We start from the raw sequence: 110,505 nt of genomic DNA, 5'->3' as shown, positions 1-110,505 counted from the left end.
CGAACACCGTGCGCAGCGCCGTACGGAAGCGCACCCGGGAGGTCAGTCCCAGGGCCAGCAGGAAGGCCAGGATGTTCACCACGACGACCGTCACGAGCGAGAAGGCAAGCGTGAACCCGTAGGCGCCGAGGACTCCTTCATCGCGGAAGACCGCGATGAAGTTCCGGACGCCGATGAAGTCGAAGTCGCCGAAGCCGACGGAGTTGGTGAAGCTGTAGATGAACCCCACCACGGCGGGCAGCGTGACGGCGAGCGTGAAGATCGCCAGCGAGGGGAAGAGGAAGAAGTAGTAGAGCGGGTCCACCCGGCCCTTGCGCGCAGTCCCTGGTCCGGGCGCTGCCGGGGCCTTCACCGCCGCTCCGGGGGAAGTCTTGGTCATGGATGACATGGAGGGGTCCTCGTTTCGTGCATCGGGTCGAAAAGGATGGTCATGCCCGGAAGGCCAGGCGCGCCCAGTCGGCGTCCATCCGGCGCAGCGTGGCTTCGGGGTCGGCGCCACCGAGAATCGACTGGATGTAGTTGGCGGCGGGGATCGTGTTCGGGATGAACTGTGAGGCGCCCATGTAGAAGCGGCCCTCGTCGTAGTACTTCTGCATTTCGACGATCCGGGGGTCCGTGACCGGCGGCGCGTCCTTGACGGTGCCGAACCCCAGGAACTTGGCGTTGTAGGGGTTTTGGACCTCCGGCTTGAGCAGGTATTGGAGGAAGGCGCGCGCCCCCTGCTGCCCGTTCGAGACCTCGGGAACCCAGAGCGACAGGTCGATGTTGACGCGGACCTTGAGGTCGGCGGGGTTGCCGGTCATTGGCAGCGGGAAGGTGCCGAGCTCCACGCCGGTGCCGGCCTTTTCGATTTCGCCGAAAGCCCAGGGCCCCTGGAAGTACATGGCGGCCTGTCCCTGCGCCATGGCAGTGTTGCCGTCCCCGTAGCCGCGGCTGGAGGCATCAGGGTTGACGTACTTGGTCAGCTGGACCATGCGCCGTACCGGTTCCAGCATGGTCCTCTGGAACGAGACCTCGGAATCGGGGCCAACCTTTTCGCCGGTTTCGTGCATGCTCCTGTAGAAGGCGCGCACGTCAACCATGCCGCCCACCGTGTAGTCGAACAGGCCCTGGGCGACTGTCCAGGGCTCGCGGAACGTGCCGTAGATCGGCGTAACGCCCGCTGCCTTGAGCACTTCGCAGACATCGATGAATTCGTCCCAGGTTGTCGGGACGGCCAGGCCGTGGGCCTCGAAGATGCGGCGGTTGTAGATGACCGACGCCGCCATGACGGAGTAGGGGATAACGCTCGTGCGGCCGGCGTAGGTGGGGTACCAGTTGGTGAGGTCGAGGACGTCGCCCCGGATGGACGCGGCTTCGGGCAGGTCGGACAGGTCCGAGAGGGCGCCGCGCTCCATGAAACGGGCCATCTCAAGGTTGTAGTTAAGGCAGCCCAGATCCGGCGGGCTGCTGCGGACGAAGCTGGCGGAGAGATTGGTTGCCATGTCGTGCAGGACGCGGAACTGGTCCTGCGAGCCCGTGAACTTCGCCGCCAGGTCGCGGAAGTAGGGGACCGCCTCCGGTTTCGACTGGTGGAACGTGATGGTCGGCCTGCCTCCCGCAGGGGCGCATCCCGCCAGTCCGAAAGCGGCGAGGGCACCCCCCGCTGCGGTGAGGAAGGTTCGGCGGGAGACTCGCGTCCCTGCGGGCGTCAAAGGTGGCAACATCGGCTCCTAAGGGCTTTCGGAGAGAATTTATTTGGATCTTATATTTAGGTCCCATACGAGGATGGGGGACGCAGGGGCTATCGTCAAGGGGTGGACGGAACTACGGCGAGCTCGACCCAACTGTTACGCCAGATCAACTCGGAGGCGCTGCTGCGCTTCGCCCTCCAGGAGCAGGTTTTTACGGCCGGGGAGGCCATGGAGGCGACCGGGCTGACACGCGCCACGGTGCTCGGCGTCTGCGACGGCCTGGTTGGTGGGGGCTGGCTTGAGGAAGTGAGCGACGGCGGTGACGCCGGCCGTGCGCCCAAGGGCCGGCCGGCACGCCGCTACCAGCTGCGGGAAGCTGCAGGTGTGGTGGTGGGGCTGGATGCCGGTGAAACCCACCTGACGGCCATCGTGGCGGACCTGCGCGGCCGTGAGCTGGGGAAGCGGCGGCGCAGCATCGACTCGCACGCGCTGGGACGGGCCGGCCGGGTGTCGGCCGCCCGGAACCTGATCGGCAAGGCGCTGGAAGACGCGGGATGCGGCGAGGACGACGTCCTGTTGACCGTGATCGGTGTTCCGGCGCCGGTGGATGCGGACGGCGGGTCTCCGGCCGGAGGGGAATTCTGGCAATTGATGAACTCCGGGTTCGCGCCGGATCTCCAGGGGGCGGTCGTCGTCGACAACGACGCCAATCTCGCGGCGATGGCCGAACAGGCGCAGCAGCCCTCGGCCAATGTTGCCACGCTGCTCTCGGGGGAGCGGTTCGGCGCCGGCCTGATCGTTGACGGGCGCCTGCTGCGCGGCGGCAGGGGCGGCGCCGGTGAAATGCGGTTCCTGGACATCCTTGCCGGCGACACGCTTGAATCCGACGAGGGCATCTCGGACGGATTCGGGGCGCTTGCGCGGAAGTGGGCGCGCAGGCGCGTCCATTCCTACGAGGGAACCACGTCGCTGCGGGGCATCCCCGGGGATGACATCAATGCGGAGGATGTGTTCGAGGCTGCCCGCGGGGGTGACCCGCTGGCGCAGGACATCATCGCAGGCCTGGGAGTGCGGCTGGCGCGGATCGCGGTGGTGCTCTCCAGCCTGCTCGACATTGAGCGGGTTGTCATCGCCGGCGGGATCGCAAGTGCGATAGAGCCGGTCCTGGAGCATGCGCGCAGCTTGCTGCCCAGGGACTCCGGGTTGCCACTGCCGTCCCTCGTCGCCAGCGCCCTCGGCGCAGAGGCCGTGGTCCGCGGCGCTGTGGAGTCCGCGCTGGTGCGGATCAGGCGCGAGCCCATGGCGTTTCTCCCCCGGACGGCCCGCTCCTGACCGCGGACGCGGGGCAAGCCCCGGCGCGGAAGCCTACAGAACGCTGCGGATGGCCTGCTCGAAGCTGCTGACGTGCTCCAGGGCGAGCCTGCCCGCCCGCTCGGAGTCGCCGTCGGCCACGGCCTCCAGCAGCTCAACGTGCTCGGAGATGTGCTCCGCCACTGAGGGCACCTTCTCCAGGACCATGCACCAGATGCGGGTGGCAAGGTTGTCGTAGCGGATCAGGACGTCCTCGAGATGGGCATTTGCCGCAGCCCGGTAGATCAGCCGGTGTACGTTGATGTCGTAGCGCATCAGGTCATAGGGGTCGTTGCCCGGATCCATCGCGGCAATCGCCTTCGCTGTTTCCCGAATCTCGGCACGCAGTGCCGGTGTTGCCAGCTTGGCGGCGCGCCGGGCGGCGAGCGGTTCCAGGGATTCGCGCAGTTCGGACACATCCGCGAGTTCGGTGATGTCAACGATCGTGGCGAACGTCCCGCGGCGTGGATAGGACACCACGAGGTGGTCGCTTTCCAGGCGCTTCAGCGCTTCGCGGACGGGCGTGCGGCCGATGCCGAGCTCGGCGGCGAGCTTGCCGTCGTTGATCGCCTCGCCCGGCCGGATATCGAGCATGATGAGGCGGTCGCGAAGGTGCCGGTAGGCCTGTTCGGAGAGCGAAAGGTCCCCGTCCCCGGCGAGGTGGTTCTCCAGTGTGACGCTCATTTCGAGGGCTCCCAAGGTAGCTATTGACTGCGAAGTGATCTGCAACATACTATTACGTCAGTTCTAATATATCAGTTACAGGTCAGTTATAGATCAGTAACTGCCAAGGCTCAGAAGGAGAACAATGCAGGACGTACTGAACGCCTCGCTCGCCACGGTGGACGCCGATGTCGCCGCCGCCGTCGCGCAGGAGCTGCACCGCCAGCAGTCCACGCTGGAAATGATCGCCTCCGAGAACTTCGCGCCGTCCGCCGTGATGGAGGCGCAGGGCTCGGTGCTGACCAACAAGTACGCCGAGGGCTACCCGGGCAAGCGCTACTACGGCGGCTGCGAGCACGTGGACGTCATCGAACAGCTCGCCATCGACCGCGTGAAGGCCCTCTTCGGTGCCGAATTCGCCAACGTCCAGCCGCACTCCGGCGCCCAGGCCAACGCCGCCGCCATGTTCGCCCTGCTGAACCCCGGCGACACCATCCTCGGCCTGTCCCTGGCCCACGGCGGCCACCTCACCCACGGCATGAAGATCAACTTCTCCGGCAAGCTCTACAACGTGGTCCCGTACCACGTCCGCGAAGAGGACCTCCGCATCGACATGGCCGAGGTCGAAGCGCTGGCCCTGGAACACAAGCCCAAGCTGATCGTCGCCGGCTGGTCCGCCTACTCCCGCCAGCTGGACTTCGCCGAGTTCCGCCGCATCGCCGACCTCGTGGGCGCCTACCTGATGGTGGACATGGCACACTTCGCCGGCCTCGTGGCCGCAGGCCTGCACCCGAACCCCGTCCCCTACGCCGACGTGGTCACCACCACCACCCACAAAACCCTCGGCGGCCCCCGCGGCGGTGTCATCCTGGCCAAGGAGGAGTACGCCAAGAAGATCAACAGCGCCGTGTTCCCCGGCCAGCAGGGCGGACCGCTGGAGCACGTGGTCGCCGCCAAGGCCGTGGCCTTCAAGCTGGCCGCAGCCCCCGAATTCAAGGAACGCCAGGAACGCGTCCTGCAGGGCGCCCAGCTGCTGGCCGAACGCCTCCTCCAGGACGACGTCCAGGCCGCCGGCATCTCCGTCGTCAACGGCGGAACCGACGTCCACCTGGTCCTGGTCGACCTGCGCAACTCCGAGCTCGATGGCCAGCAGGGCGAGGACGCCCTCCACCAGATCGGCATCACGGTCAACCGCAACGCCGTCCCGTTCGACCCCCGCCCGCCGATGGTCTCCTCCGGCCTGCGGATCGGCACCCCCGCCCTGGCCGCCCGCGGCTTCGGCGCCGCCGAATTCACCGAGGTCGCCGACATCATTGCCACGGCGCTGATCGCCGCGGCTTCCACCGGCACCCTGCCCGGGGACACCGCCGTCGAACTCCGTGGACGCGTCACCGCCCTGGCGGAGAAGTTCCCCCTCTACCCGCACCTCACCGCCGACGCCGGCCTGGCCGACGCTGAGGCAGAACTGATTGGAGCAGCCCAGTGAGCGCAGATCTCCTCCCTGAGCACCCGGCTTTCCTCTGGCGCAACCCGGAGCCCAAGTCCTCCTACGACGCCGTCATCGTCGGCGGCGGCGGGCACGGCCTGGCCACCGCGTACTTCCTGGCCAAGAACCATGGCATGACCAACATCGCCGTCCTGGAAAAGGGCTGGCTGGCCGGCGGCAACATGGCCCGCAACACCACCATCATCCGCTCCAACTACCTCTGGGACGAGAGCGCGGCCATCTACGAGCACGCCCTCAAGCTCTGGGAGATCCTGCCCGAGGAACTCGAATACGACTTCCTCTTCAGCCAGCGCGGCGTGATGAACCTGGCCCACACCCTCGGCGACGTGCGTGAAAGCATCCGCCGCGTGGGCGCCAACAAGCTCAACGGCGTGGACGCAGAGTGGCTGGACCCGCAGCAGGTCAAGGAACTCTGCCCCATCCTGAACATCCGCGACGACATCCGCTACCCCGTCATGGGCGCCACCTACCAGCCCCGCGCCGGCATCGCCAAGCACGACCACGTCGCGTGGGCCTTCGCCCGCAAGTGCGACGAAATGGGCGTGGACATCATCCAGAACTGCGAAGTGACCGGCTTCCTCAAGGACGGCGACCGCGTGGTGGGCGTCAAGACCAACCGCGGCACCATCCACACGGAAAAGGTGGGCCTGTGCGCCGCCGGCCACAGCTCGGTCCTGGCTGAGATGGCAGGCTTCCAGCTGCCCATCCAGTCCCACCCGCTGCAGGCGCTGGTGTCCGAACTGCACGAGCCGGTCCACCCCACGGTGGTTATGTCCAACCACGTCCACGTCTACGTCTCGCAGGCGCACAAGGGCGAACTGGTCATGGGCGCCGGCGTCGACTCCTACAACGGCTACGGCCAGCGCGGTTCCTTCCACGTGATCGAGCAGCAGATGGCGGCCGCCGTCGAGCTCTTCCCCATCTTCGCCAGGGCCCACGTGCTCCGGACCTGGGGCGGCATCGTGGACACCACCATGGACGCCTCCCCGATCGTGGGTGTCACCCCCGTGGAGAACATGTTCGTGAACTGCGGCTGGGGTACCGGCGGGTTCAAGGGCACGCCCGCCGCCGGCATGACCTTCGCGCACACCATCGCCACCGGCGCCCCGCACAAGCTGAACGAGCCGTTCTCACTGGAACGCTTCGAAACCGGCGCCCTCATCGACGAACACGGCGCCGCCGCCGTCGCCCACTAGCCGCCGCCACCAGAAAAGGACTAACGCACATGCTGCTGATCCCATGCCCCAACTGCGGCCCGCGGGACGAAACCGAATTCCACTACGGGGGACAGGCCCACGTGCCCTACCCGGTGAACCCCAGCGAGCTGACCGACACCGAGTGGTCCCGCTACCTCTTCTACCGTGAGAACCCCAAAGGCATCTTCGCCGAGCGGTGGGTGCACAGCACCGGCTGCCGCCAGTGGTTCAACATGCTCCGCGACACCGTCAGCTACGACATCAAGGCCATCTACCCGATGGGGGCGAAGCGGCCGGACCTGGCCGGAGCCCCGGCAGCCGAATCCGGCACCGCCAGCCTTGCCGCCGACAGCACCACCACCGGGACCGCCGCGCCCGATATCTCAGGCACCAGCATTTCCCCCGCCTCTGCCCCGGAAGGAGCCACCAAGTGACCTCCCAGAACGCCCGCCTGGCCACCGGCGGCCGCATCGACCGCACCATCTCCTGGCGCTTCACCGTGGACGGCGAGGAATTCACCGGCCACCCCGGCGACACCCTGGCCTCGGCTCTGCTGGCCAACGGCCGCATCGCCGCCGGCAACTCGCTCTATGAGGACCGCGCCCGTGGCATCATGTCCGCCGGCGTCGAGGAAGCCAACGCCCTGGTCCGCGTGGAAGCCCGCTTCCCCGGCCACGTCGCCGAATCCATGCTCCCGTCCACCACCGTTTCCCTCGTAGATGGCCTGAAAGCCACCCAGCTCAACGGCCTGGGCAAGCTGGACCCCGCCGACGACCGCGCCGAATACGACAAGAAGTACGTCCACACCGACGTCCTGGTGATCGGCGGCGGCCCCGCCGGCCTCGCCGCGGCCCGGGAAGCCGTCCGCAGCGGCGCCCGCGTCATGCTCCTGGACGACCAGCCCGAACTCGGCGGCTCCCTGCTCTCCGGTTCCACGGACGGTGCACTGGCCGAGACCATTGAAGGCAAGCCGGCCCTCGAGTGGGTTGCCGACGTCGAAGCTGAACTGGTTTCCGGCGCCGAATCCACGGTCCTGAACCGCACCACCGCTTTCGGTGCCTACGACGCCAACTACGTCATCGCCGTCCAGAACCGCACCGACCACCTCAGCAGCCCCGCAGCCCCCGGCGTGTCCCGCCAGCGGATTTGGCACATCCGTGCCAGCCAGGTTGTCCTCGCTCCGGGCGCCCACGAGCGTCCCCTCGTGTTCGAGAACAACGACCGCCCCGGCATCATGCTGGCCTCGGCCGTCCGCACCTACCTGAACCGGTACGCGGTGGCCGCCGGCAAGCGCGTGGTCATCAGCACCACCAACGACAGCGCCTACGCCGTCGCCGCCGACCTCGCCGCCGCCGGCGTCAAGGTCGCAGCCGTGGTGGACGCCCGGCCCAAGCTCACCGCGGTGGCAACCGCCGCCGTCGAATCCGGGATCCGGGTGCTGATCGGCAGCGCGGTGGCCAACACCTCGGCTGACTCCGCGGGCCGGCTGGACGGCGTCACCGTCCGCAGCATCAACGACGACGGCGAACTCACCTCCGGCGTCGAGCAGATCGCCGCCGACCTGCTGGCAGTCTCCGGCGGCTGGAGCCCGCTGGTCCACCTGCACTCCCAGCGGCAGGGCAAGCTGCGCTGGGACGAGGAGCTGGCCGCGTTCGTGCCCAGCACCGAGGTACCCAACCAGCAGACCATTGGCTCCGGCCGCGGCTCGTTCGCCACCGAAGACTGCGTCGCCGAGGGCATCTCGGCCGGCGCACGGGCGGCCATCGGCGCCGGGTTCACCTCCGCCGTCGAGCCTTCCGTCCTGGCTGAGCCGAAGGCCTCCGCCCCCACCCGCCAGCTATGGCTGGTACCGGGCGAGAACGGCACCCCTGACGACTGGCACCACCACTTCGTCGACTTCCAGCGCGACCAGTCCGTGGCTGACGTCCTCCGTTCCACCGGGGCCGGCATGCGCTCGGTGGAGCACGTCAAGCGGTACACCTCGATCAGCACCGCCAACGACCAGGGCAAGACGTCCGGCGTCAACGCCATCGGCGTCATCGCCGCGGCGCTGCGCACGGCCGGCGAGGCTTCCCGCGGCATCGGCGACATCGGCACCACCACCTACCGCGCACCGTTCACCCCGGTCGCCTTCGCGGCACTGGCCGGACGCCAGCGCGGCGAACTGTTCGATCCCGCCCGCGTCACGTCGATCCACCCCTGGCACGTGGCCAAGGGCGCACTGTTCGAGGACGTCGGACAGTGGAAGCGGCCCTGGTACTACCCGCAGGACGGGGAGGACATGGACGCCGCCGTGCTGCGCGAATGCGCCGCCGTCCGCGACTCCGTGGGCTTCATGGACGCCACCACGCTGGGCAAGATCGAAATCCGCGGCAAGGACGCGGGGGAGTTCCTGAACCGCGTCTACACCAACGCGTTCAAGAAGCTCGCACCCGGCTCGGCACGCTACGGCGTCATGTGCACCCCGGACGGCATGATCTTCGACGACGGCGTGACCCTGCGCCTCGACGAGGAGACCTACTTCATGACCACCACCACCGGCGGCGCCGCCAAGGTGCTGGACTGGCTGGAGGAATGGCTGCAGACCGAATGGCCGGAGCTGGACGTCAAGTGCACCTCGGTCACCGAGCAGTGGAGCACCATTGCGGTCGTCGGGCCCAAGTCCCGTGAAGTCATCGCCAAGGTGGCGCCGGAACTGGCTGCCAACGGCGGCCTGGACGCCGAAGCCTTCCCGTTCATGACCTTCCGAGAGACCAGCCTCGCCTCCGGCGTTCGGGCCCGGATCTGCCGGATCTCGTTCTCCGGTGAGCTGGCCTACGAAATCAACGTGCCGGCCTGGTACGGACTGAACACCTGGGAAGCAGTCGCTGCTGCGGGTGCCGAGTTCAACATCACCCCGTACGGCACCGAAACCATGCACGTGCTCCGCGCCGAGAAGGGCTACCCGATCGTCGGGCAGGACACCGACGGCACGGTCACCCCGCAGGACGCCGGCATGGAGTGGATCGTCTCCAAGGCCAAGGACTTCATCGGCAAGCGCTCCTACACCCGGGTTGACGCCCAGCGCGAGGACCGCAAGCACCTGGTCAGCGTCCTCCCCGTGGACGGCTCGCTCCGGCTGCCCGAAGGCACCCAGCTCGTGGAAAAGGGCCGCTCCACCAACCCCGCCTACGGCCCTGTGCCGATGGAAGGGTTCGTCACCTCCAGCTACCACAGTGCAGCGCTGGGCAGGTCGTTCGGCCTGGCCCTGATCAAGAACGGACGCAACCGCATCGGCGAAACGCTGGTGGCGGCCGCCGGCGACCAGCTGGTGGACGTGGTTGTTGCAGAAACAGTGCTTTTTGACCCCGAAGGGACCCGTAAAGATGGCTGAAACAGCAGCATCCCCGACCTCCGCCAAGACTTCTGCGGAGAAGAACCTCGCAGCCCGCGTCAGCCCCGCCAGGCAGCTGGCGGAGGCGTTCGCGGCAGGCTCCCTGGCCGGCACCGTTGAGCTCTCCGAACTGCCCTTCCTGACCATGGTGGGCCTCCGTGCCAACTCAGGCTCGGATGCGGCAACCCGGCTGGCCGCTGTCACCGGCGGCCTCCCGGCCGGATCCGGCGCAGTGGCCGGCAACGGCGACGTGTCCGTCCTGTGGCTGGGCCCCTCCGAGTTCCTGGTGGTGGCACCCACCGAGGCACACGAGTCCCTGGGCGGCGACCTGATCCCCGCCCTCCGGGAAGCCCTCGGCGGCGACGCGGGCCAGGTGGTGGACCTCTCCGCCAACCGCACCACGTTCGAACTCAACGGTCCGCGGGCCCGGGCCGTCCTGGAAAAGGGCTGCTCGCTGGACCTGCACCCCCGGGTGTTCAAGGCCGGCACCGCGTTCTCCACGGAAATCGCGAACATCCCGGCCGTCCTGTGGAAGACCGGCGAAGAGTCGTTCCGGATCTTCCCGCGCGCATCCTTCGCCGAGTTCCTGGGCCGGTGGCTGCTGGACGCCATGCGGGAGTACGCCTCGCCTGAGGTTCCCTGATGGCGCTCAGCGTCCTGGATCTGTTCTCTGTTGGCATCGGGCCCTCGTCGTCACACACGGTGGGCCCGATGCGGGCGGCCAAGCTCTTCGCCGACGGGCTCAAGGGCGACGGGCAACTGGCGTCCACCGTGCGCGTCCAGTCGGAACTCTTCGGTTCCCTGGGCGCCACGGGGCGTGGCCACGGCTCCGACAAGGCAGTGGTCCTGGGGCTGCAGGGCCTGGAGCCGGAAACGGTTAACACGTTCACGGCCGACGACCAGGTGGCAGCGGCCGCCCTGAACGCCGAACTGCAGATCGCGGGCACGCACCGGGTGGACTTCAACTGGGAAGAGGACGTGGTGCTCCACCGCCGCAAGTCCCTTCCCGCGCACCCCAACGGCATGACGTTCCGGGCCTTCGACCACAACGGGGCCGTCCTGAGCGAGCGGAGCTTCTACTCGATCGGCGGCGGCTTCGTGGTGGACGGCGACGCCCAGGGGGCGGACAAGGTGGTGGCTGACGATACCGTGCTGCCGTACCCGTTCTCCACGGCTGATGAGCTGCTGCAGATCTGCAGCCGTGAAGGCATGTCCATCTCCGACGTCATGCTGGCCAACGAGCTGACCTGGCACAGCGAAGCCGAACTTCGGGAAAAGCTGCTGGGGCTGTGGGCCGTGATGAAGGAGTGCGTGCAGAACGGCTGCAACGCCGAGGGCATCCTGCCCGGCGGCCTTAAGGTGGCCCGCCGGGCGCCGGCGCTGTTCAAGACCCTCTCCAAGGACTCCGCCAGCACCGACGCGCTGCACGCCATGGAATGGGTGAACCTCTTCGCTCTTGCGGTGAATGAGGAGAACGCAGCCGGCGGCCGCATCGTTACCGCCCCCACCAACGGGGCTGCCGGGATCGTGCCTGCGGTCCTGCACTATTACATGAAGTTTGTTCCGGGGGCCGACGACGACGGCGTGGTCCGCTTCCTGCTGGCGGCGGCCGCCGTCGGAATCCTGTTCAAGACGAACGCCTCCATCTCCGGCGCCGAAGTGGGCTGCCAGGGCGAGGTGGGCTCCGCCTGCTCAATGGCTGCGGCCGGGCTCTGCGAAGTGCTCGGCGGAACGCCGGCACAGGTGGAGAACGCCGCCGAGGTGGGGATCGAGCACAACCTCGGCCTGACCTGCGATCCCGTGGGCGGGCTGGTGCAGATCCCCTGCATCGAGCGGAACGCGATCGCCAGCGTCAAGGCGATCAACGCGGCCCGGCTGGCCCTGCACGGGGACGGCAGCCACAAGGTCTCGCTGGACAAGGCGATCAAGACCATGCGCGACACCGGTGCCGACATGAAGACCAAGTACAAGGAAACCTCCCGAGGAGGCCTCGCCGTGAATGTGATCGAGTGCTGAGCCATGACTGTTACTGAAACCCATCTGCCCGCCCCGAAGGCGCCCGCCACCGTGGAGCACGTCCTGACCCTGGACTGCCCGGAGGGCCCCGGCATCGTCCACGCCGTCTCCGGCTTCCTGCTGGAGCACGGCTGCGACATCATCGACAACAAGCAGTTCGGTGAGCGCACCGAGGGCCACTTCTTCATGCGGGTGCACTTCGTCTCCGAGGGGGACGAGTCCACCCTGCAGGTCCTGCGGGAATCCTTCGCCCCCGTGGCCGACAAGTTCGGCATGCGGTGGCAGCTGGAGCGCCAGGGGTCCAAGCGCCGGGTGCTGATCATGGTCTCCAAGTTCGGGCACTGCCTCAACGACCTGCTCTTCCGGGCGCGGATCGGGGAGCTGCCGGTGGACGTCGTGGCCGTGGTATCCAACCACACCGACCACCAGGCGCTGGTGGAGTGGCACGGCATCCCGTTCCACCACATCCCCCTCACGGCGGACACCAAGCCCCAGGCGGAGGCGCGGCTGATGGAGCTCGTGGACGGCCTGGACGTGGAACTGGTGGTGCTGGCCCGCTACATGCAGGTGCTCAGCGACGACCTGACGCGTCAGCTGGACGGCCGCGCCATCAACATCCACCACTCGTTCCTGCCCAGCTTCAAGGGCGCCAAGCCGTACCACCAGGCGTATGCCCGGGGCGTGAAGACCGTGGGTGCCACGGCGCACTACGTCAACGCGGAGCTGGACGAGGGGCCCATCATCTCCCAGCAGGTGGTGGACGTTGACCACACGTACGGTCCCGAGGACCTGGTGGCCGCCGGCCGCGACACGGAGTGCAAGGCCCTCTCCAACGCCGTGAAGTGGCATTGCGAAGGCCGGGTCATCCTGCAGGGCAACCGCACTGTGGTGCTCCGGTAACTGCCGTGTCGCTGCGCAAATACCGTGACTGGAACCGGCTGGTCGGCATCCCCGTGGAGGTCCGGCAGTACGGCCGGACCATCCGCACCGGCCTGGTGGACGACGTCATGCCGGATTCCTCCATGCTGTGGCTGATGGCCGACTCGTCCCATGGCCGGACTCTTTACAACGCCCACGAGGACTTTGAGGTCTGGATCGAACTGGAGCTGCTCGAAGCGCACCACCTCCTGCAGGTGGCTGCGCCCGTCAGCGTGTAATCCTGGACTGCCCAGAGCGCGGCTGGCTGCCCCACAAGGGCCGCCGGCCGCGCTCTTGCATGTGCCGTCAGCCGTACCGGATGGCGGGCGGCGCTGGGTTTCCCCACCTTTGAGCAAGGACGACGGCGTGTCCCGGCCACACGCCGTCGTCCGGCGGGCAGTCCAGGCCAAACCTGGGGAGATTCAGCAGAAAAAAGAGCGTGCCGCCCGGGGACTTCCGGTCCCGGGCAGCACGCCCCCGGCGGGTTTGCCCGCCAGGGCTTGAAGGTGCGCATCGTCGAAGCCCGGGACCGCATCGGCGGACGGACCTGTCTGGACCACCGGCTGGGCCGCGATCTGGAGATCGGCGGAACGTGGGTCCACTGGACCCAGCCTTACGTCTGGGCGGAGCTGAAGCGGTACGGTATCGGCACGGTCCCCAGCCCGGAGCCGCAGCGCGCGTTCTGGTGGGCCGACGGCGGCCGCCGGGAAGGTGCCCCGGAAGCCCTGCTGGCGCTCATCGGCGAATACAACGGGGCATTCGTCAAGGAGGCCCGCACCTTCTTCCCCGAGCCGTTCAGACCCTTCAACGGGGATGCGTTCAGGGAAATCGACCACATTTCAGTGCAGGACCGGATCCGGGAGCAGTTCGCGCCGGGCCCGGCCCGGGACATCCTTGAATCCTTTTGGGCCCTCAACTCAACGGACCGTTGGACGATGCTGCGCTGACCCAGGCCCTCCGCTGGGTGGCGCTGACAAATGGCGACTGGGCCGTCGACTTCGGCTTTGCCGTGGCGGGAATAACGGACGACGGCGGTGCCGTGACGGTCCGCAGCGCGGACGGCCGCGCCCTGCGCGCAAGGGCCGCCATCGTCACCGTTCCGCTCCATGCCATGGCACCCATCGACTTCGAGCCGCCGCTGGAGGCGGCGAAGGCAGAAGGGGCGGCGCTGGGGCAGGCGGACTGGCCGTTGAACTTCTTCCAGGCTGAATACACGCTCGACGGCGACACGATCGTCGTGGGATTTGGCCCTGACGCGTCGACGATCGACGCATCGGATGCAGCGGCAGTGCAGGCGCAGCTGGCCCGGCTGGTACCCGGCGTCGAGGTCCTGGACGTGGCCACCCATGATTGGGTGGCGGACCCGCTGGCGGGGGAGACCTGGCCCATGCACCGCACCGGGTTCCTCAGCAGGCACCTCGCGGCGATGCAGTCCGCCCACGGCAATGTGTTCTTTGCCGGCTCGGACACCGCAAACGGCTGGGGCGGCTTCATCGACGGCGCCATCGAAAGCGGCATGGAAGCGGCCCTGGACGCCGCAGCACTTCTCGCCGGCCGCCGCAACGCACTGCGCTGACAATCAACAACTGGTCGCTGGCGGACAAGGCGCATCCCCCGCCCGCTGACAAGCTGGATTCCACAGCAATTTTCCCAAGCTCATGACCGTTAAGAAGGATCAAATGAGTATTTCGAATTCCGAGCCCCGGACCATTGACGCTCCGGCCAAGGCGCATTCAACCGCCCTGCGCGCCGGCAGCGTCGGCGTGCTGGGCATCCTCTTCTTCGTCCTGTCGGCCCAGGCGCCCCTGACAGGCATCGTCGGCGCCTCACCGCTCGCCGCAGCGCTCGGCAACGGCGCCGGCGCGCCCGGCGCCTATCTGATCGTGGGCATCGTGATCGTCATCTTCGCGGTGGGCTTCGTGGCCATGAGCCGCAAAATCCAGGCCAACGGCGCGTTCTACGCCTACGTCACCGCGGCGTTCGGCAGGAAGACCGGTGCGGGGGCCGCGTGGCTGGCGCTGCTGGCCTACAACACGGTGCAGGCCGCCATGTACGGGCTCTATGGCGCAGCCTTTTCCGGGTTGCTGGCCTCGATCGGCGTCGAGGTGCCGTGGTGGCTGCTGGCCGTCGCCACCATGGCCGGCGTCCAGGTTCTCGGCTCGCTGAACATCGAACTCGGCGCCCGGGTCCTGGCCCTGCTGGTTGGGCTCGAAGTGGCCATCCTGCTGCTGTTCGGCTTCACCGTCCTGTTCAGCGGCGGCGGTCCCGAGGGCATCAGCGCAGCCGCATCCTTCTCGCCGGAGGCCATCGGCGCCGGGGCGCCCGGGGTTGCCATCATGTTTGCCGTGGCGTCCATGTTCGGGTTCGAGTCCACGGCCATCTATTCGGCCGAGGCTAAGGACCCCGAGCGGACGGTGGCCCGCGCAACGTATCTCTCGGTCGGCGTGATTTCCGTGTTCTTTGCCTTCATCTCCTGGATGCTGGTCAGCTACTACGGTCCGTCACAGGTGATGGACGCCGCCGGTGCGGCGCTTGAATCCGGCGACGCCACGTCCTTCGTGCTGGGGCCCCTGGTGGAACTGTTCGGCCCCTGGGCGGGCATCGTGGCCGGCATCCTGCTGGTCACCTCGCTGCTCGCCGGCATCATCGCCTTCCACAACGGCATCAACCGGTACCTGCACTCCCTGGCGCTGCGTGGTTCCCTGCCCGCCGTGCTGGCCCGGACCAACCGGCACCGCGCACCCGCGGTGGCCGCCTGGATCCAGTCGGCCACCGCCGTCGTGCTCGTGGTGCCCTTCGCCGTCCTTGCCCTCGATCCCGTGCTGACCCTCTTTTCCTGGTTCAGCGGGCTCGCTGTCGCCGCGCTGCTGGTGCTGTACATGCTGTGCTCGGTGGCCGTCGTCGGCTTCTTCCGCAGCGAACGCGCACAGCTGTGGCAGACGCGCCTTGCTCCCGCCCTTGCGACGGTACTGCTCGGCTGGGTCCTGTTCCTGGTGGTCAGCAACTTCACGGCCCTGATCGGCGGCAGCACGGAGACGGCCAGCGCCCTGTTGTCGGCCGTGCCCGTGGTCTTCCTGGCCGGGGTGCTGCTGGAGTGGACCGTCCAGCGCCGCCACGCCGCCCCCGTGGCCCACGCGCTTACTTAACCGGCAGGGGCTCTCCGGCACTGGCCCGGCGCGGAACACCAATTCCGCGCCGGGCCAGTGTGTGTGCGGCGAGGAACATACCGGCCAGCAGCGCCGCCGCCACCCCTGACGCCTCGAGCGTCCGAGGCCAGTTCCCGGTGAGTCCCAGGAAGGCGGGAATGGTGGCCGTGACCTGGCTGGCGAGGACGACCGCCCACCCCGTAAACGGGTCCAGGCGGTGCGCGCCAAGGGCCAAGGAGGCGAAGAGGAGCGCCCACAACACCGCCCAGCACACCCACAGCACGGCCAGCAGCGGATCACTGCCGGACCAGGCGCCAGCGAGCAGCAGCCCACACAGCGCCACCATTCCGCAGAACCAGCCCAGGCCCCGCGACCCCAGCTCCAGCAGGGCATCCAGCCCGGCGTACAGGTACGTCATCCCGAACAGGAACATGCCGGCGGCGGTGAGCAGCGTGCCTGCGGCGGTGCTGCCGGCGGAGAGATGGACGACGCCGAGCACCAGTTGGATGGCGCCGACCGCCATGCTGCACACGGCCGCGTCCCGGCGGGGCAGGTGCCCCAGGGTGGCGAGCCCGTTGACCAGCAGCGCAACACCGGAGAGCAAAAGGCAGATGTAGGGCATCAGGCTGTCCCCCCGTGCGGCGCGGCCGAGGCACGGGGCATAAGTCGAAACTTCTTTGTCACATGACGGAGGTTAGCGCCACCCGCGGCGGAGCGCCTATCGGCCCTTGGTTGTAATTGGTTGGGAGGGACTGCCCCGAACGGTGTACGGCTTCAGGCGCCGCGGCGCCACTCGCTCGGTGATACGCCGAAGGCATCCCGGAACGTGCGGCTGAAGTGTGCGGCGTCGAGGATTCCCCAGCGTGCTGCCACCGCGCCCACGGACTTTCCCGCATGCAGCGGATCCCGGAGTTCCCGGCGCGCCCCCTCCAGCCGCTGGGTCCGGATCCAGCTGGCCACCGTGGTCCCGGATTCGTGGAAGACGTTGTGCAGGTGCCGGGTGGAGATGAAGTGCGCCGCCGCGATGCTTGCCGGCGAGAGCAGGGGATCGGAGAGATTGGCCTCGATGTACTCACGGACCGACACGGCCAGCAATGCCTGCGGCTTCATCCGGTCCGGGGTGATGTCCATTTCCGCGTGGAGCATGGTGGACACCAGGTCCAGGGCGTTGGCTGCCAGCCGGGAACCGCTGGGGCCGTTGAGAACGTCCAGGTTCGCGGACAGCTGCCGGATGAACTGGCCGACAATCCCGCTCAGGCCCCCGGCAGCGGCCATCCGCACCGCCGCGAGCTGCCCCACATAGTCGGCGGGCAGGGACAGGGCCTCGCAGGGAAACATCAGCACCATGATGCGGGTGCTGTCTTCAAAAGCGAGGGTATAGGGCCGGCTGGTGTCGTAGATGGCGAGGTCGCCGGGCTGGAGTACTGCTTCGCGGTTGTCCTGGATGAGCAGCCCCGTCCCCTCGAGCTGCAGGTTCAGCTTGAAGTAGCGCTCGTGGGCCTGGGCGATGAGTGCCGGCGTGCGGTGGACTTCATGCGATGTGGCGGTAACTTCCACGATGGACATCCGGTCCAGCACCCGGGAGCGAATGCGGCCCTGGAAGCCGTCCACATCCGTTGTCCGGGCGGTGAGGGGCACGAACGATTCGGCCACCAGGTGCTTCCAGTGGTCAAAGGACGCAGCCACGCTGGTGGTGAGGTCCTGAGTGCTGTGCCGGGCCGCTGCCGTTGTTGCCATGGATGTTCCTCGCACTGGGTTGCCGCTTGCCGTTCCCCCAACTGTGTCGCATGACACAGCCCCTTCAGGCTAAAGCGGGGCAGCCTTATTTTCAACACTTGGCGAAAAAAGAATCCGCGGCTCTCAGGCGGGTCCAAGCTTGCCGTGCCATGCTCCGCCCATGGACTCCAGTGCGGCTTCCCGGACCAGCAGGCACGACTTCAACTCCCGCACGCACCGATCAAGCCTGAGGATGCTGGTGATGCTCGGCGCCGGCCTGCTTACCGCAGCGCTGGTGGGCATCGGCGGCAACTGGGCCTACGCCCCTGCCCTTGGCTGGGCGGCGGCCTCGGCCATCTACCTGGTGTGGGTCTGGAGCGTGATCGGCCGCCTTGATCCGGCGGCTACCGCTGCGCATGCGCGCCGGGAAGACCCCGGCCGCGTGTTCTCGGATGCCCTGGTCCTCACTGCCACGCTGGCCAGCTTCGCCGGGGTGGCGCTGATCCTCAACGACGCTTCCCGCGCCCAGGGGCCCGGCAAGGATGCCATTGTTGCGATGGCACTGGGCAGCATCGCCCTGTCCTGGTTCCTGGTCCAGACGCTTTTCACCCTGCGGTACGCCGCCATCTACTACCGCGACCGGACCGGCGTGGATTTCAACGAAGACACGCCGCCGCGCTACGCCGACTTTGCCTACCTGGCCTTCACGGTGGGCATGACGTTCCAGGTGTCGGATACCAGCCTCAATACCAGGGCGGTCCGCGGGACCGTCCTGCGGCAGGCGCTGCTGTCCTACCTCCTGGGAGCGATCGTCCTGGCCACTACCATCAACCTGGTCTCGGGGCTGATTCACTGACCGCCAGGACTATTCTGGGCCCATGGCGGAGATCAAAATGAACTGGCACCACCGGCACAAGGCCGGCCTGAGTGCCGGTGACAGGGCTGCTGACACGCTGCGCAACGGCATGGGCAGCTGGCCGTTCGTGGGAATTTTTGTGGGCTTCATGACGCTGTGGGCGGCGGTCAACTCCTTCGTCCTTGCAGCGGACGCGTGGGACCCCTACCCGTACATCCTGCTGAACCTCTTCCTGTCCATGCTGGCCGGCCTGCAGGGTGCCATCCTGCTCATCGCCGCCAAGCGCCAGGACGCCATCGCCTCGGCGATGGCACAGCATGACTACGAAACGGACGTGCGCGCCGCGGCGCATATCGAAATGCTGATGAACATCAACGCCGAACAGCTGCAGCTGCTGCAGGAGCTGCGGGCCATGGTGGACAGCCGCGGCCCGGAAGAAGCCGCCGGAAACCGGCCCTGAACACGCCGATGGGTGCAGCTCCGGCTGGAGCTGCACCCATCGGGAGCGGCCAATCAGTCGCGCTTGAACGCGTCCTTGACCTTTTCGCCGGCCTGCTTCAGGTCGGCTTTGGACTGGTCGGCCTGCCCTTCGGCCCGCAGGCTTTCATCGCCCGTAGCCTCGCCGGCAGCTTCCTTGCCCTTGCCGCCAAGCTTCTCGGCGGCGTTTTCGATCTTGTCATCCAAGCCCATGAGATGCTCCTTGCCTTCGTACCCGCTCCGGTGTCCCGAAGCCTGACCCGTCAATAGTAAGCATGCTTTCAGTTATTGCGTCCACTTCGGGCCGGAATTCCCGGCAAACTCGCAGGCTCGCCCGCGGGTGCGGTCAGCTGCGGAGCAGGGCGAGGTAGCCCTCAAGCTGTCCTGCGTGCCCGAAGTCGGTATCGCCGGGCGGCGCCAGGGCGGCCTCGATCTGGGCGCCCAGCAGCATGTTCAGCAGCTGGCCGGCCAGCAGGGAATCGTCGACGGCGGCGCGCACCTCGCCTGCCTCCCGCGCCTCTGCGAGGTGGCGGCGGATGGTGTGCAGCCACTCGTCCATTGACTGCCGGTGGATCTGCGCCTTTTGGGGATCGTTGACAGCTTTTTGCCAGAACGGGATGACGATCCGCGCCTCGTTGATGCGCTCCTCGTCCAGCGGAAGGACCTCGAGGCAGAAGGCGCGGAGGGCGTCCATTCCGGACTTCCCTGCGGCGACCTCTGCGATGCGCTGGTTGGTCCGGTTGAACACGTGGCCGAAGGCGAATTCGAGCAGTGTGTCCTTGGTGGGGAAATACGGCTTGAGCGCGCCGTTGGCGAAGCCGGCCTCCATGGCAATCTCGCGCATGGTGGCGCCTTCGAGGCCGTTCCTGGCGATGATCCGCCAGGTGGCGTCCACGAGCTCCAGGCGGCGCTCGTCATGGTCCACTATCTTCGGCACCGCAGCAACTCCCCGGAAATACTTTCGCCCAGACTCTTGTGAGCCATGTTACGGACGTTTATTCTCTACAACTATAGAAAATAAAACCAGTGGCCGGAAACGGCCCGGACAAAGGTTCTCCCATGACGCTTGCACCAACCGAAACCACCCGAGCCTTCCGCCTGGCGACTGCAGAGGAAATCCTGGACGTCCGCTCCATCCTGCAGTCGGAAGGCCATTTGGGCCCGCAGCAGCGGATCGCCTATCTTGGCCTGATGGACCCGGCCCGGGGCGCGGCTCCGGACGATGCGGACCGCCGCTTCCGGGTCTTCATCCACGACGTCTCCGGGGCTGCGCCGCGCGACGTCGTCGTCTCCGTGACGCACCGGTTGGTGCTGTCCGCCGTCGAACTCGACACCGCGGTGACCGGCGAACTCCCGGTCCTCGAGGAGGAGTTCGAGGTGGTGGAGTCGCTTCTTGCTACTGATGGCCGCTGGCTGGAGGCGCTCGCCGCCCGGGGCCTTGACGTGGAGAAAGTGCGCGTGGCGCCGCTGTCCGCCGGCGTCTTCGAGTACGCCGAGGAGAAGGGCCGCCGCATCCTGCGCGGTCTCGCCTTCGTCCAGGATTTCCCGGAGGACAGCGCCTGGGCGCACCCCGTGGACGGCCTGGTGGCCTACGTGGACGTGGTCAGCAAGGAAGTCACCCGGGTGATCGACCTCGGGGCCATGCCCATCCCCGCCGAGCACGGCAACTACACCGACCCCGAACTGACCGGCCCCATCCGCGAAACCCAGAAGCCCATCAGCATCACCCAGCCCGAAGGGCCCAGCTTCACCGTCACGGGCGGCAACCACGTGGAATGGGAAAAATGGAGCGTTGACGTCGGCTTCGATGTCCGCGAGGGCGTGGTCCTGCACAACCTGGCCTTCCACGACGGAGGCAGGCAGCGGCCCATCATCAACCGCGCCTCGATCGCCGAGATGGTGGTCCCGTACGGCGACCCCTCACCCGTCCGGTCCTGGCAGAACTACTTCGACACCGGCGAATACCTGGTGGGCCAGTACGCCAACTCGCTGGAACTGGGCTGCGACTGCCTGGGCGAGATCACCTACCTCAGCCCCGTCATCAGCGACGCGTTCGGCAACCCGCGGGAAATCCGGAACGGCATCTGCATGCACGAGGAGGACTGGAGCATCCTGTCCAAGCACTCCGACCTGTGGAGCGGCGTCACCTACACCCGCCGCAACCGCCGCCTGGTGATCTCCTTCTTCGCCACCATCGGCAACTACGACTACGGCTTCTACTGGTACCTCTACCTGGACGGCACCATCGAGTTCGAGGCCAAGGCCACCGGCATCGTCTTCACGTCCGCGTTCCCTGAAGGCGGCTCGGACAACATCTCCCAGCTCGCGCCGGGCCTGGGGGCACCCTTCCACCAGCACCTCTTCAGCGCCCGGCTGGACATGGCCGTGGACGGCTTCACCAACCGCGTGGAGGAGGAGGACGTGGTCCGCCAGCCCATGGGCCCGGGCAACGAGCGCGGCAACGCCTTCACCCGCAGGCGCACCCTCCTGGCCCGCGAATCCGAGGGCGTCCGGGAAGCAGACGCCCGGGCCGGCCGCACCTGGATCATCTCCAACCCCGAATCCCGCAACCGGCTGGGCGAACCGGTGGGATACAAGCTCCACTCGCACAACCAGCCCACGCTGATGGCGGACCCCGGCTCGTCGATCGCCAAGCGCGCGGCGTTCGCCACCAGGGACCTGTGGGTCACCCGCTACGCGGAGGAGGAACGCTACCCCACGGGGGACTTCGTCAACCAGCACGCCGGCGGCGCCGGCCTGCCCGCCTACGTGGCCCAGGACCGCGACATCGACGGCCAGGACATCGTCGTCTGGCACACCTTCGGGCTGACACACTTCCCGCGGGTGGAGGACTGGCCGATCATGCCCGTGGACACCGTGGGCTTCAAGCTCCGGCCTGAGGGTTTCTTCGACCGCAGCCCCGTCCTCGACGTCCCGGCCAACCCGAACCAGCAGGCCGCGACCTGCCACAGCGAAGGCGGCAGCGGTGGCTGCCACTAGCCTGGCCTCCGCAACGGCAGGAAGTACGACGGCGGCAGGACGGGCCCGCGCCAAAGGTCCCGTCCTGCACCGGCGGCTGGCCGCGGTAGTAACCGCGGCGTCCTGCGCGGCCCACCTGTGGCTCGCCGTGTCGGGGCAGCACGGCGTCTGGGTGAGCGCGCTGATGCTGGCCCTCGCCGCCGTGTGTATCCCGTGCACTGTCCACATCTGGCGGCAGGGCCGGCTGGGCGCGCTGCGCCAGGTCATTGTGGCCGCCATCGCCATGGCCGCCCTGCACGCTGCCCTGCTGCTCGGTGCGGGCGGCCTGCTTGGAGCGGGCGGTGCCGGGCACGCCCACGGCGGGGCGCCGGCGTCGTCCGCTGTTGCTCCCGGTGCGGCGCAGCTGCTGCTGGTCATCGCCGTGGAACTGGCGACGGCGCTGCTGGCCGCCACCCTGGTGGCCCGGCTGCGGCGGTCAGCTCGCGCGGTGGCCTGACTCAGCCGGCTGCTGCGCCAAGGGGCCGGGCCACGTGCAACCGTTCGTGGTCCAGGAGCCACTGGAGGGATTCGAAGATGGCCTGCTCGGGTTCGTACCGCGGCGCATAGCCAAGCACCGACGCGGCTTTGTCGATGCTGAAGCAGTGGCTGCGGTTGAGATGGCCCCAGCTCGACTCGGCGTACTCCCGTGAGGTGTTTTCACGGAACCGGTCCCAGTCGACAGTCTCCAGCACGGCTGCGTGCCCGAACCAGGCCGCGGCGATGTCGGCGTAGCCGCGGACGGTCAGCGCGGTGGGCGCGACGATGTTGAAGTCCTCGCCGGACGCCGCCTCCCGCCGGGCGATGGCCTGCTCGAAGGCGTGGGCAACGTCGTCGGCGTGCACGTGGTGCATCAGCTCCGCGCCGCTGCCCGGAACCCGCAGCGGCTGCCCGGACGAGAGCGCCTGCCAGACGGCAGGGTCAAGGTTTCCGAGCGGACCGATCGGGTGCCACCCCGGCCCCACGATGTGGCCGGGGTGCAGCGACGTGGTGGCCAGGCCGCCGCTGGCCGTCTCCTCCTGCAGCATTACGGCGATCCGGTGCTTCTGGATGCCGTACTCGCCAAACGGTTCCGCCGCCGAGTCCGAGCCTTCCCTGATGGGCAGCTTCAGGCTTTGCCCGTACCGCCAGATGGAGCCGCAGTGCAGCAGGTGCCCCACCTCGCCGCGCAGGCGGTGCACCAGGGCCGCTGCCGATTCGAGCGTGAAGCAGACCAGGTCCACCACCACGTCCGGTTTTAGTTTCGCCACCCGGTCCGCGAAGGTCCCGTCCCGGTCCTCCCGCACCCGGTCAGCGATGACCGGGTGCACCTGCTGCCACTCGGGCGCATCGGTGTAGGCCTTGCTGGTGCCGCGGCTGATGTTCGTGACGTCGTGGCCGGCACGGACCAACCGGGGGACCAGGAACGAACCGATGTGTCCGCTGCCGCCGATAACGGTGACTTTCATGTGGCTGGCTGGCTCCTTTGTCTCAGGCGGGCTTGGCGAACTCGGCCGCGCTCATCACTTCATAGCCGACGAACGTCTCATTGTTTTCCACCCATGCATCATGCCCGGCGGGGATGGCATAGGCGTCACCGGCACGGATGGTCATTTGGCTCCCGTCCTCCAGCTGCACGGTCAGGGTTCCGGCGGTGCAGAAGCCCAGGTGGTTGACCTGGCAGCTGTCCGTATGGACCACCGTCTTGACTGTTTCCGACCAGCGCCAGCCGGGCTCGAAGGTGAAGCGGCCCAGCGTGGTACCGCCCAGGGTGACGACGTCCACCTGCGTCATGGGCGGGCGGCGCTTTTCGTCGGGCTCGTTGAAGGACTTGGATTCGAGGTCCTTGACCGTTACAGCAGGCATTTCCGGCTCCTCAGGAGGGAGTAGTTATGAAATTCGTACCCAGGCCCGCTGAGCCGCCCCGGGAATGGCCCGGCAGGGCGGGATGTGCCCGTCCAGAACCTGCCGAACCTTGCGATGCAACGATCCCAATGTGCGCTTGCCCGCACCCGATGTCAATGACGCCCTTCCGCCTGGAACCATTCGCGCGCCGGGTTGGTCACGTCGGGGGCCGCGCGGTGCAGGCCGGGCTGCGCGGCCCACTTCACGCCGTTGGCCAGGACCCGCTGGACCTGCGGGTGGTGGTACACCGGGTACTCCTGGTCGCCCGGACTGAAATAGAAGATCCGGCCCTTCCCGCGCGTGAAGGTCACGCCGGACCGGAACACCTCGCCGCCGGCGAAGGAACTGATGAAGATCAGGTCGTCCGGGTCCGGGATGTCGAACAGCTCGCCGTACATCTCCTGCTCCGGGATGACGATGGGACTGTCCACGCCCTCGGCGATGGGGTGCGACGGCTTCACGGTCCACACCAGTTCGCGCTCGCCCTCGTTCCGCCAGGCCAGCGAGCAGCTGGTGCCCAGCAGTTTGGTAAAGATCTTCGCGAAGTGCCCCGAGTGGAGCACGATCAGCCCCATGCCGCCGAGCACGTGCCGGTGGACGCGTTCAACGACGGCATCGCCCACCTCGGCGTGCGCCATGTGGCCCCACCAGAGCAGGACGTCGGTGTCAGCGAGCACCTCCTCGGAAAGGCCGTGCTCTTCGTCCGTGGCGAGGACCGCCGTCGTGATGTCCGCGTCCGGGTAGTACTGACGGAGCCCGGCGGCGATGGCGCCGTGGATGCCGTCGGGGTAGATGTCGCCGATGTGGGCGGGCTCGTTGTTGGCCTCGTGGACGCCTTCGTTCCAGACCCGGATCTTCAGTGTGCCGTTCATTAGAGTCGAACCTCCCTCTGCTCCAGCGCCGACTGGTAGCACGCGTCGATGATCTGTGCCCGGTAAAGCGCCAGGGAGCCATCGTGCCTGGCCCATTCCTGCGCTCCGCCGCGCACCGCGGCAACGAAATCCTCCACCACCGCATCATGGGCGCGGCCGGGCAGCACGGTGGGCACGTAGTCGGCGGACTCGCCGTCCTTGTCGGTGAAGACCCGAAGCTGGCCCACCGGCGGGAACGGTGCGCCCTGCACCTTCATCTCCGCGCCGCCGTCGGTGCCGTACACCGTGAAGTCGAGCAGGTCGTCCGTTTCCCGGTACGTTGCCCAGGCCGCCTCGATGAGGAGCGTCCTGCCGCCTTCGAGCCGGAGGAACGCGGACGCGAAGTCCTCCACTTCGAAGGGGTGGCTGGTGGCCTGGGCGCTGTACCGGCTGCCGCCGCCCCTGCCCTGCGGGCCGAGCTCCGAGTGGGTGGCGGCCGAGACGGCCAGCACCTTCGGTTCGCCGAGCAGGTGCAGGGCATAGTCCAGCGCGTGGACGCCGATGTCGGCCAGCGGTCCGCCGCCGGCAAGCTCCGGGTTGGTGAACCAGCTGCCCAGGGTGGGGATGCCGGAGCGGCGGAGCCAGGATGCCTTGGCGTAGTAGGGCCGGCCCAGCCCGCCGTCGTCGATGACGTCCTTGAGGGCCTGGATGTCCCCGCGGCGGCGGTGGTTGAAGGCGACGTCAAGGACGCGGCCGGCCTTGCGGGCCGCGTCCACCATGGCCTGGCCTTCGACGGCGTTGCGCGCGATGGGCTTCTCGCTCAGTACGTGGATGCCCCGCTCCAGGGCTGCGATGGCAATGGGTGCGTGCAGGAAGGTGGGCACCGCCACGCTGATGGCGTCCAGGCCGCCGTGGTCCAGCATGTCCTGCCAGTCGGCGAAGGCGTTCGGAATGGAGTATTCGGCCTGCAGGGAATCACGGAGTTCCTGTTCCATCCCGGCCAGCGCGACGATGCGCACGCCGTCGAGGTCGTCGTAGGCCTTCAGGTGCTGCTGGCCGGCCCAGCCGATGCCGACGACGCCTACCCGAAGTTCCGGTGCTTCTCCTGGCGTGGGCGGCTGGTGGCCGGGGGACTGGTCGTGGTTCAAGGGGTGCTTCCTCTTCCGTGGCGAGGTCTGGGATGGCTTTGGAATCGATTCCAAAGAAGGTCGGGGTTGTTGTGTCCGCTGTCATGGAATCGATTCCAAAATCTTGTCAGGAGCCGCGCGGGGACGTCAACCCCCTGTCAGTTTTTTGTGGAGTCCCTGATCACGAGTTCGTGGGGGAGGAAGATCCGCCCGCGGCGGTGGGCCCCCGGCTCCGTCATCCGCGTGAGGAGCGCGTCGAACGCCACCCGGCCCATCTCGTAGGCGGGCTGCCGGATGGTGGTGAGCTCCGGGACGCACATTTCGGCCTGGACGGAGTCGTCGAACCCGGCCACGGCCAGGTCTCCGGGGACCCGCAGCCCGGCGTCGGTGATTTCCCGGACGCAGCCGGCCGCCACCGTATCGCTGCCGCAGAAGACGGCGTCGGGCAGGCGGTCCAGGGCCAGGAGATCCCTGGTGAGCCGCCGCCCGGCATGGAAGTCGAAGTCGCCATCCGCGAAGAGGGTCTTTTCGGCCGTGAGTCCTGCTTCGGCGAGGGCCTCGCGGAAACCCTGTTCGCGCAGCCGGCCGGATCGGGCCGCGCGGTTGCCGATCATCGCCAGTCTCCGGGCGCCGGTTTTGATGAGGTGCCGGGTGATCTCGTATGCGGCCTGCCGGTCATCAATCGAGACGCCGAAGGCGGCTTCGGAATCGACGATTTCGCACAGCTGCACCACGCTGAGCTGGGTGGCCAGCACCTCGACGTCGGCGTCATCCATGGCGGGCGAAAAGGTGATAAGCCCGTCCACCGAGCCGTTCCGCAGCATGTCGACGAGCTGCTGTTCCCGCTCCTGGCTCCCCGACGTGGGGGCGATAAGGCTGACATACCCGGCTGATGCCGCGGCGTCGCCAACCCCGCGGAAGGCCTCGCTGATGATGGGGGAATCGAGGTTCTTGGCGAGGGCCAGGATGCGCATGGTCCGGTCGCGGCGCAGGTCGCGGGCGGAGGCGAGTGGCCGGTAGTTGAGCTGGCGGATGGCCCCTGCCACCTTTTCCCTGCTCGAGGCGCTCACTGCCGGGCTTCCGTTCAGGACGCGGGACACTGTGCCCACGGACACGCCCGCCGTTTTGGCGACGTCCTGCACGGTGGCTCGAGCCATTCCACTTGTCCTTCCGCGGCCAAGGGCCGTAGCTGCCCAGCGCGGCGTGGCTGGATTTTTTCAGCTTAGCCGCCGGGGGCCGCCGTCGGGCCTTCCTTCGAAAGCGTGCCTGCCGTGACGCACTCCCGGTCCACCGCCGGCCGAAACACGCATTTAACGTTCCGGTCCGACGCGCGAAACGTCCGCTTGGCTAATCTGATGCAACAAGGTTTACTCTTAGCTAACACCAACCCGGACAGGACTGTTTCGATGACCAGTGTCGCAACCCCTGCTGTAACCCCCACGCCCGGTGTCCCGGGCAGTCTCGAGGCGCCCGCGCTGACCGAGGCGCCCACCATCTCCCTCGCCGACATCGCCCGCGCCCACGATGTCCGCTTCCTCCTCGCCACCTTCGTGGACATGACCGGCAAGCCCTGCGCCAAGCTCGTCCCGGTGGAGGCCGCCGACGAACTCGAAAAGGGCGCCATGGGCTTCGCCGGCTACGCGGCCGGCCTCATCGGCCAGAAGCCGCAGGACGCCGACCTCATCGCCGTTCCGGACCTCGCCTCCTTCACCCCGGTCCCTTTCATCAGGGAGGGCCTGGCGATCATCCACTGCGACCCGCACGTGGACGGCAAGCCCTGGCCCTACGCCCCGCGCATCATCCTGAAGAACGCCCTGGGCCGCCTCGCGGACAAGGGCATGCAGGCCAAGGTCGGCGCCGAGGTGGAGTACTTCCTGGTGAACAGGAACGACGACGGGACGCTGAGCACCGCGGACACGCGCGATGATTCGCCCCGGCCCTGCTACGACGCCCGCGGCGTGACCCGGATGTACGAGCACCTGACAGCGATCAGCGACGCCATGAATTCGCTGGGGTGGGGCAACTACGCCAACGACCACGAGGACGCCGCCGGCCAGTTCGAACAGAACTTCAACTACGCCGACGCCCTCACCACCGCCGACCGGGTGGTTTCCCTCCGGTACATCCTGAACATCCTCGCGGAGCAGCGCGGCATGACCGCCACGTTCATGCCCAAGCCGTTCACGGACCGCACCGGCACCGGGCTGCACTTCCACCTCTCGCTGTGGTCGGACGGGCAGGCGCTGTTCCCGGGCGGGGAGGAAAAGACGGACGACGGCGGCCACGGGCTGGGGCTCTCCGGCCTCGCCTATTCCTTCATTGGCGGAATCCTGGACCACGCCCCGGCGCTGCAGGCCTTCCTGGCCCCGACGGTCAACTCCTACAAGCGCACCGGCGCCACCACCAGCTCCTCCGGCGCCACCTGGTCGCCGCGGAAGGCCTCCTACGGCGGCAACGACCGCACCCACATGATCAGGGTGCCGGACAACAAGAGGATCGAACTGCGCTCCGGCGACGGTTCGGCCAACCCCTACCTCGCCATCGCCACGGCCATCGCCGCCGGGCTGGATGGCGTGGATAAGTCCATCGACCCGGGCACGCCGTCCGGACCGGGAGACTCCAGGCCGGACGCGCACTTCCTGCCCGCCACCCTGCTCCACGCCGTTGAGGCGCTCCGCCGAGACCCCGTGATCCTGGCCAGCCTCAGCGGCAGCAAAGAGATCGGCGCCTACTACGCCGACGCCAAGGAAGAGGAGTTCCTCAGCTGGCACAACCAGGTCAGCGACTGGGAAATCCGCACCTACCTCACCTCGATCTAATCCCTGCCACGTACTAAGAAAAGGACTCCCACCATGTGCGGAATCGCCGCGCTGCAGCTGCGCAATCCCTCGCTGCACCCCCGGATGGGCAGCCTGCTGTCCTCGATGCTTTGCCAGATCGTGGACCGCGGCCCCGACTCCGCCGGCCTGGCCGTCTACAACACCCCCGGCCTGGTCTCCCCGGGCACCTCCACCCTGAGCCTGCTCGGCAGGGACCAGGGAATGACGACGGCGGCACTCACCTCCGGTCTGCAGGCTTTGCTTCCAGCAGGTGTTGAAGCAGCCGTGCAGGTGGTGGGTGACACCACCCTGGTGGGCGCCGCCGTCGGGACCGACCTGCTGGCCAAAGCCGTCACCGAAACCCTGCCGGGCGCCACCATCATTGGCCGCGGCGAACACGTGGCCGTGATGAAGAGCGTGGGCCACCCCATGGCGATCGCCGCAGAACACGGTCTGGAGGCCATGGCCGGCAGCCAGGGCCTGTCCCACACCCGGATGGCCACCGAATCCGCGGTTACCGCGGGCGGCTCGCACCCGTTCTCCGTGGCCGACGACCTGTGCCTGGTGCACAACGGCTCCTTCTCCAACCATGCCACCGTCCGCCGGGACCTCAAACGCGAAGGCGTGGTGTTCGACTCCGAGAACGACACCGAGATCGGCGCCCGCTACGTCGCCTCCCGGCTCAAGCAGGGCGACACCCTCGAGGATGCCCTGGTGAACCTCGGCAAGGTCCTGGACGGCTTCTACACCCTGGTGGTCACCACCGCGGAGAGCATGGCCGTGGTCCGCGACCCCATCGCCTGCAAGCCCGCCATCATCGCCGAAACCGACGACTACGTGGCGATGGCCTCCGAATACCGCGCCCTGGCGGCCCTGCCTGGCATCGACAACGCCCGCATCTTTGAACCGGAACCCGGAAAGGTCTACACATGGTCACTCTGACAGCCCCCGAAACCCTGGAAACTGCAGCTACTGCTGAGGCACACGCCGTCGTCGACCTTTCCGACGCCCCGGTCCGCGGCCTCAACCAGGACCTGCACCACGCCGTCGACGGACAGTCCTGGACCGTCACCAACCCCGGCGGCAAGCACAGCCTCGCCGTGGGCATCAACGCCGACGTCACCGTCACCATCGATGGCCATGCCGGCTACTACGCCGCCGGGATGCACCAGAAGGGAACCGTGACCGTCAACGGCAATGCCGGCGTCGGACTGGCCGAGAACATCATGTCCGGCACCGTCCACGTGACCGGCGACGCCTCCCAGTCCGCGGCGGCCACCGGCCACGGCGGCCTGGTGGTCATCGACGGCAACGCCGGCGCCCGCTGCGGGATCTCCATGAAGGGCGTGGACATCGTGGTGGGCGGCAACATCGGCCATATGTCGGCGTTCATGGCGCAGGCAGGCCGGCTGGTGGTCTGCGGCGACGCCGGGGATGCGCTGGGCGACTCCATCTACGAGGCCCGGATCTACGTCAAGGGCACCGTTGCTTCCCTCGGTGCCGACTGCATCGAAAAGCCGCTGCGCGAGGAACACCTGGCCGAGCTCGCGGACCTGCTGGCCGCCGCGGGCCGCACCGACAACCCGGCCGACTTCAAGCGCTACGGCTCAGCCCGGAACCTGTACCACTTCCACGTCGACAACTCGACCGCCTACTAGGAGGCCCACAATGACTATCACCTCCGTTCCCGCACCCGCCCAGAACATCGCCGAGCTGGGCCTGCGCGAATCCGCCACCTTCGACCGCGCCACCATCGCCGACATCCAGCGCGCCGCCGCCACCGGCGTCTACGACATCCGCGGCTGGGGCGCCAAGCGCAAGGTCCCGCACTTCGACGACCTGCTCTTCCTCGGCGCCTCCATGTCCCGCTACCCGCTGGAGGGCTACCGCGAAAAGTGCGATACCGACGTCGTCCTCGGCGACCGGCATGCCTCCCGGCCGCTGCACCTGGCCACCCCGGTGACCATCGCCGGCATGAGCTTCGGCGCCCTGTCCGCCAACGCCAAGGAGGCGCTGGGCCGCGGCGCGTCCGAGGTGGGCACCTCCACCACCACGGGCGACGGCGGCATGACGCCTGAGGAGCGCGGCCAGTCCAAGCACCTGGTGTACCAGTACCTGCCGTCCCGCTATGGCATGAACCCGGACGACCTCCGCAAGGCCGACGCGATCGAGATTGTCCTGGGCCAGGGTGCCAAGCCCGGCGGCGGCGGCATGCTGCTGGGACAGAAGATTACCGAACGCGTGGCCGGGATGCGCACCCTCCCGGTGGGCATCGACCAGCGCTCGGCCAGCCGCCACCCGGACTGGACCGGCCCCGACGACCTGGAAATCAAGATCGGCGAACTCCGCGAAATCACCGACTGGAAGACCCCCATCTACGTCAAGATCGGTGCCTCCCGGCCGTACTACGACACCGCGCTCGCCGTAAAGTCCGGGGCCGACGTGGTGGTGCTGGACGGCATGCAGGGCGGCACGGCCGCAACCCAGCAGGTGTTCATCGAGAACGTCGGCATCCCCACCCTCGCCGCCATCCCGCAGGCAGTACAGGCGCTGCAGGAGCTCGGCATGCACCGGAAAGTCCAGCTGATCGTCTCCGGCGGCATCCGCACCGGCGCCGACGTCGCCAAGGCCATGGCCCTGGGCGCGGATGCCGTCGCAATTGGAACCGCCGCGCTGATTGCGCTGGGCGACAACGACCCCCGCTATTCGGCCGAGTACGCCGCCCTGGGCTCGGCCGCCGGGTTCTACGACGACTTCCAGGACGGCCGCGACCCTGCCGGCATCACCACCCAGGACCCGGAACTCTCGTCCCGGCTGGACCCGGTAGCCGCAGGAAAGCGGCTTGCCAACTACCTGCGCGTCCTCACCATGGAGGCCCAGACCATCGCCCGGGCCTGCGGAAAATCGCACCTGCACAACCTGGAGCCCGAGGACCTGGTGGCACTCACCATCGAGGCCTCCGCCATGGCCCGCGTGCCGCTGGCCGGGACCAGCTGGATCCCCGGCGTCCAGGGGAGCTTCTGATGTCTGGCCCATCTCTGAATGCGACCGACTATGTGGTGGTGGGTGCCGGACTGGCCGGCGCCGCCACCGCCTGGCAGCTCGCCGCCCGCGGCCACCAGGTCACCCTGCTCGAACGCGACGTCCCCGCCGCACACGACGGCAGCTCGCACGGCTCCGCCCGGATCTTCCGCTACGCCTATCCCGACCCCTTCTACACCCGGGCCGTGCTGGACTCGAAGGTCCTGTGGGACGGGCTGGCTGCCGACGCCGGTGCCGAACTCATCACGCCCTTCGGCGCGGTGGACTACGGCCCGAAGCGCCGCCCGGCCCTGCTGGCGGAGGTCCTGGCCGGCGCCGGGATCGAGCACGACCTGCTGTCCGCCGCCGAAGCCCGGTCCCGCTGGCCGCAGATCGCGTTCGACACCGAGGTCCTCTGGCACCCCGGCGCCGGCGTGATCGACGCCGAAACCTCCGTCAACGCGATGGTGGCGCTCGCGGTAAGGAACGGTGCGAAGGTCCTGGCCGGCTGGAACCTGGACCGGGTGGAACGGCTGGGAGGCGCCGGTTACCGGCTGCACTCCTCCACCGGGGAAACGCTCGACGCCGGCAACGTGGTCATCAGCGCCGGCGGCTGGCTGCCGCGGCTGCTGGAGTCCCTGCCGCTGCCGTCCGGGTTCCTCGCCGCGCTGCCGGAATTCACCGTCCGGCAGGAGCAGGCCTTCCACTTCCGGTACCGGGACGACTCCTCCGGCGGCGTGTGGCCCACCTTCATCCACAAGGCCGCTGACATCCAGGCCTACGGGCTGCCCGGCGGCCGCGATGCGGGCTTTGCCGGCCAGAAAGTGGCCGAATACAACGGTGGCCCACACATCCCGTCCGCCGCGGCCCAGTCCGGGGTGGTGGACCCTGCCAACCGCGCCCGGGTGGTGGGCTACGTCCGCCGCTACCTGCCCGGCCTGGACCCGGAACCCTACGCGGAAACCACCTGCCTGTTCACCAACACTCCCAACGAGGATTTCCTGATCGACCGGGCGGACAACCTCACCGTCGTCTCGCCCTGCTCGGGCCACGGGGCGAAGTTCGCGCCGCTGATCGGACAGTGGGCCGCCGACCTGGCCACCGGCACCGGGACAGTTCCGGAACGGTTCCGGAGCGCCACCTCACCAGCACCCACCACCTAGAACGGAATTCCCGTGAGCCTTCCCCAGACAGCACCCGCACCGGCGGCCCAGCCCGACGGAACTGCCGGCGCCGCCACCGTCGCCGGCCTCCTGAAGGAGATTGCCGGCGTCGGACGCGACCGGACCCGCGGCGGGTACTCCCGGCCCGTCTTCTCCACGGCCGAGACGGACCTGCGCGCCTGGTTCATCGACCAGGCAGGCCGCCGCGGACTCGACGTCCATACCGACCACAACGGCATCATCTGGGCCTGGTGGGACACCGGCTCGGGGGTGCGCAGCGACGCCGTGGCCACGGGAAGCCACCTCGATTCCGTCCCCGGCGGCGGCGGGTACGACGGCCCGCTGGGGGTCGCCTCGGCGCTGGTCGCCGTCGACATCCTCAAGGCGCGGAATTTCCGGCCGCGGCGCCCCCTCGCGCTGGCCGTCTTCCCCGAGGAGGAAGGCTCGCGGTTTGGCGTCGCCTGCCTCGGCTCGCGGCTCCTCACCGGGGAACTGGACCCCAACAAGGCCCGCAACCTCAAAGATCCCGACGGCAACACCTATGCTGACGTCGCCGCCGCGAACGGCCAGGACCCGCGGCTGATCGGCCCCGACTACAGGGCGCTGCAGCAGCTGGGGATGTTCGTTGAGCTGCACGTGGAACAGGGGAGGGGGCTGATCGACCTCCACCAGCCCGTGGCGATCGGCTCATCGATCCTGGGCCACGGCCGCTGGAAGCTGAGCATCTCGGGGGAGGGGAACCACGCCGGGACCACGCTCATGAAGGACCGAAAGGACCCCATGATCGCGGCGGCGAAGGTGATGGTGTCCATCCGTGACACGGCCCGCAAATACAAGGGTGCCCGCGCCACGGTGGGCCGGCTGCAACCCGTCCCCGGCGGCACCAACGTCATCGCGTCGCGTGTGGACCTGTGGATCGACGTCCGGCATCCGGAAGACCCGGTCACCGCCGCCCTGGTGGAGGCGATCGGGCTCAACGCCCAGGTCCTGGCAGCCGAGGAGGGCTGCACGGCGGCCCTGGGCACGGAATCGCTGAGCCCCACGGTGCATTTCGACGGCGGCCTGCGGGACCGGCTACGGGAGCTGCTGCCGGCCGCGCCCGTGCTGGACACCGGGGCCGGCCACGACGCCGGCGTGCTGGCCGCGCACCTGCCCACCGCCATGCTGTTCGTCAGGAACCCCACCGGCGTCTCGCACTCGCCGGACGAACTGGTGGAGGACACGGACGCCGAGGCCGGCGCACTCGCCCTGGCGGACTCCCTTGCCGGGCTGCTGGGCGAGGCACGCAGCATTGGCTAGCGCCGGCGTCGTGCGGGGGACCTCCCGCGGCCCGCCTATGATGGCAAGCATGACCGAACAGGCCGGGGACCGCGCAGGAGACCAGCACGCCGGCGCCCAGGCAGGGGAAGCCACCGGCCGGCTGGAGCAGGTCATCGCGGCGCAGGTGCGGCACTACCGCACCACGCAGGGTTTTTCCTCGGCCGAACTCGCGGCACGCACCGGCATTTCCAAGGCGATGATTTCGCGCGTCGAAACCGCCACCACCTCCTGTTCCCTGACCACCCTGCAGCGGCTCGCCGACGGCCTCAAGGTCCCCGTCACCGCGCTGTTCCGCGGCGCCGACACGGACCGCGACGCAACCTTCACCAAGAGCGGGCAGGGCAGCCTGACCGTCCGCAGCGGCACCCAGCACGGCCACGAATACCGGGTCCTGGGAACGCTGAAGGGCCGCACGGACGCGATCGAACCCACGCTCGTCACCCTCACCGACGCCTCGGACGTGTTTCCGCTGTTCCAGCACCCGGGGACGGAATTCATCTACATGCTTTCCGGCAGGATGGTGTACGGCCACGGCTCCTACGAGTACGCCATGGAAGCGGGCGATTCCCTGCTGCTGGACGGCGAAGGCCCGCACGGCCCGCTGGAGCTGCTGGACCTGCCCATCCAGTTCCTTGCCATTTCCGCGAAGTAACTGACTTTCCGGACCCCTGCCGGGTCCTGCTGGGTGTGGCGGGACGCCTGAAACTCGCGTGTGGATGACTGAAACCACCATTTAACACAGCCGAAACCCACCCAAAAATAGCCGCCATACAGTTGGAACCAGACGGCAACAGCCGCCCCTCCGCTGAACGTGGACTCTCCCTCCGCGTCCCTCCACGGAGCGGCTCTGACGGCAACTTACCGTTCTCTCTTCGCATCACGAAAGGGGTTTCCCATGGATTCGGGAAATGTCGCTTGGATTTTGGCCAGCTCGGCGCTGGTCTGCATGATGATCCCCGCCCTGGCCCTGTTTTACGGGGGCATGGTGGGGTCGCGCCGCATCTTGAACATGATGATGATGTGCTTCGGCGGCGCCAGCCTGGTGGCGGTGCTCTGGGCGCTGTTCGGCTACTCCATGGCCTTCGGCAACTCCGTTGGCGGACTGGGGCTCATCGGTGACATCACCGAGTTCCCGGGCATGGGACAGCTGCTGGCCGCGGACGAGGGGGCGTCCATCCCGGTCATCCTCTTTGCCGCGTTCCAGCTCTTCTTCGCCTGCGTCACCACGGCGCTGGTGGCCGGAGCCGCTGCCGGACGCATGAAGTTCGGGGCCTGGATGCTGTTCGCCGGCATCTGGGCCACCATTGTCTACTTCCCCATCGCGCACTGGGTGTTCGCCTTCGACTCGGCGGACGGCAGCTCGGTGGGCGGCTGGATCGCCAACGGCATCAAGGCCATCGACTTCGCCGGCGGCACCGCGGTGCACATGAACGCCGGCGCCGCCGCACTGGCCCTGGCGCTGGTCCTGGGCAAGAGCTCCGGCTGGCCCAAGATGGAGCACACCAAGCCGCACAGCCGGCCGCTGGTCCTGGTGGGCGCGGGCCTGCTGTGGGTGGGCTGGTTCGGCTTCAACGCCGGCTCCGCACTCTCCGCCGGCCAGTCGGCGTCGGTGGTCTTCCTGAACACCGCCGTGGCGGCTGCCGCCGGCCTGCTGGCCTGGGCCCTCGTGGAGCGGGTGCGCCACGGCGCAGCCACCAGCATGGGTGCGGCCTCCGGCCTGATCTCCGCCCTGGTTGCCATCACCCCCGCCTGCGGCGCGGTGAGCCCGCTCGGTGCGCTGGCGATCGGCGCCATCGCCGGTGCGGTCTGCTCCCTGGCCATCGAACTGAAGTTCCGGCTCGGCTTCGACGACTCGCTCGACGTCGTCGGTGTCCACCTGGTGGGCGGCATCCTCGGAACGCTGCTGATCGGCCTCTTCGCCACCGACGCCGCCCCCAACGCCGTCAGCGGCCTGTTCTACGGCGGCGGTTTCGAACTGCTGGGCGTGCAGTCCATCGCCACGGTCACCGTGCTGGTCTACTCCTTCGGCATCACCTGGATCCTGGCCAAGATCCTGGACAAGACCATCGGCCTGCGCATCAAGCCCGAAGACGAACTGCGCGGCATCGACCTCGCGGCGCACTCCGAACTGGCCTACCTCACGGACGAGGACCCGGTGGAACTGGGCTCCCCGCAGCGGGTCTAGCCCGGCCGGATCCAGTCCAAGCTGCCGGGCGCCCGCCTGCTGGGGGCGGCGCCCGGTTGCACGGCCCGCGGTGTTCGTACCGCTGGTCCCCAGCGCACGAGTCAGGGCCAAACCTTGGACCGGTGCCGGCAGCCGCGGCTTATAGTTCCAGGGTTTGGCCCTTCTGCGTGCCTAGGGTTCCGTGCAGACCAGTATTCCGTCCCGCACTTCGAGCACCGCGGCACGGACATGGCTGAGATGCGTGCGGTGGTCCGGAACCATCGTGCCGATGTCTTCCCCGTTCCAGTGCGGGTGGGTGAAGTAGACGATCAGCGCCTGCGGGCCGCCGTCGGGCGTGTTGGCACCACCAAGCGGCACCACGTCCGCGTGGCGTCCGACGACGGGCCGGCCTTCCACGGATTCCGGTGCCGTGAGGATCAGGCCGTCCCGGTGCTCCTGCCGGGCCCAGGAACCGGCGGCGTCGTCAGACCGGTAGACGGCCTGGCCGCGCCACTCGTCCACGATCATCCAGTAGCTTCCGCCCAGCCGGAAAACCTTGGGACCTTCGTGCGGGCGGCCCGGGATGGCCACTCCTTCCAGGACCCATGAGCGCGGGTCGTCCGGGGTGTCGCTGACCGCGCTGAACGTGTTCGAGCCCCGGGCCTCGTCCTTGTACCAGAGCCGGTAGCGGCCGTCCCCGCACCTGGCGACGGCGGCGTCGATCACCCTGGGGGAGTCCAGGTCGATGGGGCCGAGGTAGTCCCACTCCTCGAGGTCCCGGCTGGCGAACTGCACGATTTCGGCTTTCCCGGTCCAGTCCGTGCGCGGGCCGCCGAGCACCGAGAGGTACATGATCCACCGGTCCCCAATGCGGACGACGTCGGGCGCCCAGAGGGTTGCCGGCCGTTCCGTTCCGGGCGGGACGAGTCCGTCCACGGTGCCCTGGTAGCGCCAGGTGGCGCCGCCGTCGGACGATCTCGCGACGCCGATTCCGGTCCCGTGCACCCACTCGACGCCGGTGAGCCCCGGCTGCGTGGCACGGCGCTGGGTGTAGAACAGGACCCACTCGCCGTTCCGGTGGTCGGCGGCCAGGACCGGGTCGGTGGGTCCGTCCCAGACGGGGTCGCGGTAGGGGACTGTGAAGGCATCCGGGCGCAGGGGAAGCAGGGCTGGTGCTGCTGCGGCCGGGACTCCCATGGCACTTTGTGCGGCTGTTTGCTGCTGGGGCACATTTTCTCCAACGTTGTAAACTTGCGTTGGGTCCAGCATATGATGCGCGCGCTACTCCTTGAACAGCCCCGCCAGGTCCTCGGCCGTGATGGCGCCGCCGGCCAGGGCGTCGCCTTCCATCACGTCCGCGAACAGCTGGGACTTGCGGGTCTTCAGCGCCATGACCTTTTCCTCGATGGTGTCTTTCGCCACGAGCCGGTACACCATCACGTTCCGGGCCTGCCCGATCCGGTGCGTTCGGTCCACCGCCTGCGCCTCCGAGGCCGGGTTCCACCAGGGATCGAGCAGGAAGACGTAGTCGGCCTCGGTCAGGTTGAGCCCGAACCCGCCGGCCTTCAGCGAGATCAGGAAGACCGGCGCGGTGCCGTTCTTGAACTCGCTGACCACGTCGGCACGGTTGCGGGTCCCGCCGTCGAGGTAGCAGTACTCGATCTCCTCCTCGTCCAGCCGCTCCCGGACCTTGCCCAGGAACCCGGTGAACTGGCTGAAGATCAGTGCCCGGTGCCCCTCGGCCACCAGGTCCTCGAGCTGCTCGAACAGGACGTCCAGCTTGCTGGACCGCACGGCGGACAGCGCAGGGTCCACCAGCGAGACGTCCAGGCTGAGCTGCCGCAGGAGCGTCAGCGACTGGAAGATGGTGAACCTGTTCTTGTTCACGTCCTCGATCAGTCCCAGGATCTTCTGCCGCTCCCGCTGCAGATGCGTCTGGTAGACCTTCTGGTGCCGCGGGTTCAGGACCACCTCCAGGACCTGCTCCTGCTTGGGCGGCAGGTCCTTGATCACCTGGTCCTTGGTGCGGCGCATCATCAGCGGCCGGACCCGCCGGCGGAGCTTCTCCAGCTGCCCCTTGTCGCCGTTCTTCTCCACCGGCTTCTGGTAGTACTCCGCGAAGCGCTTGGGGCTGGAGAACAGGCCGGGCGCCACGATGGACGTCAGCGCCCAGAACTCCATGAGGTTGTTCTCCAGCGGCGTGCCCGTGATGGCCAGCTTGAAGGTGGCCGGCAGCTTCCGGGCGCACTGGTACGCCTTGGACTGGTGGTTCTTGACGAACTGCGCCTCGTCCAGCACCAGCCCGTTCCACGCACGCGAGGCGTAGGAGTCGTAGTCGATCCGGAACAGCGCATAGGAGGTGATGACGACGTCGGCCCCGCCAAGAGTCTCCGCCACGTCCTGGCCGCTCTTGGCAAAGGTCTCACCCACCGTCCGCACGGTCAGCCCGGGGGCGAAGCGCGCGGCTTCGGCGGCCCAGTTGCCCACCACGCTGGTGGGCGCCACCACCAGGAAGGGCGCGACGGCGGCAGGGCGGGTTTCCGGAGCCGCGGCACCCGGGGCGGCGGCTGCAGCCTCAACAGCCAGCTCCTTCGCCGCGCACATCAGCGCCAGCGCCTGGACGGTCTTGCCCAGGCCCATGTCGTCGGCGAGCACCCCGCCCAGCCCGTGCTTGTAGAGGAACGAGAGCCAGTTGAAGCCCTCCAGCTGGTACGGGCGCAGCTCGGCGTTCAGCGACGCGGGCAGCGGCAGCCCGTCGGTGCCGCCCTCCAGGAGCCCGCCCACCGCTGAGCGCCAGGCCGCGGCCTGCTGGTCCACGATGCCCAGCTGCGCCAGCTCGTCCCAGAGTCCGGCCTGGAAGCGGCTGATCTGCAGCGGCGCGTCCTTGTTGTCCTGCAGCGAGCGGGCTTCCTCAATGAGGGCCCGCAGCTGGTGCAGCTCCGGCAGGTCCAGCGAGAAGTAGGCGCCGCTGGGCAGCAGCATTTTGGTCTGGCCGGCGGCGAGGGCGGAGAACACCGCGGCGAAGGACACCGGCTGGCCCTCCAGCGAAATCTGGATGCCAAGGTCGAACCAGTCGCGCTGTTCGGTGGCCTTGGTGGAGATCGAGACGACCGGTGCCTCCTCGGCCTCCCGGTAGTCGGCGATCTCGCCCACCGTCTCCACCTCTACGTCCGGCGCCTCGCGCAGCCGCGGCAGCACCTCCTCGGTGAACGCCAGCGTGTCCAGGCCGGTGAGCTCGGCCGACGCCGCCAGCCGCGGAGTGCCCCAGCCGCCGGCAGCGGATTCGCCCAGGGCAGCCACCACGTCCCACGGCCGGCCGACGCCTTCCAGGATCCGCGACTCGGCGGCATCGTCCCGGTAGCCGGCGTCGCCCGGGTGCCGCCACAAAGGCTGCGCCGTGACCAGCTTGCCGGTCCTGTAATGCCACTCCCAGTGCAGCCGCACGCGGTGGTCCGCCCCGTAGTTGGCCAGCAGCGACAACGTGGGAACGGCGAGTTCGGGCAGCTCCACGGAGTTGTCCCGGGCGGCAACCCGGGCGGTCTGCTTGAGCTTGGGGTAGAAATTGGTGAGGAACCGGGTTTCGTCCTTGGCCGGGATGTGCAGGTGGCTTCCGGCCGTGACGAATGCCAGCAGCTCCTCGCTGAGGCCGTCCTCCAGCGGCGCGAGGGTGATGGTGCCGTCGGGATCCGGCACGCCGGGCAGTGAGGCGTCGCCGGTGGTGAAGAAGATGCCGTGCGCCGGGCGGCCGATCGTCCCCACGGACGCCGGATCAACCTCGTCCCCCTCGACGGTGATGGTCGGCGACAACTCCAGTCCGCCGTCGGACGTCCCGGCGGTGGCGGCGTCAGCGCCGGCGCCCGGCCCGGACGGTTCGGCCACGGGCGCCCCGTACCTGCTGAGGGAAAGGCCGACGGCGGCAGGGGCTTCGGCGATCCGGACCGGTTCGCTGCCGCGCGAGTGGACCAGGGCGAGCCCGATCTTCCTGGCCTCGGAGAGCAGGCTCCACAGGTTCTTCCCCGCATAACCGTTCAGGCCCAGCCACAGCCCGGCGGTGTTGTGCGCGCGGCTGGCCGAGCTGGAGTGGCCGGCCAGGAACTCCTGCAGCCATTCCACATGCGCCTGGTTGGATTCCCGCCGGAAATTCAGGTAGCTCAGCGTGTTCCAGGAAACGTCCCCGCGGATCCATTTGCCTTTGGCACCCATGGTGACGGGCCGGACTTTGAGCTGCCGGACACCGCGGACCGGATCCCGGCGGCCGGTGTACGAAAAGTGCGGCGGGGGTTCCTCGATCTCGAACTGCAGGGCCAGGGGAACGCCGCTGGCGGACGGGGCGGAGCCTGGCCGGGTGATCAGCGGGCTGAGGGCCTGTTCCCAGTCCGGCAGGGCAGCCGAAGGTGCCCGCGACACCTGGGTGGAGGCCGACGGAGCCAGCAGCTGGACGCGGATGGCCGGGTTGTCCTCCGCCGCGAAGAGCAGGGCGGCCACATGCTTGCAGTCCTTGCGGACGGGGCAGCTGCACACACCCACGGTGCAGCTCCAGCCACCGCCGCGGCGGACCAGTTTGGCGGTGGTGGAGTAGGGGACCTCAGCGCCTCCCCGGACCTTTCCCAGCATCAGCCCCGTGCCGGCGTCGAACGACATGCCCGAGACGCGGCTTGCCATGGCATACGCCAGCCCGGCCGCGAGGGAGCGGTCGTTGATGGCGGGTGTCTGTATTGCCAGGGCCGCACTTTCGTCCGGTTGGGATGGCATGAAGCGCTACTTTCAGCAGGCCGCGGCGGAGCCGGGTCCGGTGGGTGGTTATCTGATCCATCTTAGTTCGCCGGGCGGCACGCCCCGGCCGGGCGGTGCCCCGGGTGCCCGCACGTACCGAACCGACCCGGAAACTTCGCTTGACGTTCATGTCCTCCACAACAGTGGCGTGAACTGGCCGCCGTAGCGTGAAGGCGTCCGCAGCGCCACCAGCACCAGCAGTAAGGATTCCCATGATCACCAGCCAGCAGCCCGTCGTACTGACCAGCAGCAGCATCGAAGCAAGCGATGAGGAGGCGGTGGCGGCCAACGTCAGCGTGGTGGATGCCATGCACACGGCGTTCCTGAACACGGATGAAATGTCCCCCGTGGCCGTCCGCAGCTACTACGTGGATTTCTATCTCACCCAGGCGCTGGAAGGCGGCTTTGCCCAGTACGCCTTCATGGCCATCGACCGTGAAGAGACGGACACCTTCATCCGTGAGGGCATGGGCGGCATGGGCGCCACAGCCCATCTGGAACTGTTCAACCGGGCCGTGGAATCCTACGAGAGCCTCTCCGAAGAGGACGCCGAACAGTACCTGGACGGCCCCCTCGACGACGATGACGAGGTGCCCGCCGGCGTCAGGGCGATGGAAGAGCTCGACGGCGAGTTCGAAGAACTGCTCGAGCGGGAAAACATCACCGCCCTCAACGCGGCCTGGCTGCGCGGCCAGGCGGACCTGCTCGTCCTGGACGACGAAGAAGTAGGCGCCTACATCCAGCAGCTTGCCGCCCGCATCCCTGACCTGCCCGAGCGCCAGGCCAGGGCCGCCGCGGCTGCACTGGAAGACGCGCCGGACTTCGAGCTCATCATCCGCGAACTGTGCAGCATCGCCGGTTACGGGCTGACCCGGATCACCATGGGCGACCCGAACTACATGTACGACGGCGACAAGACCCTCGCCTGGCACTTCAGCACGGACCACGGCGACTTCCTCATGGTCGAGGACGGCGACGAGGCGTTCATGATCAACCCCGAAACGCAGGAGATCGTGGCCGCCGTGGAGTTCGAAGAGGCTGACGCGGACATGGTGGGCGCCTGAGGGTTCCTGCCCGCCAGGGCGCCGCGCGGTGGGCGTACCGCAGGGCCGGAAGCCGGCGGATGCAGAACAAAATTCCGGATTACCGTCACCTTCAGGCCCTTCGGAGCGATATAGCACGTGATGGGTCCGCCAGCCGGATCCAGTAAGACGTGTCGTCAAGGTTTGGAGAAGTTCATATGTCCGTGTTCACCGTTCTCGCCAGCAGCAAGGTAGCCGCCGGGGTCCTGGCAGCAGGAACCCTGGCCGTAGGAGGCACCGGTGCGGCCGCTGTTTCGGGCGTCCTTCCCACCGAAGCCCAGCAGACCGCGCACGAACTCTTCGGCGCCCCGGCCCCGAAGCCTGCTGCTGAGGCCACGGCCGACGCAACGGCAACGGCTACGGCCACCACCGCCGCCGAAGACGAAACCCAGGCCACGGCAGACGCCACCGAGGGCAAGGCCAGCGCCAGCGCTTCCGCCTCCGCCGGCGCCAACACGGCAGTGGACGCTGCCGGCCCCGCCGCCATCGGCCTCTGCACCGCCTACACCCACGGCGGCCTGGATGCCTCCTCCAAGGCGTTCTCCTCGCTGTCCGTCGCCGCCAAGGGCGACGCGAACATCGAAAGCTACTGCGCCGACGTCGTGGCCAAGGCCGACGCCGCAGCCAAGGCAAGCGCAGACGTGAAGGGCTCTGCCTCCGCAACGGTTGAGCGTCCCGAGGTTCCGGCTGTTCCGTCCGCACCCGCGGTCCCGGCTGTGCCGGCTGTCCCGGGTGTCGACGGCGAACCCGCCGTTCCCGCCGTGCCGGCCGTTCCGGCCGAGGGCAGCACCGTCCACGCTCCGTCGGTTTCTGTCCGCTAACACAGTTGGCTAGTCTGGACTGCGGCTGCAGCCGCAGTCCAGGCAGCCGGGCGGCAGCCCGGAAAGACCCGCAACGAGGCAGTCGGAAACCATGGGGGCTGGCAATCCGCGCCGGAGAACGGGAGTGGCTTGCGCCCTCTCCCGCAATGGAGGAGCCGCTGGTGCTGGACACTTTGGCCCAGGACGAGATTGACATATTCGACGACCCGGCCGGGATGGATCCGGCTGTGTTGTTCGACGCTGCCTATCGAACCTTCGCCGGCCCCGTCCACGGGTACCTCAAGGCGCGCGGGCTCGATGACCCCGAAGCCGTCACCCAGGACGTCTTCCTGGCCTTCTACCCGAAAATCGGCAGCCTCACCGGCGGGACGCAGGGCGCCAAATCCCTGATCTTCTCGATCGCCCACGCCCGCATGGTGGACCACTACCGCCGGCTGGAACGCCGGCCGCAGCTGACCCCGTACGACCCCCTGACGGACGCCCGGACCACGCCCTCGGCGGAGGACTACGCCGTCGAACTGACCAGCGGCGCGGCGGCCATGCTGGAAGGACTCAGCGAAGAACACCAGGAGGTCCTGGCCCTTCGCGTCGTGGCAGACCTGTCCATCGACCAAGTGGCCGCCATCATGGGCAAGAGCGCAGGAGCCATCAAGCAGCTCCAGCGCAGGGCCCTCCAAAATCTCAAGGCACAAACGCTCAAAAGAAACCAGGCGAACAATGAGTGACACCGCAGGCTCCCGCAACGACGGGTTCGTTGACCAGCTCCTGCTCGAGGCGGACCTGGACGACGACGGCCAGCTCCGTCCCGCCCTGCTCCAGCTGCGTGCGCTGGCAGCGGAGGCGCCCGCACCCTCTCCCGGCATCGCCGCCCTGATGGCGGGCAAAGGCACGGGACGGGGCGCCGCGCCGGCGACGACGCCGCTGACCGCCGTCGGGCTGCGGGCCGTGGAACCCGCCGCCGAACCCGCCGCGGAACGGGCCGCCGTCGAACCCGCGGGCTTCGAACCCGCCGGGATGCGCCATGCCCAACGCCCGGCAGACGAACTGGCGGCGCGCCGCAGGGCCAAGCGCCGCATCACCCTGACCACCCTGTCGGTGGCTGCCTCGCTCGCCGCCGGCGGGGCCGTCGCCGTCGCCTCCGACCAGGGCTTCCGGGACTCCGTCGCCCAGCTGAACCAGGCCGTGACCTCCTTCGTGACAGGTACGGCCCCAACTCCCGCCGGGAGCACCGGCGGCGAGGTGCCGGGGGTCCGTCCGGCTGCACCCGGCTCGGCGCCCACCAGCCCCGCCTCCGTCCCCACTGCCCCGGCGTCCGCCCCGGCACCTGCTGCCGGGTCGCCGTCGGCCACGCCGGAACTGCCCGCCGGCACCCCGGCGCACGGACAGTCAGACGGGAAGAACCCCGTCCAGCCCAGCACCCCTGCCTCCGTCTCGGAGGATGTCCGGAAGGGCCTGGACCAGGCCTCCCAGCTGCCTGTCCCCGCGCCCACGGGGATGCCGCTGCCGGGCAGGATCCCCGACGTTCCGCTGCGGTAGGGCAGGCGCCCGGCCCACCGGTCAGTAGGCCTGGCCGCCTGCCGGTTTGATCATGTCACCCGAGGGATTCGCCAGGTACCAGACGTTGTTCACGCCTTGGCCCAGGACGTCGCCCGCTTTGGTGTCCTTGGCGAAGTAGTACAGCGGCAGGCCGTTCAAGGTCACCTGCTTCTTGCCGTCAGGAGTCGTGATGGTGCCCAGGGTTCCGGTCACCCCGGATGCGCTGGGTGTGGCGGACGTTGTGGTCACGGGCGGCCACTGCGCCAGGCAGGCGCCCGTGCAGGCACTCGTTCCCGAGCCCTTCGTGTCCTTCGTGAAGAAATAGACGCTCATGCCCTTGGCATCCACCACAATGGTGCCCGCCGACGAGGACGCCGTCATGAGTTCCGCGGCCGTGCTGGCCTGCATGGATGCGGACCCCGCCGCAGAGGCGGTGCTGCTGGCAGTGCTGCCCGCCCCGGAACCCGTGGCCGGGGCGCTGGGGGTGGTTGTTCCGCTGTTGCTGCCGCAGCCGGCCAGGGCCGCCGCCAGGGCCAGGATGGCAAATCCCGCCCCGAAGGGTTTCTTCATGGTGTGCTCCTTGGCTAGAGCCCGGCGTCGGATCGCCGGACGCTAACCCCTATGACGCTGCGGGGTGAAGAATGGTTCAATGCGGGCCCGAGGCACGGAAACTGGCTCCCGTTGAACCATTTCCGGCTGCCTGGCGTCTACCAGCACGGGAAGGTTGTGGATGCGGGGCCGCCGGGGGTCCCCGCAATCCGGCGGGCAGCGACGGGAGGAACGGCATGCCGCTCGACGAGAACGTGGTGGAGGCGATCTACCGCGAACACGGCGAAGCCCTGCGCCGTTTTGTCCTCGGCGCCGTCCGCGACCCCCAGACAGCCGAGGATGTGGTGCAGGAAACCGTCCTCCGGGTGTGGCAGCATGCCCCGGACATCAACGGCAGCTTCCGCAGCTACCTGTACCGAACGGCCAGGAACATCATGATCGACAATTACCGGCGGAGCCGGCGCCGCCCGCACGAGGCCCTGGACGGTGGCCTCGCCGACCCCGCAGACGTCGTGGAGCGGGCAGACGAACTGCTCAACCGGGTCCTCATGGAGGAGGCCCTGCTGCGCTTGAGCAAGGAACACCGGGAAGTCCTGGTGGCCCTGCATTACCGGCGCTTCACCGTCAACGAGGCCGCGGTGCAGCTCAACATTCCCAGTGGAACGGTCAAGTCCCGCGCGTTCTACGCGCTGCGGGCGCTGCGCACCATCCTGGACGAGATGGGGGTGGACCGGTGACCACGGGCAGCCTGCACCACCTGATGGGCGCCTACCTGCTGGGCGGCCTGGACGCGGCGGACGCCGCGCTCTTCGAATCCCACCTGCAGGAGTGCGCCGCCTGCCGGAAGGAACTTGCGGTGCTGGAAAAAGTGCCGATGCTGCTGGATGCGCTGCCGGTGCCGGACGCCGTGGCCCTCACCGCCGCCGGCCCGGGCACCGCGGCCGCCCAGGCCAGCGTCCCCGGGCAGCTTTTCGACGAGCTGGCGCGCCGGCGCCGGAGCGTTCGACGGCGGTGGGCGGCGCTGGCGGGGGCCGTTGCGGCTGCGTGCCTGGCGGTGGGCCTGGCTGTGGGGCCGATGCTCGTCCGGCCGCCGCAGCCGGACGCCACCTATTCCGTGGCGTCCGGGGGCGGGCTGCAGTTCAACATCGACCTCGCCCGGAAGACCTGGGGGACTGAGCTGGCGGTCAGCGGGAGCAGCCTGCCATCGGAGGGCACGTTGTCCCTGTGGGTCCGGGACCGGGCCGGCGGCGAGGACCGCGCGTGCGCCTGGACGGCCACCCCCAGCGGAAAGGTCAAAGTCACCGGGGCAACACCCATCCAGCTGGGCAGCATCTCGAGCGTGGAGCTGCGGGACGGCACCCAGCGGGCGGTGGCGGTGATTACCGTTCCCTAGGCTTTGAGCGAGCGGAACTCCGCCAGCAGTTCCTCGTCCTCGCAGGCGCGCGCGAAGGCACCGATCCGCCGTTCGATCTCGTACCCCAGCAGCCGGGCGCCGATCCACTCCATCACCGGCCGGAGCAGGGCCGGCCGGCACGAGAAGGTGTACTTCCAGACGGCACGGGTGCCGCCGTCGTCGGCCGTGAAACGCCAGCCGCCGCCGAAGTTGGCGAAGAACCACGGCCCGGCCACCATCGTCATGCCCACGTTCCGCGGCGGGGCGTAGGAGACGTATTCGCTGACCATGACCAGGCCCAGCCGCGACCTGGTCCGGGTGCGGACGCCCTTGCCCGCGGCGCCGGCCCCGTCCAGGAAGCCTTGCGCGGAGATGAACGGGTCCCACTTCAGCCGGAACGCGCCCGTGGTCTGGGAGAGGGCGAAGGCAGTCTCCGGGTCGGTGTGGATGAAGCGCTCGGCACGTACCTGGGGCATGCTCCCACCCTAGCCACCCCGCCGCGGGTTTACGGGGCCATCCTGGTCATTTGCGCAACCTGCGTATTTGCGCGACCTGGTTATTTGGTCATCCTGGCCAGGCGGGCACGCATGATCATATACGCGCCATAGCAGACCAGGCCCGCACCCACCGCGGCCAGGAGGTACGGTCCCAGCGGCTGGTCCCGGAGCGCGCGGAGGCCGCCGTCCAGGCCGGTGGAATCCTCGGGATGCTCCTTGATGGTGGCGATGACGATGAGCAGGCCGGTCAGCAGCAGGACCATGCCCTTGGCCAGGTAGCCGGCCACCCCCAGGGACGTGACCGCGACCCGGGCCGGGCCGCGGGCCGGCATCCGCAGCTGCTTCTCAAAGGATTTGCGTGGCCCCCGCATACCGTAGGCGACGCCGGTGACGGCAACCGCCAGGCCGATCAGGACCAGCAATGCCACGCCTCCGGGCGCCTGCATCATGGCAACGGTGAAGTCACTGGTGGCCTTGCGGTTGTCCTCGCCGGTGCCTGTGCCGGTGGCGAAGTGGAGGACTGTCAGGGCCAACGCGGCGTACACGATGGCCTGCAGGCCCGCCTTGGCCTTGTTCTTGGCCTTCTTCTTCAGGGGCTGGTGGTTGAAGTCGAAGATGGCATCGCCGGCCTGCCAGAGCGAGAGGGCCGTGCAGGCGCCGAAGCTTCCCCACAGCAGGAACGGTCCCACCGGCATGGTGGCCAGCTCCGCCACGGCCCCGCTGAAGTCCGCCCTCCCGGTGCCTCCCATGGCGAGCCGGACGGCGATGGCGCCCACCAGCAGGTGCAGGATGCCGCTGACCGCAAAACCTGTCCGGGCCAGAACCTCGAGCGTGCGTGAGTTCGTGAGGTCCTCGGCCGTCTCCGCGACCTGCTTCAATTCTTTTTTGATCGTCGTTCCTTTTGGACATGCGCGGTGCTGCGCTGGGGTGCGTGCCCTCTTCCTATACAGGCAATCGTGCCACGGCGGCCCGCGCCCCGACAGTAGGACTGACCGGTGCCCGTCCACGGGCGATGGGGAGGGATCCCCATCGCCGGTGAACGGTGCCTGTGCAACCATAAGGACCAGCGATCCAAACGCACCGCACACTTCTCCGGGGGAAACCATGACTTTTTACGGCGCTGACACCAGCCAGTTGCGGGCACTGGCCAAGGCCGCCGACCAGGCGGCGTCCCTGCTGAGCAGCCGCGCCAGTTCATTGCAAAGCCAAATCCAGTCGGCGCCCTGGAAGGGACGCGACGGTGACCTCTTCCGCCAGGAGTGGAGCGGAAGCCACCGGCCCAGCCTGGACAAGGTGGTGGCCAGCCTGCGGCAGAACTCGAAAATCCTGCTCAAGCACGCCGACGAGCAGGAAAAAGCCTCCACCGCCGGGTCCGGCGGTTCCGGCACCAGCATCTGGGACCGGATCACCTCGCTGGCTTCCCAGGCCCGGGAATGGCTGAAGGAGAGGGCCGAAGCGGCGCAGGCCGCCGCCGAGCACCGGCAGGAACTGGAGGCCGGCCTCGACCGGATGCTGCATGCCAGCCCCGAGGAGCAGGCCAAATGGTGGGACAGCCTGTCCGCCGCGGACCGGAAGTACCTGATCGAGGGCGAGGGCAGCGACGGTCCCTTCGCCGAGGATCTCATGCGGATGGACGGCGGCATCCCCGCCGCCGCCCAGCAGCTGGCCAAGCAGCACCTGCAGGAGCTGGCCCGGGCTGACATCCCGGTCTACTCCGAGACCGGGAAGGCCTCCATCGAAGCCCGCGTCGCGTGGGTCCACGGCGGGGCCGAAGTGGGCACCGAAGTGGTGGAGAACGCAGACGGCTCGGCCACCATGAAGGTCTACGGAAACATGGGCCTGGGCGTCAATGACACCACCGGCACGGCAGGGGCCACCCTCACCGGGGAGGTCTCGCGCGAGTACACGTTCGCCAGCGTGGAGGAAGCCATGGCTGCCCGGGAGCAGATGTACCGGGACCTTCCGCCGGACAGCATCGGTGAGATCAAGGACGTGGCCGGCAACCCGCCGGGGTACATCCTGGACACCATCAATGACGCCGCGGACGACAACGGTTCCACCGGGCAGACGGACAAGGCCAAGGGCACGTTCTCGCTGGAAGCCTCCGGCGAGTCCGGGACGGCGTCCGGTTCTGCGAAGCTGGACCTGGCCTACGAACGGAACCTGACGGACGGCACCTCCACCGCCAGCGGCGAGGTCTCGGCCCAGGGCAAGCTCAACCTGGACGGCAGGGTCTTCGAAGCCTCCGGGAAGGGCGGGCTGCAGGTCAACCTGGACAAGGGCAACAACATCGACTCCGTCTCTGTGTCCATGGACGGGACCGTGGCGCAGGGTGCCAGCGCCGGCACGGACGCCAAGGCGGCCAAGTTCGAATCCACCGTCACGGCCGGCACCCAGGGCACGGTCAAGATCGACGTCGACTACTCACCGGAGAACCGCCCGGTCATCGACAGCTACCTGCGCAACGTGGCCCTGGGGAACGAAGCCGGCGCCGCCCGCGACGCGGCAAGGCTGTACGAGGCAGGATCCGCCACCGTCCAGGTCAACTCCGTGGTGACCGCCACCAACGAGGCCGGCTTTGACGTGAAGGTGGGCGAGGTGGAGGTCAAGACCGAAAACCAGTCCACCACCAACGTGTCCACGTACTATAAAGTCCCCAACGACACCAAGCTCGAGAGGCTCTGAACCATGTCAGTGCACATCGAATCCCCGCTGGGCTTCACCGCAGACTTCCCCGAGCACACCCAGGTCCTGGACGACTCCTCGGCCGGGCCCAACAGCGAGCAGTACGGACTCCTGGGCGGTGTCCTGGTCACCGTCATCAAGGACGACTCGTCGGTCCAGGATGCGCCGCAGGCCAACGGCTGGGCGCACCTGATGTCCGGCTTCTACCTGGAGGACCGGTCCGGCACCCTGCTGGCCGAAGGTGAACTGAACCTGCCCGGCAAGGCAGCGTACGCCGTCGTGGTGGGCTACGACGACGCCGGCGGGTCGGCAAAGGTGGCAGCGACGGTCGGCGTGTGGGAAAGCGGGCGGTTCATCGGCGTCGTGGTCATCTGGCCATACCTGGATGCCGGGGCGGAGCCGCGGCTGGACATGCTGAAGGGGATCGTGGGAGCCATCAGCGTCGGCTGAAACGGAACCCCGGCGCCCGCAACGGTGAAATGCAGCTACCGGCGGCGGTAGCAGAGGTCGAAGATCAGGCGCCCGGCCTCGTTGGCCTTGGCTTCGAAGCTGGTCCGGATCCTGCCCTCAAAGCGGGGAGCCCAGCCGCCGGTCTCGTCCACCCCTTCGTTGGGCCCGGTGTGTCCGGTGCTGACCGGTGCCCGGCCCTCACGCACGGGCGCGCCGCCCACCACGGATTCGACGCCGGACTGCCAGACCTGGGTCAGCGGGCTTTCCGGGCCGCGGCGCTCGCCGGTGTGCAGGTTCTCGAACGCCGTGGAGCCGGCCAGTACATCGCGGACGTGGATGGCGTAGTTGGACCAGTCGGTGGCGACCCTGAACAGACCGCCGGGCTTCAGCACCCGCGCGGCAAGGTCGACGAACTCCGGCTGGATGAGGCGGCGCTTGTGGTGCCGGGACTTGTGCCACGGGTCCGGGAAGAAGACCCACAGTTCGCTGACCGATCCCTCCGGGAGCATGGTGGCAAGAACCTCCGGGGCGTTGGCCTCCACCACCCGCACGTTGTCCAGGCCCCGGCTGTTGATCTTGATGATGGTGTTGGCCAGCCCCGGCGTGTACACCTCCACGGCAAGGAAATCGGTGCCCGGGTTCTGCTCTGCAGCGTGGCAGACAGCGTCGCCGAGGCCGGAACCGATTTCCACGATGAGCGGTGCCTCGCGGCCATACTCCGCTGCGGCGTCGAAGGTGTAGTCAGGGTGGACCGAGGTGTTCGCCACGTGGCGCGGAACGTTGACCGCCCAGCGCTCGGCGTGCTCGTCCCAGGCCGCCTGCCGGCGGCCCTGCAGGCGGGTGCCGCGGCGCACGAAGCTGACCGGCCTGCCGCCGTACGTGCCGAAGGAGGCCTGGGTTCCGGGCGTGATGGGCCTCGGGACATGCGGCTGCTGGGGGTTTTCAGGGGATTCGCTCATCCTTTCCAGAATAGCGCTGCGACGGCGGCGCAGGGGCAGGGCGGGTCCGCTTGCAGGCTGGCCGGCCCGCGGCGGCTTGGGGCGGGTTCGAGCCGGCAACCCGGTCAGAACAGTCCGGCGGCGTTGAGCGCCGGGCCCAGGGCCAGGGCAAAGATGAGGCCGCAGATGCACAAAGCGACTGCCGCCGAAGACCAGTTGCCCGTATTGCGCGGGGAGCGCTTCAGCGCCGGCAAAGCGAGCCGCAAGGCGAGCCCGGCAAACAGGAGGGGCAGGCTGAACAGCACCAGGGGCGGCACCCACGGCCAGGGGGAGTGCCCACTGTCCGAATAGGACAACAGCATGGCCACTGCGGCAAACGGCCCGGTGAGGAACATGCTCACCGGGGCAAGGATCGCCAGGACCAGGCTGGTGGCTCCCTTGTTGGCCGGCGTCCCCGGCTGCGCCTCCCCGCCTTGGGGGTCCGGTGGCAGGGTGGCTCCGGCCGGAGGCGCGCTGTCCAGCGCTGCGGGCTGTGGTTCCTGTGGTGGCGTCGTTTCCATGCTGCTCCCATCACTCTGTGCGGCCCTTCGGTAAGCCGTGCCGGTTACAACCTAGGGAGCCTGGAGCCGCATCAGAAGGTACCGGTCCCCGTATGTGGATAACTCCGGGGCGGGACCCGGGCTGCAAGAATGGGCGGATGACGGACGCAACGAATGCCGGGGCAAGGAAGCAACGGCGGGGGACTGTCGCCGAAGACGGCCAGGGCCCGCCCCGGACCGGCAGCAGCAGGGTGGATCTCAGCACCCTCGTGGACGCCGAGGTCGACGAGCTTCCGGCGCCTGGACCCACCCGCGTCGGCAGCAGGCGGGCGCTGGCCTACCTTGGCGCATGCCTGGTCCTGATCGGCCTGAACCTGCGCAGCGTCTTCTCCAGCTTCTCCGCCGTCCTGCCCGAGGTGACGTCCCAGGGGGCGCTGCCCGGCTGGTCCGTGGTGGTGCTGACGACCGTTCCGGTGACGCTGCTGGGCGTGTTCGCCCCGCTGGCTCCCGTCCTGGCCCGGCGGTTCGGGGCGGAGCGGGTACTGCTGGGTGCCATGGCCTTGCTGACCGCGGGGCTGCTGTTGCGGCCGCTGGATGCGGGCGCCCCTCCAGGCGGTGCCGGACACCTTCCCGCGCTGCTGGCCGGTACGGCGGCCTGCGGCGCTGCCATTGCCCTGTGCAACGTCCTCCTCCCCGGGCTGGTCAAGCGCGATTTCCCCCACCGCCTCGGCCTGATGGGCGGGCTCTACACCACCGCCATCTGCGCCTCCGCCGCGCTCGGCGCCGGCTTTACCTACCCCGTCTACACGGCAACGGGGGAGTGGACCGCGGCGCTGTGGGTCTGGGCGGTGCCTGCCGGCGTCGTGCTGTTGCTCTTCCTGCCTGTGGCCCTGCGGCAGGGAAGCATCCGGCACCAGCCGGTCAGGGACGGCGTGAACGTGTGGCGCTCACCGGTGGCCTGGCAGGTGACCGTCTTCATGGTGCTGCAGGCCATGATGTCCTTCAGCGGGTTCGCCTGGCTGGCGCCCATCCTGCGCGAACGCGGCGTGGACGGGGCGACGGCGGGACTCATCGTGGCAGTCTGCATCGTGCTGCAGATGCTGGGCTCGCTGTTCGCCCCGGCGCTGGCGGCAAAATCCCGGGACCAGCGCGCCATCAACACCGTGGTGGCGCTGATGACCGGCGGCGGTTTCGTGCTGTGCATCCTGGGCCCGCTCGACCTGGTGTGGGTCTGGGCCGGGCTGCTGGGGCTGGGCCAGGGGAGCCTCACGGCCGCTGCCCTGACCTTGATCATGCTCCGCACCCGCGACGGCCACACTGCCGCGCACCTGTCCGGCATGATGCAGGGCGTGGGCTACGGCGTCGGCTCCACGGGAACGCTGCTGGTGGGGCAACTGCACCAGGCCACCGGTTCCTTCGTCCCGGCCGGCATCCTGTTCACGGTGGTGGGGCTGCTGGCAGCCGTCTTCGGCTACCGTTCCGGCCGCGACCGGTACGTGGGCTAGGCGACGCGGTGCGGGACTCCACCCTTCCAGCCACCCAGCCCGCGGCCGGCATCTTCCGGCCGCCGTACCTCTGGGTGACCATCGGCACCTGCGCCCTGGTGTTCCTGGCTGCATTCGAGTCCCTGGCCGTCACCACCATCATGCCGCTGGTCAGCCGGGAGCTGGACGGCGGCAGCCTCTACGCGCTGGCCTTCGCAGGACCGCTGGCAACCGGCGTGATCGGCATGGTGGGAGCCGGCAACTGGTCCGACCGGCGTGGGCCGTCGATGCCGCTGTACGCCTCGGTGGGACTCTTCGCGCTGGGCCTGCTGATCGCCGGCACGTCCGTGAACATGCCCATGCTCGTCGCCGGCCGGCTGGTCCAGGGCCTCGGCGGCGGCGCCCTCACGGTGGCGCTGTATGTCCTGGTGGCACGCTTCTATCCCGGACCTCTGCATCCGAAGATCTTCGCCGCCTTCTCCGCCGCTTGGGTGGTTCCGTCGTTGGTGGGACCTTTCGCCGCCGGCCTGGTGGCCCAGGTCTTCAGTTGGCACTGGGTGTTCCTGGGTGTTGTGGGCCTGGTGGTTCCCGCGCTGGCGATGATCGTGCCGCTGCTGCGGGGCATGGAACGGGCCGCGGCGCCCACCGTGCCGTGGGCGCTGGACCGGCTCGGCTGGGCCGTGTTGGCTGCGCTCGCCGTCCTGGGGCTGAACCTTTCCGCCGAGGTGCGCATTCCGGATGTTCCGGCGGCCACGGCGGTCCTGGCGGCGGCCGCCGTCGTGCTGGCCCTGGTGGCGGTCCGTCCGCTGGTGCCCGGCGGCACCCTGCTGGCCCGGCGGGGCCTGCCCAGCGTGATCCTGGCCCGAGGGCTGGCATCGGCGTCCTTCTTCGGCGCGGAGGTCTACCTGCCCTACCTGCTGATCGACCAGTACGGGTTTCCGCCGGCGCTGGCCGGGCTGACCCTCACCTGCGGTGCGCTCGCCTGGGCCGGGGCCGCCGCGGTCCAGGGCAGGCTGGGCACCCGGCTGTCCCATGCATCGGCCGTCAGGACAGGATCGCTGATGGTCCTGTGCGCGGTGCTGCTGGCCCTGTCCACCACGGCGCTGCACTGGCCGGCCGCCGCCGCCATCGCCGGGTGGGCGCTCGCCGGCGGCGGGATGGGCCTGCTCTACCCCCGCCTGAGCGTGATGACACTGGCGCTCTCCACCAAGGAGGACGAGGGCTTCAACAGCTCCGCCATGTCCATCTCCGATTCACTGGGCGGGGCGCTGTCGCTGGCCACCACCGGCATCGTCTTCGCGGCATTTACGACGACGGTCCAGTCCTTCGCGGGCGTCTTCGCCCTGACGGCGGTGCTCGGCATTGCCGCGGCACTGGTGGCGCCGCGGGTCACCGCCGCTCAAGGCTAATTCAGCCGGGTGGCCCGGAGCACGACGTCGGCGATGGTGGCTGCCTCGCCCTCCGGCCCCGTCACGTGGCGTTCGCGGGTGGTGAGGACCTCCAGTTGCCACCCGGGCCCACCGAGCTCCAGCTCGCGGACCAAGTCGTCGCCGGTGTAGAACATGCCCTCGTGCGGGTGCCCGCCGCCCCACGGCGGCAGCCGGTCGGGATGATGGCCCACCACCAGCAGGGTGCCGCCCATCTTGACCGCTGCAGCGGCGGTCCGCAGCGGAATCCGCCAGTCAAGCTCCTGCGAGTGCAGGAACTGCGAGGTCACCAGGTCATAGGACCCCTCCGGGTGCCACTGCTCCAGATCGGCCTGCTGCCAGGTGATCCTGCTTCCGATGTTGTCCTCCGATGCCTGCACGCTCTCCCGCGCCAGCTCCGCCAGCTCATGGGAGCGGGCCCGCTCCAGCGCCACGGCGGAAACGTCGACGGCGGTCACCGTCCATCCCTGCTGCGCCAGCCAGATGGCGTCGGCACCTTCCCCGCAGCCAAGTTCCAGCGCTTTGCCCGGCCTCAGGCCGCCGGCTTCACGGACCAGCTGCGGGTTCGGCTTCCCGCTCCACAGCCGGGGCTTGGAGCGGTACCGCTCGTCCCAGGCTGAGGCGGCGCGGATGCTGCCGTCTCCTCCGCCGGGAAAGGGGCCGTCGTCGTGCGTGGGATGCTGGTGCGCCGCGTCTTCGCTCATGCCTCCAGCCTGCCCCGCGGCACTGCCGAAGGCAACGGTCCGCCGCCCCGGGACCGGACCGCCGCGCCGGGGATGGTAAACTGGTGGAACTTGATGTGCAGTGATGCCCTCGGATCCCTTCATTTGGGGGACGGGGCTTTTTTCATGTGAGAGGCACATCCTGCGTCGATGAACGCGTTCCATTTGGTCCCGGCCCCGTCCTGCAAGTGGCAGAAGGCTGGTTGACCACCTGACTTTTCTTCGGCGAATCCCCTGGGCCAACCGGCACCGGGGGCCGATATCCGCACGGATACCGCCAGAAAGACCTTTGAGTTAATGACTACTTTTGCTGCCCTCGGCACGCCCAAGGCCCTCGCCGAGACCCTCGCCGCGCAGGGAATCGAATCCCCGTTCCCCATCCAGGTGAAGACCCTCCCGGACACCCTGTCAGGCCGCGACGTCCTGGGCCGCGGCCGCACGGGCTCGGGCAAGACCATCGCCTTCTCCATCCCGCTGGTGGCCCGCCTTGCAGAACGCGAAGCGGCCTACTTCCGCAAGCCCGGCCGCCCCATGGGCCTGGTGCTGGCACCCACCCGTGAGCTGGCCACCCAGATCAACGCCACCATCGAGCCGCTGGCCAAGGCCGCCGGCCTGAACACCACCGTGATCTACGGCGGCATCTCCCAGGCCCGCCAGGAAAAGGCGCTGCGCGCCGGCGTCGACATCGTCATCGCCTGCCCCGGCCGCCTCGAGGACCTGATCCGCCAGCGCATCCTCACGCTCGAAGCCGTGGAGATCACCGTCCTGGACGAAGCCGACCACATGGCGGACCTGGGCTTCCTGCCCGTCGTGAAGAAACTCATGGACATGACCCCCAGCCAGGGCCAGCGCCTCCTCTTCTCCGCCACCCTGGACAACGGCGTGGACAAGATCGTCCAGCGCTACCTGTCCAACCCGCTGACCCACTCGGTTGACGACCCCCAGGCGGCGGTGACCACCATGGAACACCACGTGCTGGTAGTCAACGACCAGACCGTCAAGAAGCAGCTGATCGTGGAGCTCGCCTCCGGCGCCGGCCGCCGCGTCCTGTTCATGCGGACCAAGCACCACGCCCGCAAGCTGGCCAAGACCCTGACCGACGCCGGAATCCCCGCCGTCGACCTGCACGGCAACCTGTCGCAGAACGCCCGCGACCGCAACCTCGCGGAGTTCTCGAACGGTGACGTGCGCGTCCTGGTCGCCACCGACGTCGCCGCCCGCGGTGTGCACGTCGACGACGTCGAACTGGTCATCCACGTTGACCCGCCCACCGAGCACAAGGCGTACCTGCACCGTTCCGGCCGCACCGCCCGCGCCGGTTCCGACGGCACCGTGGTCACCCTGACGCTGCCCGAGCAGCAGACCGACGTGAAGAAGCTCATGAAAGCCGCCGGCGTGGACGTCAGCTTCGAGCGCGTCACGGCCAGCTCGCCCATCGTGGCCGAGCTGGTGGGCGACGTCGCCGAGAAGGTTGACCCGCGCACCCGCGCCGCGCTGCTGGCCGCCAAGGCCCCCAAGCAGGGCGGCGGCACGTCCACCGGCGCCAACGCCGAGCGCAAGCGGGCCCGCCGCCAGGCTTCCCCGACCGCCGGCGGCCGCGGTGGCCGTGGCGGACGCGGCAAGGTTGCAGCCGAGGCAGTCCGCACGGATGTTCCCCGCGCCGAGCGCCGCGCCGCTGCCTTCGAAGGCCGCACCGAGGCCCGCGCCGCGGTGGATGCCGTGCGCGAGCAGAACGAGGACCGCGCCGTGGCAGCGGCGGCCGCCCGCCGCAACGCCCGCGGCCGCGGTACGGCTGCCGGCACGCACCGCAACGACGTCCCCGCAGCAGGTGGCCGCCCATCGGCCGGCCGCGGATCGGACGGACGTGCAGCCGAGGGCCGGGGCGATTCCCGGATCACCCGCAGCGGCGCTCCCCGCGGAGGCACGGGCCGGCCCGCCTCAGGCGGACGTCCTGCCTCGGGCGGCCAGCGCAGCGGACGCCCGGCAACCGGGCAGCGCGCAGCAGCATCCGGCGGAAGCCAGGCCGTGTGGTCCTCGAACACCGGCGGTGTCTCCGGCGGCTCGTACGGCTCGGGCAATGGCGGTTCCGGCAACGGCTCCGGCCGTCCCAAGCGCAGCGGCCCGCGCCGCGCGTCAGCCCCCGCGTCGAACGAGCGCCGCGGCCGCTGATTCCCTCATCGACTGCTGCGTAGATGCCGTTTAGATCCGTCAAAACGGCGTCTACGCAGCAGCGGATTGGCATTACCAGCCGCGGGCGCGCCACTCCTCCAGGTGCGGGCGTTCCGCGCCGAGGGTGGTGGGCTTGCCGTGGCCGGGATGGACGACGGCGGTGTCCGGGTAAGTGCCGAACAGGCGCTCCGTGACGTCGGTTAGCAGCTGATTGAACCTTTCCGGGTCTTTCTGCGTGTTGCCGACGCCGCCCGGAAACAGCGAATCCCCGGAAAAGATGTGCGCCGGACCATCGGCGTCCTGCAGCACGAACGCGATGGATCCGGGCGTGTGGCCGCGCAGGTGGACGGCCGTGAGCCCGAAGCCGGCCACGGACAACGTCTCCCCGTGGCCCAGCCGCACGTCCACCGGAACGGGCAACGCGTCGGCGTCGTCCGCTCCCGCCGCCGTCCGCGCCCCGGTCTCCGCCACCAGCTCCTTCAGCGCCCGCACGTGGTCCCAGTGCTGGTGCGTGGTGGCCACCAGGGCCAGCCGAGGTTCTGTGCCGGTGTCGGCGGCGCCGTCGGCCAGCAGCTGCCGGATGGCGGGCAGGTCGTCGGCGGCGTCGATCAGCAGCTGCTCACCGCTGGCCTTGGCCGTCAGGAGGTACACGTTGTTGTCCATCGCGCTGACTGAGATGCTGCGGATGGTCAGGGCGGGCAGGTCGTAGAGAAGTGAGTCCATGGGCTTCAGTCTAGGGACGGGCTACAGGTCAAGCGGCAGGGTTTTGGAGTAGACCTGCTTGGTCGGCGGCCCGGCCAGTATCTCGTGCAGCCCGCTCCTGCCTTCCGGTGTGGTGCGCCATGCGGCGTAGTCGTCGTGGTCCTGCGTGGTGGCCCAGGTTTCCACCACCAGGATGTGGCAGGGGTCCGCGTCATCCACCAGGGCCTCGATGCCCTGGTTGCCGGGCCAGGCCCGGGTGGCGGCGAGGGTTTCGGACAGGTACTTGGCGGCGTCCTCCCGGCGGGCGGGGTCGATCCGGACTTCGAAGTGAACGATTGTTGGCATGGGCCCCATCCTATTCCCGGCCTTCGGACACCCAGGTGGGGTCGGCGGACCGGGAACCGACGACGACGTCCGAGGCTGCGGCGAGTGCGTCCAGCTGCGCCGGGGTCAGGTCCAGGGAAAGCGCGCCGAGGTTCTCGTCGATGCGCGCGGCCTTGCGCGTCCCGGGGATCGGGACGACAGGCAGTCCCAGCCGTTTGCCCTGGGCGAGCAGCCAGGCGAGGGCCACCTGCGCGGGCGTGGCGGCCAGTTCGCCCGCCACCGCTTGCACCGCGTCTACCACCGCCTGGTTGGCAGCGGCGGCGTCCGGGGCAAAGCGGGGGATGCGGCGCCGGAAGTCGTTGGCACCCAGGGCCGAGGTGTCCACCGTGCCGGTCAGGAAGCCGCGGCCCAGCGGGGAGTACGGGACAAAGCCGGTGCCCAGGCCGGCCGCCGCGGGAACAACGTTGCGTTCCACGTCCCGGCTCCAGATGGACCACTCGCTCTGGACAGCCGCGATCGGGTGCACGGCCGCGGCTTCCTGGAGCTCCTGCGCCGTCACCTCGGACAGGCCGAGGTGCCTGACCTTGCCCTGCTGCACCAGCTCCGCCATGGCCCCCACGGTTTCCACAATCGGAACGCGGAGGTCACGGCGGTGCATGTAGTACAGGTCGATCACGTCGGTGCCCAGCCGCTGCAGGCTCCGGTCCACCGCCTGCCGGACGTAGGCGGCGTCCCCCCGGATGTCCGTGTAGCCGTCGGCCGGGGTGCCGACCAGCGCGAACTTCGTGGCCAGCTGGACCTCGTCCCGGCGATCCTTCAGGAGCCGGCCGATGAGTTCCTCGTTGCTGCCCCCGCCATAGATGTCCGCGGTGTCGATGAAGCTGACACCGGCGTCGACGGCGTGGTGCAGCGTGCGGAGCGCGTCCGCCGGGTCCACCTCGCCGTAGACGGGGGTGAGGGCCATGCCGCCAAAGCCGAGGGGGCTGACGGTGAGCCCGTCGCCGAGCTCTACTGATGGGTTCATGCTGTGTCTCCTTGGTGGTTCCGGTCAGGTCCAGGGAATGATGCGGTCGGCTGCGTTGCGGGTGGATTCGATCAGGACGGCGTTGGCTTCGTCGGGTCCGTTGGCCCACGCTTGCGCTGCGTCGGGTGCCATGCCGAAGGAGACGTGGCGGGCCACGAGCCGGCTGAGCCGGAGCCCGCGGGGCGTGTCGAGGAACCAGACCTCGCCCAGCTGCGCCCGGATTTCCTTCCACGGCTCCTGCTCCGCCAGCAGGTAGTTGCCCTCGGTGATCACCAGCGGAACCTCGGCAGGCACGGCGATCGAGGCCGCCACCGGCTCGTCCAGGGTGCGCCGGAACTCCGGCGCGTACACCACTGCCTCGTCCCGGCGCGCGAGGCGGCGCAGCAGCGAAAGGTACCCGCCGGCGTCGAACGTGTCCATGGCGCCCTTGCGCTCGCGAAGGGGCGTGCCGTCGATGATCGCGTTGCCCAAATGGAACCCGTCCATGGGCACCACCACCGCGGCCTCCGCGCCGAACTGCTGCTGGAGCCACGCGGCGAGGGTGGACTTTCCGGAACCGGGCGCCCCGGCGATGCCCAGGATGGTGCGGGTCCCGCGCAGCACCCTGGACCGCAGCGCGTCCACGGCCTGGGTGATCTCGGGGGAGTCCATGGCAACAGCCTAAAGGCATCCGTCCACGGTCCACCGCCGCGCGCTGAATCTCCCCACCTTTGGGCCCGGGAAGGCAAGGTTCGACGGCGGTTTGCCGGGACACGCCGCAGGCCCGCCCCGAACGTGGGGAAAGTCAGCGCCGGGCAGGCCCGGCGGCCTTCGCAGGCAGCGCCTTCAACCCCGCCGCGCAGCCCACGATCCCGGCGATGAACAGCAGCTTCAGCACGCTGAAGGGCTCCGTGCCGGTGGCCATCGCCCACGCGACGGTCAGCGCCGCGCCGATTCCCACCCACACGGCATAGGCGGTGCCCAGGGGAATGCTGCGGATGGCCAGGCCCAGGCCCAGCATGCTCAGGGCCGCGGTGGCGGCGAACACCACGGTGGGCAGGGGACGGGTGAGGCCGTCGGACAGGCCGAGGGCAGTAGCCCAGACTGCCTCGAGGACGGCCGATGCCAGGAGCACCAGCCACGGAACGGCGCGCATTACGCCACCACCTTCAGGCCCACCACGCACGCCGCGATGCCGGACAGCAAAAGCAGGCGCACCGCCGTCGGCCGTTCCACCCTGGTAACCATCGCGTAGGCGGAGGTCAGGACGACGCCGACGCCCACCCACACCGCGTACGCCGTGCCGGTGGGGATGGTCTGCATGGCGTAGGCCAGCCCGCCGGTGCTCGCGGCGACGGCACCAAAGAACAGGAAGGCGGGGGCGACCCGGCGGCGGCCCGACACACGGGACGCCCGGTGCAGCGCTGCAGCCCAGACGGCTTCCAGCGCCCCGGAAAGAAGAAGGAGGATCCACGGCATGACGATGTCCTTTGGCCAGTCTTGTCGCGTGCCGGGTACTGATCCGTCGTCCGGAGGCTCGGGTGCGGAGCCTTGGATTCCAGCGTAGCAACGCCCGACGCCGGGCGGCCAGCGGGGGTGCCCAAGCTCACCGGCGGCTCCTTCCGCGGGTGGGACAGGGGCTAACCGCTTTGCTGCGCCAGCAGCTGTTCGACCCGCTCCGGCGCGTACAGGCTTTCCTCCACCAGGCGGCACAGGCCCACCGCAGTGGAGGCCCGGCTGTCTGCGGGAACGATCTCGAGATCCACCAGGGAGGGCTCGAAGGCGTCGTCAAGGATCTGGCGCCGGCACGCGGCCAGGAAGCCGGGCAGCACTCCCACGAGGCCGCCAATGGCGAGGCGTCCGGGGTTAAGGGTCCCCACCGTGGCGGCCAGCGCCCGGCCGAGCAAGCGGCCCGCTTCCGCGACGGCGTCGCCAACGGCGGGGTCACTGCCGGCGGCATCCACCAGCTGCCGCAGGGTCCGGTACTTTGCGGACCGGGGAGCGGCCAGCAACGCGCGCCCGGAGGCCACTGCCGCGAGGCAGCCGTCGCGGCCGCAGCGGCAGCGGTGGCCTGCTGCCTCCGGGATGCGGATATGGCCGATGTCCCCGGCGGCGCCATGGGCGCCACGGACCAGGGCGCCGCCGACGATGATCCCGGAGCCGATGCCGGTGCTGACCTTCACGGCCACGAGGGATTCGAAAGGTTCGCGGACCTCGCCGACAGCCATTGACCGCGCGTCGTTTTCGAGGAGGACCGGGCAGTCGAGCCTCGCTTCCACCGCTTCCTGCAGGCGCCGCAAATCCCAATGGGCCAGGACGGTCCGCTCCAGTCCCAGCCGGTGCAGCGGGTCCACGGGGGCGGGCAGTCCTACTCCGGCGCCTACGGCCGGCCGGCCGTCGAGCAGCCGCAGGGCAGCGTCGACGACCTGGCTCGCCACCGTCTCCTGGGAGTCCTTGATGTCGACAGGCAACCGGGCGGCGGACACGGTCTCCCGGCCGAGCGTCAGCAGGTGGATGCCGGCGTGGGTGTGTCCGATTTCGATGCTCACCACCAACTTGTTGCGGTCATCGAACCGGAGGGCCCGGGGCGGCCTCCCGCGCTGGGAACGCAGCGGGGTTGATTCGTAGACCAGGCCGGCGGCGAACAGGTCATCCAGCCGCTCATACAGGGTGGACCGTGCCATGCCGGTCAATTCCAGCAGGTCCGCGCGGCTGTACCCGGCCGGGTTGGACCGCAGCATTTGGAGGAGGTCGCCGGCCCTCGTGGCGAGCCCGGGAGGGGGCTGGCCCGGACCGCCTACCAGCGTTCTCGGCTCGGTCATACGGCTGGCTCCCTCCGGGCCGCAGCCGGCTGCCGCGCAGCCGGGTCATTGACGTGTTCCAGATCACACAATTATGATCGATCATCAGACAAAAACCATAACTGCCCTTCACAGCAGGAGGCATCAATGTCCGATCTCGCGTTTGACGGCGTTACCCGGCGGGCCATGCTGAAGGGAGGCTTGACTCTCCTTGCCGCGGGACCCGTGCTTGCGGCCTGCGGCGTGAATACCAGCGGGAGCGGGGGAGCCGGTTCGGTCAGCTTCCTCTCCACCCAGTTCGCCCCCGTGGAGGAGCGGCAAAAGTACGAGGCCACGCTGAAGAAGTTCGCCGGCGACATCAGCGTCGCCTACAACCCCGTGGATACCGGGGTGTTCAACACCACGCTCAAGTCCCAGCTGTCCGCCGGGAAGGTGGAGGTCGGCATCGCCGGCGGCCTGCACGGCGACCTGGTCCCCTTCGCCTCGCAGCTTGAGGATCTCAGCTCGCTGATGAATGACCTCTCCTCGGCGGGCTACTCCGACGACGTCAAGGAACTGGCAAAGCTTGGCACCGACGTTCCCCGCTACATCCCCTGGATCCAGGCGACGTACGTGCTGGCCATCAACAAGAAGGCGCTCGCCTGGCTGCCGTCGGGAGCGGACGTCAACAAGCTCACCTACGACCAGTACCTGGAGTGGGCGAAGGCTGCCAAGACGGCCAACGGCCGGCCCGTGTTCGGCATCCCCGCAGGGCCCAAGGGGCTCCATCACCGCTTCTACCAGGGGTTCCTGCTGCCCAGTTTCACCGGCGGCCAGGTCACCACCTTCCGCAACGCCGATGCCGTCACCGCCTGGACGTACATGCGCGAACTGTGGGCCAACACGAACCCTGCCTCCACCAACTACGACTTCATGCAGGAGCCGCTGGCCAACGGCGAGGTCATGGTGGCGTGGGACCACGTGGCCCGCCTGATCACGGCCGTCAAGGACAAGCCGGACGACTGGCAGATGGTCCCGGCGCCGTCCGGACCCAAGGGCAAGGGCTACCTGCTGATTGTCGGCGGCATGGCCGTCCCGAAGGGCTCTCCGGAAAAAGACAAGGCGTTCCAGCTCATCAAGGCCCTTTCCAAGCCTGATGCCCAGATCGAAACCCTGAAGTCCAACGCGTTCTTCCCCGTGGTCAAAGCCGACATCGGCAGCGACCTCCCCGGCGGCATCGCCCTGGAGGCCAAGGCGGTCAAAGCGCAGGAAGAAGCCCAGGACGCGCTGCTGGCGCTGCCGCCCGTGGGCCTGGGGGACAAGGACCCGCAGGTCTCCCAGCTGTTCAAGAACTGCTTCCAGGAGATCTGCCTGAACAACGCCGACGTCAAGACCACCCTGGACCGCCAGGGGGCCGAGCTGGCGAAGATCATGGACTCCCTCAACGTCCCGTGCTGGGCGCCGGACCCCAAAGCGGCCCAGTGTAAGGTCGCGTGATGGCCGCCCCGGACGCCCCGGCAGCCACCAGGCCGCACGTGCCGCCGCCCGGCCCCAAGGCCCGGCCGCCCAGGAGGCGGGGGAACTCGGCGGCGCTGCTGCTGATTGCCCCGTCCATCGTGTTCATGACGCTGCTGTTCGGCTGGCCCATGGTCAGCGGCATCCTCCAGGCCTTCGGCGGCCCGGAAGGGCTGACGACGGCGAACTTCTCCCGGATGGCCCAGGACCCCTACTTCTGGTCCTCGGTGGGCAACACCCTGCTGCTGATCGTGGTGATGATCCCCATCCAGTTCGTCCTGGCCCTTGCCATGGCGCTGCTGATCCGGGCCAAGCCGCGGGGATCCTCGGCGTACTTCTACATCTGGGCCATCCCCCTGGCGGTCAGCGACCTTGCGGCCGGCCTGGTCTGGCTGACCGTGTTCACGGACCGCGGCTACCTCAACTCCCTGCTGGCCTCCTTTGGGCTGGACCCGGTGTCGTGGCTCGCCTACGACAACTACCCCTCGATGTTCGGCGCCGTCCTCATCGCAGAGGTCTGGCGCGCCACGTCCCTGGTGTTCGTGATCGTCGTGGCGGGGCTGCAGTCCATCCCCAAGGACTACGAGGAAGCAGCGGGCGTCTTCGGCGCCAACTTCTGGAGCCGGCTCTGGCACGTGACCCTGCCGCTGCTGCGTCCCAGCCTCCAGACCGCCCTGATCCTGCGCACCATCCTGGCGTTCCAGACCTTCGCCGTGGCGCTGGCCCTCACCGGCCAGAACTTCCCGCTGGTGGTTGGTGAGACCTACCGCTGGTACACGGGGCTGCAGGATCCCAACGTGGCATCGGCGCTGGCCCTGGTGGTCATGGCCGTGTCCATGGTGACCGCGGTGGGTTACCTGAAACTCCTTCGGGACCAGTCGGAGGCGCCACGATGAGCAACGCCACCACGTCCAAGGCCCCGGTGCCGGCCGCGCGCCCCGAACCGGAAGTGGACCGCCGTCCGCTGGCACGGCGGCGCCGCAACAGGATCCTGCTCCAGGCGGGCTGCATCCTGATCACCCTGTTCATGGCCATACCCATCTACCTCATCGCCCTCGCGGCGATGTCCAGCAGGCAATCGCTGCAGAAGTTCCCGCTCAGCTTCATTCCGGACAACTTCTCCACCGAGACGATGCAGACGTTCCTGCAGTCCACCGGCATCCTGGGCGGGTTGATCAACTCGGTCCAGGTGGGCGTGTTCACCCTCGTGCTGTCGCTGATCATCGGGGTCCCCGCCGGATACGCGGTGGCCCGGTTCGCCTTCCGCGGCAGGGACCCGTACCAGCTCTTCCTGCTGTTCACCCGGGCCCTGCCCATCGTGGTCCTGTCGGTGCCGCTAGCCCAGCTGTTCCTGCAGACCGGACTGTACGACAGCGTCATCGCCGTCGTCCTGCTCCACACCGCCCTGGCGCTGCCCACCACCATCCTGATTACCGCATCGGTGTTCCTGGGTGTTCCGCGGGACGTCGAGGAGGCCGCGCGCATTTTCGGCTGCAGCCCGGTGCAGGCCTTCCTCAAGGTGGTCATGCCCATGGCCGTCCCCGGCATCGCGGCGGCGTCGATCTTCACGTTCGTCATGTCCTGGAACGAAGTCCTGGGTGCCTCCATCCTGACCCTGAACCAGCGCACCCTGCCCGCCCAGGTCCTCAGTTCGCTGTCCGAATCACCGCTGGCCTACCGGTTCGCCGGGGGCTTCCTGCTGGTGCTTCCGGCTCTCATTTTCATCTTCTTCATGCGCCGCTACCTCACCAACATGTGGGGCTCCACCATCCGCTGACCGCTTTTCCAGAGAGGCTGTCCCATGGCTGACATCTCCATCAAGGGCCTGCACAAGACCTACCCCGGCAGCACTGAGCTGGCCACGAACAACGTCTCCCTGGACGTGGCGGAGGGCGAGTTCATGGTGCTGCTGGGCCCGTCAGGCTGCGGGAAGACCACGCTCCTGCGCATGGTGGCCGGCCTGGACTTCCCGGACCAAGGGAGCATCTCCATCGGCGGCAGGGACGTGACCTACCTTCCGCCGCAGGACCGGAACCTGTCCATGGTGTTCCAGTCCTACGCCGTCTTCCCGCACCGGATGGTCCGGACCAACATCGCCTTCGGGCTGATGATGAAAAAGGTCCCCCGGGACGAGATCGAACGGAAGGTGCGGTGGGCGGCCGACCTCCTGCAGCTGAGCCCCTACCTGGACCGGTACCCGGCGCAGCTCTCGGGCGGCCAGCGGCAACGCGTCGCCGTGGCCCGCGCCATCGTCATGGACGCCGACGTGCTGCTCATGGATGAACCCCTGTCCAACCTCGATGCCCTCCTGCGCCTGGACTTCCGGGCCGAGCTGAAGAAGATCGTCCAGCAGCTGGGATCCACCACCCTGTACGTCACCCACGACCAAGTGGAGGCGATGAGCCTCTCCGACCGCGTGGCGGTGATGAAGAAGGGGCAGATCGCCCAGCTCGGCAATCCCATCACGGTCTACGAGGAACCGGCAGACCGGTTCGTTGGCGGGTTCATCGGCTCACCGCCGATGAACTTCCTGGACGGCCGGATCACCCAGCAGGGAGCGCTGGAAGTCGCGGGCCAGGACACCGCCGCCCCGGAATTCCTGGCCCGGGCGGCTGCTCGCACCGGCGGCAGCCCGGTAATGGTGGGCATCCGCGCGGAAAACATTGCCATCGCCGAGCGCGGCTCGGAAGGTTCCCTGGACGCGGTGGTGGAGGTGGTGGAGCCCCTCGGCCACGCCACGCTGCTGACGGTGGACCTGGGCGGCCAGACGGTCAAGGTGCAGGTCCCGTCCACGGTCCGGGTTTCCTCCGGAGACCAGGTGGGGCTGCGTTTCGACCCCGGTGCCCTGCGCTTCTTCGACACGGAGACGCAGCTGGGGCTGACGGCATGAACCCGGACGGGGACGCCTCGCCAATCCAGGACCTTACCGAAATGCGCCGCCGGGCCAGGGACGTCCTCGCCGCCAACGACCTCGGCACCATGGTCACAGCCGCGCCGAACCTGTACCCGCACATGTGGAGCTGGGACGCGGCCTTCGTTGCCACCGGCCTGTCGACCGTCAGCGTCGCCCGTGCCCTGCAGGAACTCGATTACCTGCTCGCCGCCCAATGGAAGAGCGGGATGATCCCGCACATCGTGTTCTCCGACGTCCCCGGCTATTTTCCGGACGTGGAGCGCTGGGGCACGCGCGGCGTGTCGCCCGAGGGCGTGGAGTCCAGCGGTATCTGCCAGCCGCCCGTGCACGCCACCATGCTGCGGCGGATCGTGGAACGGGCGACGGCGGCGGGCGGCGAAGACGCCCGGCTCGCCGAAGAGTTCCTCCGCCGGACGCTGCCGCAGTGGATCCGGTGGCATGCCTGGCTCCGGAGCAGCCGCGGCGGTGACGGGTCCGGCCTGCTGACGATTTACCACGGCTGGGAGTCCGGGATGGACAACTCGCCGCGTTTCGACGGCCCCTACTCCAGGGTCAAGCCGGGGGCGATGGAGCCGTTCGTGCGCACGGACACCCTCAAGGTCACGGACACCAGCCAGCGGCCCAGCGATGAGGAATACAGCCGGTACCTGTGGCTGGTGCAACAGATGGCGGACGTCCGCTTTGACGATGCCCGGCTGCCGGACGTGATGGCGTTCCAGGTCAAGGACGTCTTCATGTCGGCGATTTTCGCGGCGGCAAACGAGGACCTGGCGGTGCTGGCGGACCGCATCGGCCTGGGCGGTGACGCGGACCGGTTGCGCGAATGGGCCCGTGAGTTCCGGGACGGGGTGGACTCCACCGTTGACGAAGACACAGGGCTTGCACGGGACCGGGATGTGCTCACGGGGGAATGGATCGGGCTGCCCACCATGGCGGGCTTCGCGCCGCTCATCTCCACCGGCAGCGGGCCCCTGCTGCAGCGGCAGCTGGAGATCTTCGAGGGCCCGGACTGGACCGGGGATCCACGCCTTGCCTTCCCGCTTCCCGCCTCCACGTCCACCACCTACCACGGGTTGAAGCCCCGGCAGTACTGGCGCGGGCCGGTCTGGCCGGTCATGAACTGGTACCTGGCCAGCTGCCTGAAGCGGCGCGGCGACGGGAATCGGTACCGGCAGCTGCGCGAGGCCTCCCTGGCGCAGCTGATGGAAGGCCACTATGCGGAGTACTACGAGCCGTTCACCGGCGAGCCGCTGGGCAGCATGGACCAGTCCTGGACAGCGGCGGTAGCGCTGGAATGGCTTGCCGATCCGGAGGAAGGCTGACCGGATGGGTGGCCCGCCGCCCAAGCCTCCGCTGCGGCTCCTCGTCGCCGGTGCCGGGGCCAGGGGATCTGCCTACGCCCGCCTCGCCGCCGCCACCGGCAAAGCCGTCGTGGCCGGGATCGCCGAGCCGCGCCGGCACCTGCGTGAACGCCTGGCGGCCGAGCTCACGGTGCCGGACGGCGGGCTTTTCGAGGACTGGCAGGCGATGCTGGCTGCCGGCCCTGCCGCTGACGGCATCATCATCGCTACCCCGGACCGCCAGCACGACGGCCCGTTCGCGGCGGCCGCCGCCCGGGGCTACCCGATCCTCCTGGAGAAGCCCGCGGCGGTGACTCCCGGCGGCTGTGCCGAGCTCGCACGCCTGGCGCGTGCTTCCGGCGCCAGCGCCGTGGTCTGCCATGTCATGCGGTACGCGCCGCTGACGGTGCTGCTCCGGCAGCTCCTGTCCGCGGGAGCCGTGGGCCGGATCATCTCGGTCCAGCACCTGGAGCCCGTGGGGTTCTGGCATTTCGCGCATTCCTACGTCCGGGGGAACTGGCGCCGCGAGGACGAATCCAGCCCCTTCCTGCTGGCAAAATGCACGCACGACCTCGACTGGCTCTCGTACATCATCGGAAGCCGGCCGGTCCGGGTGTCCTCTTTTGGCCGACTGACGCATTTCCGGCCGGGCGAGGCGCCGGAGGGTGCGTCCTCGCGGTGTACCGACTGCCCGGTGGAGGCCGGGTGCCCATACTCGGCGCTCAGGATTTACGGTGCCGGCCGCCCCGAGGGGGACGCGGCCCCCGATCCCGCCAGGGCGTATTTCGCCGAGGTGGTGGACCCCGGCGGCGACCGCGGGTCACTGTGGCAGGCGCTGGCCACGGGTCCCTACGGCCGCTGCGTCTACTCCTCCGACAACGACGTGGTGGACCACCAGGTGGTGACCATCGAATACGGGGACGGGACAACAGCTGCCCTGACCGCCACCGCTTTCACCGCCGCCGGCCCGCGCCGGACCAGGATCTTCGGCAGCCACGGGGAGATCGCGGTCGAGGCGGGGACCGTTTCCGTGTACGACTTCCTGACCGGAACAACGTCCGTCCATCAGGCGCCTGTTGCCGGGCCAAGCGTTAAGGGGGAGAAGCATGAGGGCGGCGACCGTGGCCTTGTGGAGGCGTGGGTGGGGGCACTGGCCACGGGCGAGTGGTCCGGAATCGTCTCCGGCCTGGAGGAATCACTGGCCAGCCACGCGGTGGTCTTTGCCGCCGAGGAAGCCCGGCGGTCCGGGACCGTGGTTCCGGTGCGGCCGTTCAGTCCTCCCGGCTGACCGCGTCGATCGACACCACGGCCAGGAAGCCCCGGCCCAGGATTTCGGGGGAGCGCTCATCCGAACCGGCCACCGCGTCGTAGCGGGCCAGCTCCACGGCGTCCGTATCCGCGTCGCTGACCGTCGCCTGGCCCTGCAGCAGCACCCCCAGCTGCCCCTCGAAGACAGGGTGCGCGCGCTTTTTGGACAGTTCGATGATGGACGCGAAGCCCTTGAACGCTCCCGTGCGGGTGATGACGTTGAGGTTCCGGATATCGCCGGTGGGCAGCTTGGCCGAGGTGGCCGCCCCGCCGTCGAACCTGTACGGACGGTACCGCTCCACCGGCTGGTCCGCACCGTCCACGCTCAGCAGCAGCAGGTCCCCTTCCACGACGGTCACGACGCGCTCCATCCCCGGAAACGCCGAAAAGTCGCCTGCCTTGGTAACATCCGCGATGCTCACCCGCCAGTCCCAGCCGCCGTCCGCCGAAGCCTGCTGCGCGATTTCCCTGGTCACGCCGCCGCCGTTGCGCCACGGTTCGGCCTGGAGTTCTGCGAAGCGGATGATCTGCATCAGGCCAGCCTAGTTCCCCGCTCCGGACCGGCGTCGCAGGTTCGGCCCGGTCCCTGCTACTCTCCTGCGGGGGGTCAACGCGAAAACAGCCTGAAGGAGCCCGGGAATGTTCGTCAAAGTGTGTGGTCTCAGCACGCCCGAATCGGTCCGCGAAGCCATCGACGCCGGGGCTGATGCCGTGGGTTTCGTCCTCACCGCCAGCCCGCGCGTGGTCTCGCCGTCGCAGGCCGCGGCGCTGCTGGCCGAGGTACCCGCCGGAATCCTGCCGATCGGCGTCTTCCGTGACGAACCGGTGGCGGACGCCGTCGCCATTGCCCGTGCCGCGAACCTTGAGTGGATCCAGCTGCACGGCAAGCGGTCCCGCGCCGACGTTGAAACAGTGCACGACGCCGGCATGAAGCTGGTCAGGGCCGTCACCACGGGTGCCGGGCCGGAAGAGTTCGAAGACTGGGGCGAGGACCTGCTGCTGGTTGACGCGGCGGTGCCAGGCTCGGGGGAGTCCTGGGACTACGCGTCCATGGCGTCCCTTCCTGTGCTCCAGGGCCGGAAGTGGCTGCTCGCCGGCGGACTGGAGCCCGGGAACGTGGGGCACGCATCGGCAGCCTCGCACGCATGGGGCGTGGACGTGTCCTCCGGCGTGGAGGCCTCCCGCGGCGTCAAGGACCTGGCCAAGATCCGGGCCTTCGTGCAGGCCGCCAAGGCGGCCGCCACAGTCTAGGGGCACGCCCAGGGCTGGGTCAGGGGAGTCCCCCATCTTTTGGCCTGCGGACAGCTTTTGTCGGCGGCCCGGGGCAGAATGGCTGCATGAAGACAATCCTGAACGTCATCTGGCTGGTTTTCGGCGGCTTTTGGCTTGCCCTGGGCTATTTCCTCGCGGGCATCATCTGCTGCCTGCTGATCGTGACCATTCCGTGGGGCATCGCCTCGTTCCGGATTGCGGCATACACCCTGTGGCCCTTCGGCCGGATGGTGGTGGACAAGCCTGGCGGCAGTGGCGTGTTTTCGCTGCTGGGCAACGTGATCTGGCTCCTGGTCGCGGGCATCTGGATCGCCGTCGGGCATGTGCTGACGGCTTTCGCCATGGCGGCAACCATCATCGGCATCCCCCTGGCCATCGCCAACCTGAAGCTGATTCCGGTATCCCTGATGCCGCTGGGCAAGCAGATCGTGCCCACCAGCACCCCGTTCGCCAGCAACTACCCGGCCAGGACCTACCGCTAAGAGCCGGGACCTACCGCTGGGGGCGTTCCGGCCCCGCCGGCGGCCGGAACGCGCCGCCGCGCAGGATGGCCACGGAGTCGCTGTCATCCAGCTCCGCGGCGATATCCACATCTGCGGCGTACCCGCCGCCGGACAGCTCCCGGCCGCTGGAACAGTGGTGCAGCAGCTCCCGCAACCGCGGTTCCGACGCCTCGAACACCGCCAAGGCAGCCACCGCCTCGGGAGCGTACCCGTGCCTGCCGTCACCGGCTTCGTAGCCGCCCTTGCCCGCGGCCACCAGCCCGGCAATGAACGCCCCGGCACCGATCTGGTCTTCAACGGAGGGACGCAGCGAGCCGTCGGGCCACCGCTCTCCCGCGGCCACCACGGCCACCACCGCATCATCGGGAAGGTTCGCGGCCACCCAGTCCGCCGTGGCCGCCGCGTTGCGCAGGCACGCCGCGGCCACCAGCGGTACCTCGCCGGCCAGGGCGTGGCAGAGTTCCGCGCCGTTCGGGGACGGAAGGACCAGCCGCTCCAGCCCACCGGCGCCCCGGATGCTCGCCGGTGAGAGGCTGAGCCCGCCGCCGTCCCGCGGCCCGGCGAGTTGTGCGTGCTGGTGCGCGGCGAAGTCCTCGGCGCTGGTGTCCTTCCAGGGGTAGGGAAAGACCGTCGCGCCGCGGTCGAGGGCGACGCTCACGCAGGTGCCGAAGGACAGGACGTCCACCACCACGGCGATATCCGCCCCGGGTGCCACGGTCCGGGCGCCTTCCAGCCCCCAGTCCAGGCGGACCGCGAAGGGAAGTTGCCGGTGTGCGGCGTTCGCGGAATACGTGTGGCGCGGAGTGGACCGGGGTGCGTTCATGCCAGTTCGCCTTCCAGGTTGCGGTGTGCGGCGTCCTGCCAGAGTGCCTTGGCGCGCGGATGATGGAAGAGCGGGTCCAGGTCCAGCAGGTGGCGGACGACGGCGGCCCGGCCGGCAGCAAAATCAGCGTCGCCGATGTGTGCGTAGTCCTTCCGGACGGCGGCGACGTACCGGGCGTATTCGTCCGGTTCCCCGCCGAGGACGGAAAGGTCGGCGTCGCACAGGAGGGCGCCGTCGTCGTCGCCTGCCTCCGGCCGGTGGTCGGACGTGAGGCGGACGAGCCGCGCGACTTCAGCGACCTCCGCCTCCGCCAGGCCGCTTTCGGCCAGCCGTTGCTCCGCCAGCCGCGCCGATTCCTCTTCATCCTGGCCGGCGGCGCCGCGGTACACGGCGTCGTGGAACCATGCCGCCAGCAGCACGGTCCGCGGCGGCTCCCCGGGTTCGGTGAGGAGGTCCAGTGCCTCCAGGACGGCGAGCAGGTGGGTGCAGCCGTGATAGTGGCGGTGCGGTTCGCTCCACCGGTCCAGGAGGTCCAGGAACAAGGCATCGTGGCCGGGCATGATCTCCTCCCAGCGGTTAAGGAGGGGAGTCTTCAACGACTTGTTCCGCCGCCGGGCCGGAATCCGCAGCCCGCTGGCGATCAGCTTTCGGACCAGGACCCTGCCTTCCACGGCAATGGCCCCGGCCGCCACCAGGTCGCCAAGCCGGCGTTCCGGGACATCGTAATGGTCGCCGTCGAACGCCCGCCCAGGAATCCCGGCGGCGGCGGCGAAGGCGTGCAACTCCTCAAGGGAATGGTCCGAGACCATATGCGAAAAGTGCGTTCCGTGGGCAGGCCATAACGGCGGGTCGATGTAGATGGCCATGGAAGGAAGTCTAATGCTGCGCCCCGCCGGACCGGCTGGCGGCCCAGACCTTCCCGCCGCTCCTCGGATACGGTAACTTGGCGACCTTCAGACCGCATTTGCGGGTTAGAATCGCTGCATGGCCCTTATCCGCGTTTCCGAAGCCGCCCGCTTCCTGGGTGTCAGTGACGACACCGTCCGCCGCTGGACGGACAACGGCACCCTCACGCCGTTGCGGGACGACTCCGGCCGCCTTGCCGTGGACGGGCTGGAACTGGCATCGCACGCCCGGAAGCTCGCCCAGCTGCCGGAGGACCCGCAGCGCAGCGGCAGTTCCGCGCGGAACCGGTTTGTTGGCCTCGTCACCGAGGTCATTGCCGACAAGGTCATGGCGCAGGTGGAGCTGCAGTGCGGCCCCTTCCGCGTTGTCTCGCTGATGAGCAGCGAAGCGGTGCGCGAACTCGGCCTGGAGCCGGGCTCGGTGGCCACCGCCGTGGTCAAGGCGACAACCGTCATCATCGAATCCCCCAGGGGCCGGGCATGACCCCGCGGCCCTCCGCAGCCAGGCGGGCATTTCTTGCTGCCGTCATTGCCGCGGGCGTCCTGCTGCCGGCCATGCTGGCCGGATGTGCCCCGGCGGGCAGCATGGCGGGCGGGGACGGCGCCGCGAAGCCGTCCGGCACCATCACCGTCTTCGCGGCCGCATCGCTCAAGGCCCCTTTCACCGAACTCGCGCACACTTTCGAAGCGGACCACCCGGGAACCAGCGTCACCTTGAGTTTCGCGGGGTCCTCGGACCTGGTGAGCCAGATCAGCCAGGGTGCCCCGGCGGACGTCTTTGCGTCGGCGGACACCGCCAACATGCAGAAACTGCAGGATGCGGGCCTGGTTGGCGGGACGCCACGGAACTTCGCCTCCAACACCCTGGCCATCGCGGTGCCACCGGGCAACCCTGCGGGCATTGCGTCGCTGCAGGACCTGGCCCGGCCCGGCGTCCGGCTGGTCACCTGCGCCAGGCAGGTCCCGTGCGGGGCCGCAGCGGCAAAGGTGGCGGCAGCGGCCGGGATCAAGCTCAGCCCGGTGAGCGAGGAAAACGCGGTCACCGACGTCCTGGGCAAGGTCACCTCCGCCGAAGCCGACGCAGGCCTGGTCTACGCCACGGACATCCAGGGGGCGGGAGCCAAGGTCATGGGAATCGAGTTTCCCGAATCGCAGGGTGCCGTCAACACCTATCCCATCGCCGCCACCGCCGCGGGCCGGAACAAGGCAGCCGCGCAGGCCTTCCTGGACCTGGTGGCCGGCGCGGAAGGCCAAAAAGTCATGGCGGCGGCCGGATTCGGCCCCGGCAGCCAGTAGCTTTGGTCACAGCAGCGGACACGGAAGGAAAGCGCATGGCCCACGCAGAGAACAGCATCACCATCAACCGCCCGGCCCGGGAGGTGTACGACTTCCTCGCTGACGGGCTGAACAACACAGCCTGGCGGCAGGGCGTCCAGTCCATCTCGCTGAAGGAGGGCACAGCAGGGGAGCCCGGAGCCGTCTACAGCCAGGTCCTGACCGGACCCAAAGGGCGTCCGCTGCAGGGCGACTACCGGATCACGGAAGCCCAACCTGGACGGCTGCTGGCTTTCGAGGTCGTCGCCGGCCCCGCACGGCCTACCGGCACCTACACGCTGTCGGAGGCCGGCGGCGGAACCACCGTGAACTTCAGCCTGGACCTGAAGCTGCCGGTGCTGATGCGCGTTCTGGATTCGCTGGTCACCAGGACCATGGAGTCGGAAGTGGCCCAGCTGTCCACGCTCAGGCAGGTCCTCGAGAGCCGCTGAATCGCGGGAAGAACAACGCGCCGGCGGCGCTGAACAGGAAAGGCTCCAGGTGGGTCGGCAGGCGTATACCGGAATTCCAGGCTGGGTCCGGTCGGTGGCGGTGGTTGCCGCCGTCGTGGTGGTCCTGCCGCTGCTGGCCATGGTGCTGCGGGTGGACTGGGCGCATTTCGTGCCGCTGGTGACCTCCGAATCCGCACTGACGGCCCTCGGGCTGAGCCTGAAGACCTCGGCTGCCAGCACGGTCCTGTGCGTGGTCCTTGGCGTCCCGCTGGCGCTGGTCCTCGCACGGGATACCTTCCGGCTGCAGGGCCTGCTGCGCTCCCTCGTGCTCCTGCCACTGGTGCTTCCCCCGGTGGTGGGCGGCATCGCGCTGCTCTACACCTTTGGCCGGCAGGGGCTGCTGGGGCGGAGCCTGGATCTGCTCGGCCTGCAGATTGCCTTCTCCACCTCGGCGGTGGTGCTGGCACAGACCTTTGTTGCACTGCCGTTCCTGGTGGTGAGCCTGGAAGGCGCGCTGCGGACCTCGGGATCGCGGTTTGAGGCGGTGGCGGCCACCCTGGGTGCCAGGCCCGGCACCGTGTTCCGGCGCGTCACGCTTCCGCTCGTCCTCCCGGGCCTGGCCTCGGGCGCGGTCCTCTCCTTCGCCCGAAGCCTGGGCGAGTTCGGTGCCACGCTGACCTTCGCCGGCAGCCTGGAAGGGGTGACCCGGACCCTGCCGCTGGAAATCTACCTGCAGCGGGAAACGGACCCGGACGCCGCCGTCGCCCTGTCCCTGGTGCTCGTGGCCGTCGCCGTGGCGGTGGTTGCCCTGGCCTACCGCCGTCCCGCCGCGGCCCGCGCCGGCTCACGGCAACAGACGACGACGGCGGGCCCGGCAGGAGGGGACGCCACGTGACGCTGTCCTACCAGGCAGTCGTGGCCGGCCGGGCTTTCGACGTGGCACTGACGGTGCGGCCGGGGGAAACCGTGGCGGTCATGGGGCCCAACGGCGCGGGCAAGTCCACCCTGCTGTCCACCATCGCGGGCCTGCTGCGGCCGGACAGTGGACGGGCGAAACTCAACGGCAGGGCCCTGTTCGACCTGCCCGGCGCGGCCACCCCCGGCAGGCATGCCTGGACGCCCCCGCACCAGCGCGGCACCGCCTTGCTGGCGCAGGAGCCGTTGCTGTTCCCGCACCTGACCGCGCTGGACAACGTGGCTTTCGGACCCCGCAGCGCCGGTGCCCGCAAGGCTGCCGCGAAGGACGTTTCCCTGCACTGGCTGGCGGAAGTGGACGCCGCGGACCTCGCCGCACGCCGCCCCGCCGAACTCTCCGGCGGCCAGGCCCAGCGCGTGGCCGTGGCCCGGGCGCTCGCGGCCGATCCCGCGCTCCTCCTGCTGGACGAACCCCTGGCCGCCCTGGACATACACTCATCCCCGCTGCTGCGCCGCCTGTTCAAGCGGGTCCTCCGCGGGCGGCAGGCCATCATCGTCACCCACGACGTGCTGGACGCGCTGATGCTCGCCGACAGGGTGCTCATCCTGGAAGGAGGGAGGGTCGCCGAGGAGGGACCCACCCGGGAGGTGCTGGGCCGTCCCCGCAGCCGGTTCGCCGCCGGGCTTGCCGGGCTGAATTTCGTTCCGGGTGTCCTGGACGCCACCGGGGTGCGGACCGCCGAGGGCGTGGAGGTAGCCGGCCACGCCGAGGAACCCGGCCCGCTGCCCGGGGCGGGCGGCCCCGGCGTGGCCGTGTTCCCGCCGTCGGCCGTTTCCGTCTTCCTGGACGACGCGCACGGAAGTCCCCGCAATTCCTTCCCGGTGACCATCACGGACCTTGAACCGCACGGCGACCAGGTCCGGGTCCGGGCGGGCGGCCTAGCGGCGGACATCACCCCCGCCGCCTCCGCGGACCTTGCCCTGGCCCCGGGCATGACCGTGCACTTCGTGGTCAAGGCTGCCGCCGTTTCGGTGTACGGAACGTAGCGGCCTGCGGACGCGGCGGGCGCCGGGCGCCGGGCAGGAATCCGGGCGGGACTTCCGGCTCTGGACAGCCGTTTCGCCGTGGGCAAACATGGCTTAGAAACCTCGTCCTGCAAAGTTGAGCGTAGTACACTCAACTTAGTCAACCGGCCCCCGAAAGGAGCTCTCTTTGGACGTCAAATTCACCACCAAGAGCCAGGAGGCTCTTTCCGCCGCGGCAATGAACGCCTCCACGGCCGGCAACCCCCAGGTGGAACCTGCCCATATCCTCAAGGCGCTGATGGACCAGCGGGAGGGCGTCGCCGTCGCACTGCTGCGCGCCACCGGGGCCGACCCCGACTCGGTCAGCGTCCAGGCCAGCACCGCCATCAAGGCCCTGCCCGCCACATCCGGCGGCTCCAGCCAGCAGGCGCAGCTGTCCCGCCCTGCCCTGCAGGCCATCCAGAACGCGAAGGAGGAAGCGGACTGGCTCGGCGACACGTTCGTGTCCACCGAAGTCCTGCTCCTGGGGCTCTCTGCCGCCAGCGACGCCACCGGCCGGCTGCTGCGCGATGCCGGCGCATCCCGCGAAGCGCTCCTGGCCGCCCTGCCCGGCGTCCGCGGCGACCGGAAGGTGGACAGCCCGGACCCCGAAAACACCTTCCAGGCACTGGAGAAGTACGGCACGGACCTCACCGCCATGGCCCGGTCCGGCAAGCTCGACCCCGTGATCGGCCGCGACTCCGAAATCCGCCGTGTGGTCCAGGTCCTGTCCCGCCGCACCAAGAACAACCCGGTGCTCATCGGCGAACCCGGCGTGGGCAAGACCGCGGTCGTGGAAGGGCTCGCGCAGCGCATGGTGGCCGGCGACGTCCCGGAAAGCCTGCGCGGCAAGACCCTGATCTCCCTGGACCTCGGCTCCATGGTTGCCGGGGCCAAGTACCGCGGCGAGTTCGAGGAACGGCTGAAGGCCGTCCTGGAGGAGATCAAGGGTTCCGAAGGCCAGATCGTCACCTTCATCGACGAAATCCACACCGTGGTGGGGGCCGGCGCCACCGGGGATTCCTCCATGGATGCCGGCAACATGCTCAAGCCCATGCTGGCCCGCGGCGAGCTGCGCCTGATCGGCGCCACCACCCTGGACGAGTACCGCGAGAACATCGAAAAGGACGCCGCCCTGGAACGCCGCTTCCAGCAGGTCTACGTCGGCGAGCCCAGCGTGGAGGACACCATCGGCATCCTGCGCGGCCTCAAGGAACGCTACGAGGCGCACCACAAGGTGTCCATCGCGGACTCCGCCCTGGTGGCTGCCGCCACCCTGTCCAACCGGTATATTTCCGGGCGCCAGCTGCCGGACAAGGCCATCGACCTCGTCGACGAGGCGGCGTCGAGGCTCCGCATGGAGATCGACTCCGCCCCGGAGGAGATCGACCAGCTGCGCCGCCAGGTGGACCGGCTCACCATGGAGGAACTGGCCCTGACCGGAGAATCCGACCCCGCCTCCGTAGAGCGGCTCGCGGCGCTGCGGGCCGACAAGGCGGACAAGGAAGAGGAACTCTCGGCACTGAACGCCCGGTGGGAGGCCGAAAAGGCCGGGCTCAACCGGGTGGGCGACCTGAAAGCGAAGCTGGACGAGCTGCGCTCCGCCGCTGACAAGGCCCAGCGCGAGGGCGACCTGGAGACCGCCTCGCGGATCCTTTACGGGGAAATTCCCGCGCTTGAGCGCGAGCTGAACGCCGCTGCCGAAGCGGAGGCGGCCGTGGTGGACAAGCCCGCCCAGATGGTGGCCGAGGAAGTCACGGCGGAGGACATCGCCGAGGTCATCTCCGCCTGGACCGGCATCCCGGCCGGGCGCATGCTGCAGGGTGAAAGCCAGAAACTGCTGCACATGGAGGAGGAGCTGGGCAGGCGCCTGATCGGCCAGTCCAAGGCCGTCGCGGCCGTCTCCGACGCTGTGCGCCGCGCCCGGGCAGGCATCAGCGACCCCAACCGGCCCACCGGTTCCTTCCTGTTCCTGGGCCCCACCGGCGTCGGCAAGACCGAGCTGGCCAAGGCGCTGGCGGACTTCCTGTTCGACGACGAACGCGCCATGGTGCGCATCGACATGTCCGAATACGGTGAGAAGCACTCCGTGGCCCGGCTGGTCGGTGCCCCTCCGGGCTACGTCGGCTACGAGGAAGGCGGCCAGCTGACCGAGGCCGTCCGCCGGCGCCCCTACTCCGTGGTGCTCCTGGACGAGGTGGAGAAGGCGCACCCCGAGGTCTTCGACATCCTCCTGCAGGTGCTCGACGACGGCCGGCTCACCGACGGGCAGGGCCGCACCGTGGACTTCCGCAACGTGATCCTGGTCCTCACCTCCAACCTCGGCAGCCAGTTCCTGGTGGACCAGACCCTGGACGCGGAGGCCAAGCGCAACGCCGTCATGGCCACCGTCAACGCATCCTTCAAGCCCGAGTTCCTCAACCGGCTGGACGAGGTGGTGCTGTTCGATGCCCTGTCCATGGAGGAACTGGGGCACATCGTGGAGCTGCACGTGGCCGAGCTGGGCCGGCGGCTGCACGACCGGCGCCTCACCCTGGACGTCACGGACGGCGCCAAGGCGTGGCTGGCCCTCTCCGGCTACGACCCCGCGTACGGTGCGCGGCCGCTGCGACGCCTGGTGCAGCGCGAGATCGGCGACCGGCTGGCCAAGGGCATCCTGGCGGGAGACATCAGCGACGGCGACACGGTCCTGGTTGATACCGCGGCGGACCTGGACGAGCTCACGAAGGGCAATGTCGACGCCCTGACAGGGGCACCCACGTCCGGCCTGTCGGTGCGGCGGAAGGACTAGTGCCCTTCTGCAGCGGAGCCAGTGCGGGCGTGCTGCCCCGGCGGGCGGACCTCAGGGCAGCACGCTGGCGCTGATGACGTTGCCGCCGTCGGCGGTGACGTAGCAGTCCACCCGGCGGTCACCCGACTCCCAACTGGTGCTGCTGGGGAAACTGCGCTGGAAGTTGAGCTGGAACTGGTTGGCGGCAGGGCCGAGTTTTGCCGCCTGGCATGCCTCCAGCGCTTTGGCCTTCAAGGCTTCCGCTCCGGGGTACCTTGCGTCCGCCGGGTAGTGGAACACCGCCACCAGCTGCGCCGAGTGCCCAGCATCGCACGCCACCAGGGTAGACGTCAGCGCCTCAGGGTCGAAGTCCTTGAAGCAGTCACCCACCGCGTACTGTGCGGGAACCACGCCGTCCCGTGGCAGGGGCAGGGGAGTGGCGGCCGGCGTGGCGGACGTCTGCAGCACGCCGGGCGCCTCGGACCCCGCTGTGTCCCGGCCGGCGCCGGAGTTCAGCCACAGGGCCAGCCACACCAGCCCGGCAACAACGGCCAGGATGACGACGGCGAACAGCACCTTCCAGAGCGCCGGCCCTTTGTTCGACGGCTGCTGCCCAGGGTTCGAGGGCGGCCCGGGGTCGGGGTGCGGCTGGGACCAGGTGACCGACGCCGGAGCGGGCACCGGACCGTCGCCGGCGCCATGGACCCGGGGCATGCCTCCGGTGGGCGGGGATGCGGGCTTGGGCGGGATGTCCTGGTGGTTCACTGGTGTGGATCTCCTGGGTTTCTTTCCGCGGCTCGCCGGGAAGCCGGCCGAAATCGGCAGTTCTTAAGTGACTCTATCGAAGAAAAAAGCCGGAATCCCGCGGATGGAGGTGCGTCATGGTACCCCACGGCAGCGTCCGCGCCCCCTGCCGGCAAGCGTGGCCCGCCGAAAGCATGTAATCTAGGTGTACGACAAATTGACCAATCATTCCGGGGCCTCACCATCGCCAAGGTGACCACCTCCGGTCCAAGTACAAAAGGGGGTCACGCCATGGGGCGCGGCCGTCAAAAGGCAAAAGCTACCAAGCAGGCTCGGGATATCAAGTACTACTCCCCGAACACTGACTACTCGGCCCTTCAGCGTGAGCTGACAGGCCCCAGCAGTCGTTCGACGAGCCATTACTCGAATGAACCGGTTGAACCGGACTATTCGGCTTACGTGGACAAGTACGCGGATGATTTGGATGACGATGACGACGAGGTAGACCACCGTCGCATCGGTTAGTTGTTGTCGCAGGCTGTGCCCGCCGCTTCGAGCCGGGCGCCCGGTGTTGAACGCTGGTAGCCTGACCGGATGACTTTCCGTACCAAGTACGCCAACGGTGAGCCCTGCTGGGCTGACCTGCAGGCTCCGGATGTTGCCGCCGCGAAAGACTTTTATGCGCGGCTCTTCGGCTGGACGTACCAGGACTTCCCCACACCGGACGGCCGCAGCTACGCGCAGGCCTTCGTTGGTGACCGGCTGGTTGCCACCATCGCGCCCCAGGGCCCGCTGCTGCCGGCCGGGACCCCTGCCCGGTGGAACGTCTACTTCGCTGCCGCGGACGCCGCCGCCGTGCTGGAGGATGCGGCCCATGCGGGCGGTGACGTCCAGTTCGGTCCGGAGCAGGTGGGCGACACCGGCGTGCTGGCCTTCATCGCCCCGCCCGGCGGCGGGACCACCGGCATCTGGCAGCCAGGAACCCACCGCGGAAGCCAGCTCTTCAACGAACCCGGTGCGCTGGCATGGGCCGAACTCCTGACACCCGAGCCGCAGGCCGCCGTCGGGTTCTTCCAGCAACTCTTCGGCCACCAGGTCACCGAGTACCCGCAGGACGACGGCGGCAGCTACAGCACGCTGCTGGTCGACGGCGGCGAGGTGGCCGGCGTCGTTCCTGCCGATGCGGAAGACGAGCCCGGCTGGCAGATCTACTTCGGGGTGGCCGATGTCCGCCGCGCGGCCGACGCCGCTGCCGAGGGTGGAGGGGAGATCGTCGTGGCGCCGGAGGAGCGCCCGGCCGATGGCTCACTGGCCACCATCCGGGACCCGCAGGGCGGCGTGCTCAGCCTCATCCAGGTCGCTTAAACGCCGTGGGCCCCCGCCGTCCGGCGGGGACCCACTGCGTTGGCCGTTAGGCGTAGGCGTTGACCAGGCGGACCGCGCCGCCGTCCACGCCCTTGGCACCCTGGACGTAATCCGGGCCGGACTTCAGGATGGAGTCCGAATCCTCGGTGACGGTGCCCATGATCCAGGACGGCAGCCCGCGCTCGTTCAAACGCGCGACGGCGGCGTCCGCGGCTTCGGGGGAGACGATGGCCACCATGCCCACGCCAAGGTTCAGAGTCCGCTCAAGGTCGGCCAGCGGAACGTTGCCCAGTTCCGACACCAGCTTGAAGATGGCCGGCAGTTCCCAGGTGGCACGGTCCACCGTCGCCACCAGGCCCTGCGGGAGGACGCGGGCCAGGTTGGCGGCGAGTCCGCCGCCGGTGACATGGCTGAAGCCGTGGACGGCAGCGCCCGAGTTCACGGGGAAGGTGCGGGCGAGGTCCAGGCAGTCGGCGGCATAGACGCGGGTGGGCTCCAGCAGTTCCTCACCCAGGGTGCGGCCCAGCTCGGAGACCTGCCGGTCCAGGGCCCAGCCCGCGTGGTTGATCACGCGGCGGACCAGGGAGTAGCCGTTGGAGTGCAGGCCGGAGGAGGCCATGCCGATCACCACGTCGCCGGCGCGGACGCGGTCCGGCCCCAGCAGCGCGTCGGCCTCCACGACGCCGGTGGCTGCACCGGCAACATCGTATTCGTGCTCGCCCAGCAGGCCGGGGTGCTCGGCGGTTTCGCCGCCCACCAATGCCGTGCCGGCCACGGAGCAGGCCGCGGCGATGCCGCGGACAATGCCGGCGATGCGCTCGGGCACTACCTTGCCGCAGGCAATGTAGTCAGTCATGTACAGCGGCTCGGCGCCCACCACCACGATGTCGTCCACCACCATGCCCACGAGGTCGAACCCGATGGTGTCGTGGATGTCCATGGCCTGGGCGATGGCCACCTTGGTGCCGACCCCGTCCGTGGACGTGGCCAGCAGGGGCCGCTTGTACGTCAGTAGCCTGGAGACGTCGTAGAGGCCGGCGAAGCCGCCCACCCCGCCGATCACCGAGGAGTTGTGGGTTGCCTTGACGGCATCCTTCATGAGCTCGACGGCGCGGTCCCCGGCTTCAACGTCCACGCCTGCGGAGGCGTAGGTGATGCCGGAGTTTTCTGCGGCGGGGGTGGCGGAGGTCATACGGAGTCCTTCTTGTCGGCGCTGGTGGCGGCGTGTACGTCGGGCACGAGGTCGGCTTCGGTCAGCAGGTTCTCGAATTCGGAGTCCGGTCCGGGATCGCAGCCGGTGGCACCGGACTTCTCGGCCGGATCCTCGGTGGCGTCAACGGCCAGGGCCGCGGTCTCTCCGGGGAGCGCGGAGGGCGAGGGCGCCAGGCCGCCCAGGTCGGTGCGTTCCAGCAGGTTCTTGCCCAGCTTGTCGGCGTCCGGCAGCTTGATGGGGTACTTGCCGGTGAAGCAGGCGGTGCAAAGGCGTTCGCGCGGCTGCCGGGTGGCCCCGATCATGCCGTCCTCGGAGATGTAGGCCAGCGAGTCGGCGCCGATGGCCTGGGAGATCTCCTCGATGGTGGCCCCGTTGGCGATGAGCTCGGCGCGGGAGGCGAAGTCGATGCCGTAGAAGCACGGCCACTGGACGGGCGGGGAGGAAATCTTGACGTGGACGGCGGCGGCGCCGGCTTCGCGGAGCATCCGGACGATGGCCCGCTGGGTGTTGCCGCGGACGATGGAATCGTCCACGACCACCACGCGCTTGCCGCGGATCACGGACTCGAGCGCGTTGAGCTTGAGCCGGATGCCCAGCTGGCGCAGGGTCTGCGAGGGCTGGATGAAGGTGCGGCCCACGTAGGAGTTCTTGACGAAGCCGTGGGCGAAGGGGATGCCGGATTCCTCGGCGTAGCCCACGGCCGCGGGGGTGCCCGATTCGGGGACGGGGATGACGATGTCAGCGGCCTGCGTGTTTTCCCGGGCCAGCTGGCGGCCCATCTCCACGCGGGATTCGTACACGGAGCGGCCTGCGATGGCGGCGTCCGGGCGGGCAAGGTACACGTACTCGAAGACGCAGCCGGCCGGCGTCGGCTCTGCGAACTTCTTGGAGCGCACGCCCTGCTCATCGATGGCGATGAACTCGCCGGGTTCGATCTCGCGGATGAAGCTGGCGCCCACCGTGGCGAGAGCGGACTGCTCGGAGGCCACAACCCAGCCCCGCTCCAGCCGGCCCAGGACCAGCGGGCGGATGCCGAAGGTGTCGCGCGCGGCGTAGAGGGTGCCCTCGTCCATGAAGACGAAGCAGAACCCGCCCTTGATTTTGGGCAGCAGTTCGGTGGCGGTTTCTTCGAGGGTCTTGCCGGGCTCGCCCTCCAGCAGTGCCGTGACCAGGGCGGTGTCCGAGGTGTTGCCCTGCTTCATCTCGCCGGTCAGGTTGCCGCCGTTGCGCTCCTGGATCATGGCGTTCAGTTCGGCGGTGTTGGTGAGGTTGCCGTTGTGGGCCAGGGCCACCGTCCCGGTGGACGTGGCGCCCAGGGTGGGCTGGGCGTTGGCCCAGTGGCTGGCGCCGGTGGTGGAGTACCGGCAGTGGCCGACGGCCAGGTGCCCGGTCAGGGTGTTCAGCGTGGTCTCATCGAAGACCTGGGACACGAGGCCCATGTCCTTGTAGACGTTGATCCGCTTGCCGTCGCTGGTGGCAATACCGGCGGACTCCTGGCCGCGGTGCTGCAGAGCGTACAGCCCGTAATAGGTGAGTTTTGCTACTTCTTCGCCCGGTGCCCAGACGCCGAAGACGCCACAGGCATCCTGGGGTCCTTTTTCGCCGGGAAGAAGATCATGGGAAAGTTTGCCATCGCCGCGTGCCACTGGTCGATTATCGCACGATATGCGGTATGACTTTTGCGGACTGCGCGTTTATGACCGGCTAGGGCTGGGGATCGGTGTCCGGTTCGGAATCGGGGACGGCTTCCACCACGGCCCGCTGCTGCCGTTTGAGGCTGCGGCGGTCCAGGACCAGGGCCAGTACCGCGCCAAGGATCGCCCCGGCTGCGGCAAACATCACCATGAAGAACCCGAAGACTGCGCCGGGGTCGAAGCTGGCGTCGCCCGGCAGCGCGTAGGCCACCACAGCGGCGGCAACGACGCCCACCAGCGCCCCCAGGACCATGAACGGGACGTATTTGGGCGCCCGGCGGACGGTCAGTTCACGCCGCTCGGCAGGGTGTTCTTCAAAAGCCATGCCATCCAGCCTACTGCCGGAGTTTTCGACGGCGTAATGAGGCCGGATCCCTGCTGGCCAACTACCCGGCAACTGATATATCTATTGACATCGACTGTGTCCACTGTCATATTTTCCGTAGGCGTTATGTGCATCTCGTTGTGTATTACGCAACCGCAGGTACGGGTTGCGGAGCGCGGCGGCAGGTGCGGGACACGGCATCTCAGCTAGATTGGCACCTGGTGCCGACCCACCGGATCTGCCAAGGTCCAGGAAAGGAACACGAGAACCCATGGTCCATAAAGTTCAAGCTGTCATCGCCCGCCAAAAGGATGCCCCGGTCACGCTGGAGACCATCCTGGTGCCGGATCCGGGTCCGGGGGAGGCGCTTGTGGACATCCTGACCTGCGGTGTCTGCCACACGGACCTGCACTACAAGCAGGGCGGCATTGGTGATGATTTCCCGTACCTGCTGGGGCATGAGGCCACCGGTGTGGTCTCCGCTGTGGGCCCGGACGTGACGTCCGTGGCGCCCGGTGACCGGGTGATCCTGAACTGGCGTGCGGTGTGCGGGCAGTGCCGGGCGTGTGCCAAGGGCCAGCCGCAGTATTGCTTCAACACCCATAACGCCACGCAGAAGATGACCCTCGAGGACGGCACCGAGCTCTCGCCGGCGCTGGGTATCGGGGCGTTCGCCGAGAAGACGCTGGTGGCGGCCGGGCAGTGCACCAAGGTTGATCCGGAGGTTGATGCAGCCGCCGTTGGCCTGCTGGGTTGCGGCATCATGGCCGGCATCGGCGCTGCGATCAACACCGGCGAGGTCAAGCGCGGCGAGTCCGTGGCAGTGATCGGCTGCGGCGGCGTGGGCATTGCCGCGATCGCCGGCGCCAAGCTGGCGGGCGCGACGACGATCATCGCCGTGGACATCGACGACAACAAGATCGGGATGGCAAAGTCGCTCGGCGCCACCCACGGCATCAACTCCCGGCAGCAGGATCCCGTGGAAGCCATCCGTGCCCTCACCGGAGGCAACGGGGCCGACGTGGTGATTGACGCCGTCGGCCGCCCTGAAACGTACAAGCAGGCGTTCTACGCCCGCGACCTCGCCGGCCGCGTGGTCCTGGTGGGCGTCCCCACCCCGGAGATGACGCTGGAACTGCCGCTGCTGGACGTCTTTGGCCGCGGCGGGTCGCTGAAGTCCTCCTGGTACGGCGACTGCCTGCCCTCCCGGGACTTCCCGATGCTCGTGTCGCACTACAAGCAGGGCAACCTGGACCTGGACGCCTTCGTGTCCGAGCGCATCACCATCGACCAGGTGGAGGAGGCCTTCGAGAAGATGCACGGCGGCAAGGTCCTGCGTTCCGTTGTTGAAGTCAGCCGGGTGGAGATCTGATGGCGGTCACCATCGAGAACCTGGTCACCTCGGGCACGTTTTCGCTCGACGGCGGCACCTGGGACGTGGACAACAACGTCTGGATCGTGGGTGACGACACCGAGTGCGTGATCATCGATTCCCCGCACGACGCGCAGGCGATCATCAACCAGGTCAAGGGCCGGACGGTCAAGGCCATCCTGCTGACCCACGCGCACAACGACCACATCGGCGCCGCCCGTGAAGTCTCCGAGGCCGTGGACGCGCCGATCTACCTGAACCCGGAGGACCTGGTCCTGTGGGAGCAGGTCTACCCGGACTTTGCACCCCACCGGCAGCACGCGGACGGGGATGCGTTCGAGGTGGGCGGGGCAACCCTGAAGGCGATCCACACGCCGGGCCACTCGCCGGGATCGACGTGCTTCTACTTGGAAAGCGAAGGAACGGTCTTCACCGGGGACACGCTGTTCAACGGCGGTCCGGGCGCCACCGGCCGGTCCTACAGCGACTACCCCACCATCCTGAAGTCCATCCGGGAACGGCTCCTCACGCTCCCGGCCGGCACGGTGGTTCGCACCGGCCACGGTGACAACACCACCATCGCCGCCGAGCAGGAAACCCTGGCCAAGGTCTCCGAGTAGCCAACGCCGGCGCAGAGTGTGCCCGTGAGGGCGCGCCGGGATTCCCTGGCGCGCCCTCCCCGCAGTTTGAAAGATCCATGCCCGTAAGGAAGTTGGAACGATGAAGTTCGGTAAGCAGCCCGCACCCGTTGCGGACATCAACGAGGACAACCTTGAAGTCCACAAGCCCAAGACCGAGGCCGCCGGCGTCAAGGCGGTCATGGTCGCGCTGGAACGCGCCGTGGCGCAGGCCGGTGTCACGCGCACGGCGCAGTCGCTGCTGCGGCTGAACCAGCGCGGCGGCTTTGACTGCCCGGGCTGCGCGTGGCCGGAATCGGACAAGAAGCGCAAGGCTGCCGAGTTCTGCGAGAACGGCGCCAAGGCGGTGGCCGAGGAAAACACGCTGCGGACCGTGGGTGCGGAGTTCTGGGCCAGGCACTCCATTGCAGAGCTGTCCACCAAGACCGAGTACTGGCTGGGCAACCAGGGTCGGCTCTCGGAGCCGGTGGTGATCCGCGAGGGCGAGACGCACTACTCGCCGATTTCCTGGAATGACGCGTTCGAACTGATCGGGGAGCACATCCGCGCCAGCACCCCGGACCGGTGCGTGTTCTACACCTCCGGCCGGACGGCGAACGAGACCGCGTTCCTGTACCAGCTGTTTTCCCGGTCCATCGGGACGAACAACCTGCCGGACTGCTCCAACATGTGCCACGAGTCCTCCGGTTCGGCGCTGAACCCGACGATCGGCATCGGCAAGGGCACCGTGTCCCTGGACGACATCCACGACGCCGAGCTGATCTTCGTCGTCGGCCAGAACCCGGGCACCAACCACCCACGCATGCTGTCCGCGCTGAAGGAATGCAAGGACAAGGGCGGCAAGGTGGTGGCCGTGAACCCCCTGCCGGAGGCCGGCCTATTCAACTTCCGGGACCCGCAGACCCTCTCCGGCGTGGTCGGTGGCGGTACCCCGCTCGCCGACGAGTACCTGCAGATCAAGGTCGGTGGCGACCTGGCGCTCTTCCAGGCGCTCGGCCACCTCCTCCTGGAGGCCGAGAAGCAAAACCCGGGGACCGTCGTCGACCATTCCTTCATCGCCGCACAGACGGACGGGTTCGACGCCTACCGCGACGCCCGCGCCACGCTGGACTGGGACGAGACGGAGAAGGCCACCGGCCTGGCCCGGGAACAGATCGAGAGGGTCGCCGCGATGCTGGTGGCGTCCAAGGCCTCCATCTTCTGCTGGGCCCTCGGCGTGACCCAGCAGCCGCACTCAGTGGACACCATCAAGGAAATGGTCAACGTCCTGCTGCTGCAGGGCAACTTCGGCAAGCCCGGCGCCGGCGCCTGCCCCGTCCGCGGCCACTCCAACGTCCAGGGCGACCGGACCATGGGCATCTGGGAAAAGCCCAGCGAAAAGCTCCTCGCCGCGATCGACAACGAGTTCGGGATCACCTCGCCGCGGCACCACGGCTACGACGCCGTCGAGTCCATGGAGGCGTTCGAACGCGACGAGGTGGACGTGTTCGTCTCCATGGGCGGGAACTTCTCCCTGGCCTGCTCGGACACCGAAACCCTCGAAGCCGGGATGCAGCGGATCGGCCTGACCGTGCACATCAGCACCAAGCCCAACCGCTCGCACATCGTGCACGGCCGCACGTCCCTGATCCTGCCCACGCTGGGCCGGACGGACAAGGACGACAAGCACCCCAAGGGCGCCCAGTTCCTGTCCGTGGAGGACTCGATGTCAGTGGTCCATTCCACCCAGGGCCGCCTGGCCCCGGTCTCGGAGCACCTGCTCGCCGAGCCCGTGATCGTGGCCCGGATGGCCGAGGCCACCTTCGGCCCCGACCACCCCGTGGACTGGCGCGGCATGGCCGAGGACTACGACGTAATCCGCGACCACATCGCCCGCGTCCTGCCAGGGTTCGAGGACTTCAACGCCCGCATCCGGACCAAGAACGGGTTCGTGCTGCCCAACCCGCCGCGCGACACCCGTTCCTTCGCCACGGACATCGGCCGGGGCCGGTTCACCGTCAGCCCGCTGGAGTACCTCACGCCTCCGCCGGGGCACCTGGTGCTGCAGACCATCCGCAGCCACGACCAGTACAACACCACCTACTACGGACTGGACGACCGCTACCGCGGCATCTCCGACGGCCGCCGCGTGATCCTGATCCACCCGGAGGACCTGGCCGAATCCGGTTTCCAGGACCGGGAGCTCGTGGATGTGGTGAGCACGTTCCAGGGCGTGGACCGCAGGGCCGACAAGTTCCGTCTGGTGGCCTACCCCACCGCGAAGGGCTGTGCCGCCGCCTACTTCCCCGAAGCCAACGCCCTGGTCCACAAGGAGAACGTGGCCCGCGTCTCCAACACGCCCGGCTTCAAGGCCATGTTCGTCCGCTTCGAACCGCACAAGGGCGGGGCGGCGGCGGCCGAAGAGTCGGCAGGGGAGTTGGCAGGAACGCACGCCTAGCCGAGCGAACCCCCATCAGAAGACCCGCGACGGCGGCACATCGGCCAGGCCGGGGTGCCGCCGTTGTCATGCGTGGGCGTGGAGCAGCCGCTCCAGGGCGTCCTCCCAGGGGGCCGGAGGCGTGCGGAGAATGTCGACGTTGCCAAGCAACAGCCCATCGGGCCACCAGGGTGGTTCCCAGTCCTGGTGTTCGGATGCGTAGTGGCGGCCGGTGGGTGAGGTCCAGCCGGGTGGTTCGTTTTTGCTGGCCGGGGTGGGCTCCCAGCTGGTGGTGTGCCGGAGTCGGTGGTGTTTCCGGCAGGTCTGGCCCAGGTTGCTGATGCCGGTGGTGCCGCCGTTGGCCCAGGCGAGGATGTGGTCGGCGTCGTTGTCGAGGGAGTTGTTGCTGCACCCGGGGAAGGGGCATTTGCCGTCGCGCATTCTCAGCCAGGCCCGCATCGCCTTGGTGACCCGGTAGCTGGTGCGGCCGATTTCCAGCGGCGACCCGTCCCTGGGATCGACGAGCACCCGGTAGAACGAGTCCGCACCGTTGGCCAGGAGCCTGCGCGCCATCGACGGCGGGATCGGCCCGTACCCGTCCAGCATCGCCGGCTCATCCGTCAATCCTGTCAAGGACAACGCCGGGACCGTGACCAGGACCTGGGGGCGGATCCGCGAGGACAGGCCGTCCCCGCCTCCGTCCGCGCCGGCAACACCGGGAATACTGCTGCCCAGGATCGCGTGGGCGAAGTTGTCGGCGCGCAACTGCGCCATGGTGCGGGGTTCGTTCGGGCCCTGCTGGGACCGGGCGATCGCGGTGAGCCGGTTCCAGCCCGCCAGTGCTTGGTCGGCGGGCAAGCAGGCCGACAGCCAAGCCATACCGTTATCGTCCGGCCGGAACTCCACCCGCCGGTCCGCCACCGACCTGGCGTGGCGGGTTTCGATGCTTTCGGCATGGTGGCGTTCCCGCCAGGTCCGGGCCTTGGCCCTGAACCGGTGCGCCGGCATCTCCCCCACCGGACAGCCACTGGCCGCGTCCGGAGCGTCAGGGTCCAGGAAATGGGCCTCCAGCGCGGCAGCACCGCCAGCATCAAGACTGGCCGTTTCGTCCACCATAACTAAGGCGTGCTGCCAGGACAGGGCCCCGGACTCCAAGGCCGCAAGGGTCCTGGGCAGCGTGGTGGCAAGGGCGTGGGAGGCGGCCAGGAACGATCCCGCCGCCCGCGGCCCCAGAGCCAGCACACACCCGACCTCAGCCGCCACCGCCATCTCCTGCGCCTGAACCGGCGCGTCCGGCCCGGCAACAGCCTGAGCCGACTCCGCGTACTTCACCGCAGCCTTCGCCTTCAAACCAGCGATCCCGGCCTCCACATCACGGGCCCCAGCAAGAACATCCAGGCAACCATCCGCCAACCCCGCCAACGGATCAGCCACCAAAAACGGCTCGGAGCCGCACCCCTCCACCTCGGCATGAAGCACAGCAAGGGCAGCACGGATATCCCCGTACGCCTTGGCTACAGCTGCTTTCCCCATAAAACAATCATCAGGGGAGGGTCTGACATTGCTACAGGAGCGCCTGACCTGTCTGTGTGGGAGATCGCAGTTAGACGGCCGCTCCGTCATGGAGGTGCACCCGGCGGGAACGGCGGGAGAGTCGCCAGGTCCAGAATGCGACGATCAGTCCTGCCGTCGCGGCCCCTCCCGCGTATGTCGAGGGCGAGGACCACGACCCTTCCGGGGTGGGGACTGCAAAGGTAATTACGACGGTAGCCACGGCCAGAACGACCTCCACGGCCGCCTCCAGCCGCCTCACCTGAAACGCAGGGTAGGCCAGCCGGATCAGGGGGACGATCGGGAGCAGGAACAAACCGAGGCTGAAGACCGGGTAGATCACGTTGACGGTGAAGATCACTAAGCCCAGCACCAGCAAGCCCAGGAACTTCAGAACGTCCAAGGGCCGGAGCGGGCTCTCCGCCGTCCACCGGCTCAGCAGCAGCCCCCACGCGGGAAGCCCGAGGAGCCAGCCGCCTGCCCAGAAGCCGACGTTCAACAGTGCCAGCGGCACAAGCAGGGCGCCTGGCAGCAGGAACGCAAGCGCCTGCCGGAGTGACATCACCTTTCCGGCCGGCCCGAAGGTACACGCGCCGATCAGCAGGTACGCCGCCACATACCAGGGCAGCAGCTGGATCACCGACCCGGGAGCAAGAGGACCGAGGGGCGGTCCGAACAGAAGGAGCGTCAGCGAGGTCACCATCACGCAGATGGCGGCGAACGTCCACGGACGGTGGGCCAGCGGCTGGTGGATCATGGCAGTGACGCCAGAATGTCATGGGGCCACACTCTGGTCAGCACGTCGTCCAGCTCCCCGTTCGGGCTGGACACGCAGTACGGGGTATGGTCCACGTCAAGGACAGCCAAATTAACCGGCACCGCGAACAGCCCCCAAGGCTGGATCCTGTTAGCCAGGTACCCGGTCAGTTTCAGGTCGGCGTACTCGGGCGCGTTCCACACCCTGAAGGCGTGCTGGAGGTCATTGGGGTGGATGGCAATCCACACCCCGAACCGGAACTCATGCCCACCCTGCAGCTTGACAGGAAGAAGGGCGCGGACGAAAGGACCGATATTCGGGATTTGCATGAGCGTGGCCTTGGCGGGATCCGGGTCGCTGAGCCAACTGTCCTCGGCCCGGTGCTGGTCCGGGCTTTCCAACACCGGATCGGGGAGGCGGAACCGGACGTCCCTATCGTGGGCCGCCATTGCTTCGCCGCACATCCCGCACGTGCGCTGCCTGCCGAACATCATGCATCCCCCAATGCGCAGTTACTGACGAAAGTCTACGTCGGCGGTTTCCACACCAGGCCATCACCATCCCGCCGGGCACAAAAAGGGTGGCTGGGCCTGCCGGTCTCAAGCAGGCCCAACCACCCTGGGAGAAAAGAAAGTCAGCCGCGGAGGCGCTCCATGCCCGGGTCGACCAGCGGTTCGGCGGTCACGGTGGCGGCCACGCGGCGCCCGAAGTATTCGATCTCCACGGCGTCGCCAATCCCCACGGAAGCGGGCAGCCAGGCGTAGGCGATGGGCTTCCGGACGGTGTAACCGTACGCGGCGCTCGTCACGTACCCTGCCGCTGAGCCGTTCACGTACACCGGTTCCTTGCCCAGCACCACTGACGTGCCGTCGTCGACCGTCAGGCAGCGCAGCGCCCTCGTGGCCGGCTGTTCCTTGCGGACGGCGAGGGCCTCGGCGCCGACGAAGCCGGTCTTGTCCTTGGCCACGGAGAAGCCGAGCCCGGACTCGTACGGGTGGTGCTCGGAAGTCATGTCCGTGCCCCACAGCCGGTAGCCCTTCTCCAGCCGCATGCTGTTGAAGGCACCGCGGCCGGCGGCGATGATGCCGTGCTCCTGGCCAGCCTCAAACAGCAGGTCCCACAGCTTCAGGCCGTACTCGGCGGTGGTGTACAGCTCCCACCCGAGCTCGCCCACGTAGGAGAGCCGCATGGCCGTGACGGGAATCCCGCCCACGGTGATCTCCTTGGTCCGGAAGTACTTCAAGCCGTCGTTGCTCAGGTCATCGGTGCTGACCTTGCCAATGACCTCGCGGGCCAGCGGGCCCCACAGGCCGATGCAGCAGGTGCTGCCGGTGATGTCCGTGACGTGCACCCACTGGGCGGGATCGGCGGCGGACTGGCGGCGGGCCTCCACACGGAGGTAGTCGAAGTCCACGTTGCTGTTGACGCCCAGCTGGAACTCCTCCTCCGCGAGCCGTGCGACGGTCACGTCACTGCGGATGCCGCCGTCGTGCTCCAGCAGCAGGCAGTACGTCACGGCGCCCGGCTTCTTGGCAATGTTGCCGGTGCTGAGCCGGTGCAGCAGTGCCTGCGCGCCGGGGCCGGTGACGGAGAGGCGCTTCAGCGGGGTCATGTCGAAAAGTCCGACGGCGGTACGCGTCTTCCACGCTTCGGCGGCGGAAATGGGGGAGTGGAACATGGCGGACCACTCGTCGCGCTCCGGCGCCTGCCATTCGGCCGGCATCTCCGCCAGGAGACCGCGGTTGGCTTCGAACCAGTGCGGACGCTCCCACGCGGCGGATTCCAGGAAGAAGGCGCCGAGTTCCTTCTGGCGGACGTTGAAGGGGCTGACGCGCAGGTCGCGCGGCGATTCGCGGGGCTGGAGCGGGTGCAGGACGTCGTAGATCTCCACGAAGTTCTGCTGTGACGTCTCGCTGACGTAGGCGTCGGAGGTCTGCACCTTCTCGAAGCGGGTGAGCTCCGTGCCGTGCAGGTCGGTCCGGGAGCGGCCTTCCACGAGCAGCTCGGCGACGGCCTTGGCCACGCCGGAGGAGTGCGTCACCCACACGGCCTCGGCAACGAAGAAGCCGGCCAGGTCCGGGTGCTCGCCGATGAGCGGGCCGCCGTCCGGCGTGAACGAGAAGATGCCGTTGAAGCCGTCCTGGATGCCTGCGCTGCGCAGGGCCGGCAGCAGGTCCTGGCTGTCTTCCCACGCGGGCACGAAATCCTCGAGGGTGAAGTCCAAGCGGGAGGGCATGCGGTGATCGGACATCTCGTCGGCCGGCACCTCGGGCAGGGCGGACATGTCCACGGGCATGGGGCGGTGGGCGTAGCTGCCGATGCCGATCCGGTCGCCCCATTCGCGGTAGTACAGGTCCTTGTCCTGGTAGCGCAGGATGGGCTTGCTGGCTCCCTTGGGAAGCTCGTTGACGCCCTCAAGTTCGGGAAGCGGCGTGGTGACGACGTACTGGTGGGCCAGCGGCAGCAGGGGAACCTCCAGTCCCACCATCCTGCCGAGCTCGCGGCCCCAGAACCCTGCGCAGGACACGACGATGTCGGCGGGGATCACGCCGTCGGAGGTTTCGACGCCGGTGACCTTGCCGCCCTCCTGGGCGATGCCGGTCACGGTGGTGGAGCCGAGGTAGGTGACGCCGCGTTCCCGGGATCGCTCGATCAGCAGCTGCACGGCCCGTGCGGCCAGGGCGAGGCCGTCGGTGGGGATAAGGAGGCCGCCCAGGACCTCGCGGCCGCCGGTGAGGGTTCCGGTGTTCAGCAGCGGGTAGATCTTCTCGCATTCGTCGGCGTCGATGATCCGGCTTTCCACGCCCCAGGAGGTCATCACGCCCATCTTGCGCTTGAGGTCCGACAGCCGCTCCCGGGTGGTGGCCAGTTCCAGGCCGCCCACCTGGTTGAAGCAGGACTGCCCGTCCTTGCTCAGGGACAGCAGCTTGTTGACGGTGTAGGTGGCGAATTCCGTCATCGTCTTTGATCCGTTGTTCTGGAACACCAGACCTGGGGCATGGGATGTGGAACCGCCGGCAAGCTCAAGCGGGCCCTGTTCGACGACTGTGATGTTGGTCCAGCCGCGGCTGGACAGCTCGTCGGCGAGGTTGGTGCCGACGATGCCGGCTCCGATGATGACGACGCGGGGTGATGCGCTCATGATTCCTGGTTCTCCTGGTTGGTGCTGGGATCCGGCTGTCCGGACGCTTCTTGGCTAGACGTGTCCGTCCACGGTCAGGCCGGGCGGCAGGTTGGGTACCTCGGTGGATTCGTTGACCATGATCACGCCGTCGACGACGACCACCTCGTGGGAGCGGACCGGCAGTTTGGCGGGCGGAGAGTCGACGCTGCCATCCCGGAGGTTGAACTTGGACGCGTGCAAGGGGCACTCCACCCAGCAGTCCTCAGCCCAGCCGTCTGCCAGGGAAGCGTCCTGGTGGGTGCAGGTGTCGTCGAGGGCGAAAAGCTCCCCGGCTTCGGTGTGGAACACCGCGATGGGCGGGGAGGTGTTGAGCCGCAGGGCTTCACCTGGTGCCAGTTCACTGAGCGGGCATGCCTGGTGCATAGGGGGTACCTCAAGTTTTCTGAGCGGGTGCGTCTTCGGTGACGCCGCTTGCTTCGCTATGAGCAACGCGCATCACTATATGCAACACGGTGGCGCAGCTCACACCAGATGTCAAGGGTTTCCGGCATTGTTGCGGCGGGCGGGCTGACTGTGTCGGCGCGCTCAACCCGTCGGCGCGGGCCGGGTACAGCACAGAGGCCTCCGCCGCTGGATGCGGCGAAGGCCTCTTGTCGTGCGGGGCCGGTTACCCGGCGGGGCGCGGCGGGGCGGTGCCCGGTGTCAGTGGGAGAAGTCCGCCGAGATCTCGGCGAGGGTGCGTCCCTTGGTCTCCGGCGCGAGCCACTGCGAGAGGACTGCACCGAGAAATGCGACGACGGCGGCCGCGACCATGGTTGGGCCCATGCCGATGTTGCTGATCGCCCATGGCAGGGCGAAGGTGCCGAGCGCTGCGCCGATGCGGCTGAACGCCGCGGCGAAGCCAGTGCCGAGGCCGCGCAGGTGGCCCGGGAATACTTCGGCCGGATAGACCTGGGTCATCGTGGTGTAGCCGGCGTTGAAGAAGGAGAAGGCGAGGAACAGGACGAGAACGAGGACCGCTGGTGCATCCGCCCAGACTCCGATGACCAGGAGGATGCCTGCGCAGAGCCATTGCCCGGGCACGGTGAGGATTCGGCGGCCGAGCTTGTCGATCAGAAGCACGCTGGTGACGACGCCCGCGGTCGCAAGTGCGGACAGGCCGACTCCACCGGCCCAGCCGCCGCCGAAGCCGAACTGGTTCAGCACGTCGTCGGCGAAGGTCGCGATCGCGAAGTACGGAGTCACCGCGCAGAACCAAAAACCTGCAGTGAAGAGGGTGGTGCGCCAATACTGCCTCGAGAACAGCATTCCGAAGGAGGCGCCCTTGATTTTGGTCTTGCTCTGGGCGGCTTGGGCTTCCTGGATCATCCTCAGGTCGATCTCTTCGGTGATGCTGTTGTGCATCTGAGGCGATTCGATGTACCTGTGTGCGATCGCGAGTGCTTCCTCGCGCCGTCCCTTCGTGATGAGCCAGCTCGGCGATTCGGGAAGCCCGAAGCGGGCGAAAAACAGGATGAGCGCGAGTATGGTGCTCGTGCCGATGACGAGCCGCCATGGGGTGCCGGCCTCGTGCAGGAGCGTGCCGATGATGAACGCCATCATGAACCCGGCGTACCAGGCGATCAGGGTCAGCCCGAGCAGTCGTCCGCGGAGCTTTGGCGGGGAGAACTCTGACAGCAGCGGCCCGCCGATTGAGTACTCGCCGCCGATCGCGACGCCCATGAAGAACCGGATGAGGGCCAGCTGGATCACGGCTCCGTCTCCGGAGGTTACGAAGAACTGGGCCGCTGAGGCGACCAGGAACAGCCCCATGTCCACGAGGAACATGGGCTTGCGTCCAAACTTGTCAGTAGCCCAGCCGGCAAGCGGGGAGCCGACGAAGATACCAGCCAGCGGGCCTGCAGCGATCATGCCCAGCTGTAGTGCGTCGAGCTGGAGATCTGACCGCATGGGTCCGGTGACGGGGCCGATGATTCCGAGGATGTAACCGTCAAGGAACATCCCGCCGATGAAGACAGAGACAAGCCGCACCATGAAGCGGCGTTTGAACTTGGAGCTGGTCTCTTTTGATATGGAGGTGTCGACGGAGGCCGTCGTCCCCGGGTTCCGGCGCTCCCCACGGCTTTGATCGATGGTGCTGCCACCTTTGGTTGTCATAAACAGTTTCCTTTAGTGATTTAACGCCGCCGCACGGATGCTGGCAACGCTGTGGGCCGACGCGCGAGCCAGGGCTCCCCTTCGGATCGGCCATCATGAATTCGTTCGTCTGTTCTGGGGACCAGCACGGTGCGGAGCCCGGGGGACGGGAGGAGCATATCCGGGTGGACTCTCGTTCCGTGATGATCAACAACGTTCGCTGTATGCAACAAACCTGCTGCAACAAAACAGTGCGCCAGCTCACACCCAATGTCAAGAACATGACCTGTGGCAGGCGCAGTATGTAAGCCTCCTTGCTTTAGCGTCCAGATCGTGCGGGCAGCCCTACCCGTTCGGATAGGTGCCCCACTCTTTAACCCCGCATTGCCCTATCAGTTGTGGTCCTTAACCGGCAGGTATAGGGGCCACAACTGATAGAGCAGCTGTTGTTGCCAAGCCTGGACGCCCTACCCGGGGACCATGGCGGCGGTGCGCGGGCGGGCCAGCCGTTCCCGGCCCGTGTAGGCGTTGAGGCTGTGGCCGCGGCTGAAGCCCACCAGGGTCAGCCCGGTTTCGGCCGCGAGGTCGGCCGCCAGGCTTGACGGAGCGCTGACGGCGGACAGGACCGGAATCCCTGCCAGCGCGGCTTTTTGGACAAGCTCGAACGAGGCCCTGCCGGAGACCTGCAGGACCGTTCCGCGCAGCGGCAACAGCCCCTCGCGGAGAGCCCAGCCCACCACCTTGTCCACGGCATTGTGCCGGCCTACGTCCTCGCGTAGGCAGAGCAGTTCCGGTTCTGTCCCGTCCACCCGGAACAGGCCGGCCGCGTGCACTCCGCCCGTCTTGTCGAACACCGCCTGTGCTTCCCGAAGCCGTTGCGGCAGCCCGGCGAGCACATCAAGGGGCACCTGGACCGCGTCCTGCCGCAGGTCAAAGTGCTGCGTCTTCCGGACGGCCTCGATCGATTCCGTGCCGCAGATGCCGCACGAACTCGAGGTGTAGACGTGCCGTTTGGTGTCCGGCAGGGCCACGTCCGGACGGAGCTGGGCATCGACGACGTTAAAGGTCTGTTCGCCGTCGCGGGTACCGGCGCAGAAGCGCAGGGAGGCCAACTCCGGCGCGGAGCGGACCACCCCCTCGGAGACTAGGAATCCCGCGACCAGGTCGAAATCCTCCCCGGGCGTCCGCATGGTCACCGCGAAGGAGCTGCCGTTGATCCGGATCTCGAGTGGCTCCTCCGCCGCGAGCACGTCCTCCTTGAACCGGACCGGATACTCGGTGCCGGTGTCGTCAAGGTGGAAGCGGTGGATCTTGCGGCGTTGGGTCATGCGTGCCATGCGGTGGTCCGTCCTTGCCCTGCGGGCATGCTGGTGGGATCTGCCGGTGCAGTCCAGGGAAGGGGAAGCGCCGGAACGGCTTCCCCGGACTCCACGCCCTGTGCGGGTACTGCCATGACGGCGTCGGCCCAGGCGAGGCCCCGCATCATGCCGGGTCCGGAATGCTGGACCGGGAAGGCCAGGCCGGACAGGAAGCGGCAGGGGATAAGGCGCGTCCTCCCCGGGTGCCCTTCGACGTCGGAGCCGGACATCACCAGGTGCATCGGCGGCAGCGGCGCGCCTCCAAGCGAAGCCAGCAGCGGCGCCCCGAGGGTGAGCAGGGCCATCATCGCCGCCAGGGGATTGCCGGGCAGGCCAATGACGAACCGGCCGCCTGGCAGTCCGGCGAGTACTGCCGGATGGCCGGGACGCATCGCGATGCCGTCCACCAGCAACCGTCCGCCCAGGGCGTCGATGGCGGCGCGGAAATGGTCGGTGCCGGATTTCCCGGTGCCGCCAGTGGTGACGATGACATCTGCGCGCCCACCGGCGGGCAGCACGGGGCTGTCCAGGGCATCCAGCCACGCGCCGAAGGAGTCACCGATCCGTTGCGGGCTGCCCGCAACACCGCCCAGCTGGGAAACCACGGTTCCGAGCTGCGGGCCGAAGGTGTCCCGGACCTGTCCGGGAGCCGGGAGGCCCTGCGTCACCACTTCGGCGCCGGTCAGTACGACGGCGACGGCGGGCCGGGCGCGGACGTGCACGGTGTCGTGCCCTGCCGCCGCAGCGAGGGCAACGTGCGCGGGATTAAGGACCGTGCCGGCGGGTATGAGGACATCCCCCGAGCGGGCTTCCTGCCCGGCGGGGCGGATGTGTTGGCCGCTGCGCGGCTCACCGGCCTTTGTGTCCGCGCGAAGTGTGAGGACGTGGTTGCCGCTGGGGTCCCGGACGGCCAGGCCGCTTTCCTTGCGGAGCACGGCATCGGCCCCGTGCGGCACCAGGCCGCCGGTGGCAATCACGGCGGCACTGTTTGCGGGCAGGAACCGGTGGGGTTCGCGCGGCAGGGAAGCGTGCTGGCCGGAACCGGCCAGGAGCCACGGACCGGGCCCGTTGACGGCCCAGCCGTCCATGGCGGACGAGGGGTAGTGCGGCATGTCCTGGAGGGCCCTGACGTCCCCGGCGAGGATCCGGCCGGCGGCGTCGGCGAGCGGGATGTCCGCATGCGGGAGCGCACCCGCGGAGCCAAAGGCGATATGGCGCGCTTCGGACCACGGGATGCATCCCCGGTCAGGGATGGAGCCGGGCGCGGCTGAGCTGGCGGTGGAAGCGGTGGCAGTCAGTGCATTGGCGGGCATCCGGGCCCCCTCCTTGTCGATGTGCCGGCATGCTGCCGGCGGCGGGGCCCCGTTTTCCGAAAACGGTGCTTCGATGAGGAATACCTCCCCAGGTCTTAGGCCCATCGAAGCACCTTTTACGGAAAACGGGGCGCCCGTTCCTAACGCTTTGCCTCTCCTAGCCCGCGGCTTCCAGGACCTGGGACTCCAGGGCCGGGAGCGGCAGGGAGGACGTTTGACCGCGCGCAGCCTCCACGGTGTGGAGGAGCAGCAACGCCGTGGTGACGGAGCCGACGCCGCCGGGAACCGGAGTGAGGGCCGCTGCGGTTCCGGTGACGCTGGCTTCGTCCACGTCGCCCACCAGGGAACCGTCGGGAAGGACGTTCGTGCCGACGTCGACCACCACCGTCCCGGCCGAGACGTGGCTGCCTGTCAGCAGCCCGGCACGGCCTGCGGCGACCACCACGACGTCGGCGTCCTTGGTGTAGCGCTCCAGCGGGCCCGACCTGGAATGGCAGACAGTCACGGCAGCGTCGCGTCCCAGCAGCAGGAGCGACAGCGGCTTGCCCACCACGGCCGACCGGCCCACCACCACCACGCCCTTGCCCGCCACGGGCACCCGGTAGTGGTCCAGGATTTCGACGACGGCGCGGGCGGTAGCAGGTGCAAAGGCCGGCTGGCCGACGGCGAGGCGTCCCAGGCTCAACGGATTGGCGCCGTCGATATCCTTCTCTGGCGCGATGAGGCCCACCAGGCTGTCGGTCCGGACTCCCGGCGGCAGCGGGGTCTGCAGGATGATGCCGTTCACCGTGGGTTCGGCGCTCAGGTCCCGCAGCACGCTGGCCAGTACCGGTTCGGTGGCGTCATGGCCCAGGTCGATGATGCGGCAGCCGACACCGGCGCGCTCGGCTGCCCGCTCGATGGAGCGGACGTACCAGTGCGTGGACTCGTCGGCGGTTGCCATGACCACCGCCACGACAGGTCGGACGCCGTCCAGTTCAAGCGACCGGACCTGCTCCTGTACCTCTTTGTGGAACAGGGCCGCCAGGGGTTTTCCGGAAAGTGCTGCAGTGTTCACCCAAGGATCCTTTCGCGGACGCGGGCCGAGAGGGCGTCTGCCGCCAGGACCACCTTTTCCTCGATGCCGTCTGTCTGCCGGGCGAGCTGCGTGCGCGCCTCCGTGTCCTTGACCGCCACGACATTGATGTCGATGTTGACGCGGGCCGTCGTGGCGGCGGCGCGGGCAGCATCGGCCGCGGCGGCCACGTCGCTGATGACATTGGCGTTGGCCACGTCGAACAGCTCGGTGGCGAGCTCCACCACTTCACCGGACAGCGTGATGAGCTGGGCTGGGGTCTGCGCCGCCTGGATGAGCGCGGCCTGGATTCCGGCGGCGCGGGCGGCCTTGAGTTCGTCCGTGTCGGACGGAAGTTTGTAGGAGTCGATGACTGCCTGGAAGGCCTGTTCGTCCGCGTCGGCCAGGCGCAGCGCTTCCGTGACGAGGTTGTCGGCTGCCTGGGTGATGCGCTGCACCAGCGGCTCGTGCTGGTCGTATTTGGCGCCGGTGGTGTACCGGGCCACCATGGCCACCAGGGCTGCGCCCTGTGCCGCGTGTACGGCCGCCGCGGCGCCGCCGCCGGGGGTGGGGCGCCGTGCTGCCAGCCGTGCGAGGTAGCTGGCGATTGTTTCTGAGCTGATCATGTTCCGTTCCTGGGGCTGGGCTGCGGGGGCGGATGGGGCGGCGGCCCGTCTGTTGCGGGCAGGGGTCCCGTTGCGAGCAGGGGTCCCGTTGCGAGGGAGGTCCGGGCCGCCGCCCTGTCTGGTGGCCGGCGCCTGGCGCCGGCCGGGCCGTCAGCCGCGAAGCCTGGTCATGGTGGGGTCGTACAGCGGGTCCTGGGTGACCGTTGCGACGATCCGGAGTCCGAAGTACTCGATCTCCACCGAGTCGCCGATGGATACCTCAGCGGGGAGGTAGGAGTAGGCGATGGGCTTTTTGACGGTGTAGCCGTACGCGGCGCTGGTGACGTAGCCAACTGCCTGGCCCTTGTAGAACACCGGTTCCTTGCCGAGCACGAGGCTGCGGCCGTCGTCGACGGTCAGGCAGCGCAGGCGCCGCGCGGAGTTCTCCTCAGTGCGTCCTTCCAGGGCTGCCTTGCCGACGAAGTTGTCCTTGGCCATCTTGACCGCGAAACCGAGGCCGGCTTCGAAGGGGTCGTGTTCGGTGGTCATGTCGGTGCCCCAGGAGCGGTAGCCCTTCTCCAGGCGGAGGGAGCTGAAGGCGGCACGCCCGGCGGCGATGATGCCGAACGGCTGGCCGGCCTTCCACAGCGCGTCCCAGAGGCGCTGGCCGTTGTCGGCGCTGGTGTAGAGCTCCCAGCCGAGTTCGCCGACGTACGACAGCCGCATGGCGGTGACAGGGACGCCGCCGATGACGACCTGCTTGGACCGGAAGTACTTCAGGCCGTCGTTGGTGAAGTCGTCGCTGCTGACCGCGCCGACTACCTCGCGGGCCAGCGGGCCCCAGAGGCCGATGCAGCAGGTGCCGCCCGTGGTGTCGCGGACCTGGACCCAGTCGTCGGCGCTGCCGCTTGCGGTCTGGTGCCGGGCTGCCCGGTCGAAGTAGGCGGTGTCGATGTTGCCGTTGGCGCCGAGCTGGAAGGTCTGCTCGTCCAGGCGGGCCACGGTGATGTCGCTTCGGACGCCGCCCTGCTCGTCCAGCAGGAGTGTGTAGGTGACGGCTCCGGGCTTCTTGTCCATTTCCGCGGTGGTCAGTTCCTGCAGCAGCTTCAGGGCGCCGGGTCCGGAGATTTCAAGGCGCTTGAGCGGGGTCATGTCGTACATGGCGACGGCGGTGCGCGTCTTCCAGGCCTCGGCCGCGGCGATGGGGGAGCTGAACATGCCGGACCAGGAGTCGCGGGCCGGCGGCTGCCAGTCGGCGGGCATGTCCTTGAGCAGTTCGGCGTTGGCCTCGAACCAGTAGGGGCGCTCCCAGCCGGCGCCTTCCAGGAAGTAGCCGCCCAGCTGCTTGTGGCGGGCGTGGAACGGGCTGACGCGCAGGTTGCGCGGGGAGAGCTTGGGCTGCAGCGGGTGCAGGACGTCGTAGATTTCGACGAAGTTCTGCTGCGAGGTTTCGCTGACGTATTCGGGGGTCAGCTGGACCTCTTCGAAGCGGTGGATGTCGCAGTCGCCCAGGTCGATGGAGGACTTGCCGTCCACCAGGAGTTCGGCCACGGCGCGGGCGATGCCTGCCGAGTGGGTCACCCAGACGGCCTCGGCCACGAAGAAGCCGTCCAGTTCCTTGGACTCGCCTACCAGCGAGCCGCCGTCGGGGGTGAAGGAGAAGATGCCGTTGAAGCCGTCCTCGATTTCGCTTTCGCGCAGGGCGGGCAGGATCTGCTTGGTGGCTTCCCATGCGGGGAGGAAGTCATCCAGCGTGAAGTCCAGGCGGGACGGCATGTTGTGTTCGCTGATCTCGTTCGGCTTGAAGCTGCCGAGCTCGTCCAGGTCCACCGGCATGGGCCTGTGGGCGTAGGAGCCGATGCCGTAGCGGTCGCCGTGTTCGCGGTAGTAGAGGTCCTGGTCCTGGTGGCGGAGGATGGGCAGCTGCGCGCCGTTGGGCAGCTCGTTCTTGCCCTGCTGGGCCGGAACCGGGGTGGTCTTGACGTACTGGTGGGCCAGGGGCAGCAGCGGCACGGACATGCCGATCAGCTCGCCGACCTTGGCGCCCCAGAAGCCGGCGCAGGAGACGACGATGTCAGCCGGGATCACGCCGTCGGGCGTTTCCACGCCGGTGACGCGGCGTCCGGACTGTTCGATGCCGGTGACTTCGGTGTTGCCGATGTACTTCACGCCCGCGGCCTCGGTGCGCTTGATCAGCAGCTGCACGGCACGGGCGGCACTGGCGAGTCCGTCGCTCGGGACGTGGAGTCCGCCGAGGATGTCCTCATCGTTGATGAGCGGGTAGAGCTCCTTGCACTCCGCAGGGGAGAGGATGGAGCCTTCGATGCCCCATGCCTGCGCGTAGCCGAGCTTGCGCTTCAGGTCTGCGAGGCGGGTTTCGGTGGTGGCAACTTCCAGGCCGCCCACCTGGTTGAAGCAGCTGACGCCGTCTTCGGTGAGGGACAGCAGCTTCTCCACCGTGTACTTTGCGAACAGCGCCATGGACTTGGAGGGGTTGGTCTGGAAGACCAGGCCGGGGGCGTGGGACGTGGAGCCGCCCGGCATGTTGAGGGGGCCCTGGTCAAGGACCGTGATGTTGTTCCACCCCTTCGTGACGAGTTCGTCCGCGAGGTTGGTGCCGACGATGCCGGCTCCGATGATGACAATGCGAGGCGTCGATTCCATAAGGTTCTCCTGCTGCTCTTAAGTGTTGTGTCTGCGGGCGGGCGGGCGGTTACCGGAACACCACGGTGCTGGTCTGGTCCAGCAGCACCCGGTGCTGGCAGTGCCAGCGGACGGCGCGGGACAGGGCGAGCGCCTCGGCGTCCTGGCCCACAGTGGACAGCTGGGCCGGGCCGTAGGTGTGGTCCACCCGGATGACTTCCTGCTCGATGATCGGCCCCTCATCCAGGTCGGCAGTGACGTAGTGCGCCGTGGCGCCGACCAGCTTGACGCCGCGGTCGTAGGCCTGGTGGTAAGGGCGCGCACCCTTGAAGCCGGGGAGGAAGGAGTGGTGGATGTTAATGGCCCGGCCCTCGAGAGCCCGGCAGAGGTCGTCCGAAAGTACCTGCATGTAGCGGGCCAGGACCACCAGGTCGGCGTCGTACTCATCTACCAGCTCCAGGAGCCGGCGCTCGGCCTCGGCCTTGGTGTCCGGGGTGACGGGGACGTAGATGAACGGCAGGCCGGCGGCTTCGGCCATGGCGCGGTGGGTCTCGTGGTTGGAGACAACCGCTACCAATTCGCCGCCGAGGCTGCCGCCGCGCCAGCGGAAGATGAGGTCGTTGAGGCAGTGGCCGAACTTGGAGACCATCACCAGGACCCGCTGCTTGGTCTGGTCGTGGAAGCTGAACTTCATGTCGAACCGGCTGGCGATCGACGCGAATTCCTCTTCGAGCATGGCCGGGGTGTAGTCGGGCGAGCCGGAGAAGGCGGTGCGCAGGTGCAGGGTCTCGCGGAGGCTGTCGTCGAACTGCTGGTGCTCGTCGATGTTGAAGCCACGTTCGAACAGGAACGTGGTCACGGCCTGCATGATGCCTGCCTGCTCGCGGCACGACAGGGTCAGCACGAACTTCTGCGCCTGCTCCTCCTTGAGCGCCGGCAGGGTGTCGATTGATGAGGCTGTTTCGATGAGGGTCATGGCCCCTCCTCCTTCTAGATATATTCCAAAGCCACAAACTGATATATTAGATTGGGTGCCAGCGTATACTGGTCCAAAGGCGAGGTCAATAGTTTTTTCCCGTTACAGGAAGAAGGGGCTCCACATGGCAATCGAAGCTTTGGCAGTGCCGGACGACGCCGGCAGGAAGTCGCTCGCCGACGTCGCCTACGAACAAATCCGCGACTGGCTCCTGACCTTGGAGATCAAGCCCGGCGAGCTACTCAATGACGATCTCCTCGCCAAGAACCTGGGCGTGGGGCGAACTCCCATCCGTGAAGCGCTGAAGCGCCTGGAACTGGACCGCCTGGTGAAGACCTACCCCCGCCGCGGCACCTTCGCCACCCGCGTTGACGTCACCGACCTGTCCTACATCTCGGAGATCAGGGCCCAGCTTGAGCCCCTGGCGGCGGCGCGTGCTGCCCGGGTGGCTTCCCCGGCGGTCCGGGATGAACTGCGTGCCACGCTCGAGCAGGTCGAAGCCTTTGACGTCTCCGCCGCCACTGTGACGGAGACGCTGCAGCTCGATGCCCGCGTGCACCAGGGTATCTATGCCGCCGCCGCGAATCCCCACCTCGAGGACATCCTGATCCGCTACGACAACCTGGCTACGCGGATCTGGTGCATGGTCATCGACCGGCTGCCGGACCTCTCGCACCACGTCCGCGAACACCTCGACCTGCTGCGGGCCGTCATCGACGGCGACGAGGAGCGGGCGGCCGAGCTGGCAAAGGTCCACGTGAGCGGGTTTGAGCACGCCGTGCGGGGAGCGCTCTTCAACGCCTAGCCCCTGGCGCTCCGGTCTCGGGGCCGTAGTTGACAGGGTATGTGACCTGCCTCATACTCGGAACTCCAGCTTGATATATCAATCAAATATCAGGCGGTGATTCGAAGCCCGGCGACGGCGCCGGTGAACGGAGGAACGAGTGGATTTGCAGGCAACCCTTGATGCCCCCCGCGCTGCCTCTGGCCCTGAAGAGGGCACGAAGGGCGCACATGCAGCGAAAAGCCTGGGGCTGCGGGCCGACTGGGCACAGCTGCCCGGCCACACCGTCGAAGTGTGGCTGCTGGGGGAGCATGTGGCCAGTGGCGTGGTGGACCAGGCGGCGGAGGATGACTCCGTCCTCTGGATCGCGGCGGAAGGCATCAGTACGCGGCGGATTTTCGACAAGTCCTCGGGCTACCAGGTCTGGGTGTGAGCGGCCCGTGGCTCGCACGGCCCTGCCTAGGAGACTGCTGAACTAATCGGCGGTAGTGGGGCGCGTCGGCTGGACTGGTGAGCTGGGTGGTTAAGACTGGTCGTATGCAGGGACGCGAGGACGCGCAGCGTGGGTATTTGGATGTGGAGGCGTTGGCTGGGGAGTTGTTGGCCCCGGGCAGCGTTTTCGCGTTTCTGGCCGCGGATCGGGGGCGGCTGTTCCCGGATTCGATGATGGAGGACCTGTTTCCGTCGCGCCGGGGCAGGCCGTCGGTTCCGGCGCCGGTGATCGGTTCGGTGCTGGTGCTGCAGGCATTGCTGGGTTTATCGGACCGGGAAACCGCCGAGGCTTTGACTTATGATCTGCGGTGGAAGGCCGCCTGCGGGTACGGGCTCACGGATACGGCGTTTCACCCGAGCACGCTGACGTACTGGCGCAGGCGCTTGGCCGCCTCGAAGAACCCGCACCGGATCATGGAGGCCATCGCCGAAGTCGTCGCCGAGACCGGGGTGCTGAAGGGGAAGCGCCGGCGGGCGGTGGACTCCACGGTCCTGGACGACGCGGTCGCCAGGCAGGACACCATCACGCAGCTGATCGCGGGCGTACGCCGTTTTGGCCGTGACGTTCCCAGCGGGCAGGACCTGATCAGCACCCATGCGACCGGGTATGACTACACCCGCACCAGCAAGCCTGACATCGCCTGGGATGACCCCCAGGCCAAGGACGGGCTGATCTCGGCCCTGGTCACCGATGCCATGGCCCTGCTGGCCGCGGTCGATCCCGAGACGCTGGAAGACAAAGCCGCTGATGCGTACGCGCTGCTGGCCCTGGTCGCCGGGCAGGACGTGGAACCGGCCGAGGATTCGGACGGGACGGACGGGCGGTGGAGGATCGCCCGGAAAGTCCCCCCGGACCGGATGATCTCGATCGTGGACCCGGACACCCGGCATGCGCATAAGACCCGGGAAGACCGCCGGGACGGTTACAAGGCCCACATCGTGATCGAACCGGACACCGGACTGGTGACCGCTGCGGCGCTCACCAAGGCCGCGGGCGAGGGTGCCACCGATGCCGAAGCCGGGGCGATGCTTTTGGAGCTGGACAAGACGATCATCACCGGCGTGCAGGTGTTGGCGGACTCGGCCTATGGAACCGGAGAACTGCTCAGAACACTGGCCGCGGCCGGGCACACCGCGTTGATCAAGCCCAAGCCCCTGGCCCGGGCGATCGAGGGCGGATTCACGATCGATGACTTCGCCTTTGACGAACAGGCCGGGACGCTGACTTGCCCTAACGGGCTGGTGCGCGCGATCACCGCTAAGGGGCATGTCACGTTCGGCGCTGGCTGCACCGGGTGCCCGCTCAAGTCCCGCTGCACCACCGCAGCCCGGGGCCGGAAAATCGAGCTGCATCCCGAGCACGCCCTGATGCGCGAGCACCGCGCCGCAGCTCAAGAGAACAGCTTCCGGGTCGACTACACGCGTCACCGGCCCATGGTCGAACGCTCCATCGCTTGGCTCGTGAAAGACAACCGGCGCCTGCGCTACCGCGGAACCACGAAGAACCACGCCTGGTGGCAACTGCGCATCGCCGCAGTGAACCTCAAACGCCTCCTGAAACTGGGGCTCACCAGCGAACAGGGATCCTGGGCCATCGCCTGAACCCGAAACCAGAAAGCGGCCTCTCACGGCCGGACGGAGACAACCCACCCACCCGATCAACAGGCGCCAAAAGCCCGAAACCACCTAAACGACCCAGTCCAGAGAACCCAGACAAATGACAAAGAGCCGGCCCGGAACACATAACGCCCCGGACCAGCCCTTCAAAAGCAATTAGTTCAGCAGTCTCCTAGCGCAGTCCGTGGCTGTGGGCCAGGGCGATGGCTTCGGTGCGGGAGGCGACGCCGAGCTTCCTGAAGACGTTCCGGACGTGGAACTTGACGGTGTTCTCGCTGATGCTCAGCGCGGCGGCGATGCTGCGGTTGCGCTGCCCGGCGGCCAGCAGTTGGAGGACTTCGAGTTCCCGCGCCGCCAGGTTCCAGCCTGAGACATCGGCCGGGGCGGCGGGCGGATCCAGTGGAAGCGTGACCGAAATGTCCGCTCCCCAGCCCGGCATGAGGTCCACTTCCATGCGGCCGTCCAGGGCCTGAACCCTCCGCTGCAGGCGCTCCATGTTCGGGGCGTCGGCGGAAAGGCCGCCCCGTCCGTCGTCCCGGACATTGATCAGCAGGTTCTCGCCGTCGCAGTCCCATTGCGTCCGCACCCGCCGGACCTCCGGCTGTTCCATCATCGCCAGCAGCAGGCCGCGCACAATGGCGCGGGCCGTGATGGCCACCTCGCCGGGCAGCGCCCTGCCGTTCAGTGGAGGTTCAATGAATTGCACGTCGATTCCGCTGAACCGGGTCAGCGGACGCAGGTCCTCCCGGAGCCGCTCGAAGGCCGTGGCCACCGGCTCCTTGACCAGCTCCGCCGTCTGGTCGTTGTGCGTGAGCAACTCCACCAATGCCTTGGCCGCCGCGTCGCTGACCGTTGCCCGTGCCGCGGCATCGTCCAGGGAGCCCGACCGTGCCGCCGCCAAAATCGTTTCCAGCGTCGTCGAATGCAGGTCGACCAGCTCGCTGGTGACCCTGATGCGTTCGGCCGATGCAGCCCGCGACTCCAGCAGGTAGGACGGCGGCGCGTCCTTGACCTTCTCCTGGATGCGGCGTGCCGCCAGTTCCCACAGGTAGGACACGAGTGCCAGGTCCAGGTGCTCCACGTCGAGGGGCTCGCCGCCTGTGCCGGCGGTGCCGGGGTAGGTGATGACCAGCAGCGCGTTGCTGGGGGCGTACCTCATCGCGAAGACCCGGCGCTGCCTCCCTGCGATCTGTGCCGCTCCCCGCCAGGGCTCCCCGCCGGGAACCTGGTCACGCAGGTGCTGCAGTTCGCTGATGGATACCCGCGCCACCACCTCGTCGTCGCCCGCCTTCTTCTGCGGCCGGCCGGTGCATTCCTCGGTGAAGATCACCAGCGCATCGCCCCCCGTCCAGGGGTGGACCGCTTCGCGCAGCCGTTCGGCAATGCCGGAGAGCGGCGCATCGGCAATCCGGGCGACTGCGCGGAGCAGGGGCCAGGGCAGGGCAGGCACGGAATGGTCTGGAACCAGCCGAAGGGACGGGGTGTGCTCGGTCATGCCGAACAGGATACGCGAAGAATCCGGTCCCGACCTACCCAAATGGGTGGTGGAAAACCATCCCGAATTGGCGTTCCACCTACCCGCCCGTTTCGGGACGATGGATGCCAGGAACAAGACAAAGGAGGAGACATGGACTCAACAGTTCTGACCGCTCCCGCTGTGGAAGCAACCGGCGAGGCCATTGCGGGCAATATCTCCCTGGTTCTGGGGGAGATCGCGGACACCGCGGGCAGCATCAGCCCCGACCGGCTGCGCCAGGCCGCGGCGATGCTGCAGAACGCCGACCGCGTCTTCGTGGCCGGGGCGGGCCGCAGCGGCCTGGTGCTCAGAATGGCAGCGATGCGGCTGATGCATCTCGGCCTGGTGGTCCACGTGGCCGGAGACACCACCACGCCCGCCATCCGGAAGGGCGACCTCCTGCTCGTGGCATCGGGCTCCGGCAGCACCTCGGGGGTGGTGAAGGCCGCCGAGACCGCCGCCAAGGCGGAGGCACGGATCATTGCCTTCACCGCCAACCCAGGATCCGCGCTCGCCGGCCTGGCGGACGCCGTCGTGGTGCTCCCTGCCCAGCAGAAGACCGACCATGGTTCCGGCGTCTCCCGCCAGTACTCCGGAAGCCTGTTCGAGCAGGTGCTCTTCGTGGCGACGGAGGCGGTGTTCCAGACCCTGTGGGACAACGCCGATATCCCGGCCGAACAGCTCTGGCTGCGCCACGCCAACCTCGAATAGACCTTCCCGCCTACCCGTCCTTCGGACAAACCCAACAGAAAGAAGAACCCATGAAACTCCAGGTAGCCATCGACCTCCTCACCGTTGAGGACGCCCTCGAGCTGGCCGGCAAGGTCGCCGAATACGTCGACATCATCGAGCTGGGCACCCCGCTGATCAAGGCCGAAGGGCTCTCCGCCATCACCGCCGTGAAGGAAGCCCACCCGGACAAGCTGGTCTTCGCCGACATGAAGACCATGGACGCCGGCGAACTCGAAGCCGACATCGCCTTCAAGGCCGGCGCCGACCTGGTCACCGTGCTCGGCTCCGCCGATGACTCCACGATCGCCGGCGCCGTGAAGGCAGCACAGGCCCACAACAAGGGCGTGGTCGTTGACCTGATCGGCGTTGCCGACAAGGCCACCCGCGCCAAGGAAGTCCGCGCCCTGGGTGCGAAGTTCGTCGAGATGCATGCCGGCCTGGACGAGCAGGCCAAGCCCGGCTTCGACCTGACCGGCCTCCTCCGCGCAGGCGAAGAATCCCAGGTGCCCTTCTCTGTGGCGGGCGGCGTGAACGCCAGCACCATCGCAGCCGTCCAGGCGGCAGGAGCCGACGTTGCCGTGGCCGGCGGTGCCATCTACGGCGCGGCAGATCCGGCGCTGGCCGCCAAGGAACTCCAGGCAGCCATCAGCTGATCAACCTCCATTCGGAACGGCCGGCGGCCCCACCTTCACGGGTGGGGCCGCTGTTGCATCACCCCTGCCGGGGCAATAATGCCGTTGCTTCAGAACAGGAACCTTCCATGCTCGACACCTTGCCAGAGGCCCGTCCCAACCTGCGGCGCCGCGGGCGTAATCCGTTGCGTGACCCGCGTGATCGTCGTTTGAACCGGATTGC

Annotated in this window: 106 protein-coding genes and 1 riboswitch (1 of these 107 only partly in view); of the genes, 59 read left to right on the top strand and 47 right to left on the bottom strand. The window is 68.5% G+C overall.

Features of this window, described 5'->3' with window-relative positions; all coding sequences use genetic code 11:
* Both ACYSM9_RS05305 and ACYSM9_RS05300 read right to left on the bottom strand, forming a co-directional pair.
* Positions 1-379 carry the beginning of a carbohydrate ABC transporter permease gene (locus ACYSM9_RS05305; protein ID WP_461856048.1) on the bottom strand. Its footprint begins 551 nt before the window's first position, so 379 of the gene's 930 nt are visible here — the first part of the coding sequence; it begins with the start codon at positions 377-379; its stop codon lies off the left edge, out of view.
* Between the two features lie 49 nt (positions 380-428).
* Entirely contained in the window at positions 429-1,706 is a 1,278-nt protein-coding gene (locus ACYSM9_RS05300; protein ID WP_461855965.1) for an ABC transporter substrate-binding protein, read from the bottom strand.
* 90 nt (positions 1,707-1,796) lie between these two features.
* Between ACYSM9_RS05300 and ACYSM9_RS05295 the strand changes: the two genes are divergently transcribed.
* Positions 1,797-3,005, top strand: coding sequence for an ROK family protein (locus ACYSM9_RS05295; RefSeq protein WP_461855964.1), 1,209 nt, complete (start codon positions 1,797-1,799; stop codon positions 3,003-3,005).
* 33 nt (positions 3,006-3,038) lie between these two features.
* On the opposite strand, the gene ACYSM9_RS05290 is transcribed toward ACYSM9_RS05295, so the two are convergent.
* Complete coding sequence (locus ACYSM9_RS05290; protein ID WP_461855963.1) at positions 3,039-3,707, bottom strand: GntR family transcriptional regulator; 669 nt, start codon at positions 3,705-3,707, stop codon at positions 3,039-3,041.
* A 124-nt stretch (positions 3,708-3,831) separates the two neighbouring features.
* Here ACYSM9_RS05290 and glyA point away from each other — a divergent pair, with 124 nt between their 5' ends.
* The 11 genes from glyA (at position 3,832) to ACYSM9_RS05235 (ending at position 15,842) form a co-directional block, all read left to right on the top strand.
* Complete coding sequence (gene glyA, locus ACYSM9_RS05285; protein WP_461855962.1) at positions 3,832-5,172, top strand: serine hydroxymethyltransferase; 1,341 nt, start codon at positions 3,832-3,834, stop codon at positions 5,170-5,172.
* Positions 5,169-6,389, top strand: coding sequence for a sarcosine oxidase subunit beta family protein (locus ACYSM9_RS05280; protein ID WP_461855961.1), 1,221 nt, complete (start codon positions 5,169-5,171; stop codon positions 6,387-6,389). The genes glyA and ACYSM9_RS05280 overlap by 4 nt, the downstream gene beginning before the upstream one ends.
* A gap of 29 nt (positions 6,390-6,418) precedes the next feature.
* Positions 6,419-6,823 (top strand): sarcosine oxidase subunit delta, encoded by a 405-nt coding sequence (locus ACYSM9_RS05275; RefSeq protein WP_461855960.1) that lies wholly within the window; start codon positions 6,419-6,421, stop codon positions 6,821-6,823.
* Positions 6,820-9,762, top strand: a complete 2,943-nt coding sequence (locus tag ACYSM9_RS05270; RefSeq protein ID WP_461855959.1) for a sarcosine oxidase subunit alpha family protein — start codon at positions 6,820-6,822, stop codon at positions 9,760-9,762. The genes ACYSM9_RS05275 and ACYSM9_RS05270 overlap by 4 nt, the downstream gene beginning before the upstream one ends.
* Entirely contained in the window at positions 9,755-10,405 is a 651-nt protein-coding gene (locus ACYSM9_RS05265) for a sarcosine oxidase subunit gamma (RefSeq protein ID WP_461855958.1), read from the top strand. Before ACYSM9_RS05270 ends, ACYSM9_RS05265 begins: the two co-directional genes overlap by 8 nt.
* Positions 10,405-11,778, top strand: a complete 1,374-nt coding sequence (locus tag ACYSM9_RS05260) for an L-serine ammonia-lyase (protein ID WP_461855957.1) — start codon at positions 10,405-10,407, stop codon at positions 11,776-11,778. Before ACYSM9_RS05265 ends, ACYSM9_RS05260 begins: the two co-directional genes overlap by 1 nt.
* A gap of 3 nt (positions 11,779-11,781) precedes the next feature.
* Entirely contained in the window at positions 11,782-12,678 is an 897-nt protein-coding gene (gene purU, locus ACYSM9_RS05255; RefSeq protein WP_461855956.1) for a formyltetrahydrofolate deformylase, read from the top strand.
* A 5-nt stretch (positions 12,679-12,683) separates the two neighbouring features.
* Positions 12,684-12,935, top strand: coding sequence for a hypothetical protein (locus tag ACYSM9_RS05250; protein WP_461855955.1), 252 nt, complete (start codon positions 12,684-12,686; stop codon positions 12,933-12,935).
* 267 nt (positions 12,936-13,202) lie between these two features.
* The gene (locus ACYSM9_RS05245) at positions 13,203-13,643 is read left to right on the top strand and encodes an FAD-dependent oxidoreductase (protein ID WP_461855954.1); all 441 of its coding nucleotides are present in this window, start codon (positions 13,203-13,205) and stop codon (positions 13,641-13,643) included.
* Positions 13,625-14,272 (top strand): FAD-dependent oxidoreductase, encoded by a 648-nt coding sequence (locus tag ACYSM9_RS05240; protein WP_461855953.1) that lies wholly within the window; start codon positions 13,625-13,627, stop codon positions 14,270-14,272. The genes ACYSM9_RS05245 and ACYSM9_RS05240 overlap by 19 nt, the downstream gene beginning before the upstream one ends.
* Before the next feature lie 103 nt (positions 14,273-14,375).
* Complete coding sequence (locus ACYSM9_RS05235; protein ID WP_461855952.1) at positions 14,376-15,842, top strand: APC family permease; 1,467 nt, start codon at positions 14,376-14,378, stop codon at positions 15,840-15,842.
* Here ACYSM9_RS05235 and ACYSM9_RS05230 read toward each other — a convergent pair.
* Both ACYSM9_RS05230 and ACYSM9_RS05225 read right to left on the bottom strand, forming a co-directional pair.
* Positions 15,835-16,464: an AmiS/UreI family transporter gene (locus ACYSM9_RS05230; RefSeq protein ID WP_461855951.1), complete on the bottom strand. Its 630-nt coding sequence runs from the start codon at positions 16,462-16,464 to the stop codon at positions 15,835-15,837. The genes ACYSM9_RS05235 and ACYSM9_RS05230 overlap by 8 nt on opposite strands.
* A gap of 152 nt (positions 16,465-16,616) precedes the next feature.
* Positions 16,617-17,579, bottom strand: coding sequence for an AraC-like ligand-binding domain-containing protein (locus ACYSM9_RS05225; RefSeq protein ID WP_461855950.1), 963 nt, complete (start codon positions 17,577-17,579; stop codon positions 16,617-16,619).
* A gap of 160 nt (positions 17,580-17,739) precedes the next feature.
* On the opposite strand from ACYSM9_RS05225, the gene ACYSM9_RS05220 reads away from it, so the two are divergent.
* Both ACYSM9_RS05220 and ACYSM9_RS05215 read left to right on the top strand, forming a co-directional pair.
* Positions 17,740-18,414, top strand: coding sequence for a DUF1345 domain-containing protein (locus tag ACYSM9_RS05220; RefSeq protein WP_461855949.1), 675 nt, complete (start codon positions 17,740-17,742; stop codon positions 18,412-18,414).
* A gap of 22 nt (positions 18,415-18,436) precedes the next feature.
* Positions 18,437-18,874, top strand: a complete 438-nt coding sequence (locus tag ACYSM9_RS05215; RefSeq protein WP_461855948.1) for a DUF1003 domain-containing protein — start codon at positions 18,437-18,439, stop codon at positions 18,872-18,874.
* A gap of 53 nt (positions 18,875-18,927) precedes the next feature.
* Here the strand turns inward: ACYSM9_RS05215 and ACYSM9_RS05210 are convergent, their stop codons facing one another.
* Both ACYSM9_RS05210 and ACYSM9_RS05205 read right to left on the bottom strand, forming a co-directional pair.
* Positions 18,928-19,104, bottom strand: coding sequence for a CsbD family protein (locus ACYSM9_RS05210; protein WP_461855947.1), 177 nt, complete (start codon positions 19,102-19,104; stop codon positions 18,928-18,930).
* Between the two features lie 133 nt (positions 19,105-19,237).
* Entirely contained in the window at positions 19,238-19,828 is a 591-nt protein-coding gene (locus tag ACYSM9_RS05205; protein WP_461855946.1) for a TetR/AcrR family transcriptional regulator, read from the bottom strand.
* A 122-nt stretch (positions 19,829-19,950) separates the two neighbouring features.
* Between ACYSM9_RS05205 and ACYSM9_RS05200 the strand changes: the two genes are divergently transcribed.
* Together ACYSM9_RS05200 and ACYSM9_RS05195 are read left to right on the top strand one after the other, a co-directional pair.
* Positions 19,951-21,891 (top strand): primary-amine oxidase, encoded by a 1,941-nt coding sequence (locus tag ACYSM9_RS05200; RefSeq protein ID WP_461855945.1) that lies wholly within the window; start codon positions 19,951-19,953, stop codon positions 21,889-21,891.
* A complete protein-coding gene (locus ACYSM9_RS05195) occupies positions 21,878-22,366 on the top strand; it encodes a hypothetical protein (protein ID WP_461855944.1) in 489 nt (162 codons plus the stop codon). Before ACYSM9_RS05200 ends, ACYSM9_RS05195 begins: the two co-directional genes overlap by 14 nt.
* A gap of 1 nt (position 22,367) precedes the next feature.
* On the opposite strand, the gene ACYSM9_RS05190 is transcribed toward ACYSM9_RS05195, so the two are convergent.
* From ACYSM9_RS05190 to ACYSM9_RS05170, 5 genes are all read right to left on the bottom strand, one after another.
* Positions 22,368-23,354, bottom strand: coding sequence for an NAD-dependent epimerase/dehydratase family protein (locus ACYSM9_RS05190; protein ID WP_461855943.1), 987 nt, complete (start codon positions 23,352-23,354; stop codon positions 22,368-22,370).
* 22 nt (positions 23,355-23,376) lie between these two features.
* The gene (locus ACYSM9_RS05185) at positions 23,377-23,751 is read right to left on the bottom strand and encodes a cupin domain-containing protein (RefSeq protein WP_461855942.1); all 375 of its coding nucleotides are present in this window, start codon (positions 23,749-23,751) and stop codon (positions 23,377-23,379) included.
* Positions 23,752-23,903: 152 nt separating this feature from the next.
* Positions 23,904-24,662, bottom strand: coding sequence for a ThuA domain-containing protein (locus tag ACYSM9_RS05180; protein WP_461855941.1), 759 nt, complete (start codon positions 24,660-24,662; stop codon positions 23,904-23,906).
* Positions 24,662-25,789, bottom strand: a complete 1,128-nt coding sequence (locus ACYSM9_RS05175) for a Gfo/Idh/MocA family protein (protein ID WP_461855940.1) — start codon at positions 25,787-25,789, stop codon at positions 24,662-24,664. Before ACYSM9_RS05175 ends, ACYSM9_RS05180 begins: the two co-directional genes overlap by 1 nt.
* 137 nt (positions 25,790-25,926) lie before the next feature.
* On the bottom strand, positions 25,927-26,925 hold the full coding sequence (locus ACYSM9_RS05170; protein WP_461855939.1) for a LacI family DNA-binding transcriptional regulator: 999 nt from the start codon (positions 26,923-26,925) through the stop codon (positions 25,927-25,929).
* Positions 26,926-27,174: 249 nt separating this feature from the next.
* On the opposite strand from ACYSM9_RS05170, the gene glnT reads away from it, so the two are divergent.
* The 8 genes from glnT to ACYSM9_RS05130 all read left to right on the top strand — a co-directional run bounded on the left by glnT (position 27,175) and on the right by ACYSM9_RS05130 (position 36,276).
* On the top strand, positions 27,175-28,587 hold the full coding sequence (gene glnT / locus ACYSM9_RS05165) for a type III glutamate--ammonia ligase (protein ID WP_461855938.1): 1,413 nt from the start codon (positions 27,175-27,177) through the stop codon (positions 28,585-28,587).
* A 33-nt stretch (positions 28,588-28,620) separates the two neighbouring features.
* Positions 28,621-29,529, top strand: coding sequence for a class II glutamine amidotransferase domain-containing protein (locus ACYSM9_RS05160; RefSeq protein ID WP_461855937.1), 909 nt, complete (start codon positions 28,621-28,623; stop codon positions 29,527-29,529).
* On the top strand, positions 29,517-30,245 hold the full coding sequence (locus ACYSM9_RS05155; protein WP_461855936.1) for a GltB/FmdC/FwdC-like GXGXG domain-containing protein: 729 nt from the start codon (positions 29,517-29,519) through the stop codon (positions 30,243-30,245). The genes ACYSM9_RS05160 and ACYSM9_RS05155 overlap by 13 nt, the downstream gene beginning before the upstream one ends.
* Before the next feature lie 10 nt (positions 30,246-30,255).
* Positions 30,256-31,611 carry an FMN-binding glutamate synthase family protein gene (locus tag ACYSM9_RS05150; RefSeq protein ID WP_461855935.1) on the top strand — a complete coding sequence of 452 codons (1,356 nt, stop codon included), beginning with the start codon at positions 30,256-30,258 and terminating at the stop codon, positions 31,609-31,611.
* Complete coding sequence (locus tag ACYSM9_RS05145) at positions 31,611-32,771, top strand: FAD-dependent oxidoreductase (RefSeq protein WP_461855934.1); 1,161 nt, start codon at positions 31,611-31,613, stop codon at positions 32,769-32,771. Before ACYSM9_RS05150 ends, ACYSM9_RS05145 begins: the two co-directional genes overlap by 1 nt.
* Positions 32,772-32,783: 12 nt before the next feature.
* A complete protein-coding gene (locus ACYSM9_RS05140; protein WP_461855933.1) occupies positions 32,784-34,070 on the top strand; it encodes an allantoate amidohydrolase in 1,287 nt (428 codons plus the stop codon).
* 49 nt (positions 34,071-34,119) lie between these two features.
* Complete coding sequence (locus ACYSM9_RS05135; protein WP_461855932.1) at positions 34,120-34,743, top strand: helix-turn-helix domain-containing protein; 624 nt, start codon at positions 34,120-34,122, stop codon at positions 34,741-34,743.
* Positions 34,744-34,986: 243 nt separating this feature from the next.
* The gene (locus ACYSM9_RS05130; protein WP_461855931.1) at positions 34,987-36,276 is read left to right on the top strand and encodes an ammonium transporter; all 1,290 of its coding nucleotides are present in this window, start codon (positions 34,987-34,989) and stop codon (positions 36,274-36,276) included.
* Between the two features lie 171 nt (positions 36,277-36,447).
* Here ACYSM9_RS05130 and ACYSM9_RS05125 read toward each other — a convergent pair whose 3' ends face one another.
* Both ACYSM9_RS05125 and ACYSM9_RS05120 read right to left on the bottom strand, forming a co-directional pair.
* Positions 36,448-37,485, bottom strand: a complete 1,038-nt coding sequence (locus tag ACYSM9_RS05125; protein WP_461855930.1) for a family 43 glycosylhydrolase — start codon at positions 37,483-37,485, stop codon at positions 36,448-36,450.
* Between the two features lie 51 nt (positions 37,486-37,536).
* A complete protein-coding gene (locus ACYSM9_RS05120; RefSeq protein ID WP_461855929.1) occupies positions 37,537-41,007 on the bottom strand; it encodes a DEAD/DEAH box helicase in 3,471 nt (1,156 codons plus the stop codon).
* Positions 41,008-41,240: 233 nt separating this feature from the next.
* On the opposite strand from ACYSM9_RS05120, the gene ACYSM9_RS05115 reads away from it, so the two are divergent.
* The 4 genes from ACYSM9_RS05115 to ACYSM9_RS05100 all read left to right on the top strand — a co-directional run bounded on the left by ACYSM9_RS05115 (position 41,241) and on the right by ACYSM9_RS05100 (position 44,467).
* Positions 41,241-42,092, top strand: a complete 852-nt coding sequence (locus ACYSM9_RS05115; RefSeq protein WP_461855928.1) for a DMP19 family protein — start codon at positions 41,241-41,243, stop codon at positions 42,090-42,092.
* A 176-nt stretch (positions 42,093-42,268) separates the two neighbouring features.
* Positions 42,269-42,931, top strand: coding sequence for a protein tyrosine phosphatase (locus ACYSM9_RS05110; RefSeq protein ID WP_461855927.1), 663 nt, complete (start codon positions 42,269-42,271; stop codon positions 42,929-42,931).
* A 146-nt stretch (positions 42,932-43,077) separates the two neighbouring features.
* Positions 43,078-43,656, top strand: a complete 579-nt coding sequence (locus tag ACYSM9_RS05105) for an RNA polymerase sigma factor (protein ID WP_461855926.1) — start codon at positions 43,078-43,080, stop codon at positions 43,654-43,656.
* On the top strand, positions 43,649-44,467 hold the full coding sequence (locus tag ACYSM9_RS05100; RefSeq protein WP_461855925.1) for a hypothetical protein: 819 nt from the start codon (positions 43,649-43,651) through the stop codon (positions 44,465-44,467). The genes ACYSM9_RS05105 and ACYSM9_RS05100 overlap by 8 nt, the downstream gene beginning before the upstream one ends.
* Before the next feature lie 21 nt (positions 44,468-44,488).
* On the opposite strand, the gene ACYSM9_RS05095 is transcribed toward ACYSM9_RS05100, so the two are convergent.
* Complete coding sequence (locus ACYSM9_RS05095; protein WP_461855924.1) at positions 44,489-45,037, bottom strand: COG4315 family predicted lipoprotein; 549 nt, start codon at positions 45,035-45,037, stop codon at positions 44,489-44,491.
* Positions 45,038-45,252: 215 nt separating this feature from the next.
* On the opposite strand from ACYSM9_RS05095, the gene ACYSM9_RS05090 reads away from it, so the two are divergent.
* Positions 45,253-45,753, top strand: a complete 501-nt coding sequence (locus ACYSM9_RS05090; RefSeq protein ID WP_461855923.1) for a sigma-70 family RNA polymerase sigma factor — start codon at positions 45,253-45,255, stop codon at positions 45,751-45,753.
* Entirely contained in the window at positions 45,750-46,409 is a 660-nt protein-coding gene (locus ACYSM9_RS05085) for an anti-sigma factor family protein (protein ID WP_461855922.1), read from the top strand. Before ACYSM9_RS05090 ends, ACYSM9_RS05085 begins: the two co-directional genes overlap by 4 nt.
* Here ACYSM9_RS05085 and ACYSM9_RS05080 read toward each other — a convergent pair.
* Entirely contained in the window at positions 46,406-46,885 is a 480-nt protein-coding gene (locus ACYSM9_RS05080; protein WP_461855921.1) for an SRPBCC family protein, read from the bottom strand. The genes ACYSM9_RS05085 and ACYSM9_RS05080 overlap by 4 nt on opposite strands.
* Before the next feature lie 80 nt (positions 46,886-46,965).
* Entirely contained in the window at positions 46,966-47,784 is an 819-nt protein-coding gene (locus tag ACYSM9_RS05075) for a DUF1206 domain-containing protein (RefSeq protein ID WP_461855920.1), read from the bottom strand.
* Between the two features lie 226 nt (positions 47,785-48,010).
* Between ACYSM9_RS05075 and ACYSM9_RS05070 the strand changes: the two genes are divergently transcribed.
* Both ACYSM9_RS05070 and ACYSM9_RS05065 read left to right on the top strand, forming a co-directional pair.
* Positions 48,011-49,591, top strand: a complete 1,581-nt coding sequence (locus tag ACYSM9_RS05070) for a fimbrial protein (RefSeq protein WP_461855919.1) — start codon at positions 48,011-48,013, stop codon at positions 49,589-49,591.
* Positions 49,592-49,594: 3 nt separating this feature from the next.
* The gene (locus tag ACYSM9_RS05065; RefSeq protein WP_461855918.1) at positions 49,595-50,041 is read left to right on the top strand and encodes a hypothetical protein; all 447 of its coding nucleotides are present in this window, start codon (positions 49,595-49,597) and stop codon (positions 50,039-50,041) included.
* Positions 50,042-50,076: 35 nt separating this feature from the next.
* Here the strand turns inward: ACYSM9_RS05065 and trmB are convergent, their stop codons facing one another.
* Both trmB and ACYSM9_RS05055 read right to left on the bottom strand, forming a co-directional pair.
* Positions 50,077-51,000, bottom strand: a complete 924-nt coding sequence (trmB, locus tag ACYSM9_RS05060; protein ID WP_461855917.1) for a tRNA (guanosine(46)-N7)-methyltransferase TrmB — start codon at positions 50,998-51,000, stop codon at positions 50,077-50,079.
* 104 nt (positions 51,001-51,104) lie between these two features.
* A complete protein-coding gene (locus tag ACYSM9_RS05055) occupies positions 51,105-51,539 on the bottom strand; it encodes a hypothetical protein (RefSeq protein WP_461855916.1) in 435 nt (144 codons plus the stop codon).
* A 137-nt stretch (positions 51,540-51,676) separates the two neighbouring features.
* Between ACYSM9_RS05055 and ACYSM9_RS05050 the strand changes: the two genes are divergently transcribed.
* A complete protein-coding gene (locus ACYSM9_RS05050; RefSeq protein WP_461855915.1) occupies positions 51,677-53,023 on the top strand; it encodes an MFS transporter in 1,347 nt (448 codons plus the stop codon).
* 8 nt (positions 53,024-53,031) lie between these two features.
* Positions 53,032-54,411 carry an MFS transporter gene (locus ACYSM9_RS05045; protein ID WP_461855914.1) on the top strand — a complete coding sequence of 460 codons (1,380 nt, stop codon included), beginning with the start codon at positions 53,032-53,034 and terminating at the stop codon, positions 54,409-54,411.
* Here the strand turns inward: ACYSM9_RS05045 and ACYSM9_RS05040 are convergent.
* The gene (locus ACYSM9_RS05040) at positions 54,408-55,133 is read right to left on the bottom strand and encodes a class I SAM-dependent methyltransferase (RefSeq protein ID WP_461855913.1); all 726 of its coding nucleotides are present in this window, start codon (positions 55,131-55,133) and stop codon (positions 54,408-54,410) included. The two genes, ACYSM9_RS05045 and ACYSM9_RS05040, sit on opposite strands and share 4 nt — an antisense overlap.
* A gap of 315 nt (positions 55,134-55,448) precedes the next feature.
* On the opposite strand from ACYSM9_RS05040, the gene ACYSM9_RS05035 reads away from it, so the two are divergent.
* Entirely contained in the window at positions 55,449-57,320 is a 1,872-nt protein-coding gene (locus ACYSM9_RS05035; protein ID WP_461855912.1) for a DEAD/DEAH box helicase, read from the top strand.
* 72 nt (positions 57,321-57,392) lie between these two features.
* Here ACYSM9_RS05035 and ACYSM9_RS05030 read toward each other — a convergent pair whose 3' ends face one another.
* From ACYSM9_RS05030 to ACYSM9_RS05000, 7 genes are all read right to left on the bottom strand, one after another.
* Positions 57,393-58,043, bottom strand: a complete 651-nt coding sequence (locus ACYSM9_RS05030) for an MBL fold metallo-hydrolase (protein WP_461855911.1) — start codon at positions 58,041-58,043, stop codon at positions 57,393-57,395.
* Positions 58,044-58,064: 21 nt separating this feature from the next.
* A complete protein-coding gene (locus ACYSM9_RS05025; RefSeq protein ID WP_461855910.1) occupies positions 58,065-58,367 on the bottom strand; it encodes a putative quinol monooxygenase in 303 nt (100 codons plus the stop codon).
* 10 nt (positions 58,368-58,377) lie between these two features.
* Positions 58,378-59,370 carry an aldo/keto reductase gene (locus ACYSM9_RS05020; RefSeq protein ID WP_461855909.1) on the bottom strand — a complete coding sequence of 331 codons (993 nt, stop codon included), beginning with the start codon at positions 59,368-59,370 and terminating at the stop codon, positions 58,378-58,380.
* Positions 59,371-59,394: 24 nt separating this feature from the next.
* Complete coding sequence (locus ACYSM9_RS05015) at positions 59,395-60,021, bottom strand: nucleoside/nucleotide kinase family protein (protein WP_461855908.1); 627 nt, start codon at positions 60,019-60,021, stop codon at positions 59,395-59,397.
* Positions 60,022-60,154: 133 nt separating this feature from the next.
* Positions 60,155-60,505, bottom strand: a complete 351-nt coding sequence (locus ACYSM9_RS05010) for a DMT family transporter (RefSeq protein ID WP_461855907.1) — start codon at positions 60,503-60,505, stop codon at positions 60,155-60,157.
* Positions 60,505-60,828, bottom strand: a complete 324-nt coding sequence (locus tag ACYSM9_RS05005) for a DMT family transporter (RefSeq protein ID WP_461855906.1) — start codon at positions 60,826-60,828, stop codon at positions 60,505-60,507. The genes ACYSM9_RS05010 and ACYSM9_RS05005 overlap by 1 nt, the downstream gene beginning before the upstream one ends.
* A 10-nt stretch (positions 60,829-60,838) precedes the next feature.
* A riboswitch (guanidine-III (ykkC-III) riboswitch) is annotated at positions 60,839-60,904 on the bottom strand.
* An 85-nt stretch (positions 60,905-60,989) separates the two neighbouring features.
* The gene (locus tag ACYSM9_RS05000) at positions 60,990-62,171 is read right to left on the bottom strand and encodes an ROK family transcriptional regulator (protein ID WP_461855905.1); all 1,182 of its coding nucleotides are present in this window, start codon (positions 62,169-62,171) and stop codon (positions 60,990-60,992) included.
* A 126-nt stretch (positions 62,172-62,297) separates the two neighbouring features.
* Between ACYSM9_RS05000 and ACYSM9_RS04995 the strand changes: the two genes are divergently transcribed.
* From ACYSM9_RS04995 to ACYSM9_RS04970, 6 genes are read left to right on the top strand one after another with little or no spacing between them, the layout of a single operon-like run.
* Positions 62,298-63,626 (top strand): ABC transporter substrate-binding protein, encoded by a 1,329-nt coding sequence (locus ACYSM9_RS04995; protein WP_461855904.1) that lies wholly within the window; start codon positions 62,298-62,300, stop codon positions 63,624-63,626.
* Complete coding sequence (locus ACYSM9_RS04990; protein WP_461855903.1) at positions 63,626-64,540, top strand: carbohydrate ABC transporter permease; 915 nt, start codon at positions 63,626-63,628, stop codon at positions 64,538-64,540. Before ACYSM9_RS04995 ends, ACYSM9_RS04990 begins: the two co-directional genes overlap by 1 nt.
* Positions 64,537-65,421: a carbohydrate ABC transporter permease gene (locus ACYSM9_RS04985; protein ID WP_461855902.1), complete on the top strand. Its 885-nt coding sequence runs from the start codon at positions 64,537-64,539 to the stop codon at positions 65,419-65,421. Before ACYSM9_RS04990 ends, ACYSM9_RS04985 begins: the two co-directional genes overlap by 4 nt.
* Positions 65,422-65,445: 24 nt before the next feature.
* Positions 65,446-66,534, top strand: a complete 1,089-nt coding sequence (locus ACYSM9_RS04980; protein ID WP_461855901.1) for an ABC transporter ATP-binding protein — start codon at positions 65,446-65,448, stop codon at positions 66,532-66,534.
* Positions 66,531-67,880, top strand: a complete 1,350-nt coding sequence (ggh, locus tag ACYSM9_RS04975) for a glucosylglycerate hydrolase (protein WP_461855900.1) — start codon at positions 66,531-66,533, stop codon at positions 67,878-67,880. The genes ACYSM9_RS04980 and ggh overlap by 4 nt, the downstream gene beginning before the upstream one ends.
* A gap of 4 nt (positions 67,881-67,884) precedes the next feature.
* The gene (locus ACYSM9_RS04970) at positions 67,885-69,186 is read left to right on the top strand and encodes a Gfo/Idh/MocA family protein (protein ID WP_461855899.1); all 1,302 of its coding nucleotides are present in this window, start codon (positions 67,885-67,887) and stop codon (positions 69,184-69,186) included.
* On the opposite strand, the gene ACYSM9_RS04965 is transcribed toward ACYSM9_RS04970, so the two are convergent.
* On the bottom strand, positions 69,170-69,739 hold the full coding sequence (locus tag ACYSM9_RS04965; RefSeq protein ID WP_461855898.1) for a HutD/Ves family protein: 570 nt from the start codon (positions 69,737-69,739) through the stop codon (positions 69,170-69,172). The two genes, ACYSM9_RS04970 and ACYSM9_RS04965, sit on opposite strands and share 17 nt — an antisense overlap.
* 106 nt (positions 69,740-69,845) lie before the next feature.
* On the opposite strand from ACYSM9_RS04965, the gene ACYSM9_RS04960 reads away from it, so the two are divergent.
* Positions 69,846-70,457 (top strand): phosphoribosylanthranilate isomerase, encoded by a 612-nt coding sequence (locus ACYSM9_RS04960; RefSeq protein WP_461855897.1) that lies wholly within the window; start codon positions 69,846-69,848, stop codon positions 70,455-70,457.
* An 86-nt stretch (positions 70,458-70,543) separates the two neighbouring features.
* Positions 70,544-70,960 carry a YccF domain-containing protein gene (locus ACYSM9_RS04955; RefSeq protein ID WP_461855896.1) on the top strand — a complete coding sequence of 139 codons (417 nt, stop codon included), beginning with the start codon at positions 70,544-70,546 and terminating at the stop codon, positions 70,958-70,960.
* A 10-nt stretch (positions 70,961-70,970) separates the two neighbouring features.
* On the opposite strand, the gene ACYSM9_RS04950 is transcribed toward ACYSM9_RS04955, so the two are convergent.
* Together ACYSM9_RS04950 and ACYSM9_RS04945 are read right to left on the bottom strand one after the other, a co-directional pair.
* On the bottom strand, positions 70,971-71,804 hold the full coding sequence (locus ACYSM9_RS04950) for a 2-phosphosulfolactate phosphatase (protein ID WP_461855895.1): 834 nt from the start codon (positions 71,802-71,804) through the stop codon (positions 70,971-70,973).
* Positions 71,801-72,670 (bottom strand): DUF4031 domain-containing protein, encoded by an 870-nt coding sequence (locus ACYSM9_RS04945; protein WP_461855894.1) that lies wholly within the window; start codon positions 72,668-72,670, stop codon positions 71,801-71,803. Before ACYSM9_RS04945 ends, ACYSM9_RS04950 begins: the two co-directional genes overlap by 4 nt.
* Before the next feature lie 118 nt (positions 72,671-72,788).
* On the opposite strand from ACYSM9_RS04945, the gene ACYSM9_RS04940 reads away from it, so the two are divergent.
* From ACYSM9_RS04940 to clpB, 6 genes are all read left to right on the top strand, one after another.
* On the top strand, positions 72,789-73,193 hold the full coding sequence (locus tag ACYSM9_RS04940; protein WP_461855893.1) for a TOBE domain-containing protein: 405 nt from the start codon (positions 72,789-72,791) through the stop codon (positions 73,191-73,193).
* Complete coding sequence (gene modA / locus ACYSM9_RS04935) at positions 73,190-74,005, top strand: molybdate ABC transporter substrate-binding protein (protein WP_461855892.1); 816 nt, start codon at positions 73,190-73,192, stop codon at positions 74,003-74,005. The genes ACYSM9_RS04940 and modA overlap by 4 nt, the downstream gene beginning before the upstream one ends.
* A gap of 35 nt (positions 74,006-74,040) precedes the next feature.
* On the top strand, positions 74,041-74,475 hold the full coding sequence (locus ACYSM9_RS04930) for an SRPBCC family protein (RefSeq protein ID WP_461855891.1): 435 nt from the start codon (positions 74,041-74,043) through the stop codon (positions 74,473-74,475).
* A gap of 49 nt (positions 74,476-74,524) precedes the next feature.
* A complete protein-coding gene (locus tag ACYSM9_RS04925; RefSeq protein ID WP_461855890.1) occupies positions 74,525-75,370 on the top strand; it encodes an ABC transporter permease in 846 nt (281 codons plus the stop codon).
* Positions 75,367-76,437 (top strand): sulfate/molybdate ABC transporter ATP-binding protein, encoded by a 1,071-nt coding sequence (locus ACYSM9_RS04920; protein WP_461855889.1) that lies wholly within the window; start codon positions 75,367-75,369, stop codon positions 76,435-76,437. The genes ACYSM9_RS04925 and ACYSM9_RS04920 overlap by 4 nt, the downstream gene beginning before the upstream one ends.
* Before the next feature lie 166 nt (positions 76,438-76,603).
* Positions 76,604-79,246, top strand: a complete 2,643-nt coding sequence (clpB, locus tag ACYSM9_RS04915; protein ID WP_461855888.1) for an ATP-dependent chaperone ClpB — start codon at positions 76,604-76,606, stop codon at positions 79,244-79,246.
* Between the two features lie 51 nt (positions 79,247-79,297).
* On the opposite strand, the gene ACYSM9_RS04910 is transcribed toward clpB, so the two are convergent.
* Positions 79,298-79,990, bottom strand: a complete 693-nt coding sequence (locus ACYSM9_RS04910; RefSeq protein ID WP_461855887.1) for a septum formation family protein — start codon at positions 79,988-79,990, stop codon at positions 79,298-79,300.
* Positions 79,991-80,260: 270 nt separating this feature from the next.
* Between ACYSM9_RS04910 and ACYSM9_RS04905 the strand changes: the two genes are divergently transcribed.
* Both ACYSM9_RS04905 and ACYSM9_RS04900 read left to right on the top strand, forming a co-directional pair.
* Entirely contained in the window at positions 80,261-80,494 is a 234-nt protein-coding gene (locus tag ACYSM9_RS04905) for a DUF3073 domain-containing protein (protein ID WP_461855886.1), read from the top strand.
* Between the two features lie 69 nt (positions 80,495-80,563).
* Positions 80,564-81,334: a VOC family protein gene (locus ACYSM9_RS04900; RefSeq protein ID WP_461855885.1), complete on the top strand. Its 771-nt coding sequence runs from the start codon at positions 80,564-80,566 to the stop codon at positions 81,332-81,334.
* Positions 81,335-81,380: 46 nt separating this feature from the next.
* Here the strand turns inward: ACYSM9_RS04900 and purM are convergent, their stop codons facing one another.
* The 3 genes from purM to ACYSM9_RS04885 are packed head-to-tail and all read right to left on the bottom strand — an operon-like array spanning position 81,381 to position 84,566.
* A complete protein-coding gene (gene purM / locus ACYSM9_RS04895; RefSeq protein WP_461855884.1) occupies positions 81,381-82,526 on the bottom strand; it encodes a phosphoribosylformylglycinamidine cyclo-ligase in 1,146 nt (381 codons plus the stop codon).
* Positions 82,523-84,193, bottom strand: coding sequence for an amidophosphoribosyltransferase (purF, locus tag ACYSM9_RS04890; protein ID WP_461855883.1), 1,671 nt, complete (start codon positions 84,191-84,193; stop codon positions 82,523-82,525). Before purF ends, purM begins: the two co-directional genes overlap by 4 nt.
* A gap of 58 nt (positions 84,194-84,251) precedes the next feature.
* Positions 84,252-84,566 carry a hypothetical protein gene (locus ACYSM9_RS04885; protein WP_461855882.1) on the bottom strand — a complete coding sequence of 105 codons (315 nt, stop codon included), beginning with the start codon at positions 84,564-84,566 and terminating at the stop codon, positions 84,252-84,254.
* 271 nt (positions 84,567-84,837) lie between these two features.
* Between ACYSM9_RS04885 and ACYSM9_RS04880 the strand changes: the two genes are divergently transcribed.
* The 3 genes from ACYSM9_RS04880 (at position 84,838) to ACYSM9_RS04870 (ending at position 89,013) form a co-directional block, all read left to right on the top strand.
* Complete coding sequence (locus ACYSM9_RS04880) at positions 84,838-85,938, top strand: S-(hydroxymethyl)mycothiol dehydrogenase (RefSeq protein WP_461855881.1); 1,101 nt, start codon at positions 84,838-84,840, stop codon at positions 85,936-85,938.
* Entirely contained in the window at positions 85,938-86,558 is a 621-nt protein-coding gene (locus ACYSM9_RS04875; RefSeq protein WP_461855880.1) for an MBL fold metallo-hydrolase, read from the top strand. Before ACYSM9_RS04880 ends, ACYSM9_RS04875 begins: the two co-directional genes overlap by 1 nt.
* 100 nt (positions 86,559-86,658) lie before the next feature.
* A complete protein-coding gene (locus ACYSM9_RS04870; protein ID WP_461855879.1) occupies positions 86,659-89,013 on the top strand; it encodes an FdhF/YdeP family oxidoreductase in 2,355 nt (784 codons plus the stop codon).
* Between the two features lie 66 nt (positions 89,014-89,079).
* Here ACYSM9_RS04870 and ACYSM9_RS04865 read toward each other — a convergent pair whose 3' ends face one another.
* From ACYSM9_RS04865 to purU (ACYSM9_RS04810), 12 genes are all read right to left on the bottom strand, one after another.
* Positions 89,080-90,525, bottom strand: coding sequence for an HNH endonuclease signature motif containing protein (locus tag ACYSM9_RS04865; RefSeq protein ID WP_461855878.1), 1,446 nt, complete (start codon positions 90,523-90,525; stop codon positions 89,080-89,082).
* Positions 90,526-90,595: 70 nt separating this feature from the next.
* Positions 90,596-91,300, bottom strand: a complete 705-nt coding sequence (locus ACYSM9_RS04860) for a hypothetical protein (RefSeq protein WP_461855877.1) — start codon at positions 91,298-91,300, stop codon at positions 90,596-90,598.
* The gene (locus tag ACYSM9_RS04855) at positions 91,297-91,764 is read right to left on the bottom strand and encodes a DUF2199 domain-containing protein (RefSeq protein ID WP_461856047.1); all 468 of its coding nucleotides are present in this window, start codon (positions 91,762-91,764) and stop codon (positions 91,297-91,299) included. The genes ACYSM9_RS04860 and ACYSM9_RS04855 overlap by 4 nt, the downstream gene beginning before the upstream one ends.
* Before the next feature lie 170 nt (positions 91,765-91,934).
* Positions 91,935-94,442, bottom strand: a complete 2,508-nt coding sequence (locus tag ACYSM9_RS04850) for a GcvT family protein (RefSeq protein ID WP_461855876.1) — start codon at positions 94,440-94,442, stop codon at positions 91,935-91,937.
* A 54-nt stretch (positions 94,443-94,496) separates the two neighbouring features.
* The gene (locus ACYSM9_RS04845) at positions 94,497-94,847 is read right to left on the bottom strand and encodes a bifunctional 3-phenylpropionate/cinnamic acid dioxygenase ferredoxin subunit (RefSeq protein WP_461855875.1); all 351 of its coding nucleotides are present in this window, start codon (positions 94,845-94,847) and stop codon (positions 94,497-94,499) included.
* A 279-nt stretch (positions 94,848-95,126) separates the two neighbouring features.
* A complete protein-coding gene (locus tag ACYSM9_RS04840) occupies positions 95,127-96,581 on the bottom strand; it encodes an MFS transporter (protein WP_461855874.1) in 1,455 nt (484 codons plus the stop codon).
* A 446-nt stretch (positions 96,582-97,027) separates the two neighbouring features.
* The gene (gene fdhD, locus ACYSM9_RS04835; RefSeq protein WP_461855873.1) at positions 97,028-97,897 is read right to left on the bottom strand and encodes a formate dehydrogenase accessory sulfurtransferase FdhD; all 870 of its coding nucleotides are present in this window, start codon (positions 97,895-97,897) and stop codon (positions 97,028-97,030) included.
* Positions 97,885-99,231, bottom strand: a complete 1,347-nt coding sequence (locus tag ACYSM9_RS04830) for a molybdopterin molybdotransferase MoeA (RefSeq protein WP_461855872.1) — start codon at positions 99,229-99,231, stop codon at positions 97,885-97,887. Before ACYSM9_RS04830 ends, fdhD begins: the two co-directional genes overlap by 13 nt.
* Positions 99,232-99,388: 157 nt before the next feature.
* Positions 99,389-100,288: a bifunctional 5,10-methylenetetrahydrofolate dehydrogenase/5,10-methenyltetrahydrofolate cyclohydrolase gene (locus ACYSM9_RS04825; protein ID WP_461855871.1), complete on the bottom strand. Its 900-nt coding sequence runs from the start codon at positions 100,286-100,288 to the stop codon at positions 99,389-99,391.
* On the bottom strand, positions 100,285-100,911 hold the full coding sequence (locus ACYSM9_RS04820) for a cyclodeaminase/cyclohydrolase family protein (RefSeq protein ID WP_461855870.1): 627 nt from the start codon (positions 100,909-100,911) through the stop codon (positions 100,285-100,287). The genes ACYSM9_RS04825 and ACYSM9_RS04820 overlap by 4 nt, the downstream gene beginning before the upstream one ends.
* A 150-nt stretch (positions 100,912-101,061) precedes the next feature.
* Positions 101,062-103,554, bottom strand: coding sequence for a GcvT family protein (locus ACYSM9_RS04815; RefSeq protein ID WP_461855869.1), 2,493 nt, complete (start codon positions 103,552-103,554; stop codon positions 101,062-101,064).
* A 49-nt stretch (positions 103,555-103,603) separates the two neighbouring features.
* Complete coding sequence (gene purU, locus ACYSM9_RS04810; protein WP_461855868.1) at positions 103,604-104,509, bottom strand: formyltetrahydrofolate deformylase; 906 nt, start codon at positions 104,507-104,509, stop codon at positions 103,604-103,606.
* Positions 104,510-104,633: 124 nt separating this feature from the next.
* On the opposite strand from purU (ACYSM9_RS04810), the gene ACYSM9_RS04805 reads away from it, so the two are divergent.
* From ACYSM9_RS04805 to ACYSM9_RS04795, 3 genes are all read left to right on the top strand, one after another.
* Positions 104,634-105,314, top strand: a complete 681-nt coding sequence (locus ACYSM9_RS04805; protein ID WP_461855867.1) for a GntR family transcriptional regulator — start codon at positions 104,634-104,636, stop codon at positions 105,312-105,314.
* Positions 105,315-105,453: 139 nt separating this feature from the next.
* Positions 105,454-105,726 (top strand): hypothetical protein, encoded by a 273-nt coding sequence (locus tag ACYSM9_RS04800; RefSeq protein ID WP_461855866.1) that lies wholly within the window; start codon positions 105,454-105,456, stop codon positions 105,724-105,726.
* Positions 105,727-105,830: 104 nt separating this feature from the next.
* The gene (locus ACYSM9_RS04795) at positions 105,831-107,387 is read left to right on the top strand and encodes an IS1182 family transposase (RefSeq protein ID WP_461855865.1); all 1,557 of its coding nucleotides are present in this window, start codon (positions 105,831-105,833) and stop codon (positions 107,385-107,387) included.
* A gap of 187 nt (positions 107,388-107,574) precedes the next feature.
* On the opposite strand, the gene ACYSM9_RS04790 is transcribed toward ACYSM9_RS04795, so the two are convergent.
* On the bottom strand, positions 107,575-108,897 hold the full coding sequence (locus ACYSM9_RS04790; RefSeq protein ID WP_461855864.1) for a helix-turn-helix transcriptional regulator: 1,323 nt from the start codon (positions 108,895-108,897) through the stop codon (positions 107,575-107,577).
* A gap of 132 nt (positions 108,898-109,029) precedes the next feature.
* Here ACYSM9_RS04790 and hxlB point away from each other — a divergent pair, with 132 nt between their 5' ends.
* Positions 109,030-109,629 carry a 6-phospho-3-hexuloisomerase gene (hxlB, locus tag ACYSM9_RS04785; RefSeq protein WP_461855863.1) on the top strand — a complete coding sequence of 200 codons (600 nt, stop codon included), beginning with the start codon at positions 109,030-109,032 and terminating at the stop codon, positions 109,627-109,629.
* Positions 109,630-109,679: 50 nt separating this feature from the next.
* Positions 109,680-110,303 carry a 3-hexulose-6-phosphate synthase gene (gene hxlA / locus ACYSM9_RS04780; RefSeq protein WP_461855862.1) on the top strand — a complete coding sequence of 208 codons (624 nt, stop codon included), beginning with the start codon at positions 109,680-109,682 and terminating at the stop codon, positions 110,301-110,303.
* Positions 110,304-110,505 lie beyond the last annotated feature (202 nt).

The sequence above is a fragment of the Arthrobacter sp. C152 genome (genome assembly GCF_054890965.1).
The sequence above is the reverse complement of the archived record's forward strand: the minus strand, read 5'-3'. Positions and strand labels throughout refer to the sequence as shown.

What these genes read in the sequence shown, in the direction of transcription:
- ACYSM9_RS05300 (WP_461855965.1), bottom strand. Translation starts at nt 1,706, where the DNA reads ATGTTGCCACCTTTGACGCCCGCAGGGACGCGAGTCTCCCGCCGAACC.
- ACYSM9_RS05290 (WP_461855963.1), bottom strand. Translation starts at nt 3,707, where the DNA reads ATGAGCGTCACACTGGAGAACCACCTCGCCGGGGACGGGGACCTTTCG.
- glyA (WP_461855962.1), top strand. Translation starts at nt 3,832, where the DNA reads ATGCAGGACGTACTGAACGCCTCGCTCGCCACGGTGGACGCCGATGTC.
- ACYSM9_RS05275 (WP_461855960.1), top strand. Translation starts at nt 6,419, where the DNA reads ATGCTGCTGATCCCATGCCCCAACTGCGGCCCGCGGGACGAAACCGAA.
- ACYSM9_RS05265 (WP_461855958.1), top strand. Translation starts at nt 9,755, where the DNA reads ATGGCTGAAACAGCAGCATCCCCGACCTCCGCCAAGACTTCTGCGGAG.
- ACYSM9_RS05260 (WP_461855957.1), top strand. Translation starts at nt 10,405, where the DNA reads ATGGCGCTCAGCGTCCTGGATCTGTTCTCTGTTGGCATCGGGCCCTCG.
- purU (WP_461855956.1), top strand. Translation starts at nt 11,782, where the DNA reads ATGACTGTTACTGAAACCCATCTGCCCGCCCCGAAGGCGCCCGCCACC.
- ACYSM9_RS05235 (WP_461855952.1), top strand. Translation starts at nt 14,376, where the DNA reads ATGAGTATTTCGAATTCCGAGCCCCGGACCATTGACGCTCCGGCCAAG.
- ACYSM9_RS05230 (WP_461855951.1), bottom strand. Translation starts at nt 16,464, where the DNA reads ATGCCCTACATCTGCCTTTTGCTCTCCGGTGTTGCGCTGCTGGTCAAC.
- ACYSM9_RS05225 (WP_461855950.1), bottom strand. Translation starts at nt 17,579, where the DNA reads ATGGCAACAACGGCAGCGGCCCGGCACAGCACTCAGGACCTCACCACC.
- ACYSM9_RS05220 (WP_461855949.1), top strand. Translation starts at nt 17,740, where the DNA reads ATGGACTCCAGTGCGGCTTCCCGGACCAGCAGGCACGACTTCAACTCC.
- ACYSM9_RS05215 (WP_461855948.1), top strand. Translation starts at nt 18,437, where the DNA reads ATGGCGGAGATCAAAATGAACTGGCACCACCGGCACAAGGCCGGCCTG.
- ACYSM9_RS05210 (WP_461855947.1), bottom strand. Translation starts at nt 19,104, where the DNA reads ATGGGCTTGGATGACAAGATCGAAAACGCCGCCGAGAAGCTTGGCGGC.
- ACYSM9_RS05200 (WP_461855945.1), top strand. Translation starts at nt 19,951, where the DNA reads ATGACGCTTGCACCAACCGAAACCACCCGAGCCTTCCGCCTGGCGACT.
- ACYSM9_RS05190 (WP_461855943.1), bottom strand. Translation starts at nt 23,354, where the DNA reads ATGAAAGTCACCGTTATCGGCGGCAGCGGACACATCGGTTCGTTCCTG.
- ACYSM9_RS05185 (WP_461855942.1), bottom strand. Translation starts at nt 23,751, where the DNA reads ATGCCTGCTGTAACGGTCAAGGACCTCGAATCCAAGTCCTTCAACGAG.
- ACYSM9_RS05180 (WP_461855941.1), bottom strand. Translation starts at nt 24,662, where the DNA reads ATGAACGGCACACTGAAGATCCGGGTCTGGAACGAAGGCGTCCACGAG.
- ACYSM9_RS05170 (WP_461855939.1), bottom strand. Translation starts at nt 26,925, where the DNA reads ATGGCTCGAGCCACCGTGCAGGACGTCGCCAAAACGGCGGGCGTGTCC.
- glnT (WP_461855938.1), top strand. Translation starts at nt 27,175, where the DNA reads ATGACCAGTGTCGCAACCCCTGCTGTAACCCCCACGCCCGGTGTCCCG.
- ACYSM9_RS05160 (WP_461855937.1), top strand. Translation starts at nt 28,621, where the DNA reads ATGTGCGGAATCGCCGCGCTGCAGCTGCGCAATCCCTCGCTGCACCCC.
- ACYSM9_RS05155 (WP_461855936.1), top strand. Translation starts at nt 29,517, where the DNA reads ATGGTCACTCTGACAGCCCCCGAAACCCTGGAAACTGCAGCTACTGCT.
- ACYSM9_RS05150 (WP_461855935.1), top strand. Translation starts at nt 30,256, where the DNA reads ATGACTATCACCTCCGTTCCCGCACCCGCCCAGAACATCGCCGAGCTG.
- ACYSM9_RS05145 (WP_461855934.1), top strand. Translation starts at nt 31,611, where the DNA reads ATGTCTGGCCCATCTCTGAATGCGACCGACTATGTGGTGGTGGGTGCC.
- ACYSM9_RS05135 (WP_461855932.1), top strand. Translation starts at nt 34,120, where the DNA reads ATGACCGAACAGGCCGGGGACCGCGCAGGAGACCAGCACGCCGGCGCC.
- ACYSM9_RS05130 (WP_461855931.1), top strand. Translation starts at nt 34,987, where the DNA reads ATGGATTCGGGAAATGTCGCTTGGATTTTGGCCAGCTCGGCGCTGGTC.
- ACYSM9_RS05120 (WP_461855929.1), bottom strand. Translation starts at nt 41,007, where the DNA reads ATGCCATCCCAACCGGACGAAAGTGCGGCCCTGGCAATACAGACACCC.
- ACYSM9_RS05115 (WP_461855928.1), top strand. Translation starts at nt 41,241, where the DNA reads ATGATCACCAGCCAGCAGCCCGTCGTACTGACCAGCAGCAGCATCGAA.
- ACYSM9_RS05110 (WP_461855927.1), top strand. Translation starts at nt 42,269, where the DNA reads ATGTCCGTGTTCACCGTTCTCGCCAGCAGCAAGGTAGCCGCCGGGGTC.
- ACYSM9_RS05105 (WP_461855926.1), top strand. Translation starts at nt 43,078, where the DNA reads ATGGAGGAGCCGCTGGTGCTGGACACTTTGGCCCAGGACGAGATTGAC.
- ACYSM9_RS05100 (WP_461855925.1), top strand. Translation starts at nt 43,649, where the DNA reads ATGAGTGACACCGCAGGCTCCCGCAACGACGGGTTCGTTGACCAGCTC.
- ACYSM9_RS05095 (WP_461855924.1), bottom strand. Translation starts at nt 45,037, where the DNA reads ATGAAGAAACCCTTCGGGGCGGGATTTGCCATCCTGGCCCTGGCGGCG.
- ACYSM9_RS05090 (WP_461855923.1), top strand. Translation starts at nt 45,253, where the DNA reads ATGCCGCTCGACGAGAACGTGGTGGAGGCGATCTACCGCGAACACGGC.
- ACYSM9_RS05080 (WP_461855921.1), bottom strand. Translation starts at nt 46,885, where the DNA reads ATGCCCCAGGTACGTGCCGAGCGCTTCATCCACACCGACCCGGAGACT.
- ACYSM9_RS05070 (WP_461855919.1), top strand. Translation starts at nt 48,011, where the DNA reads ATGACTTTTTACGGCGCTGACACCAGCCAGTTGCGGGCACTGGCCAAG.
- ACYSM9_RS05065 (WP_461855918.1), top strand. Translation starts at nt 49,595, where the DNA reads ATGTCAGTGCACATCGAATCCCCGCTGGGCTTCACCGCAGACTTCCCC.
- trmB (WP_461855917.1), bottom strand. Translation starts at nt 51,000, where the DNA reads ATGAGCGAATCCCCTGAAAACCCCCAGCAGCCGCATGTCCCGAGGCCC.
- ACYSM9_RS05055 (WP_461855916.1), bottom strand. Translation starts at nt 51,539, where the DNA reads ATGGAAACGACGCCACCACAGGAACCACAGCCCGCAGCGCTGGACAGC.
- ACYSM9_RS05050 (WP_461855915.1), top strand. Translation starts at nt 51,677, where the DNA reads ATGACGGACGCAACGAATGCCGGGGCAAGGAAGCAACGGCGGGGGACT.
- ACYSM9_RS05040 (WP_461855913.1), bottom strand. Translation starts at nt 55,133, where the DNA reads ATGAGCGAAGACGCGGCGCACCAGCATCCCACGCACGACGACGGCCCC.
- ACYSM9_RS05035 (WP_461855912.1), top strand. Translation starts at nt 55,449, where the DNA reads ATGACTACTTTTGCTGCCCTCGGCACGCCCAAGGCCCTCGCCGAGACC.
- ACYSM9_RS05030 (WP_461855911.1), bottom strand. Translation starts at nt 58,043, where the DNA reads ATGGACTCACTTCTCTACGACCTGCCCGCCCTGACCATCCGCAGCATC.
- ACYSM9_RS05025 (WP_461855910.1), bottom strand. Translation starts at nt 58,367, where the DNA reads ATGCCAACAATCGTTCACTTCGAAGTCCGGATCGACCCCGCCCGCCGG.
- ACYSM9_RS05020 (WP_461855909.1), bottom strand. Translation starts at nt 59,370, where the DNA reads ATGAACCCATCAGTAGAGCTCGGCGACGGGCTCACCGTCAGCCCCCTC.
- ACYSM9_RS05015 (WP_461855908.1), bottom strand. Translation starts at nt 60,021, where the DNA reads ATGGACTCCCCCGAGATCACCCAGGCCGTGGACGCGCTGCGGTCCAGG.
- ACYSM9_RS05010 (WP_461855907.1), bottom strand. Translation starts at nt 60,505, where the DNA reads ATGCGCGCCGTTCCGTGGCTGGTGCTCCTGGCATCGGCCGTCCTCGAG.
- ACYSM9_RS05005 (WP_461855906.1), bottom strand. Translation starts at nt 60,828, where the DNA reads ATGCCGTGGATCCTCCTTCTTCTTTCCGGGGCGCTGGAAGCCGTCTGG.
- ACYSM9_RS05000 (WP_461855905.1), bottom strand. Translation starts at nt 62,171, where the DNA reads ATGACCGAGCCGAGAACGCTGGTAGGCGGTCCGGGCCAGCCCCCTCCC.
- ACYSM9_RS04995 (WP_461855904.1), top strand. Translation starts at nt 62,298, where the DNA reads ATGTCCGATCTCGCGTTTGACGGCGTTACCCGGCGGGCCATGCTGAAG.
- ACYSM9_RS04990 (WP_461855903.1), top strand. Translation starts at nt 63,626, where the DNA reads ATGGCCGCCCCGGACGCCCCGGCAGCCACCAGGCCGCACGTGCCGCCG.
- ACYSM9_RS04985 (WP_461855902.1), top strand. Translation starts at nt 64,537, where the DNA reads ATGAGCAACGCCACCACGTCCAAGGCCCCGGTGCCGGCCGCGCGCCCC.
- ACYSM9_RS04980 (WP_461855901.1), top strand. Translation starts at nt 65,446, where the DNA reads ATGGCTGACATCTCCATCAAGGGCCTGCACAAGACCTACCCCGGCAGC.
- ggh (WP_461855900.1), top strand. Translation starts at nt 66,531, where the DNA reads ATGAACCCGGACGGGGACGCCTCGCCAATCCAGGACCTTACCGAAATG.
- ACYSM9_RS04970 (WP_461855899.1), top strand. Translation starts at nt 67,885, where the DNA reads ATGGGTGGCCCGCCGCCCAAGCCTCCGCTGCGGCTCCTCGTCGCCGGT.
- ACYSM9_RS04965 (WP_461855898.1), bottom strand. Translation starts at nt 69,739, where the DNA reads ATGCAGATCATCCGCTTCGCAGAACTCCAGGCCGAACCGTGGCGCAAC.
- ACYSM9_RS04960 (WP_461855897.1), top strand. Translation starts at nt 69,846, where the DNA reads ATGTTCGTCAAAGTGTGTGGTCTCAGCACGCCCGAATCGGTCCGCGAA.
- ACYSM9_RS04955 (WP_461855896.1), top strand. Translation starts at nt 70,544, where the DNA reads ATGAAGACAATCCTGAACGTCATCTGGCTGGTTTTCGGCGGCTTTTGG.
- ACYSM9_RS04950 (WP_461855895.1), bottom strand. Translation starts at nt 71,804, where the DNA reads ATGAACGCACCCCGGTCCACTCCGCGCCACACGTATTCCGCGAACGCC.
- ACYSM9_RS04945 (WP_461855894.1), bottom strand. Translation starts at nt 72,670, where the DNA reads ATGGCCATCTACATCGACCCGCCGTTATGGCCTGCCCACGGAACGCAC.
- ACYSM9_RS04940 (WP_461855893.1), top strand. Translation starts at nt 72,789, where the DNA reads ATGGCCCTTATCCGCGTTTCCGAAGCCGCCCGCTTCCTGGGTGTCAGT.
- modA (WP_461855892.1), top strand. Translation starts at nt 73,190, where the DNA reads ATGACCCCGCGGCCCTCCGCAGCCAGGCGGGCATTTCTTGCTGCCGTC.
- ACYSM9_RS04930 (WP_461855891.1), top strand. Translation starts at nt 74,041, where the DNA reads ATGGCCCACGCAGAGAACAGCATCACCATCAACCGCCCGGCCCGGGAG.
- ACYSM9_RS04905 (WP_461855886.1), top strand. Translation starts at nt 80,261, where the DNA reads ATGGGGCGCGGCCGTCAAAAGGCAAAAGCTACCAAGCAGGCTCGGGAT.
- ACYSM9_RS04900 (WP_461855885.1), top strand. Translation starts at nt 80,564, where the DNA reads ATGACTTTCCGTACCAAGTACGCCAACGGTGAGCCCTGCTGGGCTGAC.
- purM (WP_461855884.1), bottom strand. Translation starts at nt 82,526, where the DNA reads ATGACCTCCGCCACCCCCGCCGCAGAAAACTCCGGCATCACCTACGCC.
- ACYSM9_RS04885 (WP_461855882.1), bottom strand. Translation starts at nt 84,566, where the DNA reads ATGGCTTTTGAAGAACACCCTGCCGAGCGGCGTGAACTGACCGTCCGC.
- ACYSM9_RS04880 (WP_461855881.1), top strand. Translation starts at nt 84,838, where the DNA reads ATGGTCCATAAAGTTCAAGCTGTCATCGCCCGCCAAAAGGATGCCCCG.
- ACYSM9_RS04875 (WP_461855880.1), top strand. Translation starts at nt 85,938, where the DNA reads ATGGCGGTCACCATCGAGAACCTGGTCACCTCGGGCACGTTTTCGCTC.
- ACYSM9_RS04870 (WP_461855879.1), top strand. Translation starts at nt 86,659, where the DNA reads ATGAAGTTCGGTAAGCAGCCCGCACCCGTTGCGGACATCAACGAGGAC.
- ACYSM9_RS04865 (WP_461855878.1), bottom strand. Translation starts at nt 90,525, where the DNA reads ATGGGGAAAGCAGCTGTAGCCAAGGCGTACGGGGATATCCGTGCTGCC.
- ACYSM9_RS04860 (WP_461855877.1), bottom strand. Translation starts at nt 91,300, where the DNA reads ATGATCCACCAGCCGCTGGCCCACCGTCCGTGGACGTTCGCCGCCATC.
- ACYSM9_RS04855 (WP_461856047.1), bottom strand. Translation starts at nt 91,764, where the DNA reads ATGTGCGGCGAAGCAATGGCGGCCCACGATAGGGACGTCCGGTTCCGC.
- ACYSM9_RS04850 (WP_461855876.1), bottom strand. Translation starts at nt 94,442, where the DNA reads ATGAGCGCATCACCCCGCGTCGTCATCATCGGAGCCGGCATCGTCGGC.
- ACYSM9_RS04845 (WP_461855875.1), bottom strand. Translation starts at nt 94,847, where the DNA reads ATGCACCAGGCATGCCCGCTCAGTGAACTGGCACCAGGTGAAGCCCTG.
- ACYSM9_RS04840 (WP_461855874.1), bottom strand. Translation starts at nt 96,581, where the DNA reads ATGACAACCAAAGGTGGCAGCACCATCGATCAAAGCCGTGGGGAGCGC.
- fdhD (WP_461855873.1), bottom strand. Translation starts at nt 97,897, where the DNA reads ATGGCACGCATGACCCAACGCCGCAAGATCCACCGCTTCCACCTTGAC.
- ACYSM9_RS04830 (WP_461855872.1), bottom strand. Translation starts at nt 99,231, where the DNA reads ATGCCCGCCAATGCACTGACTGCCACCGCTTCCACCGCCAGCTCAGCC.
- ACYSM9_RS04820 (WP_461855870.1), bottom strand. Translation starts at nt 100,911, where the DNA reads ATGATCAGCTCAGAAACAATCGCCAGCTACCTCGCACGGCTGGCAGCA.
- ACYSM9_RS04815 (WP_461855869.1), bottom strand. Translation starts at nt 103,554, where the DNA reads ATGGAATCGACGCCTCGCATTGTCATCATCGGAGCCGGCATCGTCGGC.
- purU (WP_461855868.1), bottom strand. Translation starts at nt 104,509, where the DNA reads ATGACCCTCATCGAAACAGCCTCATCAATCGACACCCTGCCGGCGCTC.
- ACYSM9_RS04805 (WP_461855867.1), top strand. Translation starts at nt 104,634, where the DNA reads ATGGCAATCGAAGCTTTGGCAGTGCCGGACGACGCCGGCAGGAAGTCG.
- ACYSM9_RS04795 (WP_461855865.1), top strand. Translation starts at nt 105,831, where the DNA reads ATGCAGGGACGCGAGGACGCGCAGCGTGGGTATTTGGATGTGGAGGCG.
- ACYSM9_RS04790 (WP_461855864.1), bottom strand. Translation starts at nt 108,897, where the DNA reads ATGACCGAGCACACCCCGTCCCTTCGGCTGGTTCCAGACCATTCCGTG.
- hxlB (WP_461855863.1), top strand. Translation starts at nt 109,030, where the DNA reads ATGGACTCAACAGTTCTGACCGCTCCCGCTGTGGAAGCAACCGGCGAG.
- hxlA (WP_461855862.1), top strand. Translation starts at nt 109,680, where the DNA reads ATGAAACTCCAGGTAGCCATCGACCTCCTCACCGTTGAGGACGCCCTC.